Source organism: Azospirillum sp., assembly GCF_035628975.1.
In the GTDB taxonomy this organism is placed as follows: domain Bacteria; phylum Pseudomonadota; class Alphaproteobacteria; order Azospirillales; family Azospirillaceae; genus Azospirillum.
On the sequence record NZ_DASPIS010000043.1, the window covers coordinates 1 to 96,860 of the forward strand.

At 68.0% G+C, this 96,860-nt stretch carries 86 protein-coding genes; 44 read left to right on the forward strand and 42 right to left on the reverse strand.

The genetic code is table 11. The annotated features are described in order from the left end of the window. From VD964_RS09090 to VD964_RS09100, 3 genes are all read right to left on the reverse strand, one after another. Nucleotides 1-1,248, reverse strand: a 1,248-nt coding sequence (locus VD964_RS09090; RefSeq protein ID WP_324867762.1) for a PAS domain S-box protein, incomplete at its 3' end; no start/stop codon positions are given. Next, a complete protein-coding gene (locus VD964_RS09095) occupies nucleotides 1,245-2,744 on the reverse strand; it encodes an ATPase domain-containing protein (protein ID WP_324867764.1) in 1,500 nt (499 codons plus the stop codon). The genes VD964_RS09095 and VD964_RS09090, both read right to left, overlap by 4 nt. Then, nucleotides 2,728-3,084 carry a HigA family addiction module antitoxin gene (locus VD964_RS09100; RefSeq protein WP_324867930.1) on the reverse strand — a complete coding sequence of 119 codons (357 nt, stop codon included), beginning with the start codon at nucleotides 3,082-3,084 and terminating at the stop codon, nucleotides 2,728-2,730. Before VD964_RS09100 ends, VD964_RS09095 begins: the two co-directional genes overlap by 17 nt. Before the next feature lie 306 nt (nucleotides 3,085-3,390). Between VD964_RS09100 and VD964_RS09105 the strand changes: the two genes are divergently transcribed. Then, nucleotides 3,391-4,287, forward strand: coding sequence for a LysR family transcriptional regulator (locus VD964_RS09105; RefSeq protein ID WP_324867766.1), 897 nt, complete (start codon nucleotides 3,391-3,393; stop codon nucleotides 4,285-4,287). Nucleotides 4,288-4,317: 30 nt separating this feature from the next. On the opposite strand, the gene VD964_RS09110 is transcribed toward VD964_RS09105, so the two are convergent. Next, complete coding sequence (locus VD964_RS09110; protein ID WP_324867768.1) at nucleotides 4,318-5,643, reverse strand: FAD-binding oxidoreductase; 1,326 nt, start codon at nucleotides 5,641-5,643, stop codon at nucleotides 4,318-4,320. Nucleotides 5,644-5,890: 247 nt separating this feature from the next. Here VD964_RS09110 and VD964_RS09115 point away from each other — a divergent pair, with 247 nt between their 5' ends. Next, nucleotides 5,891-6,367, forward strand: coding sequence for an Lrp/AsnC family transcriptional regulator (locus VD964_RS09115; protein WP_098734844.1), 477 nt, complete (start codon nucleotides 5,891-5,893; stop codon nucleotides 6,365-6,367). A gap of 61 nt (nucleotides 6,368-6,428) precedes the next feature. Here the strand turns inward: VD964_RS09115 and VD964_RS09120 are convergent, their stop codons facing one another. From VD964_RS09120 to VD964_RS09150, 7 genes are all read right to left on the reverse strand, one after another. After that, a complete protein-coding gene (locus tag VD964_RS09120; protein ID WP_324867773.1) occupies nucleotides 6,429-8,084 on the reverse strand; it encodes an ABC transporter ATP-binding protein in 1,656 nt (551 codons plus the stop codon). Beyond that, nucleotides 8,084-8,974: an ABC transporter permease gene (locus VD964_RS09125; protein WP_324867775.1), complete on the reverse strand. Its 891-nt coding sequence runs from the start codon at nucleotides 8,972-8,974 to the stop codon at nucleotides 8,084-8,086. The genes VD964_RS09120 and VD964_RS09125 overlap by 1 nt, the downstream gene beginning before the upstream one ends. After that, the gene (locus VD964_RS09130) at nucleotides 8,971-9,921 is read right to left on the reverse strand and encodes an ABC transporter permease (protein WP_324867777.1); all 951 of its coding nucleotides are present in this window, start codon (nucleotides 9,919-9,921) and stop codon (nucleotides 8,971-8,973) included. The genes VD964_RS09125 and VD964_RS09130 overlap by 4 nt, the downstream gene beginning before the upstream one ends. Before the next feature lie 132 nt (nucleotides 9,922-10,053). Further along, nucleotides 10,054-11,676 (reverse strand): ABC transporter substrate-binding protein, encoded by a 1,623-nt coding sequence (locus VD964_RS09135; protein ID WP_324867779.1) that lies wholly within the window; start codon nucleotides 11,674-11,676, stop codon nucleotides 10,054-10,056. A 65-nt stretch (nucleotides 11,677-11,741) separates the two neighbouring features. Further along, nucleotides 11,742-12,488: an HAD-IA family hydrolase gene (locus tag VD964_RS09140; protein ID WP_324867781.1), complete on the reverse strand. Its 747-nt coding sequence runs from the start codon at nucleotides 12,486-12,488 to the stop codon at nucleotides 11,742-11,744. A 294-nt stretch (nucleotides 12,489-12,782) separates the two neighbouring features. Beyond that, nucleotides 12,783-14,159: an aspartate aminotransferase family protein gene (locus VD964_RS09145; protein ID WP_324867783.1), complete on the reverse strand. Its 1,377-nt coding sequence runs from the start codon at nucleotides 14,157-14,159 to the stop codon at nucleotides 12,783-12,785. 13 nt (nucleotides 14,160-14,172) lie between these two features. After that, nucleotides 14,173-15,042, reverse strand: a complete 870-nt coding sequence (locus VD964_RS09150; protein WP_324867785.1) for a GNAT family N-acetyltransferase — start codon at nucleotides 15,040-15,042, stop codon at nucleotides 14,173-14,175. 347 nt (nucleotides 15,043-15,389) lie between these two features. On the opposite strand from VD964_RS09150, the gene VD964_RS09155 reads away from it, so the two are divergent. Both VD964_RS09155 and VD964_RS09160 read left to right on the forward strand, forming a co-directional pair. Continuing rightward, a complete protein-coding gene (locus VD964_RS09155; RefSeq protein WP_324867787.1) occupies nucleotides 15,390-16,058 on the forward strand; it encodes a haloacid dehalogenase type II in 669 nt (222 codons plus the stop codon). A 45-nt stretch (nucleotides 16,059-16,103) separates the two neighbouring features. After that, nucleotides 16,104-17,378, forward strand: a complete 1,275-nt coding sequence (locus VD964_RS09160; RefSeq protein WP_324867789.1) for an FAD-binding oxidoreductase — start codon at nucleotides 16,104-16,106, stop codon at nucleotides 17,376-17,378. Nucleotides 17,379-17,578: 200 nt separating this feature from the next. On the opposite strand, the gene VD964_RS09165 is transcribed toward VD964_RS09160, so the two are convergent. The 6 genes from VD964_RS09165 to argE form a co-directional block, all read right to left on the reverse strand. Further along, complete coding sequence (locus tag VD964_RS09165; RefSeq protein WP_324867791.1) at nucleotides 17,579-19,039, reverse strand: NAD-dependent succinate-semialdehyde dehydrogenase; 1,461 nt, start codon at nucleotides 19,037-19,039, stop codon at nucleotides 17,579-17,581. A gap of 73 nt (nucleotides 19,040-19,112) precedes the next feature. Further along, nucleotides 19,113-20,156 carry a tartrate dehydrogenase gene (locus VD964_RS09170; protein ID WP_324867793.1) on the reverse strand — a complete coding sequence of 348 codons (1,044 nt, stop codon included), beginning with the start codon at nucleotides 20,154-20,156 and terminating at the stop codon, nucleotides 19,113-19,115. Nucleotides 20,157-20,194: 38 nt separating this feature from the next. Then, nucleotides 20,195-21,658 (reverse strand): aldehyde dehydrogenase family protein, encoded by a 1,464-nt coding sequence (locus VD964_RS09175; protein WP_324867795.1) that lies wholly within the window; start codon nucleotides 21,656-21,658, stop codon nucleotides 20,195-20,197. Nucleotides 21,659-21,667: 9 nt separating this feature from the next. Then, a complete protein-coding gene (locus tag VD964_RS09180; protein ID WP_324867797.1) occupies nucleotides 21,668-22,021 on the reverse strand; it encodes a cupin domain-containing protein in 354 nt (117 codons plus the stop codon). 55 nt (nucleotides 22,022-22,076) lie between these two features. Then, nucleotides 22,077-23,000 carry a glyoxylate/hydroxypyruvate reductase A gene (locus tag VD964_RS09185; protein ID WP_324867799.1) on the reverse strand — a complete coding sequence of 308 codons (924 nt, stop codon included), beginning with the start codon at nucleotides 22,998-23,000 and terminating at the stop codon, nucleotides 22,077-22,079. Between the two features lie 40 nt (nucleotides 23,001-23,040). After that, nucleotides 23,041-24,165, reverse strand: a complete 1,125-nt coding sequence (gene argE / locus VD964_RS09190) for an acetylornithine deacetylase (protein ID WP_324867801.1) — start codon at nucleotides 24,163-24,165, stop codon at nucleotides 23,041-23,043. Between the two features lie 297 nt (nucleotides 24,166-24,462). Here argE and VD964_RS09195 point away from each other — a divergent pair, with 297 nt between their 5' ends. Further along, entirely contained in the window at nucleotides 24,463-25,386 is a 924-nt protein-coding gene (locus tag VD964_RS09195) for a GNAT family N-acetyltransferase (RefSeq protein WP_324867803.1), read from the forward strand. Between the two features lie 52 nt (nucleotides 25,387-25,438). After that, nucleotides 25,439-26,428 carry a DMT family transporter gene (locus tag VD964_RS09200; protein ID WP_324867805.1) on the forward strand — a complete coding sequence of 330 codons (990 nt, stop codon included), beginning with the start codon at nucleotides 25,439-25,441 and terminating at the stop codon, nucleotides 26,426-26,428. A gap of 27 nt (nucleotides 26,429-26,455) precedes the next feature. Here the strand turns inward: VD964_RS09200 and VD964_RS09205 are convergent, their stop codons facing one another. Beyond that, a complete protein-coding gene (locus VD964_RS09205) occupies nucleotides 26,456-27,601 on the reverse strand; it encodes an FAD-binding oxidoreductase (protein WP_324867807.1) in 1,146 nt (381 codons plus the stop codon). A gap of 253 nt (nucleotides 27,602-27,854) precedes the next feature. Between VD964_RS09205 and VD964_RS09210 the strand changes: the two genes are divergently transcribed. From VD964_RS09210 to VD964_RS09225, 4 genes are read left to right on the forward strand one after another with little or no spacing between them, the layout of a single operon-like run. After that, nucleotides 27,855-29,915 carry a hydantoinase/oxoprolinase family protein gene (locus tag VD964_RS09210; protein ID WP_324867809.1) on the forward strand — a complete coding sequence of 687 codons (2,061 nt, stop codon included), beginning with the start codon at nucleotides 27,855-27,857 and terminating at the stop codon, nucleotides 29,913-29,915. 5 nt (nucleotides 29,916-29,920) lie between these two features. After that, nucleotides 29,921-31,921, forward strand: coding sequence for a hydantoinase B/oxoprolinase family protein (locus VD964_RS09215; protein ID WP_324867811.1), 2,001 nt, complete (start codon nucleotides 29,921-29,923; stop codon nucleotides 31,919-31,921). Next, entirely contained in the window at nucleotides 31,918-32,247 is a 330-nt protein-coding gene (locus VD964_RS09220; RefSeq protein ID WP_324867813.1) for a (2Fe-2S)-binding protein, read from the forward strand. The genes VD964_RS09215 and VD964_RS09220 overlap by 4 nt, the downstream gene beginning before the upstream one ends. Further along, nucleotides 32,244-33,614 carry an FAD/NAD(P)-binding oxidoreductase gene (locus VD964_RS09225; RefSeq protein WP_324867815.1) on the forward strand — a complete coding sequence of 457 codons (1,371 nt, stop codon included), beginning with the start codon at nucleotides 32,244-32,246 and terminating at the stop codon, nucleotides 33,612-33,614. Before VD964_RS09220 ends, VD964_RS09225 begins: the two co-directional genes overlap by 4 nt. A gap of 27 nt (nucleotides 33,615-33,641) precedes the next feature. On the opposite strand, the gene VD964_RS09230 is transcribed toward VD964_RS09225, so the two are convergent. After that, nucleotides 33,642-34,562: a LysR substrate-binding domain-containing protein gene (locus VD964_RS09230; RefSeq protein WP_324867817.1), complete on the reverse strand. Its 921-nt coding sequence runs from the start codon at nucleotides 34,560-34,562 to the stop codon at nucleotides 33,642-33,644. Between the two features lie 114 nt (nucleotides 34,563-34,676). On the opposite strand from VD964_RS09230, the gene VD964_RS09235 reads away from it, so the two are divergent. Then, nucleotides 34,677-36,716 carry an FAD-dependent oxidoreductase gene (locus VD964_RS09235; protein ID WP_324867818.1) on the forward strand — a complete coding sequence of 680 codons (2,040 nt, stop codon included), beginning with the start codon at nucleotides 34,677-34,679 and terminating at the stop codon, nucleotides 36,714-36,716. Nucleotides 36,717-36,749: 33 nt separating this feature from the next. Here the strand turns inward: VD964_RS09235 and VD964_RS09240 are convergent, their stop codons facing one another. The 4 genes from VD964_RS09240 to VD964_RS09255 form a co-directional block, all read right to left on the reverse strand. Beyond that, on the reverse strand, nucleotides 36,750-39,092 hold the full coding sequence (locus VD964_RS09240; protein ID WP_324867820.1) for a xanthine dehydrogenase family protein molybdopterin-binding subunit: 2,343 nt from the start codon (nucleotides 39,090-39,092) through the stop codon (nucleotides 36,750-36,752). Beyond that, a complete protein-coding gene (locus tag VD964_RS09245) occupies nucleotides 39,089-40,081 on the reverse strand; it encodes a xanthine dehydrogenase family protein subunit M (RefSeq protein ID WP_324867822.1) in 993 nt (330 codons plus the stop codon). The genes VD964_RS09240 and VD964_RS09245 overlap by 4 nt, the downstream gene beginning before the upstream one ends. Further along, nucleotides 40,078-40,599 carry a 2Fe-2S iron-sulfur cluster-binding protein gene (locus VD964_RS09250; RefSeq protein ID WP_324867824.1) on the reverse strand — a complete coding sequence of 174 codons (522 nt, stop codon included), beginning with the start codon at nucleotides 40,597-40,599 and terminating at the stop codon, nucleotides 40,078-40,080. Before VD964_RS09250 ends, VD964_RS09245 begins: the two co-directional genes overlap by 4 nt. 103 nt (nucleotides 40,600-40,702) lie before the next feature. After that, on the reverse strand, nucleotides 40,703-42,130 hold the full coding sequence (locus VD964_RS09255) for a sigma-54 interaction domain-containing protein (protein WP_324867826.1): 1,428 nt from the start codon (nucleotides 42,128-42,130) through the stop codon (nucleotides 40,703-40,705). 318 nt (nucleotides 42,131-42,448) lie between these two features. On the opposite strand from VD964_RS09255, the gene VD964_RS09260 reads away from it, so the two are divergent. The 4 genes from VD964_RS09260 to VD964_RS09275 all read left to right on the forward strand — a co-directional run bounded on the left by VD964_RS09260 (nucleotide 42,449) and on the right by VD964_RS09275 (nucleotide 46,492). Then, nucleotides 42,449-43,360 (forward strand): 3-hydroxyacyl-CoA dehydrogenase family protein, encoded by a 912-nt coding sequence (locus VD964_RS09260; RefSeq protein WP_324867828.1) that lies wholly within the window; start codon nucleotides 42,449-42,451, stop codon nucleotides 43,358-43,360. 93 nt (nucleotides 43,361-43,453) lie between these two features. After that, nucleotides 43,454-44,392 (forward strand): 3-keto-5-aminohexanoate cleavage protein, encoded by a 939-nt coding sequence (locus VD964_RS09265; protein ID WP_149226481.1) that lies wholly within the window; start codon nucleotides 43,454-43,456, stop codon nucleotides 44,390-44,392. A 31-nt stretch (nucleotides 44,393-44,423) separates the two neighbouring features. Then, entirely contained in the window at nucleotides 44,424-45,203 is a 780-nt protein-coding gene (locus VD964_RS09270) for a 3-hydroxybutyrate dehydrogenase (protein WP_324867832.1), read from the forward strand. Nucleotides 45,204-45,286: 83 nt separating this feature from the next. Further along, a complete protein-coding gene (locus VD964_RS09275) occupies nucleotides 45,287-46,492 on the forward strand; it encodes an ABC transporter substrate-binding protein (RefSeq protein ID WP_324867834.1) in 1,206 nt (401 codons plus the stop codon). A gap of 43 nt (nucleotides 46,493-46,535) precedes the next feature. Here the strand turns inward: VD964_RS09275 and VD964_RS09280 are convergent, their stop codons facing one another. The 5 genes from VD964_RS09280 to VD964_RS09300 all read right to left on the reverse strand — a co-directional run bounded on the left by VD964_RS09280 (nucleotide 46,536) and on the right by VD964_RS09300 (nucleotide 50,513). Continuing rightward, on the reverse strand, nucleotides 46,536-47,861 hold the full coding sequence (locus VD964_RS09280; protein ID WP_324867836.1) for a solute carrier family 23 protein: 1,326 nt from the start codon (nucleotides 47,859-47,861) through the stop codon (nucleotides 46,536-46,538). Between the two features lie 457 nt (nucleotides 47,862-48,318). Continuing rightward, entirely contained in the window at nucleotides 48,319-48,516 is a 198-nt protein-coding gene (locus VD964_RS09285) for a hypothetical protein (protein WP_324867838.1), read from the reverse strand. 89 nt (nucleotides 48,517-48,605) lie between these two features. Beyond that, a complete protein-coding gene (locus tag VD964_RS09290) occupies nucleotides 48,606-48,902 on the reverse strand; it encodes a hypothetical protein (protein ID WP_324867840.1) in 297 nt (98 codons plus the stop codon). 70 nt (nucleotides 48,903-48,972) lie between these two features. Beyond that, nucleotides 48,973-49,128 (reverse strand): hypothetical protein, encoded by a 156-nt coding sequence (locus tag VD964_RS09295; RefSeq protein ID WP_324867842.1) that lies wholly within the window; start codon nucleotides 49,126-49,128, stop codon nucleotides 48,973-48,975. Between the two features lie 191 nt (nucleotides 49,129-49,319). Beyond that, on the reverse strand, nucleotides 49,320-50,513 hold the full coding sequence (locus VD964_RS09300) for a sensor histidine kinase (protein ID WP_324867844.1): 1,194 nt from the start codon (nucleotides 50,511-50,513) through the stop codon (nucleotides 49,320-49,322). A 344-nt stretch (nucleotides 50,514-50,857) separates the two neighbouring features. Here VD964_RS09300 and VD964_RS09305 point away from each other — a divergent pair, with 344 nt between their 5' ends. The 6 genes from VD964_RS09305 (at nucleotide 50,858) to VD964_RS09330 (ending at nucleotide 54,015) form a co-directional block, all read left to right on the forward strand. Further along, nucleotides 50,858-51,400: a hypothetical protein gene (locus tag VD964_RS09305; RefSeq protein WP_324867846.1), complete on the forward strand. Its 543-nt coding sequence runs from the start codon at nucleotides 50,858-50,860 to the stop codon at nucleotides 51,398-51,400. Nucleotides 51,401-51,478: 78 nt separating this feature from the next. Beyond that, nucleotides 51,479-51,877 (forward strand): YsnF/AvaK domain-containing protein, encoded by a 399-nt coding sequence (locus VD964_RS09310; RefSeq protein WP_324867848.1) that lies wholly within the window; start codon nucleotides 51,479-51,481, stop codon nucleotides 51,875-51,877. Between the two features lie 67 nt (nucleotides 51,878-51,944). Next, complete coding sequence (locus tag VD964_RS09315; RefSeq protein ID WP_324867850.1) at nucleotides 51,945-52,676, forward strand: YsnF/AvaK domain-containing protein; 732 nt, start codon at nucleotides 51,945-51,947, stop codon at nucleotides 52,674-52,676. A 367-nt stretch (nucleotides 52,677-53,043) separates the two neighbouring features. Then, nucleotides 53,044-53,409, forward strand: coding sequence for a hypothetical protein (locus tag VD964_RS09320; protein WP_324867852.1), 366 nt, complete (start codon nucleotides 53,044-53,046; stop codon nucleotides 53,407-53,409). Continuing rightward, on the forward strand, nucleotides 53,406-53,648 hold the full coding sequence (locus tag VD964_RS09325) for a hypothetical protein (protein WP_324867854.1): 243 nt from the start codon (nucleotides 53,406-53,408) through the stop codon (nucleotides 53,646-53,648). Before VD964_RS09320 ends, VD964_RS09325 begins: the two co-directional genes overlap by 4 nt. Nucleotides 53,649-53,652: 4 nt before the next feature. Continuing rightward, nucleotides 53,653-54,015 carry a hypothetical protein gene (locus VD964_RS09330; protein ID WP_324867856.1) on the forward strand — a complete coding sequence of 121 codons (363 nt, stop codon included), beginning with the start codon at nucleotides 53,653-53,655 and terminating at the stop codon, nucleotides 54,013-54,015. Nucleotides 54,016-54,075: 60 nt separating this feature from the next. Here VD964_RS09330 and VD964_RS09335 read toward each other — a convergent pair whose 3' ends face one another. The 3 genes from VD964_RS09335 to VD964_RS09345 form a co-directional block, all read right to left on the reverse strand. Beyond that, a complete protein-coding gene (locus VD964_RS09335; protein WP_324867858.1) occupies nucleotides 54,076-54,885 on the reverse strand; it encodes a transglutaminase family protein in 810 nt (269 codons plus the stop codon). Between the two features lie 73 nt (nucleotides 54,886-54,958). Continuing rightward, on the reverse strand, nucleotides 54,959-55,336 hold the full coding sequence (locus VD964_RS09340; protein ID WP_324867860.1) for a response regulator: 378 nt from the start codon (nucleotides 55,334-55,336) through the stop codon (nucleotides 54,959-54,961). 235 nt (nucleotides 55,337-55,571) lie between these two features. Beyond that, the gene (locus tag VD964_RS09345) at nucleotides 55,572-56,315 is read right to left on the reverse strand and encodes a HisA/HisF-related TIM barrel protein (RefSeq protein WP_324867862.1); all 744 of its coding nucleotides are present in this window, start codon (nucleotides 56,313-56,315) and stop codon (nucleotides 55,572-55,574) included. On the opposite strand from VD964_RS09345, the gene VD964_RS09350 reads away from it, so the two are divergent. Then, nucleotides 56,314-56,472: a hypothetical protein gene (locus VD964_RS09350; protein ID WP_324867864.1), complete on the forward strand. Its 159-nt coding sequence runs from the start codon at nucleotides 56,314-56,316 to the stop codon at nucleotides 56,470-56,472. The genes VD964_RS09345 and VD964_RS09350 overlap by 2 nt on opposite strands. 43 nt (nucleotides 56,473-56,515) lie before the next feature. Here VD964_RS09350 and VD964_RS09355 read toward each other — a convergent pair whose 3' ends face one another. After that, nucleotides 56,516-57,559, reverse strand: coding sequence for a GlxA family transcriptional regulator (locus tag VD964_RS09355; RefSeq protein ID WP_324867867.1), 1,044 nt, complete (start codon nucleotides 57,557-57,559; stop codon nucleotides 56,516-56,518). Between the two features lie 114 nt (nucleotides 57,560-57,673). On the opposite strand from VD964_RS09355, the gene VD964_RS09360 reads away from it, so the two are divergent. Genes VD964_RS09360 through VD964_RS09375 form a run of 4 tightly spaced genes read left to right on the forward strand, consistent with a single transcriptional unit; the run spans nucleotide 57,674 to nucleotide 62,829 of the window. Further along, on the forward strand, nucleotides 57,674-58,927 hold the full coding sequence (locus VD964_RS09360) for a sarcosine oxidase subunit beta family protein (protein ID WP_324867869.1): 1,254 nt from the start codon (nucleotides 57,674-57,676) through the stop codon (nucleotides 58,925-58,927). A 10-nt stretch (nucleotides 58,928-58,937) separates the two neighbouring features. Further along, entirely contained in the window at nucleotides 58,938-59,270 is a 333-nt protein-coding gene (locus VD964_RS09365; RefSeq protein ID WP_324867871.1) for a sarcosine oxidase subunit delta, read from the forward strand. Continuing rightward, complete coding sequence (locus VD964_RS09370) at nucleotides 59,267-62,263, forward strand: sarcosine oxidase subunit alpha (RefSeq protein ID WP_324867873.1); 2,997 nt, start codon at nucleotides 59,267-59,269, stop codon at nucleotides 62,261-62,263. The genes VD964_RS09365 and VD964_RS09370 overlap by 4 nt, the downstream gene beginning before the upstream one ends. An 11-nt stretch (nucleotides 62,264-62,274) precedes the next feature. Next, nucleotides 62,275-62,829 (forward strand): sarcosine oxidase subunit gamma family protein, encoded by a 555-nt coding sequence (locus VD964_RS09375; protein WP_324867875.1) that lies wholly within the window; start codon nucleotides 62,275-62,277, stop codon nucleotides 62,827-62,829. Nucleotides 62,830-62,920: 91 nt separating this feature from the next. Here VD964_RS09375 and VD964_RS09380 read toward each other — a convergent pair whose 3' ends face one another. Further along, nucleotides 62,921-64,420 carry a CoA-acylating methylmalonate-semialdehyde dehydrogenase gene (locus VD964_RS09380; RefSeq protein WP_324867878.1) on the reverse strand — a complete coding sequence of 500 codons (1,500 nt, stop codon included), beginning with the start codon at nucleotides 64,418-64,420 and terminating at the stop codon, nucleotides 62,921-62,923. 213 nt (nucleotides 64,421-64,633) lie between these two features. Further along, complete coding sequence (locus tag VD964_RS09385; RefSeq protein WP_324867880.1) at nucleotides 64,634-65,995, reverse strand: aspartate aminotransferase family protein; 1,362 nt, start codon at nucleotides 65,993-65,995, stop codon at nucleotides 64,634-64,636. Nucleotides 65,996-66,132: 137 nt separating this feature from the next. Between VD964_RS09385 and VD964_RS09390 the strand changes: the two genes are divergently transcribed. Together VD964_RS09390 and VD964_RS09395 are read left to right on the forward strand one after the other, a co-directional pair. Continuing rightward, nucleotides 66,133-67,068: a LysR family transcriptional regulator gene (locus VD964_RS09390; RefSeq protein WP_324867882.1), complete on the forward strand. Its 936-nt coding sequence runs from the start codon at nucleotides 66,133-66,135 to the stop codon at nucleotides 67,066-67,068. A 112-nt stretch (nucleotides 67,069-67,180) separates the two neighbouring features. After that, nucleotides 67,181-67,471, forward strand: a complete 291-nt coding sequence (locus tag VD964_RS09395) for a DUF2628 domain-containing protein (protein ID WP_324867884.1) — start codon at nucleotides 67,181-67,183, stop codon at nucleotides 67,469-67,471. A gap of 58 nt (nucleotides 67,472-67,529) precedes the next feature. Here the strand turns inward: VD964_RS09395 and VD964_RS09400 are convergent, their stop codons facing one another. Then, nucleotides 67,530-69,362 (reverse strand): sensor domain-containing phosphodiesterase, encoded by a 1,833-nt coding sequence (locus VD964_RS09400; protein ID WP_324867886.1) that lies wholly within the window; start codon nucleotides 69,360-69,362, stop codon nucleotides 67,530-67,532. Nucleotides 69,363-69,725: 363 nt separating this feature from the next. Between VD964_RS09400 and VD964_RS09405 the strand changes: the two genes are divergently transcribed. The 8 genes from VD964_RS09405 (at nucleotide 69,726) to VD964_RS09440 (ending at nucleotide 78,184) form a co-directional block, all read left to right on the forward strand. Continuing rightward, nucleotides 69,726-70,535 carry an ABC transporter permease gene (locus VD964_RS09405; RefSeq protein ID WP_324867888.1) on the forward strand — a complete coding sequence of 270 codons (810 nt, stop codon included), beginning with the start codon at nucleotides 69,726-69,728 and terminating at the stop codon, nucleotides 70,533-70,535. Nucleotides 70,536-70,631: 96 nt separating this feature from the next. After that, nucleotides 70,632-71,648, forward strand: a complete 1,017-nt coding sequence (locus tag VD964_RS09410) for an ABC transporter substrate-binding protein (RefSeq protein ID WP_324867932.1) — start codon at nucleotides 70,632-70,634, stop codon at nucleotides 71,646-71,648. 51 nt (nucleotides 71,649-71,699) lie between these two features. Beyond that, nucleotides 71,700-72,524 carry an ABC transporter ATP-binding protein gene (locus VD964_RS09415; protein WP_324867890.1) on the forward strand — a complete coding sequence of 275 codons (825 nt, stop codon included), beginning with the start codon at nucleotides 71,700-71,702 and terminating at the stop codon, nucleotides 72,522-72,524. Between the two features lie 184 nt (nucleotides 72,525-72,708). After that, on the forward strand, nucleotides 72,709-74,064 hold the full coding sequence (locus VD964_RS09420) for a hypothetical protein (RefSeq protein WP_324867892.1): 1,356 nt from the start codon (nucleotides 72,709-72,711) through the stop codon (nucleotides 74,062-74,064). Further along, a complete protein-coding gene (locus VD964_RS09425; protein WP_324867894.1) occupies nucleotides 74,061-75,212 on the forward strand; it encodes a Gfo/Idh/MocA family oxidoreductase in 1,152 nt (383 codons plus the stop codon). Before VD964_RS09420 ends, VD964_RS09425 begins: the two co-directional genes overlap by 4 nt. 170 nt (nucleotides 75,213-75,382) lie before the next feature. Further along, on the forward strand, nucleotides 75,383-76,543 hold the full coding sequence (locus VD964_RS09430; RefSeq protein ID WP_324867895.1) for a dihydrodipicolinate synthase family protein: 1,161 nt from the start codon (nucleotides 75,383-75,385) through the stop codon (nucleotides 76,541-76,543). Beyond that, complete coding sequence (locus tag VD964_RS09435; RefSeq protein ID WP_324867897.1) at nucleotides 76,543-77,424, forward strand: sugar phosphate isomerase/epimerase family protein; 882 nt, start codon at nucleotides 76,543-76,545, stop codon at nucleotides 77,422-77,424. Before VD964_RS09430 ends, VD964_RS09435 begins: the two co-directional genes overlap by 1 nt. 70 nt (nucleotides 77,425-77,494) lie before the next feature. Continuing rightward, a complete protein-coding gene (locus VD964_RS09440) occupies nucleotides 77,495-78,184 on the forward strand; it encodes a TetR family transcriptional regulator (protein WP_324867898.1) in 690 nt (229 codons plus the stop codon). Here VD964_RS09440 and VD964_RS09445 read toward each other — a convergent pair. The 3 genes from VD964_RS09445 to VD964_RS09455 all read right to left on the reverse strand — a co-directional run bounded on the left by VD964_RS09445 (nucleotide 78,181) and on the right by VD964_RS09455 (nucleotide 83,922). After that, nucleotides 78,181-79,968, reverse strand: coding sequence for an acyl-CoA dehydrogenase C-terminal domain-containing protein (locus VD964_RS09445; RefSeq protein ID WP_324867899.1), 1,788 nt, complete (start codon nucleotides 79,966-79,968; stop codon nucleotides 78,181-78,183). The genes VD964_RS09440 and VD964_RS09445 overlap by 4 nt on opposite strands. Before the next feature lie 11 nt (nucleotides 79,969-79,979). Further along, complete coding sequence (locus VD964_RS09450; protein WP_324867901.1) at nucleotides 79,980-82,286, reverse strand: 3-hydroxyacyl-CoA dehydrogenase/enoyl-CoA hydratase family protein; 2,307 nt, start codon at nucleotides 82,284-82,286, stop codon at nucleotides 79,980-79,982. Nucleotides 82,287-82,380: 94 nt separating this feature from the next. Further along, nucleotides 82,381-83,922, reverse strand: a complete 1,542-nt coding sequence (locus tag VD964_RS09455) for a fatty acyl-CoA synthetase (protein WP_324867904.1) — start codon at nucleotides 83,920-83,922, stop codon at nucleotides 82,381-82,383. Between the two features lie 214 nt (nucleotides 83,923-84,136). Between VD964_RS09455 and VD964_RS09460 the strand changes: the two genes are divergently transcribed. The 3 genes from VD964_RS09460 to VD964_RS09470 all read left to right on the forward strand — a co-directional run bounded on the left by VD964_RS09460 (nucleotide 84,137) and on the right by VD964_RS09470 (nucleotide 87,041). Continuing rightward, nucleotides 84,137-84,793, forward strand: coding sequence for a TetR/AcrR family transcriptional regulator (locus tag VD964_RS09460; RefSeq protein WP_324867906.1), 657 nt, complete (start codon nucleotides 84,137-84,139; stop codon nucleotides 84,791-84,793). Nucleotides 84,794-84,854: 61 nt separating this feature from the next. Then, complete coding sequence (locus tag VD964_RS09465) at nucleotides 84,855-85,787, forward strand: 3-keto-5-aminohexanoate cleavage protein (RefSeq protein WP_324867907.1); 933 nt, start codon at nucleotides 84,855-84,857, stop codon at nucleotides 85,785-85,787. Nucleotides 85,788-85,823: 36 nt separating this feature from the next. Next, entirely contained in the window at nucleotides 85,824-87,041 is a 1,218-nt protein-coding gene (locus VD964_RS09470; protein ID WP_324867909.1) for an ABC transporter substrate-binding protein, read from the forward strand. A gap of 32 nt (nucleotides 87,042-87,073) precedes the next feature. Here the strand turns inward: VD964_RS09470 and VD964_RS09475 are convergent, their stop codons facing one another. After that, nucleotides 87,074-87,784 carry a TetR/AcrR family transcriptional regulator gene (locus VD964_RS09475; RefSeq protein ID WP_324867911.1) on the reverse strand — a complete coding sequence of 237 codons (711 nt, stop codon included), beginning with the start codon at nucleotides 87,782-87,784 and terminating at the stop codon, nucleotides 87,074-87,076. Between the two features lie 148 nt (nucleotides 87,785-87,932). On the opposite strand from VD964_RS09475, the gene VD964_RS09480 reads away from it, so the two are divergent. The 5 genes from VD964_RS09480 to VD964_RS09500 are packed head-to-tail and all read left to right on the forward strand — an operon-like array spanning nucleotide 87,933 to nucleotide 92,088. Further along, nucleotides 87,933-88,712: a glucose 1-dehydrogenase gene (locus VD964_RS09480; RefSeq protein ID WP_324867913.1), complete on the forward strand. Its 780-nt coding sequence runs from the start codon at nucleotides 87,933-87,935 to the stop codon at nucleotides 88,710-88,712. A gap of 16 nt (nucleotides 88,713-88,728) precedes the next feature. Beyond that, a complete protein-coding gene (locus tag VD964_RS09485) occupies nucleotides 88,729-89,925 on the forward strand; it encodes an acyl-CoA dehydrogenase family protein (RefSeq protein WP_324867915.1) in 1,197 nt (398 codons plus the stop codon). Beyond that, nucleotides 89,922-90,968, forward strand: coding sequence for a phosphotransferase family protein (locus VD964_RS09490; RefSeq protein WP_324867917.1), 1,047 nt, complete (start codon nucleotides 89,922-89,924; stop codon nucleotides 90,966-90,968). Before VD964_RS09485 ends, VD964_RS09490 begins: the two co-directional genes overlap by 4 nt. Further along, nucleotides 90,965-91,378, forward strand: a complete 414-nt coding sequence (locus VD964_RS09495) for a DUF6285 domain-containing protein (RefSeq protein ID WP_324867919.1) — start codon at nucleotides 90,965-90,967, stop codon at nucleotides 91,376-91,378. Before VD964_RS09490 ends, VD964_RS09495 begins: the two co-directional genes overlap by 4 nt. Beyond that, nucleotides 91,375-92,088, forward strand: a complete 714-nt coding sequence (locus VD964_RS09500; RefSeq protein ID WP_324867921.1) for a histidine phosphatase family protein — start codon at nucleotides 91,375-91,377, stop codon at nucleotides 92,086-92,088. Before VD964_RS09495 ends, VD964_RS09500 begins: the two co-directional genes overlap by 4 nt. Nucleotides 92,089-92,145: 57 nt before the next feature. Here the strand turns inward: VD964_RS09500 and VD964_RS09505 are convergent, their stop codons facing one another. From VD964_RS09505 to VD964_RS09515, 3 genes are all read right to left on the reverse strand, one after another. Further along, nucleotides 92,146-92,472 (reverse strand): hypothetical protein, encoded by a 327-nt coding sequence (locus VD964_RS09505; RefSeq protein WP_324867923.1) that lies wholly within the window; start codon nucleotides 92,470-92,472, stop codon nucleotides 92,146-92,148. Between the two features lie 91 nt (nucleotides 92,473-92,563). Beyond that, entirely contained in the window at nucleotides 92,564-95,800 is a 3,237-nt protein-coding gene (locus VD964_RS09510; protein WP_324867925.1) for a sensor domain-containing protein, read from the reverse strand. Nucleotides 95,801-96,164: 364 nt separating this feature from the next. After that, the coding region (locus tag VD964_RS09515) for a pyruvate kinase (RefSeq protein WP_324867927.1) at nucleotides 96,165-96,860 on the reverse strand (696 nt) is incomplete at its 5' end.

Below are 96,860 nucleotides of genomic sequence, written 5' to 3' on the forward strand. Positions count from 1 at the left end.
GCGCATCAGCGGCGCGAAGTCGTGGATCAGGGCGTTCACGTCCAGCGTCACCGGCGACAGGTGCTGGCGCCTCGAGAACGCCAGGAGCTGCCGCGTCAGGTCCCGGCCCCGCTCGGCCGCCTGCCGGATGGCGTCGATCCGCCGGGCGCGGCGGGGCTCCTCCTCCTGCTTGCGGGCCAGCATGTCGATATTGCCCAGCACCACCGTCAGCAGATTGTTGAAGTCGTGCGCCACGCCGCCGGTGAGCTGGCCGAGGGTCTCCAGCTTCTGCGTCTGGCGCAGCTGCTCTTCGGCGCGTTCGCGGTCGCGGATCTCGTCGCGCAGCTGGTCGAGCGTCGCCGCCAGTTCCCGGGTGCGTTCCTGCACCTTGGTCTCGAGCGTCGCGGTAAGGCGCTGCAGCGCTTCCTGCGCCGCCTTCTGGTCGCTGATATCGACGATGACGGCGAGCGCACCGGTTGTCTTGCCGGTGGAGTCCTGCACGGGCACACCGCTGACGCGGGTCCAGACCGGCTGGCCGCCGGCTGGATGATAGATGAACTCGATGCCGCTGACGGTCTCACCGCGCAGGGCTCTCATCGCGACATACTGATCCCGGGCCAGGCGGCGGCCCTGCTCATCGTAGCCGATCCAGCTCTCCTCGCCGTCCGGCCGCTGGGACGGGATGACGGAATCCGGGAAGAAGCGCCGGAATGCCGGATTGGACAGAATGGTCCGGCCGTTCAGGTCCATCAGATTCACTGCCACTGGCAGGTGTTCCACCAGCGTTTCGAAGCGCGCCCGTTCGTCGGCGAGCTCCGCCAGGAGACGCTCGCGCTCCGCGAGCCTCGCCCGCGCCTCGTACTGCCTGCGCCTGCCGCGCAGGCAGGTCCGCACGACGCTGATCAGGGTCGTCGGGTGGAAAGGGCGCTCCACGAAGGTGACGTTGCCGAGCAGCTCGGTCAGCCGCGCCGCCTCGGGCGTGCGTTCGGCACCGTCGCCGCGCAAGGTCAGCAGAATGACGGGAAGGTCCGACCAGGGAGGCTGGGCGCCGATCCAGGCGACAAGACCCTGGAGATCGGCGGTGCGCACCGCCTCCTCCACAAGGATGAGCAGTCCGGCCCCGTCCTCCAGTGCGGCGCAGAGTGCCGGCAGGTCGGGACAGGCGTGCGCCGCGATCCCGGCCTCGCCCAGCAAGGCCGAAGCGACGGCGGCATCCCGTCCATGCGGCGCCAGGATCAGTGCGCGCTCCATGACCGCGGGCAGGCTCAAATCGGATCGTCCTTCAGCAGAAAGCCGCCTTGGCCGACATAGACCGGCACACCGCGCAGCACCCCCTGGAACTCGTCCAAGGGCGGACCTACGGCGATGCCCTTGTCGTTGATGCGGTACTCGCGGATCGTGTCCTCGTGCGGACCGGCGCGCTTCTTGATCACCGAAATCGCCCGCCGGACCCGGCCCAGCGCCTCGAAATAGCGCAGCAGCACGACGGTATCGGCCAGATAGGTGACGTCGACGGGGGCCTGCATGTCTCCGATCAGGCCATGCTGCGCGATGGTGAGGAAGGTCGTCACGCCCTGGCGGTTCAGGTACAGAAGCAGTTCGTGAAGATGCAGGACCAGAAGCTGCTCTTCCGGCATCGCCGCCTGATAGCCGTTGAGGCTGTCGATCACCACGGTGCGGATCTGATGGTCGTCGACGCAGGCGCGGACCCGGTAGGTGAACTCGCCGGGCGCAAGTTCCGCCGCATCCACCTGCTCGATGATCAGGCTGCCGCGATCCCGCATGGCTTCGAGGTCGAAGCCCATCGCCCTGGTCCGGGCGAACAGCAGGCCAAGCTCCTCGTCGAAGACGAACAGCGCCGCCCGCTCTCCCCGTGCGATGGCCGCCACCGTGAACTGAAGCGTCAGCAGCGACTTTCCGGTCCCCGCCGGGCCGATGATCAGGGTGCTCGACCCGCGCTCCATGCCGCCGCCCAGCAGCGTGTCGAGTTCGGCGATCCCGCTGGCCACCCGCTCTCCGGCGAAGCCGGTTCGATGCTCGGCGGCGATCAGCCGGGGGAACACCTTGAAGCCGCCGGTGGTGATCGTGCAATCGTGGTAGCCGCCGCGATAGGCCTGCCCCCGGTATTTCAGCACCCGCAAGCGCCGCCGCTCGGCGCCGTAGGCCGGCGTCAGCATCTCCAGACGGATCACGCCGTGAGCGATGCTGTGGACCGTCTTGTCCATGGTGTCGGTGGTCAGGTCGTCGAGCAGCAGCACGGTGGCGCCGTGGCGGGCGAAATAATGCTTGAGGGCGAGGATCTGGCGCCGGTATCGCAGCGAGCTCTGGGCCAGCAGGCGGATCTCCGACAGGCTGTCGAGAACGATCCGCATCGGCTTGCTCCGCCCGATCGCGTCGAACATCAGCTTGGTCGTCTCGCCGAGCTCGAGGTCGGAGGAGTAGAGCAGGCTCTGCTGGTGCGCCTCGTCGAGCAGGCTCTCCGGCGGAACCAGTTCGAACACCGTGATCTCCTCGCCGAGCGTCCAGCCATGCGTCGCCGCGGCGCTGCGAAGTTCGCCTTCAGTCTCCGACAGGGTGATGTAAAGGCCGGTTTCGCCGGCCGCCGCGCCGTCCAGCAGGAACTGCAGGGCAATGGTGGTCTTGCCGGTGCCGGGGCTGCCCTCGAGCAGGAAGACACGGTCGCGGGTGAGACCGCCGGCGAGGATGTCGTCAAGGCCGGTAACGCCGGTTCGCGCCTTGCGCGGCAGTTCAGAGGGGGCGGGCATGGCGGGCCAGGATATCCGTCTTGAGGGTGTCGGGCAGCGCATGCGCCGGAATGCGGTCCAAGGTATCGGCAAGGGCACGCTGCGCATGCCAAAGGTCATGCGCCAGTTGAAGGTCGAGCCAGAAATGGGCGGATATGCCGCAGAGCCGGGCCAGCCGGGCAGCCATCTCGGGCGTGACGGCGGCCGTGCCTGCAAGCACGCGGTGGAGCGTCTGGCGTGCAATCGCCAGTTCCTGGGCGGCCTGGGTCACCGTCAGCCGAAGCTCGGGCAACACGCGGTTGCGCAAAACGGCACCGGGATGGGGCGGAGGAACAGTGGACGGAGGTAATTCTGCAGACATCGATCCTGACCGGAACACACGGTCGCCCAAATGTAACGCATCGCGCGACAGAGCGCAGCCTGCGCTATCCTCATCGACCCTTTGGCATAGAGGTGGCGAAAACACGGTGCCAACCTGTGTTCACGATGCTTTTTTCTAAGACCTCCGGAATTTGTTTACAGCCGGGGCGTGGCGGCCGGACGGTCTTGCCGCTCGTTGGCTTGGCCGCCTTGCTGTTGCTTCTCGACCCTCGGGCTCGCCGGTCGCTATAGTCGTGGTCCGGCCGTGCCGGGTCCCCCTCCTCTCCGCCAGCGCCTGGAATCGTGAATGCAAGCCCGTCAATTGGAAGTCTTCTGCATGCTGATGCGCTGTGGAACGGTGACCGGGGCGGCGGCGATGCTGAACATTTCACAGCCGGCCTTGAGCCAGATTCTGCTGCATGCCGAAGATCAGTTGGGGTTCAAGCTGTTCGATCGGGTGCGCGGGCGTCTGGTGCCGACGCAGGAAGCCAACGAGCTCTATCCGGAGGCAGAGCGCATCTTCTCCGAACTCGGCGCCTTGCGCCGGCGCACGGTCGACATGCGCCATGGCCGCACCGGCCTCGTCCGTCTCGCCGCTTCGGCCCCGCCATCCATGTCCATCGTTCCCAAGGCGCTGAGCGCCTTCCGTGCGGCGCATCCGGACATCGTCGTGCGGTCGCTGGTTGCCCCGATCGCCAACATCCGGGACATGCTGCGCAGCGGCGACGTTCTGCTGGGGGTGGCGATGAACGACATGCCCCACCCCGATCTCGATGTCGAAACCGTCGGGCATGCCGAACTGGTCTGTCTCATGCCCGAGGGGCATCGGCTCGCCGGACACGCCCAGGTCGGTTTTGCCGAACTGGCGGAGGAGACGCTGATCTCATACCGCGTGGACACGTTGCCTGGCCGGCTCCTGGCCGGGGCGCTGGAGGCCGAAGGCGGCGTCTATGCCCCGGCGGTGGAGATCGACCTGTCGATCACCGCGCTGCCCTTCGTGCGGGAGGGGATCGGCGTGGCGGTCGTCGATGGGCTTTTGCCGTGGAACCAGTTCTCCGGCATCGTCCAGCGGCCCTTCCGTCCCGGCATCCGCGTGCCCATCGCCATCCTGACCAGCAAGGAGCGCCCGCTGTCGGGCAGCCACGACCTGATGCGCGAGTGCCTGCGCCGGGCCGCCCGCGCCCTGGAACCCGGCGGCAACTGAAGCTTTTGGCCGGACGGTCCCGCATCCCGGTCAGAAATCGGCGACCTTTCCGGCGGAAAAGCCGGCGAAGCGGTCGGGGTGATAGGGCTTGGGATCGACGATCGGCGGCTGATCGGTGATGAGGTCGGCGATCAGGTGCCCTGCGCCGGGGCCGATGCCGAAGCCGTGGCCGCTGAAACCGGCGGCCAGGATCAGGCCGGGCAGGCTGCCGACTTCGCCGATGGCGGGAACGCCGTCGGGCGTGCTGTCGATGTAACCGCCCCAGGCGGCGGTGATCGGCGCGCCCTTCAGGCCGGGCAGCAGGGCCATGGCCCGTTCGTGGGTGAGGCGGATGGTGCTGCGGTCCGGGGTGGGGTCGAGCACCCGCATCCGCTCCATCGGGGTCGGACGGTCGAGCCGCCAGCGTCGCAGCGTCTCGTGGCCGGAGCGCATCCCCTCCAGCCCGCCGGGCATCAGACTGCGCCAGCGCCGCTTGAACATCGGCATGAATTGCGGGGCGAAGCGGGCCTGCTGAAGGGTCGGATCGACGCGTCCGCGCCCGCTGATCGCCAGCGTGTGGCCGCCGTCGCCGCGCCGGGTGATCGACACGGCGGCGGTGTGCAGGGCGTCGGGCAGCCCGGCCGGGCTGGGGCCGACCGACAGGATCGAGGACCGGATCGAGGCGAGCGGGAAACGCACGCCGATCTGATGGCAGAAGGAGGAGGCCCAGGCTCCGCCGGCCAGGACCACCATTTTCGTGCGGATCGTGCCCTTTTCGGTGACGACGCCGCTGACCCGCCCGCCGCTGGTTTCCAGCCCGCGCGCGGCGCAGCCCTGATGCACCGTGCCGCCCAGCTTCATGATCGCCCGCGCCACGGCGGGTGCGGCACGGGCCGGATCGGCAATGCCGTCCGACGGCGAGAAGACGCCGCCCTTCCAGGGGCGTCCCGTGGCCTGCCCACGCTCGGCGGCTTCGGCGCCGGTCAGCATGTGGGTGGTGACGCCGACCGTCCGGGCGAAATCGCGCCAGCGGGCCCAGCCCGCCAGCTCCTGGTCGTCGTTGCTGAGATAGAGCAGGCCGCAGCGGGTGAAGCCGGTGTCCTCGCCGGCCTCGGCGGCGAAGCGCTCCCACAGGTCCAGGCTCTTGGTCGCCATCGGCAACTCGCGTGCGTCGCGGTTCTGCTGGCGGCACCAGCCCCAGTTGCGGCTGGACTGTTCCGCCCCGACCTGTCCCTTTTCCACCAGGGCCACCGCCAGTCCGCGCCGGGCCAGATAGTAGGCCGCCCAGACGCCGACGATGCCGCCGCCGATCACGACGACATCCGCCTGATTGGGCAGATTCGGGCTGGACGCGATGGTTTGCAAAGGGGCTGGCATCTGGGCGGATCTCCGAATTCGGCGTTGCTCCATCTAGCCATGCCGCGCGGACCGGCGGGCGCTGCTTTGTTCGATTCGACGGCATTATCTTCTGTCTATGCCCGTGCGGCCGATGCTTTGTTCTGCCGAAAGAAAGTCACTCGGTGATCGACAGGCGGGCGGTCCGTGCTAAGCTGCCTTGGCCGGACCGGCAGAATTTTCTGCTGTCGTTTTCCGCTCCCCCGCCCTCGAACCGGATGGGTTCCCCATGAAGCTGGACCGCATCGACATCAAGATTCTGCATCAGCTCCAGAAGAACGGCCGGATCACCAACGTGGAGTTGGCCGAACTGGTGAATCTGTCGCCCAGCCCCTGCCTGATGCGGGTCAAGAAGCTGCAGGCGGAAGGCTACATCGAAGGCTATACGGCCCAGATCAACGTCAGCAAACTCGGCCAGACCCTGACCGTCTTCACCGAGGTGACGCTGAAGAACCACCGGCAGGTCGACTTCGCCCGCTTCCTGGCCGCCGTCAAGAAGATCGAACAGCTGCTGGAATGCCATCTTGTGTCCGGCGGCTATGACTACATGCTGAAATTCGTCACGTCCGGTATCGGCGAGTATCAGGAGATCATGGAGAAGCTGACCGACATGGACATCGGCATCGACAAGTATTTCAGCTATGTCGTGCTGAAATCGCCGATCGTCCGCGCCCACATGCCGCTGACCACGCTGTTCCAGATGTGAAGGGCCTTGCGGTGCGACCGTCGCCCCCGCGCGGCGGTTGGCCGCGCAGGGGGCCGGCCGGTCACGCCACCCGCATCCGGTCGGCGTCGAGGTTCAGCGTGTCGAGCCAGGTCGGGTCCAGCTTCGGAACCGACGAGAACAGCAGCTTCGAATAGGGGTGCTGCGGCTGCTGCCGGGCGGAGGGGATGATGGTCTCCACCGTCTGTCCGCGATACATCACGATGATCTCGTCGCAGATCGCCTCGATCACCGACAGGTCGTGGCTGATGAAGATGTAGGACAGCCCAAGTTCGCGCTGCAGCTCCTTCAGCAGGTCGATGATCGCCGCAGCGACGACGGTGTCGAGGGCCGAGGTGATCTCGTCGCACAGGATCAGTTTCGGTTCGGCGGCGAGCGCGCGGGCGAAATTCACCCGCTGCTTCTGGCCGCCCGACAGTTCGGCCGGGCGGCGGTGGCGCAGGGCGCGCGGCAGGTGGACCATGTCCAGCAGCGCATCGACCCGTGCATCGCGGGCCTTGCCGCGCAGGCCGTGATAGAAGGTCAGGGGGCGGCCGAGGATGTCTTCGATCGACTTGGCCGGGTTGAGCGCGGTATCGGCGTGCTGGAAGACGATCTGCAGGTCGCGCAACTGCTCGCGGCTGCGCTGGCGGGCGCTGTGCCACAATTCCCGCCCGTCGAACTGGATGTCGCCCTTGCTGGCCGGCAGGATGCCGGCGATGGCGCGCGCCAGGGTCGATTTCCCGCATCCGGACTCCCCGATGATGCCGAGGTTGGTGCCCCGCTTCACCTGCAGGCTCACGCCCTTGACCGCCAGGACCAGCGGCTGCCCGTTCGATTGCGGCGGGCCGTAGCCGGCGCTCAGCGTGTTGATTTCCAGCAGCGGGACGGAATCGGTGGCAAAAGCCTCCGCCGCCGCAACCCGGCCGCCGGTGTCGGGGTGGAAGGCGTGCAGCAACTCCTTCGTGTAGGGGTGGGTCGGGCGCGTCAGGATGTCGTCGACGCTTCCGATTTCCTGCACCGCCCCCTGCCGCAGCACCATGATGCGGTCGGCGATCTGGGCGACCACGGCCAGATCGTGGGACACATAGACACAGGCGATCCGGCGCTTCGCGGTCACCGCCTTGAAGGCGCGCAGCACCTCGACCTGGGTGGTGACGTCGAGCGCGGTGGTCGGCTCGTCGAAGATCACCACCTTGGGATCGCCGATCAGGGCCATCGCCGCGGCCAGCCGCTGAAGCTGCCCGCCCGACACCTGGTGCGGATAGCGGTCGCCGATGCCGTCCGGATCGGGCAGCGACAGGGCGCGGAACAGGTCGACCGCCCGGCGGCGCGCCTCGTCCGGCGGCATCAGGCGGTGGATCCGCGTCACCTCGATGACCTGGTCCATGATGGTCGCCGCCGGGTTGAAGGCGGCGGCGGCGCTCTGCGGCACATAGGCCACGACCGTGCCGCGCAGAGCCGCCCGTTCCTTTTCCGACAGAGTCACCATGTCATGGCCGTCCACCCGCACCGTGCCGCCGGAAATCCGGCAACCCGGACGGGCGTATCCCAGCAGCGTCATGGCGGCGGTGGTCTTGCCCGACCCGCTTTCGCCGATGAAGGCGACGGTTTCCCCGGCGGCGATGTGCAGGTCGATGCCCTTCAGGATCTGGAACCAGCGGCCGGAGTCGGTGGTGGCCTCGACCGTCAGGCCGCGGATTTCGACGAGGTTCGTCATCAGGAGGCACTCCGATCCCGGATCTTCTGCGGAAGATTGTCGATCAGCAGATTGACGCTGATGGTCAAGGTGGCGATGGCCAGCGACGGCACGATCACCGCCGGTGCGGCGAAGGGCAGGCCGCCGATGTTCTCGCGCACCAGCGCGCCCCAGTCGGCGTAGGGCGGCTGAACGCCCAGCCCCAGGAAGGACAGGCCCGACAGCAGCAGCACGATGAAGACGAAGCGCAGGCCCAGGTCGGCCAGCACCGGGCCGATGATGTTGGGCAGGATCTCCGACGCGATCAGATAGGGCAGCTTTTCCCCGCGGATGCGGGCGACCATGATGAAATCCATCGTGTCGATGTTGACCGCCAGCGCGCGGCTGAAGCGGTAGGCGCCGGGGATGTAGATGACCGACAGGGTCAGGATCAGCACCGGGATGGACGACCCGACCGCCGCCACCACCATCAGGCCGAACAGCTTGCTGGGGATGGAGTTCAGGGCGTCCAGCAGGCGGCTGACCACCATGTCCACCGGTCCGCGCAGCACGGCCGAGGTCATGCCGAGCACGACGCCGGTGAAACAGGCGATGGCTACCGCCGCCAGCGAGATGCCGACGGTGTAGCGGGCGCCGAAGATGAGGCGGGACAGCATGTCGCGGCCGAGATAATCCGACCCCAGCCACAGGCCGGGCCGCATCGGGCCGAAATAATCGAGGTCGATCATCTCCCCCGCCGAATGCGGGGCGATGTAGGGGGCGAACAGGGCGACCAGCGCCCAGAACAGGACCACGGTGGCGCTGACCAGGCCTACCGTATTGATCCGGTAGCCGGACCGCGCCGCGAGGAAGCCGGCGGAGGCCCTCGAGCCGGTGGAGGCCCTCGAGCCGGTGGAGGAATGTGTCTTCATCGGAGCCTCGGGTTCGACAGGATGGCGACGATGTCGGCGGTGGTGATCAGAAGCAGATACCCGAAGCAGAAGATCATCGCGCAGGACTGGATCAGCGGCAGGTCGCGGGTGGACACCGCATCCACCATCAGCTTGGCGATCCCCGGATAGTTGAAGATCGTCTCGACGATGATGACGCCGCCCAGCAGGTAGGACAGCGACAGCGCCACCGCGTTGGCGATCGGGGCCAGCGCGTTGGGCAGGGCGTGGCGCAGGACCAGCCGGGGGCGCGATGCCCCCTTCAGCAGCGCCATTTCGACATAGGGCGTGTTCAGCGTCTCGATCACGGCGGCCCGGCTCATGCGGATCATCTGCGCCGACACCACGAAGGTCAGGGTGACGACCGGCATGGCGTAGGCCCGCAGCAGCCCGGCGAAGCTGTCGACCTGATAGGTGAAGGACAGGGCGGGCAGCCATTTCAGGTAGACGGCGAACACCAGCACGGCCAGCGTCGCCACCACAAATTCCGGCACGGAGATGATGCCGATGGTGGCGACGGTGACGATGCGGTCGTACAGCGTGCGCCGCCACATGGCGGCGGTGATGCCGAGCGTCAGCGCCAAGGGGACCGACACCAGGGTGGTCAGCCCGGCCAGCTTCAGCGTGTTGGCCAGCCTGCCGGAGATCAGCGTGGCCACCGGCACATTGTTGGCGTAGGAGGTGCCGAAATCGCCCTGGAACAGCCCGCCGATCCAATAGAAGAAGCGCAGCAGGGCCGGTTGGTCGAGATGCATGGCCGCGCGCAGGCCGGCGATCGCTTCCGGCGTCGCCGCCTGACCCAGCAGGATGGTCGCGGTGTCGCCGGGCAGCAGCGTGGTGGCGAAGAACACGGCGAAGGACACGATCGTCAGCGTGACCAGCGCGATGAGCAGCCGACCGAGGATGAGGGACGGAACGCGTGATTTCATGCCTGTCCTCCGCGTGATGAGGCGCCCCCGGAGGGGGGACCGGGACGGGCGACAACGAGCCGGGCGATGATAAGGCGGGCGGGGGCCGGGACGGTCGGCCTCTCGGCCGAACCGTCCCGGCCCTCCACCGCATCAGGCGGCCAGCCAGACATATTCGGCAAACGCGTAGCCCATCATGCCGCCCAGCGGGCTGGGAGCGAGGCCCTTCAGCTTGTCGGTGATGGCGTCCACATTGGAGATGTAGGCGGGGATGATGGTGCCCGCCTCTTCGGCGATCATCACCTGCATCTCGTTGTAGATCTCCTTGCGCTTGGCCTGGTCGAGCATGCCGCGCGCTTCGATCATCATCTTGTCGAACTTTTCGGACTTGTACTTGCTCTCGTTCCACGGCGCTTCGGAGGCGTAGAGCAAGGAGAACAGGATATCCGGCGTCGGCCGCGGGTTGATGTTGCCGAAATGGACCGGAGCCTTCAGCCAGTAGTTGCTCCAGTATCCGTCGGACGGCACGCGCTGAACGTCGAGCTTCATGCCGATCTCGGCCGCGGAGGCCTGGACCACCATCGCCATGTCGATGGCCGACGACGCGGCGTCCGACGTGATCACCGGGATGGATTGTCCCAGCAGGCCAGCCTTCTTGAACAGGGCTTTCGCCTTTTCCGGGTCGTACGCCTTCGGTTTCAGCGCCGCGTTATGATACGGGTTGACCGGGGAGACCGGCTGGTCGTTGCCCACCTCGCCGAAGCCGCGCAGGGCGGATTTGACGATCTGCTGGCGGTTGACGAGATGTTTCATCCCGTCGACGAAATCCTTGCGGGAGCCCGGTTCCATGTCCAGGCGGATGTTGAGGTTGGTGTAGTTGCCCGAAGTGGTCTTCGACAAAACGAAGCCCTTCTGCCCGTCGACCAGCCGCGTGGAACGCGGGTTGATCGAGGCGGCGAGATGGATGTCGCCGGACAGCAGCGCGTTGACGCGGGCGTTGTCGTCGCTGATCGCGAAGAACTCGAAGGAGTCGACGTTCGGCCCGCCCTTCCAATAATTCTGGTTGCGCAGGCCGACGGAGCGCACGCCCGGCTCGAAGCTCTTGCAGGTGAAGGCGCCGGTGCCGTTGCCCTTGGAGAAGTCGGTGGTGCCATCGGCCACGATCATGAAGTGATGGGTGGCCAGGATGGTCGGCAGGTCGGCGTTGGGGCTGGCCAGCGTGATCTCGACGGTGGTCTTGTCGACCGCCTTGAACCCCGTCATCTGCGCGGCGATCTTCGCGACCTTGGAGCCGACGGCCGGATCGAGGTGGCGCTTCAGCGAATACACCACGTCGTCGGCCGTCAGCGACTTGCCGTCGTGGAAGGTGACGCCCTTGCGCAGCTTGACCGTCCAGGTCTTGGCATCTCCCGATTCCACGCTCTCGGCCAGCTCCATCTGCGGGATGCCGTTCTGATCGAGTGTGGTCAGGCGGTTGTAGAAGGCGCAGCAGCGGACATAGTCGGTGGACAGCGACGCCTTGGCGGGATCGAGCGTGTCGGCGGTCGAGGCCGACCAGCCGGCGGCCTTCAGCGCACCGCCCTTCACCGGCGTAGCGGCCAGCGCCATGGTGGCGCGGCCCAGAACAAGGTCGGCGGCGGCAAGTGACACCCCGCCCGCCAGAAGCATCTTCATCAGGTCGCGGCGGTTGGCCCCGCGCCGGATGGCGCTTTCGACCATGCTGTCGTCGGCCCCAGTCCAGGCTTTGGGCGTCCAGGTTTCAGGCGTCTTGCTCATGTCAGCCTCACTCTGTTCGGGTTTGTTTTGTTCGTTTCTTTTTGGCGCGTTCCGGTTTGGTCCGGTTACGCGGAGGCCGTCTTCGGCTCTGCTGCCGCGGCGTCGACGGCGTCTGCCAGTTCCGCCATCGAGCGGAAGTGGAAATCCGGTTCGGTGAACTCGGCGGGTTCGATGGTCCCGCCATAGCCTTTCTGTGCGTGCCGCCGCTGAATCCAGCAGTTGGTCAGGCCAAGGCGCCGGGAAACGCCGATGTCGTGATACTGGCTCTGGGCGACGTGCAGAATGTCGTCCTTGCTGCCGCCGTCGCGCTCGACGAACTCGAACACCTGCTGGAAAAAGGCGGGGTCGGGCTTCTCGACGCCGGTGTCGTCGGCGGTGAAGCCGGCAAAGAACGGCTCGCCCAGTTCGCGCGAGAAATGGGTGAAGGCCCAGCGCCGCGCGTTGGTCATCGCAATCAGCTTGTACCGCTTGGCCAGACGCGCCATGGCGTCCCTGCTGTCGGGGAAGCCGGTCCAGGACGCCGCGGAATCCCGCAGGCGTTCGCCGTATTGCGTGCCGGCGGGCAGTCCCAGCTTCGGCGCGATGACCGAATAGACGCGCACCAGATCGTCGGGGAACAGGCCGGTGGCGTCGGTATAGCGCGCTTCGCGGTAGAGGGTCAGCGCCGCCTCGCCGTCCACCGTGGTGCCGGCCTCCGCCGCGATCTCGGCCAGGCAGTCCTTGATGCCGGATTCGAAGTCGATCAGGGTGCCGACGACGTCGAAGGTCAGATATTTGAAGCTCTGCAGGCTCTTGGGCAGGGTTTTGGGCAACGCACCAACTCCTCATCAAGGACCGCGGGGAACCGTTTCGGTTCGGCGGGGCGTTTCAGGTTCGGCAGCATCGTCCGCCGGGGTTCTTCTGGAGGTGGCCCCTCCGGAGGTGGCCCCTCCGGAGGTGGCCCCTCCGGAGCTGGCCCCTCTGGAGATGGCCTAGAGACCCGGTCTTCTTCCCATCCAGTGTGGTCCATGGGCTTGACGCGGGTCTCTGAATATCGATGCCGGACAGCAGAAAATGCTGGATACGGGGGTATTCGCAGATTCTTCCGCGGACTGCCCCTTTCTCGCCTATCGCATAGCCCGGCGGATGTCGGGATCCTCCAGCGTCTGGTCGAGAGTGCGGGCCGTGCGCTCCAGGATCGCGTCGATGTCGTCATCGGTGCAGCAGAGCGGCGGGGCATAGCCCAGGACGCCGTTCGCGAAGGCGCGGATCACCAGACCGTTGGTCCAGGCCCGGTCGAAAATCCGGCGGGACGGTTCGGCGGCGGCGGGCAGCGGAGTCTTGCGGTCTTTGTCCACCACCAATTCGATGGCGGCCAGCATGCCGCGTCCGCGCACGTCGCCGACCAGCGGATGGTCGCGCAGGGCATGCAGCCCGGCCATCAGCCGCGCGCCGGCCTTCACGCCGTTGGCGAGCAGGCCGTCCTCGTACAGCCGCAACGCCTCCAGCCCCACCGCGGCACTCACGGGGTGGGCGGAGTAGGTATAGCCATGGCCGACCGCGGCGTTGCCGGCGGCATCTGCGATGGTGGAATAAACCGCGTCGGACAGGAAGACCGCACCCATCGGCACGTAACCGGAGGTCAGGCCCTTGGCCGTGGTCATCAGGTCGGGGACCACGCCGTCGTCGCTGCAGGCGAACAGCGGGCCGGTGCGGCCGAAGCCGGTGATGACCTCGTCGGCGACGAACAGGATGCCGAGGCTGCGGCAGCGGTCGCACATCGCCTTCATCCAGCCGTCGGGCGGCACCAGCACGCCCCCCGAGCCCTGGATCGGTTCGGCATAGAAGGCGGCGACCCGCTCCGGCCCGCCGATCTCGGCGATCTTGGCGTCGAGGGCGGCCAGAGAGGCGGCGATGATCGCGTCGGCATCGCCGCCCACCGGGTTGCGGTAGGCGTAATGCGACGGAATCTTGTGCTGCCAGTCGAACGGCACGCCAAAGCCGGCATGGAAGGCGGGCAGGGCGGTCAGCCCGGCACCGACGGTGGAGGAGCCGTGATAGCCCTGCTCGATCGAGATGAACTGGTCGCGTTGCGGCTGGCCCTTGGCCTGCCAGTAGTAGCGGATGAAGCGGATGGTGCTGTCCACCGCGTCCGACCCGCCGAGCGTGAAGAAGACGTGGTTGAGGTCGCCGGGCGCGCGTTCGGCGAGTTCGGCCGCCAGCCGGATCGCCGGCTCGCTGCCAAGCCCGAAATAGCCGGTGGCGTAGGGAAGCACCTGCATCTGGCGGGTGGCGGCATCGACGAGGCGCTGCTGCCCATAGCCGGCATTGACGCACCACAGGCCGGCGAAGCCATCCACCAGCCGGTGGCCGGACGTGTCGGTGAGGGTTGCTCCTGAACCGGAGGCGATCACCCGGACCCCCGCCTTCTCATGGCCGCGGTAGGAGGCGACGGGATGCACCAGATGGGCACGGTCGAGTTCGATCAGGGAATTGCTGAGCATGGTCTTCTCCGGATCAGCCGAGTGCCTGGCTGGCGAGCGCGAAAGTCGAAATGGGAGCGGTCGATGGGGGGGCTTCAGCCAGGGCAGGGCGGCGCATGGCGATGCCGCCGCCGACGTGGCGCAGGCCGCAATCGGCCAGCCATGGTCCCAGGCCGGTATCGGCGGTGGTGTCCACCCGCAGGAATTTCCCTGGATTTGCGGCAATGATCGGGCCGATCAGGGCCTTGGCGCCCTCCGCATCGGGGGCGACCACCGGGCCGATGACCTGTCCGCGGCCGAAATCGCGCAGCGCCGCGAAGCCGACGGGTGCGCCGTTCCTGCGCAGCAGCGTGAAGGATCCAACCTCGGCGAAGCGCTCCAGCAGCAGGCCGCGGTCGGCACCGAAGGCCTGCCGGTCCAAGGCGGCGATGGCGGTGCGGTCGCCGGTGCCGGCCGGGGCAACGTCTTCCGCCGCGACCAACGACATCGGTCCGGCCTCCCCCTGGTGCTGAAGGACGGTGCCGACCTCGCGGAACCCCAGCTTTTCATAGAGCGGCAAACCGTCCGTCGTGGCGACGAGGCGCAGGGGGCGGTCTCCGGCCAGCGCCATGGCTTCGTCCATCAGGCGGCGGCCAAGGCCCTGCCCGCGCCAGCTTTCATCGACGATGACCATGTTGATGGTGGCCGCATCCTCGCCATAGGGCGTCATCAGCACCGTGCCGACCACCTGCGACGTCTCGGCGTCCACGGCGACCAGCCCCTGGCTGAGCGCGAGAGCCAGGGACCAATCTTCCAGACGGTGCGGCCATTGCGCCTGCCGCGACAGGGCGAGCGCGTCCTTGAGAAATCTGGGCTCGAAAGCCGGATAGTGAACCGTTCTCTTGGGAACCGTATTCTTGCTCATGGGCAGTCCTTTCACCCTCTGACCCAAGAGTGGGCGCACTGCTCCCGGACGTTTGTCCGAAGGCGACGCCTGCCGCGATATCTTTCACCTTTGCTTCGGCGGCTGGCCGCATCTTATGCCGTGGCGGGGGCCGCCGGTCCCGCGCATGGGGCGCCCGTACCCCGTTCGACGAGCGCCAGCGCCCTTCCCCTCCCAACCAAATGCTGAGTGCCGAGACGGAAACGGAACTTTGTGCTTTCGCGCCGGGCAATTCGGTCAGGCCCGGTATCACGGCGGGGCTAGGATCGTGGGGCAGGGCCGATCGCGCCCCAATCCTCTCCCACCGCCCCCATCCCGAGGAAGCAGCCATGAGCCAGTTTCGGCCGAAATACGTCACTTTCGATTGCCACGGCACGCTGATCAATTTTCAGATGGCCGAAGCCGCGCGCGATCTGTACGGATCGATCCTCGACGAGGCGCGGATGACGGAGTTCATCAAGAACTTCGCCGCCTACCGTCTCGACGAGATCATGGGCGCCTGGAAGCCCTACGCCGAGGTCGTGCACAATTCGCTGGAGCGCACCTGCAAGCGCAACAACGTCGTCTTCCGCGACGAGGATGCGCGCATGGTCTATGAGCGGGTTCCCACCTGGGGGCCGCATGCGGACGTGCCGGCCGGGCTTGCCAGGGTCGCCAAGGAAATCCCGCTGGTCATCCTGTCCAACGCCATGAACGACCAGATCCCGTCGAACGTGGCGAAGCTGGGCGCACCCTTCCACGCCGTCTACACCGCCGAGCAGGCGCAGGCCTACAAGCCGCGCTTCCAGGCGTTCGAATACATGTTCGACATGCTCGGCTGCGGGCCGGAGGACATCCTGCACTGCTCCTCCTCCTTCCGCTACGACCTGATGTCGGCCCACGACCTGGGGATCCGCAACAAGGTGTGGGTCAACCGCGGCCACGAACCGGCCAACCCGTATTACGGCTATACGGAGATTCGCGACATCTCCGGCCTGCCCGGCGTGGTCGGGCTGTAAGGGGCGCATTTCACGGTTCAGGCTGCAATGAGAAGGACCCAGGTCATGAAATTCGTCTCCTACTGGCACGACACCGCTCCCGCCTTCAGGGGCGGGGCAGAGGGCGTTGCAGAGGGCCAGTATGACGTCGCCATCGTCGGAGGGGGGTTCACCGGCCTGGGTGCCGCCCGCCAGCTTGCCAAGGCCGGGGCGCGGGTGATCGTGCTGGAGGCGGACCGCATCGGCGGCGGTGCGTCGGGGCGCAACGGCGGGCACCTCAACAACGGTCTGGCGCACAGCTTCATCGCCGCCAAGACCGCCTTGGGGACGGAGCGCGCCATCGCGCTCTACCGCGCCTTCGACCAGTCGATCGACACGCTGGAGGCGGTGATCGCCGAAGAGGGGATCGACTGCAATTTCCGCCGTGCCGGCAAGCTGAAGCTGGCCTCGAAGCCCGCCCATTTCGACACCATCGCCCGCAACTTCGAGGCGGTGCACCGCGAAGTCGATCCCGACACCGCGCTGCTGACCGCCGAGGACCTGAAGGGGGAGGTCGGCTCGCCATTCCACGGCGCGATGCTGTCGCGCAAGAGCGCGATGATGCATATGGGCCGCTTCGTCACCGGGCTGGCGGATGCGGCCGTGCGGCATGGCGCGGTGCTGGTCGAGAACGCGCCGGTCGGCGCCATCACCCGCTCCGGCGACCGCCACACGCTGTCCACGCCGCGCGGCACGGTGACCGCCAAGGAGGTGCTGGTCGCCACCGGCGCCTATACCACGCCGAATTTCAGCCATTTCCGCCGCCGCATCATCTCGGTCGGCAGCTTCATCGTCGCGACCCGGCCGCTGAGCGACGGCGAGATCGCGTCGGTGGTGCCCGGCAACCGCACCTACGTCACGTCGATGAACATCGGCAACTACTTCCGCCTGTCGCCCGACCGGCGGCTGATCTTCGGCGGCCGGGCGCGCTTCTCGGCCACCTCGAACCAGCGGTCCGACGCCAAGAGCGGGGCGATCCTGCGGGCGAGCTTGGCGAGGATTTTCCCGCAGATCGCCAGCATCGACATCGATTATTGCTGGGGTGGACTGGTGGACATGACCAGCGACCGCTACCCGCGCGCCGGCTATCACGACGGCATGTGGTACGCCATGGGCTATTCCGGCCACGGGGCGCAGTTGTCCACCCATCTCGGCATGACCATGGCCGATGCGATCCTGGGCCGTGAGGACCGGAACCCGCTGAAGGGGCTGTCCTGGCCCGCCGTCCCCGGCCATTTCGGCAAGCCCTGGTTCCTGCCGCTGGTCGGGCTGTACTACAAGGCGCTCGACCGGATTCAGTGACGTCGAGGTTTAAGTGGCACTCTCCCTCTCCCCCCCGGGGAGAGGGTCGGGGTGAGGGGGATGCGTTGCAGGATCTTTGTAGAAATCCTGCCGCGCGCCCCCTCACCCTAACCCTCTCCCCGCTTTCGGCGGACCACCGGTCCGCCTGTAGCGTCAGCGCAAACAAAGTTTGCGCGTGAACGGGGGGAGAGGGGACTTCGTCACCCCAGCCCGCCGATGTGGAAGGTCTTCATCTCCAGATATTCCTCGATCCCCACCTGTGCCCCTTCGCGGCCCAGGCCGGACTGCTTGACGCCGCCGAAGGGGGCGACCTCGGTGGAAATCATGCCGGTGTTCAGCCCGACCATGCCGGCCTCCAGCGCTTCGCCCACCCGCCAGGACCGCGCGAGGTTCTGCGTGTAGAAATAAGCGGCCAGTCCGAAGGGCGTGGCGTTGGCGAGCGCGATGGCCTCCTCCTCCGTCTCGAAGCGGAACAGCGGCGCCACCGGGCCGAAGGTCTCCTCATGGGCGAGCAGCATGTCGGTGGTGGCGTCGGTCAGAACCACCGGCGCCACGAACTGCGGACCCTGCGCCGCGACGGCGGCTGCGGACGCGATGCTCGCCCCCTTGGACAGCGCGTCGTCGAGGTGGCGCTCGATCTTCTCGACGGCGGCGGCGTTGATCATCGGGCCGATGGCGACGCCCGGCTCCAGCCCGGACCCCACCCGCATGGCGTTGACGCGGTCGACCAGCCGGTCGCGGAAGGCGTCGTGGACGCCGGCCTGCACCAGGATGCGGTTGGCGCAGACGCAGGTCTGCCCGCCGTTACGGAACTTGGAGAGGATCACACCCTCCACCGCCTGATCCAGATCGGCGTCGTCGAACACGATGAAGGGCGCGTTGCCGCCCAGCTCCAGGCTCAGCCGCTTGATGCCGGCGGCGGCCCCGCGCATCAGCAGGGAGCCGACGCGGGTGGAGCCGGTGAAGGAGATCTTGCGGACGGTCTCGTTCGCCAGAAGCTCCTCGCCGATGGCTTCAGGCCGGCCGGTCAGGATGTTGATCACGCCCGCCGGGATGCCCGCCCGTTCGGCCAGCACGCCCAGCGCCAGCGCCGAATAGGGCGTGAAATCCGACGGCTTGATCACCACGGTGCAGCCGGCGGCCAGCGCCGGGGCCACCTTGCGGGTGATCATGGCGTTGGGGAAGTTCCACGGCGTGATGATGCCGCAGACGCCGACCGGCTCCTTCAGCACGACGATGCGGCGGTCGGGGGTCGGGGAGGGGATGGTGGTGCCGCCGATGCGCCGCGCCTCCTCGGCGAACCATTTGACGAAGGAGGCGCCATAGCGGATCTCGCCGCGCGCCTCGTCCAGCGGCTTGCCCTGCTCCAGCGTCAGGAGGCGGGCCAGATCCTCCAGATTCTCGATCATCAGCGCGTGCCAGCGCTCCAGCAGCGCGGCACGGTCGGCATGGGTGCGACGCCGCCAAGCGGGGTAGGCCTCGGCCGCGGCGGCGATGGCGTCGCGGGCGTCGGTTCCGTCCATGTCGGGGACGCTGCCGAGGCTGCCGCCGGTCGCCGGGTTCCGGACGTCGATGGTCCGGCCGGCCGCCCCGGCGCACCAGCGCCCGCCGATCAGCCCCTGTTCGCGGAACAGGGAGGGGTCCGTCAGGTGATGGGTCATGGTCGTGTGTTTTCCGCTGCGGGTGAATTCGAGGCGACGGGGGTCAGGGCAACCGGCATCAGGGCAACCGGCATCAGGACAGCGCCGACAGCACGGCGGCGGTGATCGCGTCCGTCTTGTCCTTGCCGGGAACCGTGCCGATGCCGCGGCCGGTGGTGTCGCCAAGCGCCGCCATGACGCGGTCGGCGGCGGACTTCTCCCCCAGATGGTCCAGCATCATCGCGCCCGACCAGATGGCGGCGATGGGGTTGGCGATGCCGAGATGGGCGATGTCGGGGGCCGAGCCATGCACCGGTTCGAACATCGACGGCGCCTTGCGGTCCGGGTTGAGGTTGGCCGAGGCGGCGAAGCCCAGCCCGCCCTGGATCGCCGCACCGAGGTCGGTGAGGATGTCGCCGAACAGGTTGGAGGCGACGACGACGTCCAGGCTTTCCGGCGCCGTCACCATGCGCGCCGCCATGGCGTCGACGTGATAGCTGGTGACCTCGACGTCCGGATGTTCGGCGGCCAATTGGCGGGTGATCTCGTCCCAGAACACCATCGAGTATTTCTGCGCATTCGACTTGGTGACCGAGGCCAGCTTGCCGCGCCGCGTCCGCGCCTGGGCGAAGGCGAAACGCAGGATCCGTTCCACCCCCATGCGGGTGAAGATTCCGGTCTCCACCGCCACTTCCTGCGGCGTGCCCTGATGGATGCGCCCGCCGGCGCCGGCATATTCGCCTTCGGTGTTCTCGCGGATGCACAGGATGTCAAAGCCGCCGCGGCGCAGCGGCCCCTCCACCCCCGGCAGCAGCCGGTGCGGGCGGACGTTGGCGTACTGGTCGAACGCCTTGCGGATGGGCAGCAGCAGCCCGTGCAGCGATACTGCATCCGGCACCTCCGCCGGCCAGCCGACCGCACCCAGCAGGATGGCGTCGTACTTGCGCAGCGTGTCGATGCCGTCGGCGGGCATCATCACGCCGGTTTCCTTGTAGTGGGCGCAGGACCAGGGCATTTCGGTGCCTTCCAGCGCAAAGCCGGACTGCTTTGCCGTGGCCTGCAGAACCTCCCAGGCGGCGTCGACCACGGGATGTCCGATGCCGTCGCCCTTGATGATCGCAATGTTGTGGGTTTTCATCGAACGTCCCCTATCGGTTTGTACCAGTGTTCATCGAATTACAGGCCGATCAGCACGCTTTTGCTGCGGCGGTTGGCGAGATAGGCCTCGCGCCCCAGGTCCTTGCCGATGCCGGAGCGCTTGTAGCCGCCGGTCGGCAGTATGTGATCGCGCGAGCGGCCATAGCGGTTGACCCACACCGTTCCGGCCTGCAGGCGTCGGGTCAAGCGGATTGCGCGCGACAGGTCGCGGGTGTAGAGGCCGGCGGCAAGCCCGTAGGTGGGATGGTCGGCCATCGCCATCGCCTCTTCCTCGGTATCGAAGCTCTGCACGGTCAGGACCGGGCCGAAGATCTCCTCCACCACGGCGGGGGAGCTTTGATCGACCCCGGCCAGCAGGGTGGGCGCGTAGAAATACCCGTCGCCGTCCATCGGCGCCCCGCCGGTCAGGCACTCCACCGGCCCGCCGAGCGAAGCGGTGACGATGGAGTGGATGCGGGCGCGCTGCCGTTCGGAGATGATGGGGGAATAGCGTGTCTTCTCGTTCCAGGTCGGGCCGGGGCGGACGGCCCGCACATGTCCCAGGATCATCTCGATCAGCGCTCCGGCCACCTTCGCCTCGACCAGCAGGCGCGATCCGGCGACGCAGGCCTGACCGGCATTCGACAGCACGCTGGTCGCGATGGCGGCGGCGGCCTTTTCGAGGTCGGCGTCGGCGAAGACGATCTGCGGGCTCTTGCCGCCCAGCTCCAGCGTCATCGGCTTGACGCCGCTGCGGGCGATGTCGGCCATGATCGCCGATCCCGCCGCCGTCGATCCGGTGAAGCTGACCTTGGCGATGCCGGGATGGCGGGTGATGGCGGCGCCGGTGGTCGGGCCGTCGCCCAGGACGATGTTGATGAGCCCGGCCGGCAGACCGGCCTTCACCGCCAACTGCGCCAGCAGGACGGTGGAGAAGGGCGTCATCTCCGACGGCTTCAGCACCACCGCGTTGCCGGCGGCCAGCGCCGGGCCGAGCTTCCAGCCCGCCATCGACAGCGGGAAGTTCCACGGCGTGATGGCGCCGACGACGCCGTAGGGCTCGGTCATCACCATGCCGAGGCTGCCGTCGTCGGTGGGGGCGAGGTCGCCGCCTTCCTTGTCGGCGAATTCGGCGAAGAAGCGGATCTGCTCGGCGGTCACCGCCACATCGCCGGCGACGAGCTGGCCGACCGGGCGGGTGGAGGACAGCGCCTCCACCTTCGCCAGGGTTTCCGCCTCCTCCTCGATCAGCGCGGCCCAGCGCTGCAGCACGGCGGTGCGTTCGCGCGGGCGCACGCCGCCCCAGTTGCTGGACTTCAGGGCGGCGTGGGCAGTGGCGACCGCCTCGTCGACGAGGTCTGACGAGGCCACCGGGCAGTCGGCATAGGCCCGGCCGTCCGATGGGCGATGCATGGGCAGCCCGTCCTCCGCCGGAATCAGGCGGTCACCGATGAAGTGCCCGATGGGCAGCGGCAGGCGGTCCGGGTCGAAGGACAGGCTCATGACGCACCCTCAGTTGACGGTGATGTAGATCTTGCGGACCGTCTCGATGGTCTTCCACACGCCGGTGAAGCCCGGCTTCATGACGAAGCTGTCGCCCGCCCGGTAGACCACCGGCTCGCCGCCGTCCGGCGTGATTTCGATGACGCCGGCCAGGATGTGGCAGAACTCGAAGGTCTCGCCCTTGATCGAGCGGGTTTCGCCCGGCGTGGCTTCCCAGACGCCGGTCTTGACGGTGTCGTCCTTGGCGGCGTCCTGCGCCCAGGTCTTGAAGGCGGGCGCCCCGGCGATCAGCCGTTCCGGAACCGGGGTGGACTCGCGCGGGGCGAAGGTCGGCGCGGGATCGATGGTCTTGAGCAGCGACATGGGAAAATCCTTGCGATGTGCGGCTGCGCCGCGGGGGAAGGGGTCGGGCGCGGCGTCAGTAGCCGCGCCGCCGGTCGATGAGCCCGACCGGGTCCTGTCCGGCGAAATGCCGGCGGAGGTTGGTGATGACGGCCCGTGCGGCGCTGTCCGGCTGGGTGATGCTGGCGACATGCGGGGTCAGCACGATCTTCGGATGAGCCCAGAAGGGATGGTCGGGCGGCAGCGGCTCCGGGTCGGTGACGTCGACCACGGCCCCGGACAGGTGGCCGTCGTCGAGCGCGCTCACCAGCGCGGCATGGTCGAGCTGCGGTCCGCGCCCGGTGTGGACCAGCGCCGCGCCGCGGGGCAGCTTGGCGAGCAGCCGTGCGTCGAGGAACCCGCGGGTGTCCGGGGTCAGCGGCAGCAGGACGATCAGGATGTCGGTGTCGGCCAGCATCGCGTCGAGGCCGTCCGCGCCGTGGTGGCACGTCACGCCGTCAAGCCGGCGCGGCGAGCGGCTCCAGCCCGACAGCGGAAAGCCGAAGGGCTTCAGCCGGTCCAGCACCGCCTGACCCAGCACGCCCAGCCCCAGCACGCCGACCCGCCGCTCTGCCGCTTGCGGCTGCTGCAGGGGGCGCCAGAGGCGGTCCGCCTGCTGGGCGCGATAGGCCGGCATCTGGCGATGCAGGGTCAGCACGGCCAGAGTGGCATATTCCTGCATCATGCGAACGATGCCGTCCTCCACCATGCGCACAACCTTCACGGAGTCGGGGAGGTCGGTCATGGTGAACTGGTCCACCCCGGCCCCGATGGAAAAGACCATCTCCAGATTGCGGTAGCGGGCGAGGTCTTGCGGGATGGTCCAGGTGATCAGGTAGCGGACCGCATCGGGATCGACTGTGGCCGGGTCCATCGAAAAGGGCAGGTCGGGCAGCTCGCTGGCGAAGGCCTTGGCGAAGACTGCGCCGCGCACGGCGTCCGAATTGAACAGGAAGGTCATGTGCGTCCCTTTGGCGATGCGCGGGCAATACCGGCGATGGTCAGAGGCGGCAGCGCTGGCCCAGCGCCTCGATCATCGACTGGCAGGCGTTCAGTTCCTCGACGAGGATGTGTTCGTTGGGGCGGTGCGCCCGCGCGATGTCGCCGGGGCCGCAGATGATCGCGTCCATCCCGGCGGTCTGGTACAGCCCGGCCTCCGTGCCATAGCTGACGGCGGCCAGCGGTTCCTGCCCGGTCAGCTCCTCCAGCAGGCGGGCCAGCGGCGTGCGGGCGGCCAGGAACAGGGCGGGATAGGCGCCGGTTTGCGTCCAGTCCACGGCGAATCCCCGCTCCTCCAGCCGCGCTGCCGCCTCGCGCACCGGCTCCAGCAGGGTCGCGGGGTCGATTCCGGCGATGGCGCGGGCTTCGAACTCGGCGGTGCAGGTGTCGGGGATGACGTTCACCGCAAGCCCGCCCTGGATGGTGCCGACCTGAAGCGAGGAGTAGGGCGGCTCGAAGACCGAATCCAGCGGCCCCCGGGTCAGTCGGTCGGCCTGGGCGACGGCTGCGGTCAGCGCGTCGGCCATGGCGTGGATGGCGTTCAGCCCCTGGTCGGGGCGGGAGGAATGGCCGGAGCGTCCGCGCACGGTCAGCCGGGCCGCCGCCTTGCCCTTGTGGGCGCGGACGGCGCGCAGGCCGCTCGGCTCCCCGACGATGACGCCCAGCGGCGGCGCGCACAGGGTGGGCAGATGCGGCAGAAGATGCGGCGCGCCCTGGCAGCCGGCCTCCTCGTCGTAGGTGAAGGCGAAGTGGATCGGCCGGGCCAGCGGGGCGGCGGTCAGGGCGGGCAGGGCCGCCAGCGCCGCGGCGATGAAGCCCTTCATGTCCGAGGTGCCGCGTCCGTAAAGCCGGTTGCCGTCGGCGCGCAGCTGGAACGGATCGCTGGTCCATTCGGGTTCTGTGGCCGGAACCACGTCCATGTGACCTGACAGGACATAGCCCGGCACCATCGCCGGACCTATGGTGGCGAACAGGTTGAAGCGGTCGCCCTCCGGCCCCGGCAGCACCCGGACGCGCACCCCCGCAGCTTCCAGAACGCTGCGAATCCCGTCGATGATGGCGCCGTTGGGGGTGCCGACGACGGAGGGAAAGGCGATCAGATCCTTCAGGATGTCGATCACGGTCATGACGGCCTCACCTTGTCCCGTGCTGCGTCCCGTTCTGAGGGCGCGGGCGGTCGTTGCGGTTTCAGTTTGTGCGGAAAGGCCCGGCGGCTGCGGCCCTCACGATCTTAGCCGCTGCCCGCTCCATTCCATGCTGAATGCACGGGCGATTTGGATGATTGTTGTGCCGGCCCGGCGCTTTGCGGTGATTTGTGCGGTGGTTGCCCCGGTAATCTCGGGGAGCGGTTGGTGGCTCAGGCATATCGGTTGACCCATAGGAGCACCGACTCACGTTATCGAAACTCCGGGGAGGAGGAAGCATTGAGCGAACGCGGCCTTGAAGACGGGTCGGGGGACGGTGCGTTACCGCCCTCCCTGACAGTCGACGCCTTCGACGTGCGGATGGCCGACGTCGCGGATATCGACCTGGAGCGCCTGCAGGCGCTGTCGATCTCGGTCGGCTGGCCGCACCGTGCGGAGGATTGGCAGTTCGCGCGCGAGGTCGGCCACGGCTTCGTCGCGCTGGACGAGATCGACCGGGTCCTGGCGTCGGCGATGTGGTTTCCCCATGGCGACGACTTTGCAACCATCGGCATGGTCATGACCTCGCCCCGGCTGCAATCGCTGGGGGTCGGCGAATGGCTGATGAAGCGGGTGCTGTCGGCGTCGGCGGGACGGACCTACCGGCTCAACGCCACCCGTGCGGCGTTGGCGCTCTACCGCTCGCTCGGTTTCATCGGCCACCGGACCGTGTTCCAGTGCCAGGGCGAGGCGCGGCGCAGCGACCAGCCCCCCTCGGCGGAGCCGGTGCGGCGGCTGGCGGCGGCGGATCTGGCGGCGGTGACGGCACTGGATGAGCGCGCCTTCGGAACCTCGCGCGCCGGGCTGATCGCACGGCTGTTCGAGCAGTCGGTCGGCTATGGGCTGGAGCGGGACGGCGTGCTGGCCGCTTTCGCCCTCTGCCGTCCCTTCGGTCGCGGCCATGTCGTCGGCCCGGTGGTCGCCGGGCTGGACGAGGACGCCGTCGCCGTGGTCCGCCCCCATGTGGACGAGCATGACGGCCGTTTCCTGCGTCTGGACACCCATCTGGACGAAGGAATCTTCCCGTTGTTCCTCGCCCGGTCGGGCATGCGGATCAAGGACACGGTCCTGACCATGTCGCTGGGCGCGCCGCTGACCGATCCGGCGACACGCGGACCGGACCGCCCCATCACCTTCGCACTCGCCACCCAGGCCCTGGGTTGAGCCGCCACCGGCTTCTTGAAAAGTCGGCTTCACGAATAAGGATTCGCCGCTCATGCCGGGACAGACGCCGGACCCCTCCGCCGGCTCTCACGCCGAACCCGTGCCCGAACCCGTACCAGAACCGATACCGCCGCCATCCTCCGCCGGCATCCGCGACGGGGTGCTGCTCCGGCTGGTGTCGGCCGGGCTGTTCGTGGTGATGTCGCTGTTCGTCCGGCTGGCCACGGTCGAGGCGCCGATCGGACAGATCGTCTTCTACCGCAGCGCCTTCGCCCTGCCGCCGATCATCGCCTATCTGATGTGGCGCCGGCAATTCCCGCGGGCTTTGAAGACGCGGCAGCCGGTCGGACATATGAAGCGCAACCTGTATGGCGGCGCGGCGATGGTGCTGTCCTTCATTTCGCTGGCCTATCTGCCGCTGGCACTGGCGACCGCGCTGGGATTCCTGGCACCGCTGCTCGCCGTGCCGGCCGCCATGCTGTTCCTGCGGGAACGGCCGGGCCCCGTCGCCATCGGTGCGGCGCTGGCCGGTTTCGCCGGGGTGGTCCTGATGCTCGCCCCCGCCTTCGACGGGCCGAGGCTGGACCATGACACCATCATCGGGGTGGCGGCCGGGCTGGCCATGGCCGTCGCGACCGCCGCCGGGCGGGTCCAGATCAAGACGCTGACCGCGACCGAGGCGCCGGGGACCATCGCCTTCTATTTCGCTCTCCTCTGTGCGCTCGGCGGCCTGGCGAGCTGGCCGTTCGGCTGGATCACCCCCACGGGCCATTCCTTCGCTTACCTCGTCGGCGCGGGCGTCTCCGGCGGTCTGGCGCACATCACCATGACGGAGGCAATGGCCCGCGCGCCGGTCTCCACCCAGGCGCCGTTCGACTACACGGCGATGCTGTGGGCGCTGATGCTCGACGCGCTGATCTTCGGCCTGCTGCCGTCCCCGGTCAGCCTTGCCGGCGCCTTCGTCATCGCCGCCTCGGCGCTGGTTGTCCCTCTGGCCGGCCGGTTCACCAGCCGGTCCGAAGCCCTGGAATCTGTCCGCTGAGGTCCGCAAGCCGAGGCGGCGGCGCGGTCAGGACAGTCCCGCTTCCAGGCCGACCGACTGGCCGGCGGTCTGGAAACGGTCGATGCGGAAATAATGCAGCGGCGTGTCGGTGTGCCCGGTGGCGATGATCTCCGCCATCACGTCGCCGACGCCGGGACCGAGTTGGAAGCCGTGGCCGCTGAAGCCGAAGGCGTGGAACAGGCCGTGCGTCGTCGCCGACGGCCCCATCACAGGCAGCTTGTCGGCGACATAGCCTTCGCAGCCCGACCAGGTGCGGATCACGGTGACATCGGCGATGGCCGGCAGCAGCCGGACCAGCCCCCGCAACTGACCGGGTAGCCGCGCCGGGTCCGCCCTGGCGTGGCCGGGGTCGAGCGGCACCGCCACACGCTCGGCCGCGCCGCCGAAGACGATGTTGCCGCGTTCCACCTGACGCAGATAGCCGTCGCCGCCCGCGCGCGACCACATGCCCACCACCGGCAGGATTCGGTGCGGTAGGGGTTCGGTGACGCCCATCTGCGGCCCGTAGGCCGACATCGGCACAGGTTCGCCGAAGCCGGCGGCGACGCGGGCCCCCCAGGCGCCGGCCGCGTTCAGCAGGCAATCGGCGGTGAAGCGGCCCCGCTGCGTCATCGCTTCGAACCCCGAGCCGGTCGCCGATACCTGCACCGGGCCGCAGTCTTCCACGATCTCGGCCCCCAGTCGGCGGGCGGCATCGGCAAAGGCGGGGGCGATCAGGCGCGGGTTGCCGCTGCCGTCCTGCGGCGAGAAGGAGGCGGCGATGGCCGCCGGACCCAGCCCCGGGAAGCGGCGGCGGATCTCCGGCGGCGTCAGCTCTTCAAGCTCCAATCCCCAGGGCCGCGCGTCGGCGACGTAGCGGCGCATATCGGCCAAGCCGTCCTCGTCGAACACCAGCCGCAGATGGCCGGTGGCGCGGAACTCCACGTCGCGGCCCAGCAGCCGCTCCGCCTCGCCCCACAGCGCCCGCGACCGGTGGGCGAGCGGCAGTTGCGGCAGATAGCGCCCGCTGCGGCGGATGTTGCCGAAGGACGCGACGGTGGCGCCCGAGCCGACGCGGTTGCGTTCCAGCAGCGTGACGCGCAGGCCGCGCCGGGCCAGGAAGAAGGCGGCGGCCGATCCCATCAACCCGCCGCCCAGCACGATAACCCTCATCGACCTCTCCCACATGCGGGCGGACGCGGCTCCGCCCCACCGGTCAGGCTGCCCAGGACCGGCGGCCGGGTCAAAGACGGGTTGGGCATGGTCCCATAAGGCAGGGCTATGGGCTGGGCCATCCGGAGCCCGCATTCATAAGTCCGCCTTATGCCTCTGCTTTCATTGGGTCTTAGACCGCTCTCACTCCGCCATGTCAGCTTTTTGCCCAGCACAGGCTGATTTGCGGAAGGGAGTGAAGATGGACGGGGGCATGGGTGAGGCCGATTGGAAGGTCGGCGTCGATATCGGCGGAACCTTCATCGATTTCTGCGCGCTGGACACCCGGTCCGGCCGGGTGGCGTCGCTGAAGGTGCTGACGACGCCGGACGATCCCGGCGCGGAGCTGATGACCGGACTTACCCTGCTGGCCGAGCGCGAGGGGATGGACCCGCGCGCCGTCACCCGCTTCGTGCACGGCACGACGGTGGGGATGAACACGGTCATCCAGCGGAAGGGCGCGCCGCTGGCGCTGCTGACCAATGCGGGGTTCGAGGATGTGATCGAACTCGCCCGGCTGCGCATGCCGGACACCTATTCCCTGTTCTGCTCGCGCCCCGACCAGCTGGTCGCACGCGACATGATCTTCGGCATTCCCGCCCGCCTGCGGTCCGACGGGACGGAGCGGCAGGCCCCCGACTTGGCGGCCGTCGCCGATGCCGTGGCGGCCCTCAGGACCAAGGGGGCGGTGGGCGTCGTCGTCTCCTTCCTCCATTCCTGGCGCGACGGCGGCCATGAGAGCGCGGTGAAGGAGGAGATCGCCCGGCTGGCCCCCGACCTGTTCGTCTTCACCTCCGCCGAGGTCTGGCCGGTGATCCGCGAGTATGAGCGGACGACGACGGCGATCCTGAACGCCTACGTCCATCCCCGGATTTCCGGCTACCTGTCGGCCCTGGAGGAGCGGCTGGCCGGACGCGGGGTGCCCGCCCGCCCGCTGCTGACCAAATCCAACGGCGGCGTGATGAACGCGGCGGAGGGCAAGCGGGCTTGCGTCCACATGCTGCTGTCCGGCGCCGCCTCGGGCGTCAACGGCGCGGCGTGGCTGGCCAGGCAGGCGGGGGAACCGCGCATCCTGACGCTCGACATCGGCGGGACCTCCGCCGATTTCGCCCTGATCATCGACGGTCAGGCCCAGTTCGGCACCGGCGAGATGATCGGCGAGTTTCCGCTGCACATCCCCTCGGTGTCGGTCAGCTCCATCGGCATCGGCGGCGGGTCGATCGCCAGCGTCGACGGGCAGGGGGTGCTGCGCGTCGGCCCTGAATCCGCCGGCTCGACGCCCGGCCCGTCCTGCTACGGCCGTGGCGGCGAATGGGCGACGGTGACCGACGCCATGGTGGTGTGCGGCTGGCTCGGCCACAGCCAGATGGCCTATGGGCAGCTGCGGATGGACGCCGACCTCGCCCGCGCCGCCGTCCGGCGGCTGGCCGACGAACTGGGCCGCTCGGTCGAGGCCACCGCCCAGGCCATCCTCGACGTCGCCGTGTCGGAGATGTTCGCGGAGGTCGAGAAGATGGCCGCGCGCGCCGGCGTCGACGTGCGGGATTTCGCGCTGATGCCCTTCGGCGGCGGCGGGCCGATGCTGGGGGTGTTCCTGGCGCGGGAGCTGGGGATGCCGCGTGTCGTCGCTCCGCGTTGGCCGGGCGTGGTGTCGGCGCTGGGCGGTCTGGTCGCCGACCTGCGCGGCGATTTCGTCCGCACCCTGTTTGCGGAACTGTCCTCCGGGCTGATGCCGACGCTGCGCGAAGCCCTTGCCGCGATGGGCGCGGAAGGGCGCGACTGGCTCGCCGCCCAGGGGCATTCTGGTGCGGTCGAGCTGAGGATCGTCGCCGACATGCGCTATGCCGGCCAGAGCTATGAGATCGAGACGCCGTTGCAGCCGTCCTGGCTGGATGGCGACGATCCCAACTCCGGTTCGGGCGCCATCGCCGCCGCCTTCCACGCGGCCCACGCGCGGCTCTACGACTTCGACGACCCGGATGGGCGGATCGAGATCGTCAATCTGCGCCTGTCGGCCATCGGCAACGGCCCGGCCCTGCACTTCCCCACCGCGCCGGACGAGCTGCGCGCCGCGTCGGCAGAGCGGACCGTTCCGGTCTTCACCGGCGGCGTCGTGACCCCGGTCGGGCTGTACCGCCGCGCGGACTTGCAGGCCGGGGCGCGCTTCCAGGGGCCGGCCATCGTCGCCCAGGAGGACACCACCTTCGCAATCCCCGCCGGGACCGACGCCCGCGTCGACGCGCACCTCAACCTCCACCTGACCTTTGCGGAGTGACGCCTGTGTTTGACCGTATGAAGCTTCAGGTTCTGGCGAACCACGCGCGCTCGGCGGCCGAGAACATGGCCCACACGCTCCAGCGCACCGCCCATTCCGCCTTCGTCAAGGAGACGGAGGATTTCACCGTCATGCTGCTGAACCGCCGGGGCGAGACCTTCGGCGTGCCGATGGAGCTGGGGGCGACCTGGTATCCGGGCCTGACCTATGGCCGCGCCATCGACATGATCGAGGATTACCGGCCGGGCGACGTCGCCTTCACCAACGATCCCTATTCCGGCTTCGTCGCGACCCACGCCCCCGACACCCACCTGTGGAAGCCGGTCTTCTACGATGGGGAGATCATCGCCTGGACCGGCGGGCACATCCACAACACCGACATGGGCGGCGCGGTCCCGGCCTCGCTGTCGCGGGCGCTGACCGAAATCCATCAGGAGGGCATCCGTTTCCCGCCGATGAAGCTGGTCCGCGAAGGGGTGTTCGACGAGCAGATCCTGCGGATCATGACCACCAACGTCCGCAAGCCCGACCTGAACATCGGCGACATCAAGGCGCTGGTCGGCGCGCTGAACACCGGCGAGCGCAAGATCCTCGCCATGGTCGAGAAGTTCGGCAAGACGGCGTTCCTCGACGGCGTCGACGCGCTGCTGGACCATGCCGAGGCGCAGGCGCGCGACATCCTGCGCGCGATGCCCGACGGGGAATGGGTGTTCGCCGACTACGCCGACGAGGATTCGGTCGAGGCCAACCCCTGCCGCCTGAAGCTGACCCTGAGGATCAAAGGCGACGAGGCGATCCTCGACTTCACCGGGTCGGATCCGCAGCTGGCATCCTCCCTCAACGTGCCGTCGGGCGGCGATCCCCGCCACACCATCCTGCTGGTCGGGGTCTATTACGTCCTCTACACCCTCAACCCGAAGATCCTGCTGAATACCGGCCTGACCCGGCCCTTCACCTGCATCGCGCCGGCGGGGACGGTGCTGAACCCGACCTTCCCGGCGGCGGTGGGCATGCGGTCGCTGACCTGCGCGCGGCTGCGCTCGGTCATCTTCGGCGCCTTCTCCCAGGCGGTGCCGGAGCGGCTTCCGGCGGCGCCGGCCGGCAACAACTGCATCGTCAACGTGATGACCACCGACGAGCGGACGGGCAACCGCATCATCGCCGCGGTCAACCCGGTGGTCGGGGGCGGCGGCGGCATGCCGCACCGCGACGGCACCAACGGGTCGGGGGCGGATGCCGCCTATCTGAAGAACACGCCGATCGAGATCACCGAGATGGAAACCCCGGTGGAGTTCGTGCGCTACGGGCTGGCGACCGACAGCGGCGGGGCCGGGCGCTGGCGCGGCGGGCTAGCCACCCACATGGCCTTCCGCGTCTTCTCCCCCGACACCCGGATCACCGCGCGCAACCGCGACCGCGGATTCTTCCGTCCCTGGGGCGTGCTGGGCGGCCGGGCCGCGGGTCTGTCCGACATGGTGGTCAATCCCGGCACGCCGGAGGAACGGCGGCTGGGCAACATCGACACCGCGGTGCTGCAGCCGGGCGACATGCTGGACATCCGTTCGGCCGGCGGCGGCGGCCGGGGCGACCCGTTCGCGCGCGAGGCATGGCGGGTGGCCCAGGACGTGGCGCGCGGCTACGTCTCCGTCGAGGCGGCGGAGCGGGAGTATGGCGTGGTCGTCCGTGACGGCGTGCTCGACGCGGCGGCGACCGACGCCCTGCGTGACGCCCTCCGCGCCGCCCGGCCGGCTTCCACCGGGCATTTCCATTTCGGACCCGAACGGGAGGGCTACGAGCGGCAATGGACCCCGGACGCCTATGATTTCCTGACGCGGACCCTGGACGGCCTGCCGATCCACTGGCGCTTCTTCGCCAAGACCGAAATCTTCGGCCGCATGGCCGGCCGCGCCGGGGCCGATGGGGTGGAGGCCGCGCTGGAAGAGGTCTATGCCCGCTTCCCCGAAATGCCCCGCTCCAAGGCCATGATCCGGGAGGCGGCGAAATGAGCGGGGCGGCGTTCGCCTCTCCGCAAGAACCCGGCGGCCGGCTGGTCAGGCTGGCCGAGACGGGACGGGAGCCCGTCCGCTTCCTGCTGGACGGCGTGGAGCGGGTGGCTCTGGCGGGCGATACGGTGCTGACGGCGATCCTCACCAACGCTCCGGCGCTGCGTCAGGCGGAGTTCGGACCGGAGCGGCGCGCAGGATTCTGCCTGATGGGGGCCTGCCAGGATTGCTGGATCTGGCAGGAACAGGGGCCGCGCCTGCGCGCCTGCTCCACCCCCCTGGCCGACGGCATGCGGCTGCTGACCCGGACGCGGGAGGATTGGCCATGACCGCGCCCACCCAACCCGGTGTCGTGATCGTCGGCGCCGGTCCTGCCGGGATCCGTGCGGCGGAAACGCTGGCGGCGGCCGGGCTGTGCCCGATGGTGATCGACGAGGGCGCACGGGCCGGCGGACAGATCTACCGCCGCCCGCCCGATGGCTTCACCCGTCCGCCCGCGACGCTCTATGGCTCGCAGGCCGACAAGGCGGTGGCGCTGCACGCGGCCTTCGACGCGCTGGTGGCGGCCGGCCGGATCGTCCATCTGCCGCGCCATTCGGTCGTCGCCTTGGCGGACGGGACACTGCATGCGGTGAGCGACGGCGGAAGCCGCCGGATCGGCTACGACCGCCTGATCCTGGCGACCGGGGCGACCGACCGTCTCGCCCCGCTGCCGGGCTGGCAGGCGCCCGGCGTCTACAGTCTCGGCGCGATGCAGATCGCGCTGAAGGCCCAAGGCGTGGCGATGGGGCGGCGGATCGTGCTGGCCGGGTCGGGGCCGTTGCTGACCCTGCTGGCGACCCAACTGCTGAAGGCTGGCGCGCAGATCGCCGCGGTTCTCGACACCGCCGGCATGCGCGGCCAGATCGCTGCCTTCCCCGACCTCGCCGTCCGCCCGTCCTTCGCCCTGCAAGGGCTGGCGATGCGGGCGCGGCTGGGGCGGCTCTACCATGCCGGGATCGGTCTGGAGGGGATCGAGGCGACGGATACCGGGGTGACGGCGGTGCGTTGGACGGATGCCGGCGGGCGGTCCCGGCGGACGGCCTGCGACGCGGTCGGGCTGGGCTGGCATCTGAAGGCGGAAACCCAGCTTGCCGATCTCGCCGGCTGCCGGTTCGACTATGATGAAACCTGGGCGCAGTGGTTGCCCCGTGCCGACCGCATGGGCCGTGCCGGGGAGGGTGTCTATCTGGCCGGCGACGGCCTGCGCCTGCTGGGAGCCGACGGGGCGGAGGTGGCCGGTCGTCTGGCCGCGGCCGCCTGCCTGTCCGATCTGAGACTGCCGGAGCCGGACGTCGCGGCCGACCTGAAGCGCCTCGACCGGCTGGAACGTTTCGCGCGCGGCATCGCCCGGGCCTTTCCCTGGCCGGCCGATCAGGTGCGCGCATTGCCCGACGACACCGTCCTGTGCCGCTGCGAGGGGATCACCGCCGGTGCGGTGCGCGAAACGGCGTCCTATGGCGGGGCGGAGGCCAACCGGGTGAAGTCCTTGGGCCGTGCCGGGATGGGGCGCTGCCAGGGCCGCTATTGCCAGCTGGCTGCGGCCGACCTGATCGCCGCCACCGGCGGGCTTGCCCATGCCGGAGAGGTGGGGCGCCTGCGTGCGCAAGCGCCGGTCCGGCCGGCGCCGATCCGCGCGTTGCTTGAGGAGGAGTGAGCGGCGGAGCGCATCGCCTCGTCGTTTTCACGCGGGCCGGGCGAGGTCGAGGCGCTCCAGGTCGTCGCGCATCACCGCGATCAGCCAGTCGCAGATCGCGGGCACCACGGGCTGCAGCGGGCGGGCTTTCGGCGCGATGAGCGAATGCCAGCGCCCGGTGCGTATTTCGCCTGAGCCGGCGCGAACCAGATGCTCTTCGCAAAGCGCGCGGGATGCGACGCTCACCCAGCCGAGCGCGATCCCCTCGCCATTCTGCGCGGCCTGCAGCGCGACCGAATAGTCGGAGAACACGTCCCAGGTCCCGATGCCTTCCAGACGCCCATTTGGGTTCAGAAGCCGGTTCCAATGCGCCTTGTGCTCGTCGTTCAGGTTCAGGAAGACATGGCGTTGCGGATCGGTATCCAGGGGGCCGCGCTCCGCCAGATAGGCGGGGCTGCAGACCGGCATGATGATTTCCGGCGCGAAGGGCCAGATGTGATAGCGCGGGTCGTCGGCCTCGACCACGCGGGTGGCGATGTCCACGTCGGACGGGGGCTGGCCCAGCATTCCCTGCACCAGATCCAGACGCAGTTCGACGGTCGGGAACGCCGCCTTGAAGGCGCGTAGCCGCGGCACCAGCCAATGGGTGGCGAAGGAGCTGGAGAAGGACAGGGTGATCCGCGTCTTCGCCGCGCGCTGACGCACGGCATCGACCGTGCGGTCGATCGCCGCGAGACTGTCGCGCATGGTGCGGAAGATCTCGTCCCCCTCGGCGGTCAGGGTGATGCCGGTGGGGGTGCGCTGGAACAGCCGAAGTCCCAGTCGATCCTCGAGCTGCGCGATGCTGCGGCTGACGGACGGCTGGGTCACGTTGAATTCCCGCGCCGCAGCCGAAAAGCTGCCCGTCCGGGCGGCGGCCTCGAAGATGAACAGGGTTCTGGCAAGGGGAGCGATGCTGCGCAGGGCCATACGCTCAGCGTATACCCCTTGCAGGTTTTATCAAGCTTCCCGGCCCGTGCTCCACAGGCACATCCTTGGCCGATGCCCACCCCGCCCGGGCACGCCAAGGAGAACCTCCCAGCCATGCAGATCGCGACCCAGCCGAGTTTCCAGTCGTCCGATCCCCTGCTGTCGCCGTTCCGGCTTGGCGGACTGCTGCTGCGCAACCGCATCATCAGCACCAGCCATGCCTCGATGCTGGATGAAGGCGGCATGCCGACCGAGCGGTACCAGCGCTACCACGAGGAAAAGGCCAAGGGCGGCATCGCCATGACGATGATCGGCGGCTCCGCCATGACCTCGCGCGATTCAAGCTGGGGCGGCGGGCAGCTCAATCTGTCGAGCGACGCCATCCTGCCGCATCTGGAGGCGATGGCGCAGCGCATCCATGGCCATGGCGCCGCGATCATGTGCCAGGTGTCGCATCTTGGGCGGCGGGCGACCGCGCTGGGCAGCGGCTGGCTGCCGGCGATTGCCCCATCGCGCGTTCGCGAAACCCGGACCCGCAGCTTTCCCAAGGAAATGGACCGCGCCGACATCGACCGCGTCATCGCCGACTACGCCGCCGCCGCGAGGCGCTGCCGCCAAGCCGGGCTGGACGGGGTGGAAACGCTGACCGGCGGGCATCTGATGGGCCAGTTCCTGTCGCCCCGCACCAATCTGCGCACCGATGACTTCGGCGGCTCTACCGAAAACCGCGCCCGCTTCGTGCTGATGGCGCATGAGGCGATGCGCGAGGCCGCCGGGCCGGATTTCGTCATCGGCATCCGCTACGTCATCGACGAAGGGGGCGAGGACGGGCTGCATATGGACGAAAGCCTCGAAATCGCCCACATGCTCCAGCGCGAAGGCCATATGGATTTCTTCAACTGCATCTATGGCCGGATGGACAGCGACCTGCTGCTGACCGAACACAACATGCCCGGCATGTTCCAGCGCAGCGCTCCGTTCTTGGCCGAGGTGCGGCGCTTCCGCGCCGAGGTCGGGTTGCCCGTCATGCATGCGGCGGGGATCCGCGACGTGGCGACGGCGCGGCATGTCCTGCGCGAAGGCATCGCCGATCTGGTCGGCATGACGCGGGCGCACATCGCGGACCCGCATCTGGTCGCCAAGATCCAGCGCGGCGAGGAGGAGCGCATCCGGCCCTGTGTCGGGGCGTCCTACTGCCTGTATCGCAAGGCGCATTGCATCCACAACCCCGCCACGACCCGCGAAACCACGCTGAGCCACGAGGTCGCGCCCGCCGACACGCCGCGCCGCGCGGTGGTGGTCGGCGGCGGCCCGGCGGGAATGGAGGCCGCGCGCGTGCTGGCCGAACGCGGCCATCGCGTCACCCTGTTCGAAGCGGGAAGCAGGCTGGGCGGGCAGGTCCTGATCGCCGCCGGCGCCGAAGGGCGGCAGGATCTCCTGGGCATCACCGAATGGCGCCGGAGCGAACTTGAGCGGCTGGACGTGGACATCCGCCTGAATGTCTTCGCCGAAGCCGCCGATATCACAGCCGAGAACCCGGACATCGTCATCGTCGCCACCGGCGGCATCCCCGATCTGGACTGGCTGGATGGCGGCGAGCATTGCGCCAGCGTCTGGGACATGCTGTCCGGCCACGTCCCGGCGCAGGACGACGTGCTGGTCTATGACGGCACCGGCCGGCAGGCGGCACCCTCCTGCGCGCTGAAGCTGGCGGCGGCGGGAAAGACGGTGACCTTCGTCACGCCCGATGCCGCGGCGGCGGTCGAGATGCCGTATCAGGACACCTCCAGCTTCCGCAAAAGGCTTTACCAGCAGGGCATCACGCCCCTGGTCGATCACCGCTTGGTCCGGGTGCGCCGCCAGGGCAACCGTCTCGCCGCCATCCTGCGCAACGACATGACGGATGAGGAGCGCGTGATCGTCGCCTCTCAGATTGTGGTCGAACACGGCACGCTGCCGATGGACGGGGTGTTCCACGATCTGCGCGCCGCATCCCTGAATGACGGGGTGACCGACATCGACCGGCTGCTGGCCGGCCAGCCTCAGGATTTGCAGCCCGGCCGCTTCGCCCTGCACCGCATCGGCGATGCGGTGGCCAGCCGCGATCTGCATGCCTCGATCTTCGATGCCTACCGCCTGTGCAGCCAGCTTTGACCACAACGAGAACATGCCTGGTTCGGGACCCGATCACAGGAGCTTGTCGAGCGTGATCGGAAACTCCCGCACCCGCCGTCCGGTGGCGTTGTGGATGGCGTTGGCGACGGCGGCACCGGTGCCGGTGATGCCGATCTCGCCGATGCCGCGGGCGCCCATCGGGGCGTGCGGGTCCGGGATGTCGGTCCAGATCACCTCGATCTCCGGCACGTCCAGATGCACGGGAAGGTGATAGTCGGAGAGGTTGCGGTTCATGATCCGGCCGTTCCGCCCGTCGAACTGCGTCTCCTCCATCAGGGCCAAACCCAGTCCCATGATGATGCCGCCGCGGAACTGGCTCGCCGCCGTCTTCGGGTTGAGGATGCGGCCGCAGTCGAAGGAGCCCAGGAAGCGGCTGACCCGCGTCTCGCCGGTGACGGCGTTGACGCGCACCTCGCAGAACATCGCGCCGTGGGAATGCATCGACCAGTGCATCGTCTCCAACGGCATCGGCGCCTTGCCTTCCACCACCAGTTCGCTGCGCCCCGACCGTGCCAGGATCGAGGCGTAGCTTTCGAACCGGCCGGGCTCGTCCTGCTTGCGCAGGCCGGCGTCGGTGCATTCCACCTCGTCGGCAGCAAGCCCGGCCAGCGGTGAATCGTTGCCGGCGAGCTTTAGCAGTTCGCCGACCAGTTCCTGGTGGGCCATCATCACGGAGAGGCCGACGGAGGCCGTCTGCTGCGATCCGCCGGCAAGGATGACGCCGGGCAACGAAGAATCGCCGTAGCGGACCGTCACCGCCTCCAGCGGCAGGCCGAGCCGGTCGGCGGCGACCTGCGTGTGGGTGGTCGCGGTGCCCATGCCCATCTCGTGCGCCGCCACGTCGATGCGGGCATGTCCGGCCGCGTCGAGTGTGATGCGCGCAGCACCACCGGGCATGCGGTGATAGGGGTAGGTCGCGGTGGCGCAGCCCATGCCGACGAGCCAGTCCCCCTCCCGCCGCGACCGGGGCACCGGGTTGCGGCGGTCCCAGCCGAAGCGCTGGGCCCCGGCCCGGTACGCCGCCACGATGTTCCGGGAGGAGAAGGGCCGGCCGGAGAGCGGATCCTTCTCCGGTTCGTTGAGGATGCGCAGCTCGATCGGATCCATGCCGAGCTGCTCGGCCAACTCGTCCATCGCGCATTCCAATGCCACGGTGCCGACCGCTTCGCCGGGTGCGCGCATGAAGGTGTTGGCGACCATGTCGAGGTAACAGGTCTGCACCTCAAGCGCGAAGGTCTTGGCGGCGTAGGCGCTCTGTGTCGGCAGGATGAAGGGCTCCGGCATCGGGCTGTGGCGCGTCTTCGGCGTCACGCCGCGATGGATGATCGCCGTCAGGCGTCCATCGGCATCGGCGCCGAGCGCCACCCGCTGCTCGGTCTGGCTGCGGCCGCCGACGATGCGGTACACGCCCTCCCGCGACAGGGCGATGCGGACCGGGCGACCGGCCAGCCGTGCCGCCGCCGCTGCGAGGATCTGGTGCTGCCACAGCCCCTTGGCGCCGAAGCCGCCGCCGACGAAGGGCGAACTGACATGGACCTGGGTCTCCTCCAGGCCGAAAACCTGTGCCATCGACCATGCGGTGTGCGCGACCGCCTGCGTGGCGTCATGGACGAACAGCTCGTCGCCCCGCCAGACCAGCGTGGCGCCATGCAGTTCCAGGGCGTTGTGGTTGTGGCCCGGCGTGGTGAAGACCGCCTCCACCTTGTGCGGAGCGGCGGCCAGGGCCGCATCGGCATCGCCGACCACCGCGCGCAACGGCTCGCCCATGAAGGTCCCGACCTCGCAGCCGTCGGCTGTCGGCAGGGCGGCGGTCGGCAGGGAGGTTGCCGCCGGCTCCTCCGCGTAGGTCACGCGGATCAGCGAACGGGCGTGGTCGGCCTGCTCCTGGGTTTCGGCCAGCACCAGGGCGATTGGTTCGCCATTCCAGCGCACCCGATCGTCCTGCATGACCGGCGAATCGTCGCCCGCCGCCGCCTTGTCCCCGCTGAGGAAGCGCGGCAGCGGGTTGAGGCGCGGCGCGTTGCGGTGGGTCATCACCAGGACCACGCCCGGCGCCGCCTCCGCCGCCCCGGTGTCGAGGGTGACGATGCGGCCCTTGGCGATGGTGCTGTAGGCGAGTGCGGCATAGACCATGCCGTCCAGCGCGATTTCCGCCGCGAAGGGGGCGGCGCCCCGCACCTTCAGCGGACCGTCGACCCGGCTGACCGGCTTGCCGATATGGCCGTGCTGGCGCCGGATCAACGGGTCGGGACGACCGCCCGGCAGGAGGGCGCCGGGCGCCAGCTCGACGGCCTTCATCATCACCGATTGCGCGATGCCCTGCGCCACTTCCTTGCCCTTGTCGACGATGCTCATGCCCCGTCTCCCGCCAATTCGCCGAGCACGGCGACGATGACCCGCTGCGCCAGTTCGATCTTGAAGGCGTTGTCCCGCAGCGGCGTAGCCTCCGCCAGTTCGGCGGCCGCAGCCGCCTGGAAGGCGGCCTCGGTCGCGGGCTGGCCGCGTAGCGCCTGCTCCGCCTGCGAAGCGCGCCAGGGCTTGTGCGCGACGCCGCCGAGCGCCAGCCGCACATCCGTCACGGCCCCGTTCTCCACCGTCAGGGCTGCGGCGACCGAAACCAGCGCGAAGGCATAGCTCGACCGGTCGCGGACCTTGCGGTAGGCGGATCGCGCCGCCGGCGGAAGGGCCGGGAGTTCCACCGCCGTGATGAGGTCGCCCGGCTGCAGCACCGTGTCGCGGTCGGGCTCGTCGCCGGGCAGCCGGTGCAGATCCGCGAAGGGCAGGCGGCGTTCGCCCTGGGCACCGGTCAGATGAACGGTCGCGTCGAGGGCCGCCAGCGCCACGCACATGTCCGACGGGTGGGTCGCGACGCAGGATGGCGAGGCGCCGAGGATCGCATGCATGCGGTTGAAGCCGTCGATGGCGTCGCAGCCCTGGCCGGGCTCCCGCTTGTTGCAGCGCGATCCGGCCTGATCGTAGAAATAGGCGCAGCGCGTGCGCTGGAGGATGTTGCCCGCCACGGTCGCCATGTTGCGGATCTGCGGGGAGGCGCCGGCCAGGATCGCGCGCGCCAGCATCGGATAGCGGCTGCGGACCAGCCGATGCTCGGCAAGGGCGGTGTTGCGCACCGCCGCACCGATCAGCAGGCCGCCGCCGTCGGTCTCCGTGATCCTGTCCGACAGGCCGGTGACGTCGACGAGCGCCGTGGGACGTTCGATGGTCTCGCGCATCAGGTCGACGAGGTTGGTGCCGCCGCCGAGATACCGGGCGCCCGCTTGCTGACCGCCGGCAAGGCGGACCGCGGCGTCCGCATCGGCCGCCTGCGAGTAGGTGAAGGGCGTCATTCCGCGGCCTCCGGCTGTGCATTGGCCCGATAGGTTTCGGCGATGGCGTCGATGATGCCGTTGTGCGCGCCGCAGCGGCACAGGTTGCCGCTCATCCGCTCGCGCAGTTCGTCGCGGCTGTAGGGGATCGATGTGGCGTGGAGGTCGCCGGTGACGTGGCTGGGCACCCCGCGCCGCAATTCCTCGATCATGCCGATGGCCGAGCAGATCTGGCCGGGCGTGCAGTAGCCGCACTGGAAGCCGTCATGCTCGATGAAGGCCTGCTGCAGCGGGTGCAGCGCACCGTCGGCGCCGACGCCTTCTATCGTGGTGACCGAGCGCCCCTCATACTGCACCGCAAGCGCGAGGCAGGAGAGGATGCGCTGGCCGTCCACCAGCACCGTGCAGGCGCCGCAGGCACCCTGGTCGCAGCCCTTCTTGGTGCCGGACAGGTGGAGCTCTTCGCGAAGCAGGTCGAGCAGGGAGACACGTGGATCATCCGGCAGATCCACGTCGGTCCCGTTCACGGTGATACCCATCTGTTCCTCCCGGCCAACAAGGGCCGGCCGGTCGTCACCGGCCGCCGCCTGAAGCGGGATAACAGGCGAACGTCGATTTGGTGCCGTTCACGGTTGCGCGGCGTCAGTCGTCCGGCTGCGACGGAATGCCGTGCTTGCGCAGCTTGGCATAGAGGTTCGTGCGCGACAGGCCGAGCCTGCGGGCGGCTTCCAGCTTGTTCCCGCGGCTGTCCTCCAGCGCTTCGAGGATGAGCGCCCGTTCCAGATCGTCCATCGCCGCGGCCAGGGAACGTTTGCCATCGGGCGGGGGAGGGGGCTGGATCGCGGTGCCCGAAAGGATGTCCGCGAAATCCTCGGCCAGGATGCGCTCGCCTTCGGTGCGCACATAGACCTGTTCGATCACGTTGGCCAATTCACGGACATTGCCGGGCCAATCATGCTGCCGCAGCGCATCGAGCGCCGCAGGCGTGAGCTCGCGCATCGGCTGGTCGAGGCTGATGGCGATCTTTTCCGAAAAAAGGGAGGCGAGGATTTCCAGGTCGTCCTTGCGGTCACGCAGCGCCGGCAGCTGGATCGGGAAGACGTTGAGCCGATAGTAGAGGTCCGACCGGAAGGCGCCGGTCCGCACCATGTCGGCCAGGGGCCGGCTGGTCGCCGCGATGATGCGGACATCGACCTTGACGACCTGATTGGACCCCAGCGGTTCGACCTCGCGCTCCTGCAGGGCGCGCAGCAGCTTGGCCTGCAACGGCAGCGGCATGTCGCCGATCTCGTCGAGGAACAGCGTCCCGCCATGGGCCAGCTGGAACTTGCCGGGGCGCGGCTGGCGCCCCGCACCCGTATAGGCCCCCGGCGCGACGCCGAAGAACTCCGCTTCCAGAAGATTTTCGGGAATGGCGGCGGTGTTGACCGCGACGAAGGGGCGATGGACCCGGTCCGACGACGCATGGATCGACTGGGCCACCAGTTCCTTGCCGGTCCCCGTCTCGCCCAGCAGCAGGACCGCCGACCGGATCTGGCCCGCCCGCCGCACCAGCCGCTTGACCTGAAGCATCGCCGGGCTGAAGCCGATCAGGTTCTCGACCGTGTATTGGGAAGCCCGGCTTGCCGCCAGTTCCTGTTCCACGCGGGTCAGGCGCGATTGCAGCTTGTTGAAGCGGTCGGCGATGGGCCGGAGATAGGTCAGGCTGTTCTTCAGGGCGAAGGCGAGGGCGCCGATGACCTCCCCCCGCTCGTCGCGCAGGGGCAGGCGGCTGACCAGCAGCGTGTGCTCGCCATAGCGCATGATGTCGAGCGGCAGCGACCGGCCGGTTTCCACCACCTCGCGCATCCGGCTGTGCGGGATGACGCGCTCCACCGGCTGGCCGATCAGGTCCGCGGTCGATCGCAGCCCGAGCTGCGCCATCAGCTTGTCGTTGAACCAGACATGTTTGTCGTTGGACCAGACGACGCGCGCATCCCGGTCGACCAGTATGGCGCCGTCGATCATCTCGTCGATCATCACCATCAGCGCACGCGCCGCGGCGAAGTGACCGGCTGGTTCCGACTGCATCCGACAGTCCTCCGCCTCACCGATTGTCAATATATTGTACATTGTCTGTCAGAAAAGTGAACAGGGTGAAAGCGCCCATTTGCAAGGGTGTCCCGTCGCAGGAGGGGGCGGACTGTCCGAAATCCATGTCTCCTGCGTCCCCAAATCGCACATCGCGCTACCAAAACCCTTTCCTTTCAATTAGTTGCCTAATTGGCACGCGCGTTGCTGTCCAACCTTCCACAACGTGCCCCACCCAAACAATCCGTTTCGCGCCTTATATCCGGCGGGAGGCGGGATAGGGGCTCGGGTCAGGCAAAAGGGGGATATGCACGCGCCATGACAAAGCAGCGCATCGCGATCATCGGCGGCGGACTGATGGGGCACGGCATCGCGCAGGCCTTCGCCGCCGCCGGGCATCGCGTCGCGATTCAGGAACCCGATGCCGACCGCCGGGCGGCGATCCTCGGCCATATCCGCCGCAATCTGCAGATCCTGGGAGAGGACACCACGGTCGCCGACCTGATCCGTCCGCAGGAAATGCTGGCGGACGCCGTCGCCGGTGCCGACATCGTGATCGAAGCGGTGCCGGAGGATCTTGCCCTCAAGCAACGCGTCCTCGCCGCCGTCGAGGCTGCTGCACCCGCCCACGCGCTTCTGGCCAGCAACACGTCGGTCATCCCGATCACCCGGATCATGGAACCGCTCGGCGACAAGACCCGTGCCATGGGCACCCATTGGTGGAACCCGCCCCATCTGATCCCGCTGGTCGAGGTCGTCCAGACCCGGGATACCGGCGATGCGGCGGTGGCCGCGATGATCGACCTGCTGGCGTCGATCGGGAAGACGCCGGTGCATGTCCGCAAGGATGTTCCCGGCTTCATCGGCAATCGCCTGCAGCACGCGATGTGGCGCGAGGCGATCGCCCTGGTCGAGAGCGGCGTCTGCGATGCCGAAACGGTGGATACCGTGGTCAAGACGAGCTTCGGCCGGCGGCTCGCCGTGCTGGGGCCGCTGGAGAACGCTGATCTCGTCGGCACCGACCTGACGCTTGCGGTCCATGAGCATGTCCTGGCCGACCTCGACCGCAGTGCCGGCCCGCAGCAGCTCCTGCGCGATCTGGTCGCCTCCGGGCGGCTCGGCATGAAGGCGGGTGCCGGATTCCGGAGCTGGACCGAGGGGCAGCGGCAGGAGGTCGCCGACGGCCTCGCCGCCCACCTGCGACGCCTGGATGGCGTCGACCACAGCTGACCGCCGGCACGACCGGCAGCACGACCGCTTGCCGACGCTCAACTCTCAATCGTCCGCAGCCTTCCCGGCCGGACCAGCACAGGAGGGCCATGCATGGCCGCAACACGGAACAAAGTCATCATCAGCTGCGCGCTGACGGGATCGATCCACACGCCCACCATGTCGGACGCCCTGCCGGTCACGCCCGATGAGATCGTCGAGCAGGGCGTCGGCGCGGCCGAGGCCGGGGCGGCGATCCTGCATCTGCACGCCCGCGATCCCCGCACCGGCCAGCCGACTCCGGATCCGGCGGTGTTCATGCAGTTCCTGCCGCGGCTGAAGCAATCCACCGATGCGGTGCTGAACATCACCACCGGCGGTTCGCTGAACATGACGGTGCAGGAACGGCTCGCCGCCCCGCTTCTGGCCAAGCCGGAGATGTGCTCGCTCAACATGGGATCGATGAACTTCGGTATCTTCCCCCTGGCCGACCGCTACAAGAACTGGAAGCACGACTGGGAAGAGCCCTATCTGCGCAGCACCGACGACTTCATCTTCCGCAACACCTTCCGCGACATCGCCTATATCCTCGAACATCTGGGCGAGGGCTGCGGCACCCGTTTCGAGTTCGAGTGCTACGATGTCGGCCACCTGTACAACCTCGCGCATTTCCTCGATCGCGGGCTGGTGAAGACGCCGCTGTTCATCCAGACCATCTTCGGCATCCTCGGCGGCATCGGGGCGGAGGAGCGCAACCTCGTCTTCATGCGGGAGACCGCCGACCGCCTGTTCGGCAAGGATTACCAATGGTCGGTGCTGGCCGCCGGCCGCCACCAGATCCCCTTCACGACCATGGCCGCGGTGATGGGCGGCAATGTCCGCGTCGGGCTTGAGGACAGCCTCTATCTCGCCAAGGGACGGCTTGCGCGGAACAGCGCCGAGCAGGTGGCGAAGATTCGCCGCATCCTGGAGGAATTGTCGCTGGAGGTCGCCACCCCCGCCGAGGCGCGCGCCATGCTCGACCTCAAGGGTGCCGACCAGGTGGCGTTCTGAGCCGTACCATTTCCTGACCGAGGAACGATAAATGCAGAACAGAAACGCCGTCGTCACCGGCTCCACCAGCGGAATCGGGCTGGCGACCGTGCGGGAACTGGCCGGCCGGGGCTGCCATCTGATGGTCAACGGCTTCGGCGACCGCGCGGAGATCGACCGGACCTGCGCCGAGATCGCGGAACAAAGCGGGACCCGGATCGTCTATTCGGGCGCCGACCTCAGCCGGCCGGAGGAGGCCCGCGCCATGATGGCGGAGGCCGCGGAGCTGCTGGGACCGGTGGACATCCTCGTGAACAACGCCGGCATCCAGCATGTCGCCGCCCTGCACGAGTTCCCCGACGACAAGTGGGATCTGCTGCTGGCGGTCAACCTGAGCGCGGCGTTCCACACCATCAAGGCGGCCGTGCCGGCGATGCGGGAGCGGCGCTGGGGACGCATCGTCAACACCGCCTCTGTGCTCGGCATGGTGGGCGCCCCGCACAAGCCCGCCTATGTCGCCGCCAAGCACGGAATCATCGGCCTGACCAAGTCCGTGTCGATCGAACTCGCCCCCCACGGCATCACCTGCAATGCGGTGTGCCCCGGCACCGTGCTGACCCCCATCATCGAACGCCAGATCGCCCAACAGGCGCAGGTCACCGGCCTGCCCGAGGATCAGGTCCTGAAGGCGGTGTTCCTGGAAAAGATGCCGACCGGCCGGCTGATCGCCCCGGAAGAGGTCGCCGCCGCCATCGGCTTCCTCTGCTCCGACGCCGCGGCATCGATCACCGGGGCGGTCATTCCGGTGGACGGCGGCTATACCACCCATTGAGCAATCGTCCCGCCATCGTCCGGGCGGCGCCACCGTGAACGGCCGCCCCAAGCACCAAGAACTGTCAGAATTGGGAGTGAAACATGCGCAAGTTCCTTCTCGCCGGCGCCGCCGTCGCCACGCTGACCGCCACCGGTACGGCGAATGCTCAGATGTCCGACAGCGTCATCAAGATCGGCATGCTGTCGGACCGGTCCGGCATCTACGCCGACATCAACGGTGAAGGATCGGCCATTGCCGCAAGGATGGCGGCCGAGGAGTTCGGCAACGCCGTCAACGGCACGAAGATCGAGATCATCGTCGGCGACCACCAGAACAAGGCGGACATCGCCGCCAACCTGGCGCGGCAATGGATCGACACCGACAAGGTCGATGTCGTCGCCGACGTGCCCAATTCCGCCGCCGCCTTGGCCGTCCAGGCGATCACGCGGGACAAGAAGCGCCTCTTCCTGATGTCCGGTCCCGGCTCCACCGACCTGACGGGCAAGGAGTGCAGCCCCTACGGCTTCCAGTGGACCTGGGACAACCATGCCGTGGCGTCGGCCACCGCCCGTGCGCTGGTCGAGCAGGGCAGGAAGAGCTGGTACTTCATCACCGCCGATTACGCCTTCGGCCATTCGCTGGAAGCCGAAGCGGCCAACACGGTCAAGCAGCTCGGCGGTACGGTCAAGGGCAGCGTGCGCCATCCGCTGGGTGCGTCCGACTTCTCGTCGTACCTGCTCCAGGCACAGGCTTCGGGTGCGGATGTGGTGGCCTTCGCCAACGCCGGCGGCGATACCATCAACGGCGTCAAGCAGGCGGCCGAGTTCGGCATTCCCCAGAGCGGGCAGACCCTGGCCGGCCTGTTGCTGAACATCAACGACATCCAGGCGCTCGGCCTGGAGACCTCCCAGGGGCTGATGCTGGCGAATTCCTTTTACTGGGACATGAACGACGAAACCCGCGCCTGGTCGAAGAAGTTCGAGGAACGGACCGGCCGCAAGCCGTCGATGAACCAGGCCGGCGTGTATTCGGCAGTTCGCCATTACCTGAAGGCAGTGCAGGAGATCGGCACCGACGATGCCGACAAGGTGGCCGCCAAGATGCGCAGCATGCCCATCACCGACATGATGATGAAGGAGGCGAAGATCGCCGCCAACGGCCGCATCTTCGACGACATGTATCTGGCCCAGGTCAAGACGCCGGCCGAATCCAAATACGCCTGGGACTACTTCAAGATCGTCAAGACCGTTCCCGCCGCGCAGGCCTACATCGACCCGAAGGACAGCGGCTGTCCGCTCGTCAAATGAGGGGAAAGGGGGAGCGGACGCGCTCCCCTTTTGCTCTGCTCCGTCAGTGGAGCGTCGTGGGTGCCGGCTGGGGGGCGGTGCGGGAGGCCTCGCGCGAACGCCCGATCCCGAGCAGCTGGTAGAGGCCGAGCGCCGCGATGGTCGCGGTGCCGATGCCGCCGATGGAGAAGCCTCCGGCGGAAATGGTGAAGTTGCCGGCGCCGAGAACCAGCGTCACGCCGACGGTGATGAGGTTGCGCGGATCGGAGAAGTCGACGCGGTTGTCGACCCACAGCCGCACCATCGCCGCGGCGATCAGGCCGAAGACGACGGTCGCCAGGCCGCCCAGCACCGGCGCCGGGATCGTCCGCAGCAGGGCGCCGAACTTCGGCGAGAAGCCCAGGAAGATCGCGGCGACCGCTGCGACGACGAAGATGAGCGTGGAGAAGACGCGGGTGACCGCCATCACGCCCATGTTCTCGACATAGGTCGTGACACCGGTGCCGCCGCCGCTGCCCGAGACGATGGTGGCGATGCCGTCGCCGATGAATCCGCGACCGATGTAGCGGTCGAGGTTGCGCCCGGTCATGGCGCCGATGGCCTTGATGTGGCCGAGATTCTCGGCGACCAGGATGAAGGCGATCGGGGCGACGAGGGCCATGGCGCCGGCATCGAAGCTGGGCGTGCGGAACTCCGGCATGCCGAACCACGGGGCGGCTGCCAGCTCCGCGAAGCTGACCGGCGGCAGCATGCCGAACCCGTTGGCCAGCACGAGATAGAAGACATAGCCCGCCGCGATGCCGGCGAGGATCGAGAGCCGCCGGATGGCGAGCGGGGCGTAGACCGCGATGAGGGCGGTGGCGACCAGCGTGAACAGGGCGACGAGGGTGTGGGGGCCGGTTCCCTCGATGCCCTTGACGGCAACCGGGGACAGGTTGAGGCCGATCGCCGCGCCCACCGCGCCGGTGACCGCCGGCGGCATCAGCCGCTCGATCCAGTTGGTGCTGGTGTAGGTCACGAGCAGGCCGATGAGGACATAGAGCACGCCGGCCGCGATGATGCCGCCGAGCGCCGGCCCGATGTTCGGGTTGGGGCCTTGGCCGCTGTACCCCGTCACCGCGATCACCACGGCGATGAACGAGAAGGAGGAACCGAGATAGCTCGGCACGCGCCCTGCGGTGAGCACGAGGAAGATCAGCGTGCCGATGCCGGAAAACAGCACCGCGAGGTTTGGATCAAACCCCATCAGCAACGGCCCGAGGATGGTCGAGCCGGACATGGCGACCAGATGCTGGATGCCGAGCGTCATCGTCGAGCCCCAGGGAAGGCGCTCGTCCGGCTGGACGACGGGGCCGGTCGCAAGCGGCCAACGCGGGAAGAAATCTGCCATGGAGGTTCTGTCCGAAGCTGTGTGGAAAGGCGCCCTTGCCGGGGAAATGGTCAGGCCATACCAAGCCAAAAAATTGACGATCTGATTAATTCGGGCAAGCAGGACGCCTTCCGTGGGAACGACGCCCGCTTTTTGGCGCCCGCGGCGCCGTTGCGCCACATCTTTATGCAAACCGCCGCATTTGCGGGGGCGCCGACCATCGGATGTCGACGAATGCGGAGACTGGGATGTGGAGCCCGGCCCGGCCGTGCGGCGGGCCGCTTAGGGGAACCGGCCCCAGGTTTCCTGGACGCCGCTCAACCCATGCAAGTTGCGGGAGAACCACAAGATGGTAACCGGTTCGGTCAAGAGTCAGCGGCTCCGGCATGGTGACGATGCCCGGTCCGGCAGCCCGGCGTCCCAATCGGCGTTCTTCCCTACCGTAGATGCCGAAATTCGACGTCGGCGGTCGGCTCACTCACTCTTTGGCATTCTCTTGCGGTTGCGCACCACCATCGTCGTCCCAATCGCGGAGTTGGGAGCCGCGCTCCCGCTGGCGTCGACGTTCGCCGGCAATCGTCACGATCACCGGAAGTACAGACGCGGTCTCTATGAACATTTTCCCGTGCAGGAAATGGACGGACGACGAGCGTTTGCTCGGATGGACGGCTTGCATGACGATGTCTCCTCTGCGCTATACATGAGTGTAAAGCGTATCTTTTATAACTCCCTAAGCCGTTGAGCGGCACATAGCTTGGCGCGGAGTCATTCTGCTGAGTGGCTTCCCTTTTCCGCCGACTGAAGGACCCGATCCAGTTCATCCGGGTCGATGAGCGCAGTCTGCGACATGGCCATTCCCCTGTTGGCCCCGCCATCGGACCGCGGCAGATGGAGCCAGGTCGCAGTGCGCCGGTACACGGGGAAGGAGAGCGAGTCGACCAACTCCTCGTCAGTCTCCACGACGTAGCTTCCCGCCGGCTGCACTCCGTCGACGCCGTTCAAGGCAAAAGGATGCGTGAACGTCACAGTCCTGCTGGTCGTGCGGGTGATTGCTGAGGTCATCGAAGGGTACTCCCATGCGTGTTCGGTGGATTGCTATGTGCTCTGCAAGGCGCGCGGCTTGAAGCGGTGGCTATCCGCCGAAGCCGGCGAACAGCAATCCCGCAAGAAAGCCGATCGACATGCCAAGTGTCAGATAAGCCGTGTTCTTCCATTTCGGTGCGGACAAAGCCCAGGCTGTTCGCTCCGACTCCGCCCATTCCGACAATGCCGTGTGCCTGATCGCCATTGCCACATCCCTCAAAGTCTTTAATATCGAAGATGGTGTTTGAATATTTTATCACAATGACGAGCGCGAAATAATCATGGTTGCGTCAACTAATTGCGTACTGATGCCTGATTTGACTTGCCGTAGCATGATTTTATGATATCCACGCAGAACCTCGGATGTCGGGATATGCGGGTTTATGGCCGGGCCGGTCATGCCGGGATCGACACCGTGACGGTCGTGCCTTTGTCGGACCTGACGGTCACGCCGCCATCGATCTGCTCGGCCAGCAACTCTATCAAGGTCAGGCCGAGCGAACCGGAGTGCCGGTTCTCGGGCATGCCGACGCCGTCGTCGGCGATGGTCATGCGCAGAAGGCTGCGCGAGGTGTGGCGGAACGAGACGGCGATGCGGCCGGATCGCCCGCCCGGGAACGCGTATTTCACTGCATTGATCATCGCCTCGTTGGCGATCAGGGCTAGCGGGATGGCTTGGTCCGGCTTCAGAAACGCTTCGTCGGCATCGATATCCAAGACCACCTGCCGGCCTTGTGCGGCCCCGAAGGACGCCAGCAGGTCACCGCACAGCATCCCCAGATATCCGCCGAATTCGACCTCCTGCAGCCCCTGCGCCCGGTAGAGCTTCTCGTGGATCTCGGCCATGCGGTCCAGCCGCTCCACGGCGCTGTGCAGCGCATCCTGCACGGCCGGCTCCTGGTTCCGGTTTGCGTCCAGTTGGATGCGCAGGAAGGACGACGCCATCTGCAAGGTGTTCTTGACCCGGTGGTTCACCTCCCGCATCAGGTCGTCCTTCTCGCGCAGCAGCATGTCCTTGTCATGCAGCGTGTTGCGCAGCACCCGCTCCACGTCGACGCGGCGCTCCACCTCGGCGGCGAGTTGGCGGTTCAACTCGTCCAGCCGGCCGGTGCGCAAGGAGACGCGGCGGTCCAGTTCCTCGTTGAGTTGCCGCAGTTCATCTTCCGCCGTCTTGCGCGCGGTGATGTCGACAAAGGACACGAAGTGGTGGCGGATGCGGTCTTCCTCGAAGACGGGAGCGACATGCTGGAGCACCCACAGCGGAGTTCCATCCTTCCGGTAGAGCTGCACCTGGCGCACGATGGCTTCCCCGGCGCGCAGGGCCAGATCGATGGCGCGCGCCACCTCCGGGTCGGTGTCGGAGCCGGACAGGAGGTGATAGCTCCTGCCCAGCACCTCCTCCCGCGCGTAGCCGCCGAGTTTGATGAACGCGGCGTTGACGAAGACGATCGGCACATCCGGCAGGGTCGGATCGGCGATCAGCATCGGCATCAGAGTCGATTCCGCGGCGACCACGAAGGGGCCGCCACGCGCCTCCTCCTCCCTGACCATCTTCTCTGCGTCCTTCTGATCGCGGGAATTACCGGGCATGCAACGCTCCCTGGTCCAACCGTTTCTGCTGAAAGGATATGGCTGCACAGCGCAGCCTTCCCAGGTGAAGAGGTGCGGAGCCCATTCCGTGGCCCAATCCCTCGGAGCGACAAATATATTACTGGAGCCCCTGCGATCTTTCCTGCGCTTCCTGCATACACACAATCTCATCTCGAAAATAATCAAAAGAACACTCTCTTTCTATTCTGCGATTTATCGCATGACCTTTCAAATTTTATTTCCTGCGGCGTTGAATTTCCGCGCTGCAGCATAATATAAGCCTTAGTCAATCAGGTCGAGCACAGCGCTCCCGGACACCCAACCCAAACAGATATGGAATTGATATGGACGACGGCACGCACACCGCCCCCACCACCCGCCCGACGATTCGCAGCGCAAGCGACGAAACCGCGGCGCGCAACGACGGGCCGAAGGGCGCCACCATTCGGAGCGCCAGCGAAGAACACGCGCCGAAAGCCGCCCGTGGCTTCGGCCAGCAGCCGCCGAGGCCCTGGCCGCCGAAGCTGCCCGGCACCTCGGGCAACCAGGGCTTCCCGGAAACCGTCCAGGCCGCCGGCCAGAGGTTCGACCGCGCATTCAACCAGGGCCTCGGTGACGGCGGCGGCCGGGCGATGGCACTCGGCGGCGCACTGATGGCGGGTTATGGAACGGCCTTTTCGGAAGCCGTCTCCTTCATGAACAAGGCCGTCGAGCGTCAGAACGAGATGATGGGCAGCATGCTCCAGGCTCGTGGCCCGCAGGACATCGTGACGGCGGGGAACCGCTACCTGCTCGGCGGGTGGCTGGCCTTCTTCGAGGTCAATGTCCGCGTCGCCCAGGCCGCGTCCCGTCTGACCCAGGACGCCAAGCACAGCCCTGACGCCTGATGCCGCCCCCGGGAGCCCCAGCCCCGGAAGCCGCAGCCCCCCGCGAAGCACAGCCCAGGAACCGCAGGAGGATCTCCGTTGACCAGTTCGGAAAACGAGCCGCAGACGCTTCTCGCCGTCGAAGAGCAGGTGAGCGTCGCCAAGCGCCGGCAGGTCACCGGGACCGTCCGCGCCCGCACCCTCAGCCACGAGCGGGAACAACCGGTCGAAGCCGACCTGTCGGTGGAGACGCTGGAGGTCGAGCGGGTGCCCATCGGACGCTTCGTCGATGGTCCGATCCCCGACCGCCAAGATGGCGACACCACCGTCATCTCGGTGATCGAGGAGGTGGCGATCGTGGAGGTCCGCCTGAAACTGGTGGAAGAGGTCCGGATCACCCGCCGCACCGAAAGCCGCAAGATGACCGGCGAGGTCACGCTGCGCCGTCAGGAAGTCGTGATCGACCAGGATCCGGCGCCGGACGACCCCGCCGCCTGACCGGTCCAGACCGCTTCAAAAGACCGCTTCAAAAATCCAAACATTCGAAATCCCACTGGAGAACACCATGAGCACGATCGTCGTTGGACTTTACAAGGAAACCGGTTCCGCCAAGAAGGCCTTCCAGGCCCTGATCGCGGCGGGCTGCCAGGAAACGGACATCGAAACCTTCGGCGGCGCCGACAGCGCCGACAAGGCCGCCCAGGGACTGCTGGGGCACGGCTTCGAGAAGGAACTGGCCGAACAGTATGGCGCTGCCGTCCGCCAGGGCCACACCCTGGTCGCGGCCGACATCGCCGACAATGACGCCGACGCTGCGGAGGCGATCCTCGACGAGAACGGCGCCATCGACCTGCCCGAGGCTTCCGCAGGGCGGAAGGCCGACAACAAGAAGGCGGGCAATGGCGGCACCGTCGAGCAGGAGACCCTCCAGTCGGTGAAGGAGGAGGTCGAGATCGGCAAGCGGCGGGTCGCCAAGGGTGGGATGAAGCTCACCTCGGAGGTCACCGAGACGCCGGTCCGGGACACCGTCACGCTGCGTGACGAGACGGTGGATGTGGAACACCGCAAGGTTGACCGCGCCCTGAGCTCCGACGAGGAGAAGGCCGCCTTCGGCGAAAAGACCGTCGAACTGACGGCGACCACCGAAACGCCGGAGATCACCAAGGAGGCCCGCGTCGTCGAGGAGGTCGTGCTGTCCAAGACCGCTTCCGAACGGGAACAGGCCGTGGAGGCAACCGCCCGCCGCACCGATGTCAAGGTGGAGCCCGTCGGCGGCAAGTCCGGCAACAAGCGCTGAGCGCAAGCGCGCATACCATGATGGGGCGGCGATCCGGCCGCCTCCCGCCGCAGCCGGCTTGAGCTGTGGCGGACTGAATGGCGAAGGCGGAGGAGACTTCACGGAGTTTTCAGCGCCCTTTTTCAAAAATAAACGACGAATGGACACGCGCAATCGATTGGCAAAAAGCCATCGAGAGCCGTCACGTCTGCATAGTGTCCATTGCAAACTGTCTTGTGGAGCACCAATTGGAATCTGTTGAAGCCACTCCAGGCTTGCTCATTTTTGCTACGGTCCGTAAATCCGGGGCCCTTCCTGGTGTGACTCGATCCGGACGGCTTGGCCGCCGCCAATGCCGGCACAACCGGCCCACATCGGAGACCACCCCATGGATGCCCGTACAAGGCTTGCCTTCTTCATTTTGAAAACCCGCGTCGGCTGGATCGTTCGTGTGGACGGGTTCGTCTATCCGCCCTGCGCCAGTCAGGCCGATGCGCTCGCCAAAGCCATTCGTGAAGCGCGGGCGGCGGAGCGGCTCGGTTTCGCCAGCATCGTGCTGGCGCAATCGGCGGCGGGGGAGCGCTGCCATGTCCGCTGGTGCTGTGCGGCCATCGGCGGAGCGGCGGGCGGAGCGTCGCAGGCGAATGCAGGTTCACCGCATCCGGCGGTTCCGGCCATGGCGGAACTCCTGAAGTCCACATCCGCGTCGGCCGCATCCCCACCGCCCACATCCACACCGGAGGAACGCCCATGACCGCCCTGTTCCACTCCATCGAAGGGCGATGCCCCCATGGCGCCGACGTGCTGCGCGAACAGCTGCGCTGGACGAAAGCCGAGCGCCGCTGGCATCCGGCGTTCCATGGCACGCCAGCCGACCTTCTTCCCCCCGCTTTTTCGCCGCCGGGTCAAGCCAGCCTGATGCGAGGGGCCGTGCTGACCCGTCTCACCATGGCCTGCGCCGTGGCCAGCGCAACCGCCCGCAAGGAACTGTGACCTCATGAGCCTCTCAGCCCATTACATCGTGTCGTGCCGGACGGACGGTTGGTTCATCGGGCTGGAGGGGGAGCGTTACGGCCCCTTCCCCAACGGACAGGTCGGCGCCCTGATCGCCGCGGTGCAGGCCGCCAACCATGCCGGAAAGGACGGCCATGACGCCCGCGTTCTGCTGCGAACCGCGGAGGGCATCATGGCCACCGTCTGGGTCTTCGGCACCGACAGCTACCCGTCGCCCTGGGTGGAGGATCTGCATCGGATCGCACTGCTGCCGCGCCGCGAACGCGCCCGCGCGCCGGTCCCGCCGCCGCCCTTCAGGAGCCTGGACGTCATGACTCCGGACGCCGCGGTGGCCGGTCGGGCGTAACCTGTACCGATCATGCCCGACAAGGGCCTCCGGCGCGCCGACGACGGCCGGGCGAACGGATCAGGCGACCACCTCGTCCGTCCAGATTTGGAATCCCGTCAGCGTGTTGGGGCCGAAGGTGTGGGTAAGCGGCACGTCGGCCGCGTCGCGTCCCTGCGCGATCAGGATTCGCCCGATCCGGGGGGCGTTGTTCCGTGGGTCGAAGACATGCCAGCGGCCACCGAGATACACCTCCATCCAGGCCGCGAAATCCATCGGTGCATAGGGCGGTGGCTGGCCGATGTCGCTGATGTAGCCGGTGCAGTAGCGCGCGGGAATGTTCATGGCGCGGCAAAAGGCGATGGCGAGATGAGCGTAGTCACGGCAGACTCCGCGCTTCTCGGCATAGGTCTGGGCCGCGGTCCGCGTCGGGCGCGAATGTTCGTAGCCGAAGGTCACATGGCCGTGGACGAAATCGCAGATCGCCTGCACCCGCGCCCAGCCCGGCGCGGTGCCCGAGAACAGCCGCCATGCCTCGTCCGACAGGACGTCCGTCTCGCAATAGCGGCTTCCCAGCAGGAACAGCAGGGTGTCGGCCGGCAGTTCGTCCACACGGTGCTGCACGGCGCCGGGCTCGGCCGGGTCGGGTATCCCGCTGTCCCGGATGATGCTGTCGGCGCTGATGGTGACAGGCCCGGCGGGCGCGACCAGCCGGCTGCACCAGTTGCCGAAACTGTCGCGGTAGCCCTGGATCGGCGCCGGTACGCTGGTGACGATGTGATCGGGCTGCTCCAGATCCCCGACGCGCGAGTAATGCACGTTCAGCATCACGATCATCGGCGTGGGAGCGGGAAAGTTGAAGGTCAGCTGGTAACCCAGTCGGATGCGCATGAAGACTTTCCTTTGAAAAAGCGTGGTTGTGCCGGCCGGTGGTTCAAAGGGAACGGGGAGCGGACTTCCTCGATCAGTGTTCAGCTGTCTCCTGGCGGGGCAGGAGGGCTCTGACATGGCCGGCCAACGCGGAAAGACTGTAGGGCTTGCGCAAGACGACCAGCCGTCCCGGCACCTCCCGTGGGAGATGTTCACAGTAGCCGGTCATGACGATGATCGGCAGATCGGCGCGCCGCCGCTGGAGCGTTCGAATCAGAGCCCCGCCGCCCATGCCGGGCATCCGCATGTCAGTCAACAGAAGGGTGGCAGGGTCCTTCTCGTCGACTTCCAGAGCCTCGACCCCGTTATGAGCGAGCGTGACCCGGAAGCCTTCGGCTTCTAGAATCTCTATCAATGCCATCGCCGCAAGATTTTCATCCTCGGCGATGAGGAGATGAGGTTGAATGATCATTCTTCGATAGCAACACATTTGGGAAGACATAGATAGCCATCGATGTCGGCGCTCCCTTCTTCATTTAGAGTCTCAAATGGTTATTTTGCTCTGAAAGCTTTTTCTCAGCGGCGATTGGAGTGCTTCGGCTCGATCAGCATGAAGGGCCGGTTCAAGCGTTCCCGACGGCCGGGCGATTCTACAGCGCCGGCAATCCGGCCGCCCCGTCGATCCTGGACGGCGAGGCCGTCACGGTTCACCCGTTCGCCGTCTCGTGACCGGAGGGACGCTGGCCGGAGGCGAAGCGGGCGAGCGTCCCGGCGTCGAGGCGCCGGTCGTGGAGAGCGCTGGCCACCAGCACGGCATCGGTTCCGTGCGCGGCCAGCGCGTCCAGATCCGCCGCGTCGCGCACGCCGCCGGCCCCCCACACCCGAACCCCCGGGCGTCGGGCCGCCAGCGTGGCGATGCGGTCCAGGTCCGGGCCCTCGCCCGACCCGACACGGTCCAGCGTCATGGCGATCACCCGCTTGGGCCAGCGGGCGGCTTCCTCGTGTAATGCCACCGGTCCCAGCGGTTCCCCCCGCCGGACATCCAGCGACAGCGCCACCCGGTCGTCTCCGGCCATCGCCAGCGCCGCTTCCAGCGTCGCGCCGTCCGTCTGGCTTTCGCTGCCGATCACCAGATGGCGGATCCCGGCATCGAACCAGCGGCGGCAATCGTCCGGCGTCGCCAGACCGGCATCGACCCAGAAGGCGACCTCCGGCCAACGGGCCTGCAGCGCCGCGACGGTCGATCGATGGTCGCCATGTCCCCGAATCGCGTCGAGATCGGCGACATAGCAGGCGCGGAAGGGTTGCAGTGCCAGCAGCGCGGCCACGATATTCTGGGGTGCCGATCCTGTGGTCAGCGCGCTTTCGATGGGCCGGTAGCGGTCGCGCTCCCCCCGCTTGGCATGAACCACCTGTTCGCCCAGCAGGTCGATGACGGGAACGATGTCCATGAAGAACGGCCTTCGTCGGGTTCCGGTCTGCGAGTATGTCACCGGCGGCGCGCTGTGCAACGGGCCGCTTCCGACCGACCTGATGGCGGACGCCAAGGCGCTGGTCGGTGACCTGATCGCGGTGCCGGCCCGATGCTCGGGCAACCGGGCTCTATAGGGGCGCGTCTCCGACGTTGCATGAAACGACCGTCTCTGAAGTCTCAGCCCTTGCGGAAGACGGACGGGGTCATGCCGCGGCGTTCCTTGAAGGCGCGGACGAAGTGCGAGGAATCGCAGAAGCCGACGGCGGCGGCGATCTCCGTCACCGACTGCTCGGTGTTGCGCAGCAGGAATTCCGCATGCTCCAGCCGCATGATCCGGTAGGCCTCGGTCGGCGTCATGCCCAGCGAGTTCTGGAAATGCCGCTCCATCTGGCGCCGGGCGGTCCCCAGCCGTCGAGCCATCTCCGCCACCGACAAGGGCACGTCGATGTTCTGCTGCATCAGCAGCAGCGCCTTCCGCACCACCTCGTCGTTGGTGGAGAAGTCGAGCGGGATGCCGGGCTGCGGCTTCTCCCCGCGCAGCGCATCGTCGATGATCATGATGTGCAGGCTTTTGCGCGCCTGGGCGCGGCCGACATGCTTTTCCACGAGATAGGCCGCGAGATGGGCCGAACTGGTCCCGCCCGAGCAGGTCAGCCGGTCGCGGTCGACGATGAAGATCTGGTCGGACACCGGCATGATGCCGTCGAACTGCTCCAGGAAATCGGCATGGTGGAACCAGCTGATGCAGCAGCGATAGCCGTCCATCAGCCCGGCCCGCTGCAGGATGAAGGCGCCGGTGCAGACGCCCACCAGCGGGATCTTCGATGCCGCCGCCTGACGCAGATAGCGGATGTAGTCGGGGCTGAGGTTGGAGATCTCATCGATCAGCCCGCCGATCACGACGATGTAGTCGAACTTGGCCGTATCGCCCAACCGCTCGGTCGGCTGGACCAGCATGCCGCAGCTCGACGCCACCGGCCCCATCTGGTCCGACAGCACGGCCCAGTCGCACAGGATCGGCCGGCTGCGGTCACCCTCGTCGGCGGCGAGCCGCAGCACGTCGACGAAATTCGCGAAGGCGCACAGCGTGAAGCGGTGGGCGAGGATGAAGCCGACGGACAGGCGCGGTGCCGCGGAGCGGTCCGGGAACCGGCCGGTCCTGGCGGCGGTCGTCCTGACGCTGCCTGCCCCGATGGTGCCAACTCCAACGCTATTCGTCATGTGACCTCCAGCGGTCGTACCGTCGCACGGGTGACATTAAACTGACGCATCCATTCTGTCCAACAAAGGGGCGCGTCGCGATACTGTCAGCACATTGAACTTCGCGGTGCTGCCATGACCCGCTTCTCGTTTTCCTCGCTGTTGACCAACGCGCTGACCGGCAACAAGAACTGGCAGCCGCAATGGCCCGATGCGGAACCGAAATCCGAATATGACGTCGTGATCGTCGGCGCGGGCGGGCATGGCCTGGGTGCAGCCTATTATCTTGCCAAGGAACACGGCATCACCAACGTCGCGGTGGTGGAGAAGGGCTGGCTCGGCGGCGGCAACACCGGCCGCAACACCACCATCATCCGCTCCAACTATCTCTACGACGAAAGCGCCCGGCTCTACGAGCATGCGATGAAGCTGTGGGAAGGGCTGAGCCAGGAGCTGAACTACAACGTCATGTTCTCCCAGCGCGGCGTGATGATGCTGGCGCACACGGTCCATGACGTCCAGAGCTTCAAGCGACACATCCATTCCAACCGCCTCAACGGCATCGACAACGAGTGGCTGACGCCCGAGCAGGCCAAGGACTACTGCCCGCCGCTGAACATCGCCGCCAACGCCCGCTATCCGGTGGTTGGTGCCGCGTTGCAGCGGCGCGGCGGCACCGCCCGCCACGATGCGGTGGCCTGGGGCTATGCGCGGGCCGCGTCGGCGCGCGGGGTCGACATCGTCCAGAACTGCCCGGTCACCGCAATCCGCCGCGACGCCGACGGCCGCGTCACCGGCGTGGAGACCGCGCGCGGCTTCATCAAGGCCAGGAAGGTCGCGGTGTCGGCCGCCGGCAACACCTCGGTGGTGATGGACACCGCCGGCGTCCGGCTGCCGCTGGAAAGCTATCCGCTGCAGGCGCTGGTGTCGGAACCGGTCAAGCCGGTCTTCCCCTGCGTGGTAATGTCCAACACCGTGCATGCCTACATCAGCCAGTCCGACAAGGGCGAGCTGGTCATCGGGTCGGGCACCGACCAGTACACCTCCTACAGCCAGCGCGGCGGGCTGCCGCTGATCGAGCACACCGTCGCCGCAATCTGCGAGGTGTTCCCGATCTTCAACCGCATGCGCATGCTGCGCAAATGGGGCGGCATCGTCGACGTCACGCCCGACCGCTCGCCGATCATCGGCAAGACGCCGGTGCCGGGGCTGTACGTCAATTGCGGCTGGGGCACCGGCGGCTTCAAGGCGACGCCGGGCTCGGCCAACGTCTTCGCCCACACCATCGCCCGCGACGAGCCGCATCCGATCAACGCGCCCTTCACGCTGGAACGCTTCAAGACCGGCCGGCTGATCGACGAGGCCGCCGCCGCCGCCGTCGCGCATTGAGGAGACGATCATGCTGCTCATCCGCTGTCCCTACTGCGAAGCAGAGCGCCCGGAGGTGGAGTTCACCTATGCCGGCGAGGCGCACATCGCGCGACCGGCGGACCCCTCCGCCCTGTCCGACGACGAATGGCGCGACTTCCTGTTCATCCGCACCAACCCGCGCGGCCGGCATTTCGAACGCTGGCGCCACATGCACGGCTGCGGCCGCTTCTTCAACGCGGTGCGCGACACCGTGACCGACAAGTTCGCCATGACCTACAAGGCCGGGGCTCCGCGTCCGAGCGACGAGGAGATTGCGCTCGCCTCCAGTGCCGCCACCCCTGCCGAGGAAGCACGTCCATGACCAGTTTCCGCATTGCCGGCAAGGGCAGGGTCAACCTCAGCCGTCAGCTCCGCTTCACCTTCGACGGCGTGGACTATGCCGGCTACGAAGGCGACACCCTGGCCTCCGCGCTCCTGGCGAACGGCGTCCATCTCGTCGGGCGGTCCTTCAAGTACCACCGGCCGCGCGGCTTCCTGACCGCCGGGTCGGAGGAGCCGAACGCGCTGGTCGCGACCGACCGCGGCAACGGGCGATTCGAGCCGAACACGCGGGCGACGGTGCTGGAGGTCTTCGAAGGGCTGAAGACCGAAAGCCAGAACCGCTGGCCGTCGCTGACCCGCGACATCGGCGCGGTGAACGACGCACTCTCCATGCTGTTCTCGGCCGGCTTCTACTACAAGACCTTCATGTGGCCGAAGAGCTTCTGGGACAAGGTCTACGAGCCGGTCATCCGCAGCGCCGCCGGGCTGGGCAAGGCGCCGACCGCCCCCGATCCCGACACCTACGCCAGCCGCTTCGCCCATTGCGACGTGCTGGTCGTCGGTGGCGGTGCCGCCGGCCTCGCCGCGGCGCTGGAAGCCGGGCGCAGCGGCGCGTCCGTCATCCTGTGCGACGAGCAGTCGGAAATCGGCGGTTCGCTGCTGTCCGAACCGGATGCCGAGATCAACGGGCAACTGGCCTGGGACTGGTTGGAGGACACCAATGCCGCGCTGGCGGCGATGCCGAACGTCACGGTGCTGCCGCGCACGACGGCCATCGGCTATTACCACCAGAACTTTGTCGGCCTGTGCCAGCGGCTGACCGACCATCTGCGCATCGTGCCCGAAGGCGCGCCGCGCGAGCGGATGTGGAAGGTCCGGGCCAAGCAGGTGGTGCTGGCGCAGGGCGCCATCGAAAAGCCGCTGGTGTTCGCCGGCAACGACCGGCCGGGCGTGATGCTGGCCGGGGCCGCGCGCACCTACCTGAACCGCTACGGCGTCAAGGTCGGCAACCGGGTGGTGGTGGTCACCACCCATGACAGCGCCTGGCATGCCGCCTTCGACTTGGCCAAGGCGGGGGTGGAGGTCGCGGCCATCGTCGATGTCCGCGGCACCGTGCCGACCCAACTGGCTGCCGCCGCCGCCGCGCTCCGCATCAGGACGCTGATCGGCTGGACCGTCACCGGCACCAAGGGCCGGCTGCGCGTCTCGTCGGTGCGCGTCAACCCGGTGACCGGCGGCAAGGTCGGCGGCTCGGAGACCATCGCCTGCGACGCCCTGCTGATGTCGGGCGGCTGGACCCCCAGCATCCATCTGTTCTCGCACACCCAGGGTTCGCTGGCGTGGAACGAGGACGGTCAGATGTTCCTGCCCGGCCGCGGCAAGGAGGAGTGCCGTCTGGCCGGCGCCGGCAAGGGCCGCTTCGGGCTGAAGGCCGCCTTCGAGGATGGCGCCGCTGCCGGCGCCGCCGCTGCCGCCGATGCCGGGTTCGGCGTCGAGCCGGTGTCCTACCATGTGGAGGGCGAGCTTTCCTTCACCGGCGTGACCGGCCGCGAGCTGCCGACCGACCGCGATCCGGGCCATGCCAAGGCCTTCGTCGATTTCCAGAATGACGTGATGGCCAAGGACATCCGGCTGGCCGTGCGCGAAGGCTTCAAGTCGATCGAGCACATCAAGCGCTACACCACCACCGGCATGGCGACCGACCAGGGCAAGACGTCGAACATCAACGGCCTGGCCGTCGCGTCGGACGCGCTGAAGCGGCCGGTCCCGGCGGTGGGCCTGACCACCTTCCGCCCGCCCTACACCCCGACCAGCTTCGGCACCTTCGCCGGCTACAACAAGGGCGCGCTGTTCGAGGTGACGCGCAAGACGCCGATCGACGGCTGGGCCGAGGAAAACGGCGCGGTGTTCGAGCCGGTGTCGCTGTGGCGCCGTGCCCGGTACTTCCCGCAGGTCGGCGAGGACATGCATGCGGCGGTGGCGCGCGAATGCAAGGCGGTGCGCTCGTCGCTCGGCATCTTCGACGCCTCCACCCTCGGCAAGATCGAGATCGTCGGTCCCGACGCCGCCGAGTTCATGAACCGCATGTACACCAACGCCTGGACCAAGCTGGCTCCCGGCCGCTGCCGCTACGGCCTGCTGCTGGGCGAGGACGGCTTCATCCGCGACGACGGCGTGATCGGGCGTCTGGCCCATGACCGCTTCCACGTCACCACCACCACCGGCGGTGCGGCGCGCGTGCTGACCATGATGGAGGATTACCTCCAGACCGAATGGCCGGACCTGAAGGTCTGGCTGACCTCTACCACCGAACAATGGTCGGTGATCGCGCTGAACGGCCCGAACGCCCGCAAGCTGATCGCGCCGTTCGTCGAGGGCATCGACCTGTCGGAGGGCGCCTTCCCGCACATGGCGGTGGCGACGGGGAAGATCTGCGGCGTGCCGACGCGGCTGTTCCGCGTCTCCTTCACCGGCGAACTCGGCTTCGAGATCAACGTGCCGGCCCGCTACGGCCGCGCGGTGTGGGAGACGCTGTTCGAGGCCGGGCAGCGGTTCGGCATCACCCCCTATGGCACCGAGACGATGCACGTCCTGCGCGCCGAGAAGGGCTACATCATCGTCGGCCAGGACACGGACGGCACGCTGACGCCGGACGATGCCGGCCTGTCCTGGGCCGTCGGCAAGACCAAGCCGGACTTCGTCGGCAAGCGCTCCCTGTCCCGCCCGGACATGCTGGCGCCGAACCGCAAGCAGCTGGTCGGCCTGCTGACCGCCGATCCGAAGACGGTGCTGGAGGAGGGCGCGCAGATCGTCCTCGACCCCAACCAGCCGGTCCCGATGGACATGGTCGGCCATGTGACCTCCTCCTACTGGAGCGCCGAGCTGGGACGGTCCATCGCCCTTGCGGTGATCCAGGGCGGCCGGTCGCTGCAGGGCCGGACCGTGCATGTGCCGATGCCGGATAAGGTCCATTCCGCGACGATCTCCGGCATGGTGTTCGTCGATCCCGAGAACACGCGTCTCAGCGCATAGGAGGCCCACCCATGCTTCTGGCCAATCACCCGTTGCCGGGCAAGACGATCCCCAGCGACACCGCAAGCCGGCTGAGCATCCGTGCCGCCGAGGATGTCGCCCGCTTCAGCCTGCGCATCGACCCGGCATCCGCCGGGGCGGCCGGGGCCGCCTTCGGCGCGCCGCTCCCCACCCGCATCGGCGGGATGGTGGAGGCCGGCGGCCGGACCGCGCTCCAGCTCGGCCCCGACGAGTGGGTGCTGACGGCGCCGGTCGCCGAGGGCGACGGCATCGCCGACGCCTTCGCCGCGCTACCGGAGCCGCACAGCCTGGTCGATGTCGGTCATCGCGAGGTCGGCATCCTGGTGCAGGGGGAGGCCGCGGCGCTCGCCCTGCGCTCGGCCATCGCCTTCGACGTCGAGGCGATGCCGGTCGGCAGCGGCTGCCGCACTCTCTTCGACAGGGCGCAGATCGTCCTGGTCCGCGAGGACGAGCACCGTTTCCGGATCGAGGTCTGGCGTTCCTTCGCCGACCATGTCTGGGGACTCCTGCACGCCGTCAGCCGCGAAATCGCGCTCGGCATCTGATCGGGAACATGGCCCATCGGGCCGAACCTTGGCGGACGACGCCGGCGCTCCCATCGGCACCGGCACCGGCGTCGCGACAGCTAAAGCTGCTTTACTTCATCGACGGGAAGGCGAATTGGGCGCCTTCGCGGACCCCGCCGGTCGGCCAGCGCTGGGTGATGGTCTTGCGCCGGGTGTAGAAGCGCACGCCGTCCGGACCATAGGCCGACAGGTCGCCGAACAGCGACCGCTTCCAGCCGCCGAAGCTGTGGTAGGCGACCGGCACCGGCAGCGGCACGTTGATGCCGACCATGCCGACCTTGATCATGTCGCTGAAATAGCGGGCGGCCTCGCCGTCGCGGGTGAACAGGCAGGTGCCGTTGCCGTATTCGTGGCTGTCGATCAGGTCCATGCCCTCCTGCATCGACTTGACCCGGACGAGGCAGAGGACCGGACCGAAAATCTCCTCGCGGTAGATGGTCATGTCCGGGCTGACGCGGTCGAACAGGCAGCCGCCCAGGAAGTTGCCGTTCTCATGCCCCGGCACCACCAGACCGCGGCCGTCCACCACCAGCTCCGCCCCCTCGGCGACGCCTTGGTCGACATAGGCCTTCACCTTCTCGTAATGCGCACGGGTGACCAGCGGCCCCATCTCGCAACCGGTCGAAGTGCCGGCGCCGACCTTCAGGTCGCGCAGCGCCACCGACAGCTTGTCCTTCAGCCGGTCGGCCACCTCGTCGCCCACCGCAACGACGACGGAGATCGCCATGCAGCGCTCGCCGCAGGAGCCATAGGCCGCACCCATCAGCGCGCTGACCGCGTTGTCCAGATCGGCGTCGGGCATGACGATGGCGTGGTTCTTGGCCCCGCCCAGCGCCTGCACCCGCTTGCCCTTTGCGCTGGCGGTCGAATAGACATACTCGGCGATCGGCGTCGATCCCACGAAGCTGACGCCCTGGATCCGCGGGTCGGTCAGCAGCGTGTCCACCGCCTCCTTGTCGCCGTTGATGACGTTCAGCACGCCCGGCGGCAGTCCAGCCTGCTCGGCCAGTTGGGCGATGAACAGGGCAGAGCTTGGGTCGCGCTCCGACGGCTTGAGGACGAAGGTGTTCCCGCAGGCGATGGCGATGGGGTACATCCACAGCGGAACCATCGCCGGGAAATTGAACGGCGTGATGCCGGCGACGACGCCGAGCGGCTGGAACTCCGACCAGCTGTCGATGGCCGGCCCGACATTCTTGGAAAACTCGCCCTTCAGCAGCTCGGGCACGCCGCAGGCATATTCGACATTCTCGATGCCGCGGGTCAGCTCGCCGAAGGCATCGTCCAGGACCTTGCCGTGCTCCGCCGTGACCAGCGCGCAGATGCGCTCGGCATTCTCCTCCAGCAGCTGCTTGAAGCGGAACATGACGCGGGCGCGCTTGGCCGGCGGCGTGGCGCGCCAGGCCGGAAACGCGGCCTCGGCGGCGGCGATGGCCTCTTCCACCGTGGAACGCGACGCCAGGGCCACCTGACCCGCCACGTCGCCGGTGGCGGGATTGACGATGTCGGCGGTGCGGGTGCCGGCGGGCGCGTCGGTCTTGCCGCCGATCAGGTGGGCAACGATGGTCATGGTCGGGCTTTCCTGGGGGAGATTATGGAGTGGGGAATGCGGAGTGCGAGTGCCCCCTCCCTAACCCTCCCCCACCTGCGGTGGGAGAGGGAACTGCCGCCGTTATGCGAATCCTCCCTCTCCCGCGATCGGATCGGCCTTCGGCCGACCGAGGGCGGGGGAGGGAGGGGCCCGCGGCGAAGCCGTGGGAGGGAGGGGGCAGCGGGGTCGCCCTTACGCCGTCGCCTGGATGGCGTCGGCGACGACGTCGAACAGGCGGTCGAGGTCGGCAGGCTCGCTGTGGAAATGCGGGCCGAACTGCAGCGTGTCGCCGCCGAAGCGCACGTAATAGCCGGCCTTCCAGCACTTCTCGCCGATCTCGTAGGGCCGGCGGGCCGGCTCGCCCGGAAGCGGGGCGATGGTGACGGCGCCCGTCAGGCCGTAGTTGCGGATGTCGGCGACGTTCTTCAGTCCCTTCAGCCCGTGAATCAGGTTTTCGAAATGCGGCGCCAGCGCAGCCGCCTTCTCCCACAGCTTCTCCCGCTCGAAGATGTCGAGCGCGGCCAGCCCGGCGGCGCAGGCGACCGGATGGGCGGAATAGGTGTAGCCGTGCGGGAACTCCACCATGTACTCCGGCCCGCCATTGTCCATGAAGGCCTGGTAGATGTCGCGCTTCGCCACCACGGCACCCATCGGGACGGCGCCGTTCGTCAGGCCCTTGGCGACGTTCATGATGTCCGGCACCACGCCGAAGGCATCGGCGCCGAAGGGGGCGCCCATGCGGCCGAAGCCGGTGATGACCTCGTCGAAGATCAGCAGGATGGAGTGCTTGTCGCAGATCTCCCGCAGCCGCTGCAGATAGCCCTTCGGCGGCGGCAGCACGCCGGCCGAGCCGGCCAGCGGTTCGACGATCACCGCGGCGATGTTGGAGGCGTCGTGCAGCGCCACCAGCTCCTCCAGCGCGTCGGCCAGGAAGGCGCCCTCCTCCGGCATGCCCTTCACGAACAGGTTCTGCGGCAGCACGGTATGGGGCAGGTGGTCGGCATCGACGCCGGTGCCGAACAGCTTGCGGTTGCCGCCGATGCCGCCGAGGCTGGTGCCGCCGAAATTGACGCCGTGATAGCCCTTGGACCGGCCGATCAGCTTGGTCTTGGTCGGCTGGCCCTTCATCCGCCAATAGGCCCGCGCCATCTTCAGCGAGGTGTCGGCGGCCTCGGAGCCCGAACCGACGAAGAAGACATGGTCGAGGCCGGCCGGGGTCATCGAGGCCAGCTTGTGCGCCAGCTTGAAGGCGGCCGGATGGCCATGCTGGAAGGCGGGGCTGTAATCCAGCTCCGCGATCTGGCGGGCGACCGCTTCGGAAATTTCGCGGCGGCAGTGGCCGGCGCCGCTGCACCACAGGCCGGACAGGCTGTCGTAGATCTTCCGGCCTTCGGCGTCCCAGTACCAGGTCCCCTCCGCCTTCACGATCATGCGCGGGTTGTTCTTGAACTGACGGTTGCCGCTGAACGGCATCCAATAGGCGTCAAGCTCCTCGCGCGTCAGTCCGGCAGCCTTGCCGAGGGACTGGGCATGATCGTTGTCCAGGGGGGCCATCCGCTGTTCTCCCGCATCTTGGTGGGTGTGCTGTCGGCAGTGAGTGTGCGCGCTTCCCAGTTGCGATTAAATCCAAACTATAAGAACTTCACATAACCCAGCGCTTAACTGTCGTGCCCCGACACCATGGTCCCAGCATGAGCAAGCCCACCCGGTCCCCCACCCGGTCCCTGGCCCCGATCGGCGATGCCGACATCCGCCTGCTGCGCGTGTTCAGGACGGTGGTGGAGTGCGGCGGATTTTCCGCTGCCGAGGTGGAGCTGAACATCAGCCGTGCGGCGATCAGCCAGCACATGGCGGATCTTGAACGGCGGCTCGGCCTGACGCTCTGCCGGCGCGGACGGGCGGGGTTCCGGCTGACCGACGAAGGGCATCTGGCCTATGAGGCGAGCCTGCGCCTGCTGGCCAGCACCGAGAGCTTCCGTAGCGAGATCAACACCGTTCATGGCCGTCTGCGCGGCGAATTGAACATCGGCATCACCGACAACCTCGTCACCATGCCGCAGATGCGGGTGACCCACGCCCTGCGCAGCCTGAAGCAACTGGCGCCGGAGGTCCGCGTCAACATCCGCATGATCCCGCCCAACGAGATCGAGCGCGGCGTGCTGGACGGGCAGTTGCACGTCGGCGTCGTTCCCGTCCGCAGAGGCCTGCCGGGACTGGCCGGTCTTCCGCTTTACCAGGAGGAGTCCCTGCTCTACTGCGGCGACGGTCATCCGCTGTTCGACCGTTCCGGTGCTGCGGTGACGCGGGAGGCGGTCGAGGCCGCCGACGCCGTGGCGCCGACCCAGGCGCAGCTTCCCCATGAGCTGAACAACACCGCGACCGCGACCGACCGCGAGGGAGTGGCCTTCCTGATCCTCACCGGATGCTATGTCGGCTTTCTGCCCACCCATTACGCCCGGCAATGGGTCGAGCGCGGCATGATGCGGGCGCTGCTGCCCGACACCTACCATCATGCCCTGGAGTTTCAGGTGGTGACGAAGAAGGGGGCCCAGCCGAATCTGGTGCTGGAGCGGTTCCTGGACGTCCTGCGCGGAACCGGAAACGAGGAAAGCACGGCCGAGGCCTGACGAGCGGCCATCCTGGCGCCCGCTTGTCCACCATGCGGGAAAGCCGGCTACCGGAAGCGACGGGTGTGGCGACCGTCGTCCACACTGGGTCCGGCAAGCCAAGGAGACGAACATGGCATCGCCGTCATCAGCCACGATCTTTCAAAACCCCGAGACCGGCCAGACGGAAGCGGTGTCCAACAGGTCCGGTGTCTGGGCGTTCCTGTGCGGCCCGTTCTATTTCGCCTCCAAGGGCGAGTGGATGCACAGCGCGATCCACGCGGTTCTGACCGTCGTCGCCCTGCTGCTTTGGCCCAGCGGGGCCCTCATGCTGGTGGGGCTCTGGTTCGGCTACGCGTGCGCGACGCCGACCATTCTGGAAGCGCGCTACAAGCGGCTGGGTTGGCAGCGGATCCCGGCCTGATGGATGATGGTGGGAAGGACGGCGTCGCGTCTTGTCGGACGGCGTCTCCCCACGGCTGTCACCCCCGACCTCCGGAGTGATCGCACAGCCAACGCTCGAACACCGTCGCCGTCATCGGTCGCGCGATATGATACCCCTGGACTTCGTCGCACCCCAGTTCCGACAGCAGATCCAGGGCGGTGTGGTTCTCCACGCCTTCGGCGACGACCCGATAGCCCAGCTGATGGATCAGGGAGATCATCGCGCTTACCAGCGTGAAGCTCCGGTCCTGATCGCCAAGTCCCTGGATGAAGGAGCGATCGATCTTCACCACGTCGGTCGGAATTTTTTCAAGGTAGGACAGGCTGCTGTACCCGGTGCCGAAATCGTCGATGGCAATTCCGAAGCCTGTCGATCTCAGCTCTTCCATCCGTTGCAAAGCGTTTTCGCCATTGCGGAGAATGGCGCTTTCGGTCAGTTCAAGCTCGATGCGACTTGGTTCAACGTCACACTGCTTGGCAAAGCCAGCCAGCCGGGCAGGAAAATCCTGTTGGTCCAGGTTCGATGCCGAGATGTTGATGGAAAGCGCCAGATCGATGCCCGCGGCTCGCCACGCCGCCAGCTGTGACAGCGCGGTGCGGGCAACCCACTCGGTCATGCCGTCGGCGAGAGCCGTCTGCTCCACCATGGGGACGAATTCCCCAGGCGGGATTGCGCCGAGAACGGGATGGGACCAGCGCAGCAGCGCCTCCGCACCAACGCATCCGCCGGTCCGGATGTCCACGCGGGGCTGGAAGACGAGGGACAGTTGGTCGGCCGCGGCAAGTGCTTGCGGAAAGTCGGCCAGCAGTTGAAAGCGGCGACGGTGTGCGTCGTCGAGCGACGCGGAATAGATGCCGACCCCTCTGTCCGCCTCGCGGGCATCCTGCAAAGCGCTGTAGGCCATGCGCAGGACATGTTGGGGGGTGGCCGCGCCCAGTTGGAACGGAGCCACGCCGATGGCCGCACGGATCACCACAGGCGTTTCCTGCGCGCCGGTCACTTTGCCCAATTCTGTCGGTACTTTGGCCGCGGCCGCCATCATCTCCTGTTCGCCCATGACGGACGGCAGATAGCCGAGGTGGGTCGTGCCGATCTGATAGATCGTGGTTTCAGGACCGACCACGCGCCGCAGACGCCGGGTGGCCGCCCGCACGAGGTCATCGGTGAAGGCCGGGCCGATGGCGCGAAGCGTGGCGGTGTGCTGCGCAACATCGATCAGATCGACCAGGATGGCATAGCGCTGCTCCCCCGGATGATCCCGTGCGAGATCCTCGATGTCTTCGATGAACTGCGTGCGGTTCGGCAGGCCGCTCACCGGATCGATCCGTCCCAGGGCATGCTGCAGTTCGATCTGGGCCATGACCATGGCGGCAAGATCCTTGAGTGCCGCCGTTTCCTGACTGGTGATCGCGCGCGGCTCCGTACCGAGCACGCACATCGCACCGAGCGTGTGTCCTTCGCGGGTGATCAGAGGAGCGCCCGCGTAGAACCGGATGCCGGACCGGGCCAGAAGGCTGTCCCGGTAGCATTCGTCCTTGTCGAAGTCGTGAATGACCAGGAAGTCGCAGCTTTCCGCGACCTGGCCGCAGGGGGCTTTTTCTCGCGGGATCTGCCAGTGGTCGACGCCGACACGTGACTTGAACCATTGCCGGTCCCTGTCGGTCAGCGAGACGGCGGCAATCGGCAGGCCGAACAGCTGGCTTGCCATGCGGGTAATGCGATCGAAGCTCTCGCTCGGCGCCGTATCCAGCAGATTCAGCTCGCGCAGCGCGTCCAGTCGGGCTTCTTCCTGAATTACGGAAGGTCCAGGAATGTTCTGTTCCCCACGAGCCAAAGGATTTTGGGGGTGGGTGAATGTACTGACATCCATTTCGAGGGTCCGCACTGGGGGCGCTTCGGTGAGATGAGAATCGTCTGATGGATACGCAAGAAGACCGCGAGCTTTCTTCCGCCACGCTGGGTCATCTTCCCTAAAGATTTATTAAATGCACCCTAGGACTTTACCGATGTATCTAAGTGTCTGAGTTGTAGAAATGGGCAAGGTCGAGCTTCCCGGAATCCAAGCCGCCGTCGACTTGACGCTGCCGCCGGCAAGATGTTTGCGCACAAAACAGTCCGCTACCACCATTGTAAGCGTTGACCGGGAGGGCGGCGCAAGCGTACTTTTAACCAGCCGGTTAAAACGCCGCGGCCGCTCCTTCGGCCGCCCGAGCCCGCCGGCCGGAGAAGACGCATGGAACGTCGCTCACGCTCGGGCGCAGCACTGCGCCTGCTCAATTCCGACTGGGTCCGCCCCATCCTGCTGATGGTCATCCTGCTGGTTCTGTGGGATCTGTCGGTCCGGCTGTTCGGCGTGCCCGCCTATCTGGTGCCGAAGCCCGGCGACGTCGTGCTGGCGATGATCGACGAATGGCCGCGGCTGCTGTCCGAATCCGTCCCGACCTTCACGGCGACGCTGGGCGGCTTCGCGCTGTCGGTGCTGTTCGGCATTCCCATCGCGATGCTGATCGCCGGATCGCGCACCGTGGAGGCCTATGTCTACCCGCTGCTGGTCTTTTCGCAGTCGATCCCCAAGGTCGCCATCGCGCCGCTGTTCGTGGTGTGGTTCGGCTTCGGCCTGATGCCGAAGGTGATCGCGGCCTTCCTGCTGGGCTTCTTCCCCGTCGTCGTTTCGGCGGTGCAGGGCTTCAAGTCGGTGGATGGTGAGATGATGGACCTCGCCCGCTCGATGAAGGCGTCGCGGCTGCAGACCTTCCGGATGGTCAGCCTGCCGCATGCGCTGCCGGCGATCTTCGCCGGGTTGAAGGTCTCCATCACCCTGGCGGTGGTGGGGGCGGTGGTCGGCGAATTCGTCGGCTCCAACTCCGGCATCGGCTTCGTCCTGCAACGCTCCATCGGCAATTTCGAACTGCCCTTGATGTTCGCGGCGTTGACCGTGCTGGCATTGATGGGCGTGGTGCTGTTCTGGGTCATCGATGTGCTGGAACGCTTCGCCATCCCCTGGCACGCCAGCCAGCGCGACAAGTTCAGCCCCACCGCCTGACGTCATCCGAAAACTCAAATCACCGACAAGAACCCCGACGCCGCACAGCGCCGGCCGACGGGGCGATCCACCACCCATGGGAGGACACCGGTCGTGATGAAGAAAACCATCGTCGCGGCGCTCTGCGCCTTTGCCGCCTCCACTCTGCCGGCGCAGGCCGCCGACAAGGTGACGCTGATGCTGAACTGGTACGTCTATGGCGAACATGCCCCCTTCTATTACGGCAAGGACAAGGGGCTGTACGAGGCCGAGGGCATCGACCTGGAAATCCAGGAGGGCCGCGGGTCGGCGGTGACGACGCAGCTGGTCGCCAGCAAAGGTGTCACCTTCGGCTATGTCGACGTGCCGACCATGATCAAGGCGGCGATGAAGGGCGCGCCGGTGACCTCGCCGGGCGTGCTGTTGCAGACCAGCCCGATGTCGGCGATGGGCTTCACCGAAAAGAACATCCGCAAGCCCGAGGATATCAAGAACCGGATCGTCGCCATGACGCCGGGCGACAGCATGTCCCAGATCTGGCCGCTGTTCCTGAAGAAGACCGGCCTGAAGGAACGTGATTTCGAGGTGGTGTCGGGCGACGCCCAGACCAAGCTGAACGCCGTCATCAACGGACAGGCCGACCTGCTGCTGGGCTATGTCATGGACCAGAGCATGAAGATCAAGGACGCCACCGGCAAGTCGGTGACGCCGATCCGCTTCGCCGATTACGGCGTCAACATGGTCTCCTCCGGCATCATCGCCAACACCGACACGCTGAAGGACAACCCCGACCTCGTCCGCCGTTTCATGGCCGCCACCACCAAGGCGGTGGAGGAGGCGGAGAAGGCGCCGAAGGATGCCGCGGCCGCCATCCTGAAGGCCAACCCCAAGGGCGGCAAGCCCGACACGCTGCAGGAAGGCTTCGAACTGACCATCCCGCTCTACCGCACCAAGGAAACGCAGGGGATGCGGCCCTTCCAGGTCACCGACGCCAACATGAAGGAGACGGTGGACATGCTGGTCGAATATGGCGGGCTGGACGCCTCGGCCAAGGAGAACCCCAAGCGCTTCTACACCCGCGATTTCCTGCCCGCCGACCCCGCGGCGAAGGCGATGAACGCCGCCGCCAAATGACCTTCCGTTGAGTGACCGGCATTGGCCCCCGCAAGGCCCGACGAGGAGAGCATGGCACAGCCTCAGTTGAAACTGGTCGGCGAGGCGGAGACGCAGCGCCTGTCCGGCGCGCCGCTGATCCGCATCGACGGCGTGACCAAGACCTACCGCACCCGCGACGGCGAGGTGCCGTCGCTCCGCCCCATCACCTTCGACGTGCGGCCGGGCGAGTTCCTGGTGGTGGTCGGCCCGTCCGGCTGCGGCAAGTCCACCCTGCTGAAGATGCTGGCCGGGCTGCTGCCGGTCACCAGCGGCACCATCAGCATCGAAGGCGACACGGTGACCGAGCCGCACGACGACACCGGCATCGTCTTCCAGAGCCCGACCCTTCTGGCTTGGCGGTCGGTTCTGCGCAACATCATGCTGCCTGTGGAAATCCGCCGCCTGCCACGCGAACGCTACCTGGAGCGCGCGCACAAGCTGATCGGGATGACCGGGCTGACGGGGTTCGAGAACAAATACCCCTGGCAGCTGTCGGGCGGCATGCAGCAGCGCGCCGCGCTGTGCCGGGCGCTGGTCCACGACCCGAAGATCCTGCTGATGGACGAGCCGTTCGGCGCGCTCGACGCCATGACGCGGGAGCGGATGAACGTGGAGCTGCAGCGCATCCAGCATGAGACCGGCAAGACGGTGATCCTGATCACCCACTCCATCCCCGAGGCGGTGTTCCTCGCCGACCGGGTGATGGTGATGTCGGAACGTCCCGGCACCATCGCCGCCACCTACGAGGTCCCGCTGCCGCGTCCGCGGACGCTGGACGTCATGGGCGACCCGGTCTTCATCCAGCTGACCCAGACCATCCGCAAGCATTTCGCGGCGCAGGGGCATTTGGATTAGGCACCGGGCGCGATTGCCCCCTCCCTAACCCTCCCGCGCTCTCGGCCGGCCGAAGGCCGGTCCGACCGAGGGAGAGGGAACTGCCGCCGCCCTGCGAACTCCCCCTCTCCCGCGAAGCGGGGGAGGGAAGGGGCCCATGCGTCAGCATGGGAAGGGTGGGGGCAATACTCGAAGGATCTTCACCATGCCTGCCCCCCGTCTCCGCATCCGCGCCATCGAGCTGTACGAGCGGCCCGTCCGTTTCGTGAAGCCGTTCCGCTTCGGCGCGGTGACGGTGGAGGCCGCTCCGCAAGCCTTCGTCCGCGCCCTGGTCGCCGTCGAAGGGCAGGGCGAGGCCTGGGGCGCGACGGCCGAGATGATGATGCCGAAATGGTTCGACAAGCGCCCGGACCGCAGCCCGGCCGACACCGTGGACGGCTTGCGCCGCTCGCTGGTGGAGGCGCGGGAAGGATATCTGGCGGACAGCCGGCTCGACACCGCCTTTGGCCATCATGCTGCCTTCATGCCGACGATGGAGCCGAAACTCGCCGCCGCCTTCGGGCCGGCGCAGATCGACAAAGCGGTGCTGGATGGGCTGCTGCAGGTGCTGGGATTGAACGCGTTTCAGGGGCTGGGCGCCAACGTCGCCGGGCTGGATGCGCGGCTGACGGCCGACCTCGGCGGTTTCGATCTCGACGACTTCCTGCGGAACCTCTCCCCGCTTGCCGAGGTGGAACTGCGTCACACTGTCGGCCTGCTCGACAAACCGGAAGACTTGGCAGGGCACACGCATCTGCACTGGTTCAAGATCAAGCTGGGCGGCGACGTCTCCGCCGACATCAAGCGCCTGTGCGAACTAGCCGCCGTGCTTGGGGAGGCGGTCCCCGGCTACCGCGCCACGCTGGACGGCAACGAGCAGTATCGCGACGCGGCCCACGTCGCGGAACTTCTCGACCGGATCGACGCTACCCCGGCGCTGGCGGGCTTCCGCAAGGCGCTGGCCTATCTGGAGCAGCCCATCGCGCGGGAGGCGGCGCTCGCCCGGCCGCTGGGCGCGGTGGCGGAGCGGGTGCCGGTCATCATCGACGAATCCGACGACGGCTATGACGCCTTCCCGCGCGCCCGCGTCATGGGCTATCGCGGCGTGTCGTCCAAATCCTGCAAGGGCCTGTACAAGGCGATTCTCAACCGCGCCCGCTGCATGGCGTGGGGGCCGCCGCACTTCATTTCCGCCGAGGATCTGACCTGTCAGGCCGGCCTGTCGGTGCAGCAGGACACTGCGCTGGTCGCCTTCCTCGGCATCCCGCATGCCGAACGCAACGGGCATCAGTATGGCGAGGGCTTCGGCAGTCCGAATGAGGCCGATGCCTTCCTCGCTGCGCATCCCGGCTTCTACGAACGTCGCGCCGAGGGGACGGTCAGGCTCGCCACCGGCAGCGGACGGCTGCCGACGGCGCCGCTGTCCGGCCCCGGCTTCGCCCATTCAGCGGACCCCTACTGGTCCGGCCTGTCGCCCCTTTCAAACCCGACATCAGCGCTTTCCGAAGGAGTTCCCCCATGAGCACCAAGCGCCTTGGCCTCATCATGCACGGCGTGACCGGGCGGATGGGCATGAACCAGCACCTGATCCGCTCGATCCTGGCGATCCGCGCCCAGGGCGGTGTGGCCCTGTCCGACGGCACGCGCGTCATGCCCGACCCGATCCTCGTCGGCCGCAATGCCGAGAAGATGCAGGAACTGGCTCGCCGCCACGGCATCGAGCGGTGGAGCGACAATCTCGACGCCGCACTGGAAAACCGCGACGACGTGATCTTCTTCGACGCCGGCACCACCCAGATGCGGCCGACCCTGCTGGAAAAGGCGATCCGCGCCGGCAAGCACGTCTATTGCGAAAAGCCCATCGCCACCAACCTGGACGAGGCGTTGCGCGTCGTCCGGCTGGCGGAGGAGGCCGGGGTGAAGAACGGCACGGTGCAGGACAAGCTGTTCCTGCCGGGGCTGGAGAAGCTGCGTATGCTGCGTGACAGCGGCTTCTTCGGCCGCATGCTGTCGGTGCGCGGCGAGTTCGGTTACTGGGTGTTCGAAGGCGACTGGCAGCCGGCGCAGCGTCCGTCCTGGAACTACCGGGAGGAGGATGGCGGCGGCATCATCCTCGACATGATCTGCCATTGGCGCTATGTGCTGGACAACCTGTTCGGGCAGGTGAAGAGCATCTCCTGCCTGGGCGCGACCCACATTCCCGAACGGTGGGACGAGACCGGCAAGCCCTACAAGGCCACCGCCGACGACGCCGCCTATGCGATGTTCGAGCTTGAGGGCGGGGTGATCGCCACCATCAACTCCTCCTGGTGCACGCGGGTCTATCGCGACGATCTGGTGACCTTCCAAGTGGACGGCACCAACGGCTCCGCGGTCGCCGGCCTGACCGACTGCGTGATCCAGCCGCGCCAGGGCACCCCGCGCCCGGTGTGGAACCCCGACCAGAAGCAGACCATCGATTTCTACGACACCTGGCAGCCGGTGCCGGACAACGCCGTGTTCGACAACGGCTTCAAGGTGCAGTGGGAGTCCTTCATCCGCCATGTGGTGGAGGATGCGCCCTACAGGCACGGCCTGATCGAGGGCGCCAAGGGCGTCCAGCTGGTGGAATGCGCGCTGCAGAGCTGGCGCGAGCGCCGCTGGGTGGATGTGCCGGCGATCGCGGGGTGAGGCGTCGGCTTCGAATGCCCCCTCCCTAACCCTCCCCCACCTTCGGTGGGAGAGGGAACTCCGCCGCTCCTTTGCATAACTCTCGCCAAGCATCCAACCCCCTCTCCCGCGAAGCGGGGGAGGGATGGGGAGGGGGCTCGCCTCAACGACCTGTCCAGGAACACCATCCCATGCCCACCATCCGCCTCCCGCGCCCCGACCGCAGCATCGAGAGCTACACCCTCGCCCCGCCGCGGGGATTTCCCGCCCGCACCGAGCGGCCGCTGACCCGCATCGCCTTCGCCGCCGCCCATATGGTCGCCGACCCCTTCGCCGACTGCGACCCGTGGCTGGCGCCCGCCATCGACTGGGACCGCACCATCGCCTTCCGTGAGCATCTGTGGGACCTCGGCCTTGGCGTCGCCGAGGCGATGGACACGGCGCAGCGGGGCATGGGGCTGGACTGGCCGACCTCGCTGGAACTGATCCGCCGCTCGCTGTCGGCGGCCAAGGAGCGCGGCGGGGTGATCGCCTGCGGCGCCGGCACCGACCATCTGCCGCCGGAAAACGCCCGCGGCATCGACGACGTGATCCGCGCCTATGAGGAGCAGATCGAGGCCATCGAGGCATTGGACGGCCGCATCATCCTGATGGCGTCGCGCGCGCTGGCCCGCGTCGCCAGGGGGCCGGAGGATTACGTCCGCGTCTATGGCCGCATCCTGTCGCAGGTGAAGCGGCCGGTGATCCTGCATTGGCTGGGCGACATGTTCGACCCGGCGCTGGCCGGCTATTGGGGCACCACCGACATCGACGGGGCGATGGACACGGCGCTGTCGATCATCGGCGACTTCGCGCCCAAGGTGGACGGCATCAAGATCTCGCTGCTCGACAAGGACAAGGAGATCGTCATGCGGCGGCGGCTGCCGAGCGGTGCCCGCATGTATACGGGTGACGATTTCAACTATGCGGAACTGATCGCCGGCGACGGGCAGCATCATTCCGACGCGCTGCTCGGCATCTTCGATGCCATCGCGCCCGCCGCCGCCGCGGCGCTGGCCCATCTGGCCGACGGCGACGAGGCGGGGTTCCACGACATCCTGGCGCCCACCGTGCCGCTGTCGCGCCACATCTTCAAGGCACCGACCCGCTTCTACAAGACCGGCGTCGTCTTCATGGCCTACCTGAACGGCCACCAGGACCATTTCACCATGGTCGGCGGGCAGGAGAGCACGCGCTCCACCCTGCATCTGGCCGAGCTGTTCCGGCTGGCCGACCGGGCCGGGCTGCTGTCCGATCCCGACCGGGCTGCGCGGCGGATGGCGGCGGTTCTGGCGGTGCGGGGGATTTCGTGATGCCCGATTTCAAGACAAGAGACTTTTCCGGAGATCACCGCTGGCTGTCGATCAACACCGCCACCGTCCGCAAGCAAGGCAACTTGGTGGAGATCCTCGATGCCTGCACCCGCCGCGGCATTCGCGCCGTCTCGCCCTGGCGCGATCAAGTCGCGGCGGTGGGGCTCGACGCCGCGGTGCGGGCGGTGCGCAACGGCGAACTGGCGCTGTCAGGCTATTGCCGCGGCGGCATGTTCCCGGCCGATCCGTCCAAGGCGGCGGAGGTCCGCGACGACAACCGCCGCGCGGTGGACGAGGCGGCGGCGCTGGGTGCCGTCTGTCTCGTGCTGGTGGTCGGCGGTCTGCCGCAATATTCCCGCCCCGGATCGCCGCCCAGCAAGGACATCGCGCTGGCCCGCTCGCAGGTGGAGGACGGCATCGCCGAACTGCTGGACTACGCCCGCAAGGCCGGCATGCCCCTGGCGATCGAGCCGCTGCACCCGATGTATGCCGCCGACCGCGCCTGCGTGAACACGATGGCCCAGGCGCTCGACCTCTGCGACCGGCTGGACCCGGCGCGGAGCGGCGCGCTGGGGGTGGCGGTCGACGTCTATCATGTCTGGTGGGATCCGCAGCTGGAGGCGCAGATCCGCCGTGCCGGCAAGGAGAGGCTGCTGGCCTTCCATGTCTGCGACTGGCTGGTGCCGACGACCGACCTGCTGCTCGACCGCGGCATGATGGGCGACGGCGTCATCGACATCCCGCGCATCCGCGGCTGGGTGGAGGCCTGCGGCTTCGCCGGCTGGTCGGAGGTGGAGATCTTCTCGCAAGGCAACTGGTGGGAACGGCCGATGGGCGAGGTGCTGGACACCTGCATCGACCGGCACCGCAGCGTGGTTTGAATTCGCCGGCCGACGCTCTACCATCGGGGAAGACCGCCCCCTACCCGTACCGCAGGAGCCGGCTTCCCGCATGGACGCCCTGACCGACGCACCCGAACCGGTGCCGCCCGCACCGACGCCGAGCAAAGCCGCCGCGCCGGCCAAGGCGACCCGTGACCCGGAAGGGACGCGGGCCCGTATCATGGCCGCCGCGACGGAGGAGTTTGCGCGCTACGGTCTGGGCGGCGCCCGCATCGACCGCATCGCCGAGCAGGCGGGCACCAACAAGCGCATGCTCTATTACCATGTCGGCAACAAGGAGGAGCTGTATCTGGCGGTCCTCGAGGGGGCCTACGCCCATATCCGCGCAACCGAACGGACGCTGAACCTGGAGATGCTGGACCCGCCCGACGCCATCGCGCGGCTGATCGGGTTCACTTGGCAGTATTTCATCGACCATCCCGAATTCATGGCCCTGCTGAACATCGAGAATCTGCACAAGGCGGAGCTTCTGAAGGGCTCGGCCCATGTCCAGTCGATGCATTCGCCCTTCGTCCAGATGATCGCCGACGTGCTGGCGCGCGGGGTGGAGCAGGGGGTGTTCAGGGCCGGGGTGGATGCGGTGCAGCTCTACATCTCCATCGCCGGACTGTCCTATTTCTACCTGTCCAACGTCCACACCCTGTCCGTCATCTTCGGCCGCGACCTGCTGGCCGAGCCGGCGCGGGAGGAGCGGCTCGCCCATATGGTGGAACTGGTCCTGAAGGCTTTGCGGCCCTAACCGTCCAGGGCGGCCAAGTCGGCCGGCAGGCCGGGGCCGAACAGGCTGTCGTGACCGCTGCGGATGCGCAGATCCAGCGCCACGGTCTCGGGCAGCAGGCGGTCGGCGAAGACGCGGGCGAGGCCGATCCGTCCATCCAGATAAGCCTCGTCATACCCCTCCGGCCGCCGTGCCGCCGCCGTCGCCATCAGCCCCCACATCCAGCCATAGGTCACCAGCGCCATCAGCCTCAGCGTGTCGGTCGCCGCCGCCGCCGGGGCGAGGGGGCTTTGCGCTCCCGCCTCCGCCAGCCACGCGACCACCCCGCGCAGCCGCTCCGCCGCGTCGCGCAGCGGGCTGGCGAGGTCGCGGGTGAGCGGTTCGGCCTCCAGATCGCTCGCCGCCGCGTCGATCGCCACGAACAGGCGGGCGACCGGCCGGCCGCCGTTCAGCGTCAGCTTGCGCTGCACGAGGTCGAGCGCCTGGACGCCGTTGGTTCCCTCATAGATCTGCGTCGCGCGTACGTCGCGGACCAGCTGCTCGACCCCGTTTTCACGGATATAGCCGTGGCCGCCCATGACCTGCTGGGCCAACACCGCCGCCTCGAAGCCGAAGTCGGTGCCGGCCGCCTTGATGACCGGGGTCAGTAGGGCCGCCCATTCCTCCGCCTCCTCCCTCACGGCGGGGTCGGTGGCATGATGGGCGCGATCCATCCACAGCGCGGTCCAGGCGGCCAGCGCCCGCCCGGCGTCGGTCAGCGCGCGGGCGGTCAGCACCATCCGCCGTACGTCGGGAAGGTGGATGATCGCATCCGCCGGCCGGTCGGGGCTGCGCGGTCCGTCGGGCGCCCGGCCCTGTTCGCGCTCGCGCGCATAGGCCAGGGCGGACTGTGCGGCGCATTCGCCGACGCCAATGCCCTGGATGCCGACGAACAGCCGCTCGTGGTTCATCATGGTGAACATGGCCGGCAGGCCCCGGTGCGGCTGCCCCACCATCCAGCCCACCGCCCCCTCATAGGACACCACGCAGGTGGGCGAGGCGTGGAGCCCCATCTTCTGTTCCGACGACAGCACGGTCCAGCCGTTGCGGGAGCCGTCCGGCAGCAGCTTCGGCACCAGGAACAGGCTGATGCCGCGCGTGCCCGCGGGCGCATCGGGCAGGCGCGCCAGCACCAGATGGATGAGGTTGTCGGTCAGGTCGTGGTCGGCCGACGAGATGAACATCTTCTGGCCGGTGATGCGATGGCTGCCGTCATCGGCCGGCTCCGCCCGCGTGCGCAGCAGGCCGAGGTCGGTGCCGGCATGCGGCTCGGTCAGGGCCATGGCGCCGGTCCAGTCGCCGGAGATCATCCGCGGCAGATAGGTGTCCTTCAACGCGTCGCCGGCATGCGCCGCGATGGCGCGGATGGCACCCTGGGTCAGGCCGGGCACGATGCTGAAGGCGAGGTTGGCGCCGCACACCATCTCCGTCACCAGCGTGTCGAGCAGCGCCGGCATGCCCTGTCCGCCATAGGCGGGATCGCCGGCCAGCCCGTTCCAGCCGCCCTCCCGCCAGGCACGATAGGCCGCATCGAAGCCGGCGGGCATGCGGACGCCGTCCGCCTCGACGCGCACCCCCTCCTCGTCGCCGGAGCGGTTGAGGGGGAACAGGACCTCCGCGGCGATGCGCCCGGCCTGGGCGAGAACGTCGTCGAACAGGTCGCCCGACATCTCCTCCCACCCCGACTCCGCCAGCACGGCGGGGGCATGGAGCACCTCATGGACCAGGAAGCGCATGGACTGAAGCGGCGGCTGATACACGGCCATGATTGTGCTCCTCAGTTCCGCAGGGGCTTGCCGGTGTCCAGCATGTGCCGGATGCGGGCGCGGGTCGCCGGTTCCCGGATCAGGGCGGACAGGGCCTCGCGCTCCAGCGCGGCGAGCGTGTCCTCGTCGACGGGAGTCCGCGGCCCGGCATCGGCTCCGCCGCAGCACACGCCGGCCAGCCAACCCGCGACCAGTTCGTCATGGGGGCTGGCCCGCCCGTCCTGCCGCCAGCCCCGGACGATGGCCTGCAACGCCTCCCGCGCCGCCGGACCGGGCAGGGTGACGGAACCCACCCCGGGCGGGCGGTAGCCCTCGGCCAGCGCCAGAGCCTTCGCCTTGGCATCGCCGAGCAGCCGGTCGCGGCCCATGGTGATACCGTCCTCCGGCCGCAGATAGCCGAGCGCCCGCGCCTCCAGCGCCGAGCCGGTGATGCGCGCCCCGGCGATGGTCCCGAAGGTCGCCTGAGCGGTTCCCTCCGGACCGGCGGGGCGGTCGGTCCTGCGGCCCCAGCGCAGCAGCAACTCCGCCGTGCCTCGCCAGCCCGGAACGATGCCGACCTTCAGTTCGACCAGTCCGATGTAGGTTTCGGCATGGGCCTGGATGGCGTCGCAATGCAGCAGCACCTCGCAGCCGCCGCCGACCGCCAGCCCGGCCGGCGCGCCGATCACCGGGATGGCGGCATGCTTCAGCGCGCGGAAGGCCGCCTGCCCCTGCTCCACGAAGCGTTCCAGGGCGGCGAAGTCCTCCGCCTTCAGCCGCTCGACGAAATAGCCGAGATTGGCCCCGGCGGAGAAGGCGCGCGGGTTGTCATTGTAGAGGACGAGGGCGCGGAACTCCGCCGGCACCCGCTCCGCCGCGTCGGCGACCATGGCGAGGATGCCCTGGTCGATGGCGTTCATCTTGGTGTGGAACTCCAGGCAGGCGACGCCGTCGCCCAGATCCCAGACCGAGGCCGACCCGTTGCCGGCGAAGCGCGGTCCGCGCTCCTTCACCTCGGCAAGGTCGAGCACGCCCGGCGGATGGCGGACGGGCGTCCAGGCGCCGGTGCTGCTGCGGGTCTCCCGCCCGGTGGCGGTGCGGCGGTAGAAGCCGCCCTCAGCCGCGGCGGTGGCGAGCAGCGGCGGCACCTCGCGTCCCTCCGCCGCCAGCCGGTCGGCGATGGCGGCGCAGCCGACCCGGTCGGCCAGCGCGAACGGCCCCTCGGCCCAGCCATAGCCGAGCCGCATGGCGGTGTCGATGGCTGCCACGTCGTCGGCGATCTCCCCCGCCACGGCGGCGGTGTAGGCGATGCTGTTGGACAAAACCGCCCAGGCGTAGCGTCCGGCCGCATCCTCCTGCCGGATCAGCGCCGCCAGATCGCGGTTGGCTGTGGCCTCTGCCTGCGGACGGTACTCCCCGCTGGCGAGGTCCAGCGCCTCGCGCGCCTTGCTGCCGGGGGCGAGGCGGTAGAAGCCGCCCTTGGCCTTGCGGCCGATCCGCCCCTCGGCGATCAGGCGGCGGATCAGCGGCTCGGCGGTCAGGTCGTGGCGGTGGTGTGCATCCCCGGCGGGCAGGGTGCCCAGCAGGCTGCCCCACACCAGCGGCACCAGATCGATGCCGACGAGATCGAGCAGCCCGAAGATTCCCGTGCGCGGCACGCCGAAGGGCGCACCGGCCACGGCATCCGCCTGCTCCACCATCAGGCCGTGGCGCAGCGCCTCGATGGCAGCGACCGACATCCAGTGGCAGCCCAGCCGATTGGCGATGAAGGCCGGCGTGTCGCGGCAGTCCACCACGGTCTTGCCCAGCACCGTTTCCGCAGCCTCGCGAACCAGGGCGACGGTCTCCGCCGCGGTGCCGGGGCCGGCGACCAGTTCCATCAGCCGCATGTGGCGCGGCGGGTTGAAGAAATGGGTGATGACGAAGTCGCGGCAGAAGGCCTCCGACGCCCCTTCCGTCAGCTGCGCCAGCGGGATGGTGGAGGTGTTGGAGGACACCACCGCCCCCGGCTTGCGCACCGCGTCGAGCCGGGCGAACAGCCGGCGCTTGACCGACAGATCCTCGACCACCGCTTCGACGATCCAATCGGCGTCGGCGACGGCGGCCAGATCGTCCTCGATGCAGCCGACCTCAACCAGCGCCGCGGCGGACGGGTCCATGAAGCCCTGCGCCTTCACCTGCCGCTCCACCCCGGCGCGGGCCGGGGCGGAACGGTCGCCGTCAGGCCCGGCGATATCGAGCAGCAGCACCGGCACGCCGCCATTGGCGAACTGCGCGGCGATGCCCGATCCCATGGACCCGGCGCCGATCACCGCGACCTTGCGGATTGCCCTTTCCATCACGCGCCCTCCGGGAGAGTGGCGGGCAAGCGGGTGCGGCCCGCGGCGAAGGCGTGGTTCATCGCATTCGATCCTTGAGTACGGCCAAAGACGCTCAGGCGCTGTGGGACTTGCGCAGTTCGCGCTTCAGCAGCTTGCCGGCGGTGTTGCGGGGCAGGGTGTCGAGGAACTCGATCCGCTTGGGCACCTTGAAATGGGCCAGATGCTGGCGGACATGGGCGACCAGATCCTCCTCCGTCGCGGTCTGGCCGTCGCGCAGCACGACGAAGGCGCTGATCGCCTCGATCCATTTCGGGTCGGGCAGGGCGACCACAGCCACCTCCGCCACCGCCGGATGGGTGTAGATCGCCTCCTCCACCTCGCGGCTGGCGACCAGGACGCCACCGGTGTTGATGACGTCCTTGATGCGGTCGACGATGTAGAGATAGCCCTCCTCGTCGAAGAAGCCGACGTCGCCGGAATGGAACCAGCCGCCGGCGAAGGCCTCGGCCGTCTCCTGCTCCTTGCCCCAATAGCCGACCATCAGCTGGGGGGAGCGGTGGACGATCTCGCCATGGGTGCCGGGGGGCACGTCGTTCATGTCGGGATCGACGACGCGCGTCTCGACGTTCAGCACCGGACGCCCGGCGGAGGCGGGACGCGCCTCATGCTCCTCCGGCCGCAGGACGGTGGCGAGCGGTCCGATCTCGCTCTGTCCATAGCAGTTGAAGGCCTGGGCGTTGGGCAGCCGCCGGCGCAGCTCCTGCAGAACCGGCACCGGCATGATCGACGCGCCGTAATAGAGCTTGCGCAGCGAGGACAGGTCGTGCGCGTCGAAATCGGCATGGCGCAGCAGCCCGACCCACACCGTCGGCGGCGCGAAGAAGGAGGTGATGCCGTGGCGCTCGATCAGCTCCAGGCAACGCTTCAGCGCCGGGGTCTGGATCAGCCGCGTCGTCGCGCCGATCAGCAGCTGCGGCATGACGAACACATGCATCTGCGCCGAATGGTAGAGCGGCAGGGCGGCCAGCGAGCGGTCGTCCTGGTCGAGGCGGCAGCTGTAGATGCAGCTCTGATACTCCGCCAGCAGCGCGCCGTGCGTCATCATCGCTCCCTTCGGCGCCGCCGTGGTGCCGGAGGTGTAGAGAAGCTGCGCCACGTCGTCGGCGCGAACCGCCGTATCGACCTCTGCCGGGGCCGTCTCGTCGAGCGCCACCGCCAGGATGTCCAGGCCATCGCCGCCGTCCGTCAGCGTGCCGAACCGCTCCACCCGGCCGGCGGCGCGGACGCCCTCCAGATTGGCGGCGAGGTCGGGGTCGTGCAGCACCATGCGGGCGCCCGACTGCTCGACGATGTAGGACAGCTCCTCTCCCGTCAGGGCGTAGTTGATCGGCACATGGATGAAGCCGCCGACGGCGCAGCCGAGCCAGGCGATCACATAGGCGTCGGAATTGCGGCCATAGGCCGCCACCCGGTCGCCGGGACGCATGCCCAAATCGCCCAGACGCCGGGCCACCCGCAGCGCCGCCTGGTGCAGGCCGGAAAAGCTCCAGTCCCGTTCCTCGTAGGTCAGGGCGGTCCGCGTGGCGTTGCGCCGGGCGCTGCGGGCGAGCGCTGCGCCGATGCTGTCGGTCCGGGCGATGGCGATGCTGTCCATGCGTTCCTCCTCCCTCATTGTTTGCACCCTCAACATACTTGTTGGAAGGCATGTTACTTGCGAGTAGGATGGGGCAGATCGATGCGCCGGTCAACAGTGCGTGTGGCGATCAATCGACCATGGCTGAGGCGGCGGCTTTCGGGGCGATGGACATTAGCGGAGGGGAATGCAAAGGCTGGGGGAAGAGCGCGTGCCGAAACGGAGTGATGACGCGATGCAGGATTCTTTGGACAGCGAATCGCCATGGAAGGCGTCGTCCGACCGCCAGACGGAGCGGGAGGCGAAGCGCGTCGCCGTGCTGCGGACGGCGGCGCGGGCCTTCAACGAGATGGGCTATCACAACACCTCGCTGGACGACATCGCGCGGCGTCTGAACGTCACCAAGCCGACCATCTACTATTACGTCAGGAACAAGGAGGAGATCCTGTTCGAGTGCGTGCGCATCGGGCTGGAGATGCTCGACGAGGCCTCCAACGACGTGATCGGCCATGACGGCAGCGCCTATGAGGAGCTGATCGCGGTGATGCGCAAATATGCCGAGATCGTCACCATGGACTTCGGCATGTGCGTGATCCGCGTCGGCGAGGAACCGCTGACGGAGGAAAGCCGCCGCACGCTGCGGTCCCTGAAGCGCAGCATCGACCGCAAGTTCCGCCGCCTGATCGAACGCGGCATCGCCGAAGGCTGCATCGCCCCCTGCGATCCCAAGATCGCCGCCTTCACCGTGGCGGGTGCCCTGAGCTGGATCGGTCGCTGGTACCAGCCGAACGGCGGCCTCAGCGCCCACGACATCGCCGCCCAGTGCATCGACCTGCTGATGAACGGCCTGGGCAAGGGCGGAGCATCCGGGGCCGTGCGCCCGCCGGCCTGACGCGGCCCAACCTGACGCCGACCGGCCTCGACATCACGAAAAAAGAGGGAGGAGACACCCGATGAAGCGCGCCGACAAGGTCATCATCACCTGCGCGGTGACCGGTTCGATCCACACGCCGACCATGTCGCCCCATCTGCCGGTCACGCCGGACGAGATCGCCCGCGACGCCGTGGCGGCGGCGGAGGCCGGTGCGGCGATGCTCCACCTGCACGCCCGCGATCCGGACACCGGCAAGCCCTCGCCCTCGCCGGACCTGTTCATGGAGTTCCTGCCGCGCATCAAGCAGCAGACCGCCGCCATCCTGAATATCACCACCGGCGGCGGGCTGGGCATGACGCTGGACGAGCGGCTGGCTGCGGCCAAGCGGGCGCAGCCGGAAGTGGCGTCGATGAACATGGGGTCGATGAACTTCAACATCTCCGGCGCCGCGGCGAAGTTCGACAGCTTCAAGCACGACTGGGAGAAGCCCTATCTGGAGTCGACCACCGACTTCATCCTGTCCAACACCTTCGCCCAGATCGAGCGCGGCATGCGCGAGCTGGGCGATGTCGGCACCCGGTTCGAATTCGAGTGCTACGACGTCGGCCATCTCTATACGCTGGCGCATTTCGCCGACCGCGGCATCGTCAAGCCGCCCTTCTTCACGCAATGCATCTTCGGCATTCTCGGCGGCATCGGCCCGGATCCGGAAAACCTGATGCACATGAAGGCCACGGCCGACCGGCTGTTCGGCAACGACTATTACCTGTCGGTGCTGGCCGCCGGGCGCCACCAGATGTCCTTCGTCACGCTGAGCGCCATTCTCGGCGGCAACGTCCGCGTCGGGCTGGAGGACAGCCTCTATGCCGGGCGCGGCAAGCTGGCGACCTCCAACGCCGAACAGGTCGCCAAAATCCGCCGCATCCTTGAAGAGTTGAGCCTGGAGATCGCCACGCCGGAGGAGGCGCGGGCGATGCTGCAGACCAAGGGCGGCGACAACGTCGCCTTCTGACCGTCCAAAAAACAAACCAACAGGGAGGAAACATCCATGAAACGCTGGATTCTGGCCGCCGGTGTCTGTTCCGCCGCACTGATCGCCGGGGCCACTCAAGCCTCGGCCCAAGCTCAGATCTCCGACGGCAAGGTCAAGATCGCCGTTCTGAACGACATGACCGGCGTCTATGCCGACCCGACCGGCATGGGCTCGGTCGAGGCGGTGCGCATGGCGGTGGAGGAGTTGGGCGGCAAGGTCGCCGGCAAGCCGGTGGAGGTGATCTTCGCCGACCACCAGAACAAGCCGGACATCGGCGCGTCGCTGGTCAACAAGTGGATCGACACCGAGCAGGTGGACGTGATCGTCGACGTCCCCACCTCCTCCGTCGCGCTGGCGGTGCAGGACATCACCAAGCGCAAGAACCGCATCTTCCTGATCTCCGGCGGCGGTGCGGCACAGCTGACCGGTGAGGCCTGTTCGCCGACCACGGCGCACTGGACCTACGACACCTATGCGCTGGCCCAGGGCATGGGCAAGGCGGGTGCCAAGATCCTGGGCGACAGCTGGCACTTCCTGACCGTGGACTACGCCTTCGGCCATGCGCTGGAGCAGTCGCTGACCGAGGTGCTGAAGGCCAACGGCGCCAAGGTCACCGGCTCCGTCCGGCATCCGCTGAACACGGCCGACTTCTCCTCCTACCTGCTGCAGGCGCAGGGGTCGGGGGCGAAGGTCATCGCGCTCGCCAATGCCGGCGGCGACACCGCCAACTCGATCAAGCAGGCGCAGGAGTTCGGCCTGCCGCAGGGCGGGCAGACCTTGGCGAGCCTGCTGATGTTCCCCACCGACGTGCATTCCCTGGGTCTCAAGGCGGCGCAGGGGCTGGTGCTGATGGATGGCTGGAATGCCGACCGCGACGACGATGCCCGCGCCTTCGCCAAGGCCTATATGGCCAAGACCGGCAAGATGCCCAGCATGATCCAGACCGGCAGCTATTCCGCCGTGCGCCATTACCTGAAGGCCATCGAGGCCGCCGGCACCGACGAGGCCAAGGCGGTGATGGTGAAGATGCGCGAGACGCCGGTGAACGACGCCTTCGCCAAGGGCGGCAAGCTGCGCGCCGACGGCCGCATGGTGCACGACATGTACCTGATGCAGGTGAAGACCCCGGCCGAATCCAAGGGGCCGTGGGACTATTACAAGGTGCTGACCACCATTCCCGGCGACGAGGCCTACCGCCCCATGGACAAGGGCGGCTGTCCGCTGGTGAAGTAAGCCCGCGGCCGGGGGCGCTGTTCCGTTGCAGATCAGCGCCCCGCCGCCTGCACCGTCCTCAATCCCACCGCCGCCTCGACGAAGGCGATCAGTTGCTCGGCATAGAGGTCGGGGGTGACGCCGCGGCGGCGGTGCTTGGCGCGCTTCACGTACCAGTCCTGCAGCATCGGCTTGATCAGCACCGCGGCCATCGTCACGTCCGGCACCGCAAACAGCCCGCGGGCGACGCCGTCGGCCAGCGCGTCGGCGATCATCGATTCCGTCATCATTTCGCTGCTGACGGCCAGTTCGCGACCTTCCCGAGGGAAGGCCTTCGCCTCCATGTAGGCGAAGACGAACCAGGGGTGCATCGCCTCGGTCAGATAGAGATGCGTTTCCAATAGCCAGCGCAGGCGGCCGGCGGGGTCCTGTGCAAGCGCCTCCGGCGGGTGGCCCAAAACCTCCTCCACCACGCCGACGACCTGCCCCAGGATCATCATCAGCAGCGTGTCCTTGCTGTCGAAATAGGCGTAGAGCGCACCCATGCTCAGGCCCGACTGTTCGGTCAGGTCGCGCAGGCTCATGGAATGGAAGCCCTTGCGGTTCGCCAGGGTCAGCGTCGTCTCCACGATCCGCGCAAGATTGGCGATGGCGACCGCCGGCTTCTTCACCCGGATGGTCGCGGCATGGCGCTCCAGGATGCGGGCGCACAGCGCCTCCATCGACAGATCGTGCCGGGCCTGGAACTCCTGAAAGCTGCTCATGCGGTCGGACCCTATCGTTCGTGACGTCAATCGTTCTTGCACAAGAAGAGCGTCGGAGATATAAAGCGAGCGCTCGCTCGTTTTTTCAAGAGCGCTGTTCGAAGCGCCTGCGGCGACGTCCACCAAAAATCCCAACCTGGGAGGAAGCATGAGCTTCACCATCGACCTGACCGGCAGGACGGCGCTGGTCACCGGCGCGTCGAGCGGCCTGGGCCGCCATTTTGCCGGGGTGCTGGCGAAGGCGGGCGCCCGCGTGGCGCTGGCCGCCCGGCGCACCGACGCGCTGGCCGAGACGAAGGCTGCAATCGAGGCCGCCGGCGGCACCGCCCTGGTCGTCGCGATGGACGTCACCGATGCCGGCTCCGTCTCGGCGGCGGTCGGGCAGGCCTGGGACGGGCTCGGCCGCATCGACATACTGGTCAACAATGCCGGCGTGACCGCCACGCGCCCCTTCCTCGACATGAGCGAGGAGGAGTGGGACCGGGTGATCGACACCAACCTGACCGGCTGCGCCCGCGTCGCCCGCGAAGTGGCGCGGCGCATGCGCGACGACGCGCAGGGCGGCAGGCGGGGCGGGGCGATCGTCAACATCGCCTCGATCCTCGGCATGCGGGTTGCCGGCCAAGTATCGTCCTACATCGCCGCCAAGGGCGGTCTGGTGCATCTGACCAAGGCGATGGCGCTGGAACTGGCCCGCTACGACATCCGCGTCAATGCGCTGTGCCCCGGCTATGTCGAGACCGAACTGAACGCCGATTTCTTCGCCAGCGACGCCGGCAAGGCGCTGGTCAAGCGCATCCCGCAGCGCCGGCTCGGCCGGCTGGCCGATCTGGATGGTCCGCTGCTGCTGCTGGCGTCCGATGCCGGCGCCTACATGACCGGATCGGTTCTCGCCGTCGACGGCGGCCATCTGGTGTCCTCCCTGTAAAGAACGGAGCCGTTCCATGGACTTCACCCTTCCCCCGGAGCTGGACGACTACCGCCGCCGCGTGCGCGCCTTCGTCGAGGAGGAGATCCTCCCGGTCGAGGCCGACCGCGCCAACTGGGACGAGCACGAGAACATCGCCGACGCCCCCCTGGCGACCTTGCGCGCCAAGGCCAAGGCCGCCGGCCTGTGGACGCTTCAACTGCCGAAGGAGGTGGGCGGGCAGGGGCTGCCGATGGTCGGCGTCGCCGCCTGCTACGAGGAGATGAACCGGTCGATCTTCGGCCCGGTCTGCTTCAACGCCGCCGCCCCCGACGACGGCAACATGCGGCTGCTGAGCATGGTCGGCACGCCGGCCCAGAAGGAGCGCTGGCTCGCCCCCATCGTCGAGGGACGGGTGCGCAGCGCCTTCGCCATGACCGAACCGCATCCCGGCGGCGGCTCCGACCCGTCGATGATGAAGACGAGGGCGGAGCGCAAGGGCGACCGCTGGGTCGTGACGGGACGTAAATGGTTCATCACCGGGGCCGACGCGGCGCAGCATTTCATCCTGATGGCGCGCACGTCCGACGATCCGCGCAAGGGGCTGACCGCCTTCCTGTTCGACAAGGACCAGCCCGGCTGGCGCATCGAGCGCCGCATCCCGATCATGGGGCCGGAAGAGCATGGCGGCCATTGCGAACTGATCTTCGACGGTCTGGAGATCGCGGACGAGAATGTGCTGATGAAGGTCGGCGACGGGCTGAAGGCGACGCAGATTCGCCTCGGGCCGGCGCGGCTGACCCACTGCATGCGCTGGACCGGCCTTGCCAAGCGCTGCCTGGAGATCGCCGCGGCTTACGTGAAGGAGCGCGAGAGCTTCGGCATGCCGCTGGCCGAGCATGAGGGCGTGCAGTGGATGCTGGGCGAGACGGCGATGCAGATCGAGATCGGCCGGCTGCTGACCATGAAGGCGGCGCATGCGCTGGACAGCGGCAGCTATGCCCGCAAGGAGGTGTCGATGGCCAAGGTCCAGGTCGCCGACACCCTGTTCAAGGCGGCGGACACGGCGATCCAGCTCTGCGGCGCGCGCGGCTATTCCAAGGATACCGTGCTGGAATGGATTTACCGCTACGCCCGGCAGGCCAAGCTGGTCGACGGCGCGTCTGAGGTTCACAAGATGGTGCTGAGCCGCAGCTATCTCGCCGAGGGCGACGATTTCTGGGGCTGGCGATGAGCGGCGGCGACACCGGCCTGACCGCCGACCGCAAGGCTGCGCTGGAATCCTGGCTGACCGGGCAGGCCGGCGCCAAGTCCGTGACGGTGACGGAGGAGGGGCGGCTCAGCGGCGGCGCCATCTCGCTCAATCTGGCGGTGACGTTGGATATCGACGGCGGGCGGCTGGCCGGACGCCATGCCTGCGTGCTGCGCACCGGCTCCGCCTCCGGCGTGTCGGCCAGCCTCGGTAAGGTGCAGGAGGCGGCGGTTCTCGGCGCCGTCTTCGCGGCCGGCGCCACGGTTCCGGAGCCGCTGTTCGTCGGATCGGACCCGGCGATGCTGGGCGCGCCCTTCTACATCATGCGGCGGGCGGCGGGCATCGCCGCCGGCTTCCGCATCGTCAAGAGCGACGCGCCGCAACGCGAACTGGCCCGCGAGCTCGGCCGGCAACTCGGCCTGATCCACCGCGTGCGGCCGGGGACGCCGGGGCTGGAGTTCCTGGCCCTGCCCGAACCGACGGCGGCGCTGCAGGCCACGGCCGATTTCCGCCGCTGGGCCGGGCGCTATGCGGTGACCGATCCGGTGCTGACCTATGGCCTGCGCTGGCTGGAACGCAACGCGCTGCCCCCCGGCGATCTCGTGCTGTGCCACCGCGATTACCGCACCGGCAACTACATGGTCGAGGACGGCCGGTTGTCCGCGATCATCGATTGGGAGTTCGCGGGCTGGTCCGACCCGATGGAGGATCTGGGCTGGTTCTGCGCCGCCTGCTGGCGCTTCGGCCGCAACGACCGCGAGGCCGGGGGCATCGCCGACCGGGCCGACTTCTATGCGGGCTATGAGGAGACCGCCGGCCGTCCTGTGGACCCGCATGCCGTCGCCTATTGGGAAGCGGCGGCCTGCATGCGCTGGGCGGTGATCGCCATCCAGCAGGCCAACCGCCACATCTCCGGCACCGAACCGTCGCTGGAACTGGCGCTGACCGGGCGGATGCTGCCGGAGATCGAAATGGACCTGTTGCTGCACCTGGACGCCGTCGCGGCGCGCGGAGGTTTCGTATGATCAACGACGATCCCAAGGCCGGCGACCTCGTCGCCATCGCGCTGCGCAGCTTCCGCGAGTCGATCCTGCCGGTGATCCCGGCCGACCAGCGCTTCACCGCGCTGATGATCGCCAACGCTCTGGGCATGGCCGAACGGGAACTGGCGGCCGGCGGCAAGGCCGAAGCGGAGCTTGCCGCGGCGATCGGCGGACTAATCAACGCCAAGGGCGATCTGCGGGCGCTGCTTCCCCGGCTCTGCACCGACATCGATGTCGGACGGTTCGATTCCGCCGAGCGGCAGGCCGCCCTGCGGGCGGTGCTGATGGACATCACGCGGGCAAGGCTGGCGGTGAGCAATCCGAAGCGGCTCGCCGCCGAAGCACCGAAGTCTGAAACGCCGAAGTCCGAAACGCCGGGATCCGGTCGATGAGCCTGTTCGCGCCGCTGGACGGCACCGTCGCGCGGCGGCGCCTGTACCTGCTCCGCCATGGACATGTCGCCTATTACGATGCCGACGGCAAGCCGCTGAACCCGAAGCTGGCCGCCCTGACCGATCGCGGGCGGGAAGAGGCGCGGGCGGCCGGCGGGCTGCTCTCCGCCGTGCCGCTCGACCGCGTGTTGTGTTCCGGTCTCGCCCGCACGCGGCAGACGGCGGAACTGGTCGCCGAACCGCATGGGCTGGCGGTGGAGGACCACCCGGCCTTCCTGGAAATCCGCGCCGGGCGGCTGGCCGGCGTTCCGAAGGAGAACCGCGAGGCCGCCTATGTCTACGGCTTCGACGCCGCCACCGAGGAGGGCAGTTTTGCCGGCGGCGACGGCTTCGCGGCGGTCCGCGACCGGGTGGTGTCGGCCATCGAGGCGTTGGTGCTGGAACCCGGCTGGACCCATCTGGCGCTGGCCGCCCATGACGGGGTGAACCGCATGCTGCTGTCCTGGGCCTGTGGGGCTGGCCTGTCCGCCCTGTCGGCCTTCGAGCAGGATTACGGCTGCATCAACATCATCGACGTCGATGTGGCCGACGGCCGTGTGCTGCGCCGCCTGATCCGTGCCGTGAACCTGACCCCCGGCAACCCGGCAAAGCTCGGCCTGCACCGCACCAGCCTGGAGGAGGCCTTCGGTCCGCTGCTGGATCTGGACTGATGGCGGTGCCGTGCGGGATTGGGAATGCCGGGCGGTCGGCCGCCGCCCGGCGATCCATCAGTGCCGTGCCGCCTTGTGGTCGCCATGCTCCCGCTTTTCTGCGGTATCGCGGCCGATCAGCTTGTTGAAGTTGGAGCCCTCCTCATAGAGCAGCGCCAGCTTGGAGTCCTCGAACTGCTGGAAGAACTCGTTCCAGTCGATCTCCTCCAACTCGCCATGGTCGGATTGGCGGGCCTTGGGGAACATCAGGCGCAGCAGGCCGACGCCGGTCTTGCGGTTCTTGTCGCCGTCTTCGTCATGGGTGCTGCGGACGACGGCGGGCTTGCCGCCGTGGCTTTCGGCCCAGCGGCGGATCTCGTCGTGGTCGGTGGTGGTCTTTGCCATGGGTATCCTCCGGGTCGGTGTCCTGGCAGGAAGCGTTCCCGTACCAGAACAGCCGGCGCCGGAAGGCGTTGCGGTCCAGCGGCTCGCCGGGTCAGCCGCCGCCGTGCATACGGTCCCTCTGCAGCCGGCCGCCCTGCAGCCGATCGATCAGCGCCGGCACCGCCGCCGCGGGGATCGGGCGCGAGACGTGGTAGCCCTGCGCCTCGTGGCAGCCCAGCCGGCGAACGGCGTCGAGCTGCGCCCGGTCCTCCACCCCCTCGGCGGTGATGACGATGCCGAGGTTGCGGCCCATGCCGGCCACCGCCTGCACCACGGCGGTGGAACCGGTGCAGCGCGGCAGGTCGGCGACGAAGCTGCGGTCGATCTTCACCTTGTCGAAGGGAAAGCGGCAGAGATAGCCCAGCGCCGAATAGCCGGTGCCGAAATCGTCCATGACGATGCGCGTGCCGAGCGCCCGCAGCTCCCGCAGGGTATCCAGATTGGTGTCGTCGTCCTGCAGCAGGACCGATTCGGTGATTTCCAGCTCCAGGCGGCCGGGGGCGAGGCCGGTGTCGGCCAGGGCGTTGCGCACCGCCTCGACCAGTCCCTTGTTGCGGAACTGGACGGAGGAGACGTTGACGCTGACCCCGATCTCGTCCGGCCAGCGCATGGCCTCGCGGCAGGCCGTGCGCAGGGCCCATTCGCCGATGGGGGCGATCAGGCCGGTTTCCTCCGCCACCGGGATGAAATCGGCCGGGCTGATCAGGCCGCGCCCGGGATGGCGCCAACGGATCAGCGCCTCGAACCCGCGGATGCGGCCGTCGTCGGTGGCGATCAGCGGCTGGTAGTGCAGTTCGAACTCGTCATGGCGCAGGGCGTCGTGCAGGCCGAGCTTCAGGTCGTGGAAAGCCTTCAGCCGTTCCGCCATCTCCGGGGCGAAGAAGCGGTGGGTGTTGCGGCCGTCGGCCTTGGCGCGGTAGAGCGCGATGTCCGCCGCCTTCATCAGCGAATCGGCGTCGGTCCCGTCGCGGTGGGACAGGGCGATGCCGATGCTGGTGCCGGTCTGGATCTGGGCGCCGTCGATGTCGAAGGGCTGCGCCAGGGCGGACACGATGCAGCGGGCAAGCTCCTCCGCCTCGCCCGATCCCCAAAGGCCGGGCTGGAGGATGGCGAACTCGTCGCCGCCGAAGCGGGACACGAGGTCGGCCGGACCGATGCAGCCGCGCAGCCGGTCGGCCACCTGCCGCAGCAGCGCGTCGCCGGCCGGGTGGCCCAGCGTGTCGTTGACCGCCTTGAACTGGTCCAGGTCGATGTAATGGACCGCCATCACGCAGTCGGGTGTCGCCTCGCGCAGGGACTGCTCCAGCCTTTCCTGGAAATAAAGGCGGTTGGACAGGCCGGTCAGCGAATCCAGCCGGGCGAGGCGCGCGATCTTCTCCTGCGCGGCGCGCCGCTCCTCTTCCATGCGGCGACGTTCGGTGACGTTGCGGAAGAACACCGACAGGCCCTGCGCAGTGGGGAAGGCGTGAACCTCCGTCCATTCGCCGAGCGCCGTGACGAACTCCTCGAAGACAACCGGCCGCTGCTCCACCATCGCCTTGCGGAACAGGTCGCGGGTGCCGGTCTGCTGCGGGAAGGCGCCGAAGAAGTCGTCGCCCAGCCGGATGCCGCAGCCCTCATGGATGGCGGCGGCGGCCGGGTTGCGGTAGGTGATGCGCCAGTCGCGGTCGACGAACACCACGCTGTCGGTCGTGCTCTCCAGCACCCCGGACAGCAGGGCCGTGGATTCGTCCACCTTTTGCCGGGCCATTTGGATGTCGGTGATGTCGCGGGAGATCGCCAGCAGCCGCTGCGGCCGTCCATCGGGGCCGGGCAGCGGGCAGACCAGATTGTCCCACCATTTGGGCGTGCCCTTGGCCGTCGGACAGAAGCCGATGAAACGGGCGGTGCCGCCTTGCCGCGCGGTTTCCACCGAAGCCCGCAATTGCGCCCGGCGCTCCTCGGGCCAGAATGCTTCCCAGGGTTGGCCGTTCACGCAGTCGATGCTGTCGAGTTCCATCAGGGCGAGGCCGGGGATGCTCATGAAGGTCAGCCGCCCCTCCATGTCCAGCACCTTGACGCATTCCGGCGTGTTGTCGAGAATCTGGCGGGCGAAGGCCTCGCTCTCGCGCAGGGCGGCTTCCGTCATCTTCCGTTCGTGGATGTCCTCGGTCGAGCCGTACCAACGCACGACCCGGCCGGTTGCGTCACGCCGGGCCGCGGCACGCCCGCGGAACCAGCGATAGCTGCCGTCGGCCATGCGGATGCGCTTTTCATGGTCGATCCGGACGCCGGTCGCCATGGCGTCGGCCCAATTGTTCAGGGTGCTTCCAATGTCGTCAGGGTGGACGGCGCCCATCCAACCATGCCCCAGCGTCTCCTCGTGGGTCAGGCCGACCAGGGCGCGCCAGCGCGACGAAACTTCCAGAAGCCGGCCGTCGGCATCGAGCGTGAAGGGGAATTGCGGGTTCAGTTCGACCGAATGGCGGTAATGGTCCTCGCTCTCGCGGAGCGCGTCCTCGGCCAGGCGGCGCTCGTGGATATCCTCGTCGGTGCCATACCAGTGGAGGATGCGGCCATCCCCGCCGCGGTGGGCGGAGGCGCGGCGGCGGAACCAGCGGTAGCCGTCGCCGCCTTGCGCCTCTCCTCCGGCAATGTGCAGGCGCAAGTCGATTTCAAGCGGCGTGCCGCAATTCAGCGCCACGGCCCAGGCGGCGGCGAAGGGCGCGCGATCGTCGGGGTGGAGGGCGGCGCTCCAGCCTTCGGCGGTGGCGGTCTGCCCGGCGGTCAGGCCGATGCGGTCGCGCCAGCGCGGCGTCGTCCGCGGCGTGCCGTCGGGGTCGCTGCACCAGGGATAGAGGTCGCTCTGCTCCAGCGTGTGGCGATGCAGCTCCTCGAACTGCCGGAGGTCGGCCTCCCGGCGCCATAGTTCGGTACGATCCTCGACGACGCAGAGTAGAGCGGCTCCGTCCTCGTCGCGGTGGGGATGCAGCGCGGCGACCAGCACCGCGTCGGTGCCGGTCAGCAGGATGCCCTCGACCACCGCGCCGGCCAGGACGGCCGGCAGGGCCGCGTGCAATGCCTCTTCCGCCTCCGGCCAGAGGTCGGCCAGCGAGACCCCCGCCGCCGAAGAGGATGGCAGCCCGGCCATGGCGCCCATGCGCCGGTTCATCCGCAGGCAACGAAGCCGCCGGTCGAGGAACGCGATTCCCACCGGAAGCGCGTCGTACACGGCATCCACCGGAGCCGGCTTGCGGTCCGGAAGCCAGTCGAATCCGGCGGTCGGCTCGGCGGTCAGGGCTTGGTGCATTGTTCCGGATCGAAAAGGATGACGATCACCGGCACCAAGGTGCCAGAGCTCATCCTTATTCGTGAAGCACCGAAGAAAAGGTTAATTGTCTATCCAGGCTGACAGTAGCCGCCGATGAAGCGAGGGTGTTGTCTCCAAAATGTTCTGCGGCGGCACCGAAAATTCCGGCGCGATGCTATTGGGGGAAACCCTGATATTTGTCGGACGGTCGCGGATTGCATGGGAGTGGATCGATCCTCCGCCTCGTCTAGGAGGCGGGACCTGAAGGCCGGTCGGCTATTCGCTTGCTGCTCAGTCAGGCTTCCGGTTCTTCGAAACGGAAGCCTGACTGCTGGCAGACGTTGCGGTTATGCCGGGCTGCCGATCAGGCCTCGGTAAGCTCCATCGGCTGACGGGCCTGGGTGTCGCGCTCGCGGTCCTGACGGCTCGGCGCCTCGACCCAGGCGATGCGCAGGATGTTGGTCGATCCCGGCATGCCGAACGGAACGCCGGCGGTGATGACCAGCCGTTGCCCTTCCTCGGCCAGCCCATGGACGAAGGCGAGACGGGCGGCCTTGTGCACCATGTCGGAGAAGTTCTGCACGTCCTCGGTCAGCACGGCGTGAACGCCGTAGGCCAGCACGAGGCGGCGGGCGATGGCGGCCTTCTCGGTCATGCAGAGGATCGGCACCTCCGGCCGTTCGCGCGCCGCCCGCAGCGTGGTGGAGCCGCTGGTGGTGTAGGTGGCGATGGCCGCCGCCTTGATGGTGTGGGCGACCTGACGGGCCGCGGCGGTGATGGCGTCGGACGCGGTCTGCTCCGGATCGGCGTGCTGCGCGTCCATCATGGTGCGGTAGAGCGTGTCGCCTTCCACCCGCCGGGCGATGCGGTCCATGATCGACACCGCTTCGATCGGATACTCGCCCGACGCGGTTTCCGCCGACAGCATGACCGCATCGGCACCGTCGAACACCGCGGTGGCGACGTCGGACGCCTCCGCACGGGTCGGGGCGGGGGCGGAGATCATCGATTCCAGCATCTGGGTGGCGACGATCACCGGCTTGCCGGCCAGACGGGCGGC

Coding starts and splice junctions, on each gene's coding strand:
- VD964_RS09340 (WP_324867860.1), bottom strand. CDS start 55,336: ATGATCATTCAACCTCATCTCCTCATCGCCGAGGATGAAAATCTTGCG.
- VD964_RS09505 (WP_324867923.1), bottom strand. CDS start 92,472: ATGGCAAAGACCACCACCGACCACGACGAGATCCGCCGCTGGGCCGAA.
- VD964_RS09205 (WP_324867807.1), bottom strand. CDS start 27,601: ATGAGGGTTATCGTGCTGGGCGGCGGGTTGATGGGATCGGCCGCCGCC.
- VD964_RS09345 (WP_324867862.1), bottom strand. CDS start 56,315: ATGGACATCGTTCCCGTCATCGACCTGCTGGGCGAACAGGTGGTTCAT.
- VD964_RS09170 (WP_324867793.1), bottom strand. CDS start 20,156: ATGAAAACCCACAACATTGCGATCATCAAGGGCGACGGCATCGGACAT.
- VD964_RS09430 (WP_324867895.1), top strand. CDS start 75,383: ATGCCCACCATCCGCCTCCCGCGCCCCGACCGCAGCATCGAGAGCTAC.
- VD964_RS09440 (WP_324867898.1), top strand. CDS start 77,495: ATGGACGCCCTGACCGACGCACCCGAACCGGTGCCGCCCGCACCGACG.
- VD964_RS09225 (WP_324867815.1), top strand. CDS start 32,244: ATGACCGCGCCCACCCAACCCGGTGTCGTGATCGTCGGCGCCGGTCCT.
- VD964_RS09390 (WP_324867882.1), top strand. CDS start 66,133: ATGAGCAAGCCCACCCGGTCCCCCACCCGGTCCCTGGCCCCGATCGGC.
- VD964_RS09425 (WP_324867894.1), top strand. CDS start 74,061: ATGAGCACCAAGCGCCTTGGCCTCATCATGCACGGCGTGACCGGGCGG.
- VD964_RS09415 (WP_324867890.1), top strand. CDS start 71,700: ATGGCACAGCCTCAGTTGAAACTGGTCGGCGAGGCGGAGACGCAGCGC.
- VD964_RS09490 (WP_324867917.1), top strand. CDS start 89,922: ATGAGCGGCGGCGACACCGGCCTGACCGCCGACCGCAAGGCTGCGCTG.
- VD964_RS09375 (WP_324867875.1), top strand. CDS start 62,275: ATGCTTCTGGCCAATCACCCGTTGCCGGGCAAGACGATCCCCAGCGAC.
- VD964_RS09470 (WP_324867909.1), top strand. CDS start 85,824: ATGAAACGCTGGATTCTGGCCGCCGGTGTCTGTTCCGCCGCACTGATC.
- VD964_RS09175 (WP_324867795.1), bottom strand. CDS start 21,658: ATGAGCCTGTCCTTCGACCCGGACCGCCTGCCGCTGCCCATCGGGCAC.
- VD964_RS09330 (WP_324867856.1), top strand. CDS start 53,653: ATGAGCCTCTCAGCCCATTACATCGTGTCGTGCCGGACGGACGGTTGG.
- VD964_RS09325 (WP_324867854.1), top strand. CDS start 53,406: ATGACCGCCCTGTTCCACTCCATCGAAGGGCGATGCCCCCATGGCGCC.
- VD964_RS09230 (WP_324867817.1), bottom strand. CDS start 34,562: ATGGCCCTGCGCAGCATCGCTCCCCTTGCCAGAACCCTGTTCATCTTC.
- VD964_RS09185 (WP_324867799.1), bottom strand. CDS start 23,000: ATGACCTTCCTGTTCAATTCGGACGCCGTGCGCGGCGCAGTCTTCGCC.
- VD964_RS09105 (WP_324867766.1), top strand. CDS start 3,391: ATGCAAGCCCGTCAATTGGAAGTCTTCTGCATGCTGATGCGCTGTGGA.
- VD964_RS09475 (WP_324867911.1), bottom strand. CDS start 87,784: ATGAGCAGCTTTCAGGAGTTCCAGGCCCGGCACGATCTGTCGATGGAG.
- VD964_RS09280 (WP_324867836.1), bottom strand. CDS start 47,861: ATGGCAGATTTCTTCCCGCGTTGGCCGCTTGCGACCGGCCCCGTCGTC.
- VD964_RS09220 (WP_324867813.1), top strand. CDS start 31,918: ATGAGCGGGGCGGCGTTCGCCTCTCCGCAAGAACCCGGCGGCCGGCTG.
- VD964_RS09455 (WP_324867904.1), bottom strand. CDS start 83,922: ATGGACAGCATCGCCATCGCCCGGACCGACAGCATCGGCGCAGCGCTC.
- VD964_RS09370 (WP_324867873.1), top strand. CDS start 59,267: ATGACCAGTTTCCGCATTGCCGGCAAGGGCAGGGTCAACCTCAGCCGT.
- VD964_RS09460 (WP_324867906.1), top strand. CDS start 84,137: ATGCAGGATTCTTTGGACAGCGAATCGCCATGGAAGGCGTCGTCCGAC.
- VD964_RS09435 (WP_324867897.1), top strand. CDS start 76,543: ATGCCCGATTTCAAGACAAGAGACTTTTCCGGAGATCACCGCTGGCTG.
- VD964_RS09125 (WP_324867775.1), bottom strand. CDS start 8,974: ATGAAGACACATTCCTCCACCGGCTCGAGGGCCTCCACCGGCTCGAGG.
- VD964_RS09405 (WP_324867888.1), top strand. CDS start 69,726: ATGGAACGTCGCTCACGCTCGGGCGCAGCACTGCGCCTGCTCAATTCC.
- VD964_RS09100 (WP_324867930.1), bottom strand. CDS start 3,084: ATGTCTGCAGAATTACCTCCGTCCACTGTTCCTCCGCCCCATCCCGGT.
- VD964_RS09335 (WP_324867858.1), bottom strand. CDS start 54,885: ATGCGCATCCGACTGGGTTACCAGCTGACCTTCAACTTTCCCGCTCCC.
- VD964_RS09250 (WP_324867824.1), bottom strand. CDS start 40,599: ATGGGTATCACCGTGAACGGGACCGACGTGGATCTGCCGGATGATCCA.
- VD964_RS09110 (WP_324867768.1), bottom strand. CDS start 5,643: ATGCCAGCCCCTTTGCAAACCATCGCGTCCAGCCCGAATCTGCCCAAT.
- VD964_RS09365 (WP_324867871.1), top strand. CDS start 58,938: ATGCTGCTCATCCGCTGTCCCTACTGCGAAGCAGAGCGCCCGGAGGTG.
- VD964_RS09270 (WP_324867832.1), top strand. CDS start 44,424: ATGCAGAACAGAAACGCCGTCGTCACCGGCTCCACCAGCGGAATCGGG.
- VD964_RS09300 (WP_324867844.1), bottom strand. CDS start 50,513: ATGCCCGGTAATTCCCGCGATCAGAAGGACGCAGAGAAGATGGTCAGG.
- VD964_RS09350 (WP_324867864.1), top strand. CDS start 56,314: ATGAAGAACGGCCTTCGTCGGGTTCCGGTCTGCGAGTATGTCACCGGC.
- VD964_RS09295 (WP_324867842.1), bottom strand. CDS start 49,128: ATGGCGATCAGGCACACGGCATTGTCGGAATGGGCGGAGTCGGAGCGA.
- VD964_RS09380 (WP_324867878.1), bottom strand. CDS start 64,420: ATGACCATCGTTGCCCACCTGATCGGCGGCAAGACCGACGCGCCCGCC.
- VD964_RS09480 (WP_324867913.1), top strand. CDS start 87,933: ATGAGCTTCACCATCGACCTGACCGGCAGGACGGCGCTGGTCACCGGC.
- VD964_RS09465 (WP_324867907.1), top strand. CDS start 84,855: ATGAAGCGCGCCGACAAGGTCATCATCACCTGCGCGGTGACCGGTTCG.
- VD964_RS09320 (WP_324867852.1), top strand. CDS start 53,044: ATGGATGCCCGTACAAGGCTTGCCTTCTTCATTTTGAAAACCCGCGTC.
- VD964_RS09400 (WP_324867886.1), bottom strand. CDS start 69,362: ATGGATGTCAGTACATTCACCCACCCCCAAAATCCTTTGGCTCGTGGG.
- VD964_RS09115 (WP_098734844.1), top strand. CDS start 5,891: ATGAAGCTGGACCGCATCGACATCAAGATTCTGCATCAGCTCCAGAAG.
- VD964_RS09165 (WP_324867791.1), bottom strand. CDS start 19,039: ATGACCCATCACCTGACGGACCCCTCCCTGTTCCGCGAACAGGGGCTG.
- VD964_RS09485 (WP_324867915.1), top strand. CDS start 88,729: ATGGACTTCACCCTTCCCCCGGAGCTGGACGACTACCGCCGCCGCGTG.
- VD964_RS09160 (WP_324867789.1), top strand. CDS start 16,104: ATGAAATTCGTCTCCTACTGGCACGACACCGCTCCCGCCTTCAGGGGC.
- VD964_RS09355 (WP_324867867.1), bottom strand. CDS start 57,559: ATGACGAATAGCGTTGGAGTTGGCACCATCGGGGCAGGCAGCGTCAGG.
- VD964_RS09240 (WP_324867820.1), bottom strand. CDS start 39,092: ATGAGCATCGTCGACAAGGGCAAGGAAGTGGCGCAGGGCATCGCGCAA.
- VD964_RS09135 (WP_324867779.1), bottom strand. CDS start 11,676: ATGAGCAAGACGCCTGAAACCTGGACGCCCAAAGCCTGGACTGGGGCC.
- VD964_RS09130 (WP_324867777.1), bottom strand. CDS start 9,921: ATGAAATCACGCGTTCCGTCCCTCATCCTCGGTCGGCTGCTCATCGCG.
- VD964_RS09095 (WP_324867764.1), bottom strand. CDS start 2,744: ATGCCCGCCCCCTCTGAACTGCCGCGCAAGGCGCGAACCGGCGTTACC.
- VD964_RS09275 (WP_324867834.1), top strand. CDS start 45,287: ATGCGCAAGTTCCTTCTCGCCGGCGCCGCCGTCGCCACGCTGACCGCC.
- VD964_RS09510 (WP_324867925.1), bottom strand. CDS start 95,800: ATGCACCAAGCCCTGACCGCCGAGCCGACCGCCGGATTCGACTGGCTT.
- VD964_RS09450 (WP_324867901.1), bottom strand. CDS start 82,286: ATGGAAAGGGCAATCCGCAAGGTCGCGGTGATCGGCGCCGGGTCCATG.
- VD964_RS09360 (WP_324867869.1), top strand. CDS start 57,674: ATGACCCGCTTCTCGTTTTCCTCGCTGTTGACCAACGCGCTGACCGGC.
- VD964_RS09200 (WP_324867805.1), top strand. CDS start 25,439: ATGCCGGGACAGACGCCGGACCCCTCCGCCGGCTCTCACGCCGAACCC.
- VD964_RS09420 (WP_324867892.1), top strand. CDS start 72,709: ATGCCTGCCCCCCGTCTCCGCATCCGCGCCATCGAGCTGTACGAGCGG.
- VD964_RS09210 (WP_324867809.1), top strand. CDS start 27,855: ATGGGTGAGGCCGATTGGAAGGTCGGCGTCGATATCGGCGGAACCTTC.
- VD964_RS09395 (WP_324867884.1), top strand. CDS start 67,181: ATGGCATCGCCGTCATCAGCCACGATCTTTCAAAACCCCGAGACCGGC.
- VD964_RS09495 (WP_324867919.1), top strand. CDS start 90,965: ATGATCAACGACGATCCCAAGGCCGGCGACCTCGTCGCCATCGCGCTG.
- VD964_RS09150 (WP_324867785.1), bottom strand. CDS start 15,042: ATGAGCAAGAATACGGTTCCCAAGAGAACGGTTCACTATCCGGCTTTC.
- VD964_RS09235 (WP_324867818.1), top strand. CDS start 34,677: ATGCAGATCGCGACCCAGCCGAGTTTCCAGTCGTCCGATCCCCTGCTG.
- VD964_RS09245 (WP_324867822.1), bottom strand. CDS start 40,081: ATGACGCCCTTCACCTACTCGCAGGCGGCCGATGCGGACGCCGCGGTC.
- VD964_RS09265 (WP_149226481.1), top strand. CDS start 43,454: ATGGCCGCAACACGGAACAAAGTCATCATCAGCTGCGCGCTGACGGGA.
- VD964_RS09385 (WP_324867880.1), bottom strand. CDS start 65,995: ATGGCCCCCCTGGACAACGATCATGCCCAGTCCCTCGGCAAGGCTGCC.
- VD964_RS09305 (WP_324867846.1), top strand. CDS start 50,858: ATGGACGACGGCACGCACACCGCCCCCACCACCCGCCCGACGATTCGC.
- VD964_RS09180 (WP_324867797.1), bottom strand. CDS start 22,021: ATGTCGCTGCTCAAGACCATCGATCCCGCGCCGACCTTCGCCCCGCGC.
- VD964_RS09155 (WP_324867787.1), top strand. CDS start 15,390: ATGAGCCAGTTTCGGCCGAAATACGTCACTTTCGATTGCCACGGCACG.
- VD964_RS09315 (WP_324867850.1), top strand. CDS start 51,945: ATGAGCACGATCGTCGTTGGACTTTACAAGGAAACCGGTTCCGCCAAG.
- argE (WP_324867801.1), bottom strand. CDS start 24,165: ATGACCGTGATCGACATCCTGAAGGATCTGATCGCCTTTCCCTCCGTC.
- VD964_RS09290 (WP_324867840.1), bottom strand. CDS start 48,902: ATGACCTCAGCAATCACCCGCACGACCAGCAGGACTGTGACGTTCACG.
- VD964_RS09285 (WP_324867838.1), bottom strand. CDS start 48,516: ATGCAAGCCGTCCATCCGAGCAAACGCTCGTCGTCCGTCCATTTCCTG.
- VD964_RS09445 (WP_324867899.1), bottom strand. CDS start 79,968: ATGGCCGTGTATCAGCCGCCGCTTCAGTCCATGCGCTTCCTGGTCCAT.
- VD964_RS09255 (WP_324867826.1), bottom strand. CDS start 42,130: ATGCAGTCGGAACCAGCCGGTCACTTCGCCGCGGCGCGTGCGCTGATG.
- VD964_RS09500 (WP_324867921.1), top strand. CDS start 91,375: ATGAGCCTGTTCGCGCCGCTGGACGGCACCGTCGCGCGGCGGCGCCTG.
- VD964_RS09120 (WP_324867773.1), bottom strand. CDS start 8,084: ATGACGAACCTCGTCGAAATCCGCGGCCTGACGGTCGAGGCCACCACC.
- VD964_RS09410 (WP_324867932.1), top strand. CDS start 70,632: ATGAAGAAAACCATCGTCGCGGCGCTCTGCGCCTTTGCCGCCTCCACT.
- VD964_RS09145 (WP_324867783.1), bottom strand. CDS start 14,159: ATGCTCAGCAATTCCCTGATCGAACTCGACCGTGCCCATCTGGTGCAT.
- VD964_RS09260 (WP_324867828.1), top strand. CDS start 42,449: ATGACAAAGCAGCGCATCGCGATCATCGGCGGCGGACTGATGGGGCAC.